Here is a 115,343-nt window from a genome sequence, read left to right as displayed (position 1 = left end):
GCTTTCGTCGGATTTGAACGAGGTGTACACAGTTACCTTGTCGCCGGCTTGGAGCCTCCCGCCCAGAATGCGTTCAGGCGTCAGGAGAAAGGTGACTTCTCCCAAGCCGGCCGGTACGGGAACGGTGCCAGGCGACAGTTCCCTGGGGTCCACAAGCCGCGCCGCCAGAAGTTGTTCCCCAGGCTGCAGGCTGACGGAAGTCACTTTGCCATTTTGGTCAGAGAGATGATCGAGTGCGCCCGCGGGAACGGCCGACTGCGGCATGGCCTCCAGTCTGACTTTGTTGCCAAGGTCTTCGGCCTTCGTTCCGGCGGGGATAGCTTCCTTGACGACTAGCACATTTACGGGTTCGAGTCCTTGCACGGCCCTGTTGTCGGCTCCCTGAACATACACAACTAGTAGTACGGCTCCAGTGATTGCCAACAACAGTGCTGCAATGCCTCCCAGTAGGCGTGATTTCACTTCATTGCTCCTTCACGAATTCATGGTTCATCGATTTAGCGGATATATTTGCCAGCTACTTTGTGAGTTCAACCCCTGTGCCGCCGTAGTTGGGGATCCCGGTGGATAGCGTCATGCCCTCTTCGAGGGAAACAAAGCGGACAAAGTAGCCTTGGAGGCCGCGGCAGTTACCGGTGCAGCTTGGTGCGAGCGGATCGTCTACTCCGCCAGTTCCGCTAAACCTGTAGCCGGTGACCTGGAACGCCCCGAAACCGATCAGGGAGTATTTGGCGTTGCTGCCGTTGCCAGTAGCGGAACTGAAGAGTGGGATCAGGGCTGGCTTATCCATGAGCGTGGAGAGCGCCGCGTCGCAGCCGGTGGCATTCGGGAAATGGTTGCCAGGTTGTCCGTCGACCGTCAATGAGAGGTCGATATTAGTAGTGCATCCGCTATTTGTTGTCAGCCAGCCAAAGCCGCCTGGTTCGTAGCCATTCTGAGCGGCGCATCCTGGATAGGCTGGCGCACCTGTGTCGTAGCGCAGTAGAACATGGGTTGGAATTGGGTCGCCGGTGAACGTTCCCGTCGCGTTTAGTTGGGCGAGTTGGCTGGCTGATAGGTACTTTTCGAAGACGCATTCGCTGACCGTCCAGGGAAGGGTGCTGCCTTTCGACGGAGTTCCCCAGATGGCTTGCGCGGTGGCGTCGATGTTTGTGTTGTCAAATCCCAACACTCGAGCAAAGAAGAGTGAGAATCCGTCAACGGTTGACCCTGCCGGCCGCGCCCGGGCCACAACGCGCACGGTATTGGCGCTAGGGAAAGAGACCGTTGCGCCGCTGGAGCCGTCGTTGGCGTTGTGGTTTGCGAAATACTGACCCGTGGTGTTGGTATCTCCGCAGGCCTGCTTCGCACAATCGCCTGCAATCGCCAAGGCGGCGGAATCAGCGCCAGTCTGCAGCTGGGCCTTTTCGGCGTACATCGAACCAACATCCACTGCCAGGGCGGCAAAGCCCATTAGAGCGACCATGAGGACCGCGACGATAATTGCGGCGGCACCCCGCTCGTGGTTTTCAGGCCGTCCAGCCGGCTTTGACGTACGCCCGCGTCCACCGCTTAGCCACCGCATCTCATCACCCCTACGCCGCTCATTGCCAGCGGAAAGATTCCAGGCTGACCGAAAAAGCTCGTATCCAAAAAGCCGGTAAGTGAATGCAGTGACACCTTCGTGGTCACAGTGACGTTCGTGGCCGGCGTGGCAGCGCAACTGCCCGCGTTATTCGTGACCGTGACAGCCAGCCCGGAAAGGGCGGGCGCAGCTGCAAGAGTTGTGCCGGTAACGTCCAGACTGGTGTCGTGGTAATGAATCGCAGCGTACCTGGCACCTTCGCGGGCTGCTTGGGTCAGTGAGACCTGAACGTTGAGCACCCGACCAAATTCAATGATTCCTATGAGAATTAGCAGTAGCAGCGGGAGAACGATCGCCATCTCAACGGCCACTGCGCCGCGTTCTTTCCGTTTTGACTTCAAGACTGTCTCCCCAAACCGGGTTTTCTCGAATAGTTGTTAGTTATTAACGGACTGGGGCTCTGGCGGACGTCCTGACACCGCCAGAGCCCATGGACCCGATGCCCTAGAGGGCCGTCGAAACGGAAGTGAAGAGGCCAGCAATCTGCGGACCGAGCGCTAGAACAGCGCCCATTACGACGACGGCGATAAAGGCGACCATGATGCCGTATTCGACCATCGTGGCGCCCTTTTCCTCCGAAAACAGCCTGACCTTGGACGTGTGGAATACAGCCTTAAATTTTGCGATGAATGCGTTCACGACTTGCTCCTGAAATTTGAGACCGAAATCGAGATCTACTACCGAACTGTTGTCCAGGCTGCCTGTGACATTCGGAGGCTGCCTGTTACGGAGAAGGGGGCTCAGCTGCGGTGACTCCCCTGTCACCGCAGCCGGGACACCTAGAGGGCGGTCGAAACAGAGGTAAAGAGGGCGGCGATCTTGGGGCCAAGGACGAGGACCGCGGCCATTACAAGGACCGCGATGAATGCGACCATGATGCCGTACTCAACCATAGTGGCGCCTTTTTCTTCGTTCGTGAGACGGTTCTTGATGCCGGCGACGAAGGAGACCATTGAAAGCATGAGAGAAGTCATTGTAATTTCCTTTTCCAGAGTTTTGAATTCGATTTACGAAATCCCAGCACCCCCCTTGTTGCTAAGAGTCCGGAGTTCCGTTGGGACAACATTGGCACGGTGAATAATGGCCGACAATGCGTACCTGTACTCGACTTTTGTGAAGGGATTTTCCGGCGCTACTTAGAGTGCGCAGGGGAGTACTCAAGTTCTGGATGAGCTTGGACGGGTATTACTTGGAAGTTGGCAACTAGGGATACCAAGGAGTGCCTTGTTTACTGCGAGGGCAGTGTTACGGGAGTGACAAGATGACGCAGAAGGCAGCGGCCAGCATGGAGGGTCCGAATGCCACTTCGCTCAGCGTTCCCTTGGTTTTTAGGCGTAGCAGGACCGCAGTGGCCAGGCCGCCGGCCACGAATCCGAAGGCTCCCCCGTAGAACAACTGGCTCCAACCCAAGTAGCCCAAGTACAGGCCGACCGGCGCGGAGAGCTTCACATCGCCCATTCCGAGGCCGTTCGGGGAAATAATCGCCAAAATCAGGTACACAAGGAACAGGACCGCGGCGGAAATGACAGCTCGGAGGAGGTCTGCCCACTCGCCGGTGAGCGCCGCGGACGTTCCGAGAAGCACGGCGCCGACCCCCAGGAGCGGCAGAACAACCCGATTGGGCAGCAATTTTTGTGCAATATCAATTCGGGAAAGCTGCACTGCCAGCACGGCCAGGACAATATAGGCCGGCAATTCCCAGGAAGTGCCGAAACGCAGCGCAAGCAGGGCGGAAAGTGTTCCGGTCAGCAGCGCCGTCGTAATTCTTACCCAGCGTGGCGGGGTTCCCCCGAGGTGCGGAAGGGTGCGAACCATCACGCGTTCGGCGAGGAGTCCGAGTGCCAGGCCAAGCACACCTACCGCGACGACGAACAGCGGCTGGGTGGGTCCGGCAATAGCGAGAAGGGACACGGGCACTCCTGGGACGAGACGGGCGGGCGCGCATCGGGACCCGCGTAGGCTTGCTATCCAGAGCTTATTTTGACCAGGACCCACTGGACCCGCTATTCTTGATAGTCGTTGTGCGTGTCCTTTCTCGATGATGCGTGCCCGCTTGAGAATCCGGTTGCAGGATAGCTACTCGACGGGCATATTCGGGACCTCAGGACCACTGGATCCATAGAGCCCTCACCTCTGTTCCGGTAGCGCATAGATAGTAGGTGCACACCCTTACGTGACACCTAAACAAGAACGCCAGAACAAGAACGAGGCAAACACCGTGCGTACGTACACCCCGAAGCCCGGCGATATCAACCGCCAGTGGCACGTCATTGACGCCACAGACGTTGTCCTTGGTCGTCTCGCGAGCCAGACCGCAATCCTGCTGCGCGGCAAGCACAAGGCCACCTTTGCGTCCCACATGGACATGGGCGACTTCGTCATCATCATCAACGCCGAGAAGGTTGCCCTCACCGGCGCCAAGCTGGAGCAGAAGCGCGCATACCGCCACTCCGGTTACCCGGGCGGCCTGACTTCCGTCACCTATGCGGAGCTGCTGGAATCCAACCCGGTCCGCGCCGTGGAGAAGGCCATCAAGGGCATGCTCCCGAAGAACTCCCTCGCTGCACAGCAGCTGGGCAAGCTGAAGGTTTACCGCGGTGCAGAGCATCCGCACGCCGCCCAGCAGCCCAAGACTTTCGAAATCACCCAGGTCGCCCAGTAGTCCTGGCCACCAAACAACTTATCTATACAAGGAGAATCGTGGCTCAGAACGAAGAGACCACCGAGGCCGTTGTGGCTGAGGAAAACCTGACCAGCTACACCTCGGAGAGCGGTCCTGCAGAAGCAGAAGCGCCCAAGAAGGAACGCCCGGCCCTCACGGTTGCCGGCGCGGCAGTTGGCCGTCGCAAGGAAGCCGTAGCACGCGTTCGCATCGTGCCCGGAACCGGTAAGTGGATCATCAACGGCCGCGAACTGGCCAACTACTTCCCGAACAAGCTGCACCAGCAGGATGTCAACGAGCCCTTCAAGATCCTTGACCTTGATGGCGCTTACGACGTGTTCGCACGCATCCACGGTGGCGGCATTTCCGGCCAGGCCGGCGCCCTGCGCCTCGGCATCGCCCGTTCGCTGAACGAGATCGACACCGAGAACAACCGCGCCACCCTCAAGAAGGCCGGTTACCTGCGCCGTGACGCCCGCGTCATCGAGCGTAAGAAGGCCGGTCTCAAGAAGGCCCGTAAGGCTCAGCAGTACTCCAAGCGCTAAACCCGCTTACACGGAAGCCCGTCCCGCCAGCTGGTGGGGCGGGCTTCCTTTGCGTCCGGCCTCATTTGATGAGCGGAAAGTAGTCTGCCCCGTCAATTTTTTCGGCCGCGAAATTTGCTCGCACCCACTCTACGATTTTGGCGGACTCGCCACGCCCTTCCAATGTCCGCGGAGGCAACCGCTGGATAAGGACGGATCCGACGCGCCCTTGGTCCACCAGATCTTTGAACTGCTCCAGAGTTGGAAAAGGATCTTTACCGTCGAATCCCCCGAGGGGCAGCACAGCCCTTCCGGTCTCCAGTTGGTAGTTGGCTGCGGTCTCCGAGCCAACCACGGCGGACACCCAAGTGGCTGACGCTGGAGTGGCATGAAGCCTCTGTAGCTGTGCGGTTGAGGGAAGCTCGCCGTACATGACGGAAACCAGGTCCGTCAGCACATCGGGCGGGGCGTGCTCACGGTCGTCCGAGCGGAGACCGAGCAGATCGGGGCCGCCGATCACGCCAGCCCCGATGTGAGGACTCAGTACGGTGTTGATCGACCACACGACGGGGCCCAGAATCAAGGCGCCGAGGAGCGCTCCGGTGGTCAGCTGCGCGATCACCTTCCTCGGCGGCCGGACCAGCACGGCACCAATCACAAGTCCCCAGACCACCAGCAGGACGCCCGCGAAGCCGGGAAAATCCTCTGTCGAACGTGCTGCGGATATGTAGGCAAAGAACATGCTCCCCGCCAGGGTGATCCCAGCAAGTATCCGGATACGGCGCCTTCGGAGGCCTTTCAGGAAATGCATAAACGCTACCGCCGCTAGGCAACACAGCGGAGGAACCGCAGTGAGGACGTAATACGGGTGCACTATTCCCGACATGTAGGCGACTACGATAACCGCGCAGCTGAGCCAGACGCAGCAGAATAGCAGGAGGGCACGTGCAGTCTTGTCTCCCTTGCGTCGCCAGAGATACCAGAAACTCACGAATATTCCGGCAATCGCCAGGGGAAGGAACCATCCGAACTGTCCCGAGAAACCAGGCTGCAGGAATCTTTGGAAGCCTACTTCCAGCTTCTCGGTGCTCTTGCCGACCTCGCCGACAATTGCCGAGTTAGCACCCGCCCCAGTGAGGCGGTCCAGTCCGTTGTAACCCAAAGTCAGCTCCGCGACGCTGTTGTCCCTGGAGCCCCCGAGGAAGGGTCGCTTTGAGGGGTCCGTCAGCTGGACAATAAGGAGCCACCAACCGGCCGCCATGACTGCTGCGGTAAGGGCCCCAGCCAGCTGCAGGGATCGCCTGACCATCGAAGTTCGTGCAAACGCTGCGTAGCTCACACCAACTGAAGGCAGAAGCAGCAATATCTGGAGTTGCTTGGTAAGGAACGCTGCGCCCGTCAAAACTCCGGCAAGCAGCAGCCACCGAAGCTGACCGCGATCGATTGACTCCAGGGTGAAGAAAGCAATTCCAACCATCAGAAGCGTCAAGAGCGCGTCAGGGTTGTTGTACCGGAATATGACCGTGGCTACAGGCGTGACCGCGAAGAAGATCCCAGAAAGCAGCCCCGTCGCAGGGCCGAAGTGCTTCTGAACAATGCGGTAGAGAAGATAGACGCTGGCAACCCCCATGAACGCCTGCGGGAGCAACAGGCTCCAGGAATTGAGGCCAAACAGCCGGACGGACAGTGACATTATCCAGATGCTGAGCGGGGGCTTGTCCACGGTTATTGCATTGCCCGGGTCCGAGGATCCGAACAGGAAAGCGGTCCAGTCGAGCGAACCGGACATCGCGGCTGCGGAGTAGAAGGAATTAGCCCAACCGTTGCGATCTAAGCCCCACGTGTAAAGCAGGGTGGTGAGCGCCAGAAGCGAAAGCAGTGCCGGCCGTTCCCATGGAGGGCTTCCCGCTGGCCCCCGCATAAATTTCTTGGTTTGACCCGCCACCCGTTTCCAAGTAGCGGCCGCGCGTTTGGGTGTGTGCTTTATCGGTCGAGCCTCTGTGGCGGTCATAGCGCGGGCTTCGCAGAGGTTCGTGGCGCACTTACGATGGCTCGCTCATTATGGCGCCCTACGCGGAACACCCAAATACGGAGTAGGACAAACCTCATTAGGGTGGCGAGAATGTTGGCCCCGGTGAGGACCATGAGTTCATGGCTCGGAGCGGCGTCCCGATACACGGTATGAAGAACAGCCAGGGACGAGGACGTGATGAACCACGCGAGCGTGAAGACCACAAGCCCTTGAATCTGTTGAGTAAATAGACGCAGGGGACCGGTGATTCCAAACGTGAACCGGCGATTCGCCGCCGTGTTCCCGACTGCGGTCACGAGCAATGCCACGAAGTTTGCCTGTTGGGCCCCGAACGGACCCTGAAGAACAAGATAGAGCAGCGCGAAAGCGATGGTGGACGCAGCTCCGACCAGACCGAATCGAAGGACCTGCCCGAAGAAGCTTGGCCGGCCGGGCGCGACGATGGGCCTGCGGCCCAACTCTGCGTATATCGCCTGCACGGGAATGGTGCCCTTCACCAGCGCACTGCCCACCCGGACAAGGCCCCTTAGGTCGTCAAGCGCTGTCTGCTTAATGTCCACACGACTGTCGGGGTCGTCCACCCAATCCACTGGAATCTCGTGGATCCGAAGCCCGGAGCGCTCTGCGATGATCAGCAGTTCAGTGTCGAAGAACCAGCCGTTGTCCTCTATATGGGGCAGTAGCCTGTGAGCCACCTCGGACCGGATGGCCTTAAAGCCACATTGGGCATCGGAGAAGTTCACCTGCATAGTTCGTCTTAGGAGAAAGTTATAGGACCGCGAAATAAACTCGCGTTTCGGCCCGCGGCTGACCCTCGAACTTTGGCCGAGCCTCGTCCCGATGGAAATGTCCGAATGCCCGGACAAGAGCGGAGCCACAAGCGGCGGCAACGCAGCAAGATCTGTCGACAGATCAACGTCGAGATACGCAAGAACCTTGGCTGAGGATGCGCTCCATGCATCCCTCAGCGCGAAGCCGCGTCCCTTGACCTCAAGCCGGCGATGAACCACATTCGGCAACTGTGCCGCCAAACGGCGGGCAATAGCTGGCGTATTGTCCGTGCTGGCATTGTCCGCGATTGTGATTTGCCACGTCGAAGGCATTTCGTGCATTAAATAATTCGCGAGCTTCGTGATGCTTTTTTCGAGTACCAGTTCTTCGTTAAAGACCGGTACCACGATTTCGAGCGCCAAGCCCCCAGAGCTAGGTGTCATGCCTCGAATAGTAGAGGGGCGATTGAATGGCAGGCGAGGGTTATTGGCAAAGTCGAGTACCGACACGCACTAAACAAGTAATCGTAGGTCGCTTCGCGGCCGATTTCGCGTAGTACCCGACGCCGTCGGTCCACCCGCCAGACCACTGGCGTGGCGGCATCGCCAGACCGGATCCCGGCCCCCGGGACCTCCATCGTCTAAGATTGAGCCGATGTCTAGATTATTTGGAACAGATGGTGTCCGGGGCTTGGCTAACGGCCTGCTCACCGCGGAGCTGGCGATGCAGCTGGCTCAGGCCGCCGCCGTCGTGCTCGGCCACGAACGCAGTACCAACGGAACACGGCCCCGCGCCGTGGTGGCCCGCGACCCGCGCGCCAGCGGTGAGTTCATCTCGGCCGCCGTCTCCGCGGGACTCTCGAGCTCCGGGATCGATGTCTACGACGCCGGCGTATTGCCCACGCCCGCCGCCGCTTACCTTGTGGCCGACCTCAACGCGGATTTCGGCGTAATGATCTCCGCCTCCCACAACCCCGCACCGGACAACGGCATCAAGTTCTTCGCCAAGGGCGGCCAGAAACTGCCCGACGAGGTCGAAGACGCCATTGAGGGACAGCTGGGGCGGGAACCAATTCGCCCCACAGGGCGGGATGTCGGGCGAATCCAGACGTTTGCCGACGCCGAGGACCGCTATATCGTGCACCTGCTCGGCACGCTGCCGCACCGGCTTGATGGCCTGAAAGTGGTCATCGACTGCGCCCACGGCGCCGCCAGCGGCTGCTCGCCGCAGCTCTTCAACGACGCCGGCGCGGACATCGTGGTCATCGGCGCCGAGCCGGACGGACTCAACATCAACGACGGCGTGGGGTCCACCCACCTTGAGTCGCTGAAACAGGCTGTGGTGGAGAACGGCGCCGACCTCGGAATCGCCCACGACGGCGACGCCGACCGCTGCCTGGCGATCGACCACGAAGGAAACGAGGTGGACGGCGACCAGATCATGGCCATCCTGGCCCTGGCGCTGAAGGCGTCCGGAAAACTCAAAGACAACGTCCTGGTGGCCACCGTCATGAGCAACCTCGGGCTGAAAATCGCCCTCCGCGAAGCTGGCATCACCATCCGGGAAACGGCCGTGGGTGACCGCTACGTGCTTGAGGAAATGCGCGACGGCGGCTTCAACCTGGGCGGTGAGCAGTCCGGCCACGTCATCTTCGCCGACCACGCCACCACGGGAGACGGACTCCTCACTGGGCTCCAGCTTGCAGCGCAGGTAGCCATGACCGGGAAGCCGCTGAAAGAGCTGGCAAAGGTGATGACGAAGCTTCCGCAGCTGATGATCAACGTCAAGGACGTGGACAAGTCCCGCGCCGGCACCGACGAGGGCGTCCTGGCCGCAGTTGCCCGCGCCTCCGAGGAACTCGGAGAGACCGGCCGCGTGCTGCTCAGGCCCTCCGGAACCGAGTCCCTGGTCCGCGTGATGGTTGAAGCGGCGGACATGCCCACCGCTGAACGCATCTGCCGTCAGCTCGCCGCCGTGGTGGAAGAGCGCCTCGCTGTGGCGCCGGCTCGCTGAACCGGCTTTCGCAGCGCTGAAGACAAACCAGAAAGTGGTCCACCTCCTGCCGGGGCGGACCACTTTTTCGTTGATGGCCGATGCTTGAATCAGCCCGGCGTTAGGGCCGTGGCGCCCGGAGCGAGTCGCGGATTTCGGTGAGCAGCGCGATGTGGGGATCCTCGGCCGCCTCTTCCTTGACATTGGCATTGATTCCAAGGCGGCGGTTGCGGCGTTCGATCATATGGTTCATGGGCAAAACGATGACGAAGTAAATGGCTGCCGCTATCAGGACGAAGTTCACGATTGCCGTCAGCAGGACACCGAATTTGATGTCGTTTCCGTTGAGGGTGACGACGCCGAAGCTGTCGAAGTTGGGCGATCCCACCAGAGCCGCAATGAACGGCATAAGAACGCTTTGGACCAGGGCCGTGACCACGGCGCTAAAAGCGGTACCGATCACGACGGCGACGGCAAGGTCTACGACGTTGCCCTTCATGATGAAATTCTTGAATCCAGTGAGCATGACACCCACCGTAGGCCCGCACCGTGAACGCGGTGTGACAAGCGGGTAATTTCCAAGGTGTGTCGGGGGTCCCCGCCCTACAGGTACCCTGGCGCAGCTTCCAGGCCGAAATACTGTTCGAGCGTTTCGATGCCGCGCGTGGACATGTCCATGGCTGCCTCCACGCCGACATACCGCAGGTGCCAGGACTCGTAGTAGTACCCGGTGATCTCCTGCTGCATCCAGGGGTAGCGGACCACGAATCCGAAGCGGTGGGCATTGGCCTTGGCCCACACCGCCGCGGGCTGATCGGCAAAGCAGGGCTGGAACGCGCAGGCCCCGCCGCCATCGCCGATGTCGAAGGCCCACCCCGTCTGGTGCTCGGAGAAGCCGGGCCTGGCCGAGGCGGTGTCCGCTTCCGCCTGGCCGCGTGAACTCACGTAGCTGTTGTAGGTGCTCACCTGTGTGTCGTACGAGCGGTACCCGCTGGCGAGGGTCATCACCACCCCGTCACCTGCTGCCGCGGCGAACAGCTGTTCCGCGGCAGCCGCCGTCGTGCTGTTCAGCTGCGCCGCTTCCCCCGAGACGGCCAGCCGGATGTTGGGCTGGACGAGGTCGGCAGGCACGTAGCCGGCGGGGGAGAGCGGCCGCCGTTTGTTGACCACCACCCACGGGCTGGTGGGGTCTGTCAGGGAGAACTGCTTGGGCAACGCGGCGGCGGGCGAGGTGGGGCTGGGGGCCGGTGCCGGCGGGGCCGTCGTGGCAGGCGCGGACGGCGGCACAGCGGACGGCGGCTCCGAAGGAGACAGGGAGCCGGTCCCTGAGGCGGAGGGGGCCGGGCTGGCCGAACCGGTTGGGGCGGACGACGACGACGGCGGCGCCGTGCCGCCGTCGGGCGTGCAGGCCGCCAGGGCGGCCAAGCCCGCGCCGGCTGCCAGCAGCTTACTGACGGCGCGTCTGCCGGGGAGCAAAGCGTCCCCGGCGGCCTTGTTCTGGCACACCCGTGCTAGACCTTCCTCAACAGCATCCGGCGGATCGAGTGATCCGCTTCCTTGGTGAGCACCAGCTGGGCCCGGCCGCGGGTGGGAAGCACGTTTTCCTCAAGGTTGGGCTCGTTGATGCGCTTCCAGATGTCCCTGGCCGTCAGTTCAGCCTCCTCATCGGAGAGCGTGGCGTACCGGTGGAAGTAGGATTCCGGCTGGGCGAAGGCGGTGGTGCGCAGCTTACGGAACCGGTCCACGTACCACTCCTCGATGTAGGAGGTCTTGGCGTCCACATAGATGGAAAAGTCGAAGAAGTCGCTCAGGGCCAGGCCCTGCCTGCCGTCGTGGCGCGGCCGTGCGGGCGCCAGGACGTTGAGGCCTTCAACGATGAGCACGTCGGGCCGGCGGACCACCACTTCCTTGCCCGGCACAATGTCATATGTGACGTGGGAATACCACGGAGCGCGGACTTCCTCGGCCCCGCCCTTGATCTCGCTGACGAAGCGCAGCAGCGCACGGCGGTCGTAGGATTCGGGGAAGCCCTTGCGGTCCAGGAGCTGGCGGCGCTTGAGCTCGGCCAGCGGGTACAGGAACCCGTCCGTGGTGATGAGTTCCACGTTGGGGGTGCCGGGCCAGCGGCGAAGCATTTCGCGCAGCACGCGGGCGATGGTGGACTTGCCCACGGCCACCGAGCCGGCCACACCAATAACAAAGGGTGTGCGCTGGGTTTGTTCCCCCAGGAACGTGGTGGTGGCCGCGTGCAGCTGACCGGCAGCCTCAACGTACAGGTGCAGCAGCCGCGACAGCGGCAGGTAGACCTCGCGGACCTCCTTCATGTCCAGCGGATCACCCAGCCCTCGGAGACGGATCACATCCTCCTCGTTCAGGGGCTGTTCCATCTGGGCTGCGAGCCGGGACCAGGTCTGGCGGTCCAGCTCCACGAACGGGGAGACACCCTCGCCGTTCGCTTCGTTGCGTTGCAAAGTCACGTTAGTGATTCTGCCCTCCGCGACGCTGAGAGCGAAATGGGGGACGCCGGAACCGCGCCGATGCAGGCCGCAACATCCCGCTCACAGCGCGGATCCGACGTCGGGCGCCCGCTCCGCCATATAAGCTTGGCTCTATGTGTGGAATCGTAGGATACGTAGGCCATTCTTCTGGCCGGGTAAATGGTGGACACAACGCGTTGGATGTTGTCCTTGAAGGACTTCGGCGCCTGGAGTACCGCGGATATGATTCTGCGGGCGTGGCGGTGGTTGCGGATGGAGTGATCTCCTCACGCAAGAAGTCCGGGAAGCTGAGCAATCTTCTGACGGAGCTGGAGGAACGGCCGCTCCCGGATTCCGTGACAGGCATTGGCCACACGCGCTGGGCAACCCACGGCGGCCCGACCGACCGTAACGCGCACCCGCACCTCTCAGATGGCGGGAAGCTGGCGCTGATCCACAACGGGATCATTGAAAACTTCGCCGAGCTCAAGCAGGAGCTCGTGGCCAAGGGAACCACGTTCGCGTCCGAGACGGACACCGAGGTGGCCGCGGCCCTGATCGGTGACATCTTCCGTGACGAGCTGAAGGGGGATGCCTCCAACGGCGGCCTGACCAAGGCCATGCAGCTGGCCTGCCAGCGCCTTGAGGGCGCGTTCACCCTGCTTGCGGTGCACGCCGACCAGCCCGACGTGGTGGTGGCCGCCCGCCGTAACTCTCCGCTGGTGGTGGGCCTGGGCGAGGGGGAGAACTTCCTGGGCTCGGATGTCTCCGGGTTCATCGACTACACCCGCCGCGCGGTGGAGCTGGGCCAGGACCAGATCGTCACCATCACCGCGGACTCCGTGGAGATCACGGACTTCTTCGGCGCTCCGGCGCAGGGGAAGGAATACCATGTGGACTGGGACCCGGCCTCCGCGGAGAAGGGCGGCTTCCCGTCCTTCATGGAAAAGGAAATCCACGACCAGCCCGACGCCGTGGCCAACACCCTGCTGGGCCGTTCGGACCTGGACGGGAAGCTCACGCTCGATGAAATGCGCATCGACCCCGAGCACCTGAAGGCCATCGACAAGATCATCGTGCTGGCCTGCGGCACGTCCGCGTACGCCGGCCAGGTGGCCAAGTACGCCATTGAGCACTGGTGCCGGATCCCCACCGAGGTGGAGCTCAGCCACGAGTTCCGTTACCGCGACCCGATCGTGGATGAGAACACCCTGATCGTGTCCATTTCCCAGTCCGGGGAGACCATGGACACCCTGATGGCCCTCCGGTACGCGAAGGAACAGGGCGCCAAGACGCTCTCCATCTGCAACACCAACGGCTCCACGATCCCGCGTGAATCCGACGCCGTGCTGTACACGCACGCCGGTCCGGAGATCGCGGTGGCCTCCACCAAGGCCTTCCTGGCCCAGATCACGGCCGCCTACCTGCTGGGCCTGTACCTGGCCCAGCTGCGCGGGAACAAGTTCCAGGGCGAGATCAAGGACATCCTGGCCGACCTGGGCAAGATCCCGGCGAAGATCCAGCAGATCCTCGACAACGAGGACCAGATCAAGGAGCTCGCCCGCTCCATGGCGAACTCCAAGTCCGTGCTGTTCCTGGGCCGCCACGTCGGCTTCCCGGTGGCCATGGAAGGCGCGCTCAAGCTCAAGGAACTGGCCTACATCCACGCGGAGGGCTTTGCCGCCGGTGAGCTCAAGCACGGCCCCATCGCGCTGATCGAGGAGGGCCAGCCGGTCTTCGTGATCGTTCCGTCCCCGCGGGGAAGGAACTCCCTGCACGCCAAGGTGGTCTCCAACATCCAGGAAGTCCGCGCCCGCGGAGCCAAGACGATCGTCATCGCCGAAGAGGGAGACGAGGCAGTGAAGGCCTACGCCGAGCACGTCTTCTACATTCCGGAGACGCCCACGCTCCTGGCGCCCCTGCTGGCCACCGTGCCGCTGCAGATCTTCGCCGCCGAACTTGCCACGGCCAAGGGTTACGACGTGGACCAGCCACGCAACCTGGCCAAGAGCGTGACCGTAGAATAACCGCATGATTGTTGGCATTGGCGTAGACGTCGTAGACATTGAGCGGTTCGGCCGTCAGCTGGAGCGGACACCGGGCCTTCGGGACCGGCTGTTCGTCCCTGCCGAGCGGGAACTGAACACCCGGTCCCTGGCCGCACGCTTTGCCGCCAAGGAAGCGGTGGCCAAGGTTCTGGGGGCCCCGGCCGGCATGAACTGGCAGGACTGCTGGATCGGACTGGACCAGAACGGACCCACGGTCCAGGTCAAGGACACAGTGTTGGCCGTGGCCGAGGCAAAGGGCGTTAAGCGCTGGCACCTCTCCATCAGCCACGACGGCGGGATTGCAACGGCCACCGTTATCGCCGAGGGCTGAGCGCAGCTCCGTTTGACGGTCCCCGCACCAACCGAGCACCGATTGGACTGAACCATGATCAGCGCCTACACCGGAAGCCAGATACGCCAGGCTGAAAAGCCCTATCTCAGTGCCGGTGCGGGCGCTGTTCTGATGCAGCGGGCCGCCTATGGGCTGGCGAACGCGGTGGTCCGCGAACTGAAAACACGCGGGATCCGCCCCTACGGCGCCAGCGTGGTGGTGCTCGCCGGAAAAGGCAACAACGGCGGAGACGGCTTGTTCGCCGCGGCCATGCTTGCCGGCCGCGGAATGCGCGCGACGGCGGTCCTCACAGCCGGTGAGGGGCACGCCGGCGGCCTTGCGGCACTGGAACGCGCCGGCGGGCGCCTCCACTGTCTCTCGGAGTACAACGTGGCCGAGCTGGCAGCAACAGCCGCGCGCGCCGACGTCGTGATCGATGCGGTCCTGGGAACAGGGGCCCAAGGCGGACTTCGCGGCCCCGCTGCCCAGCTCGTGGAGCGGCTTCAGGGCAATCGGGCTGCGGTTGCCGGATTCGTGGTTGCCTGCGACATCCCCAGTGGCGTGGACGCTGACACCGGCGAGGCCAACGCCCCGGTTCTCACGGCGGCGCTCACCGTCACCTTCGGCGGCGCCAAGGCCGGACTCCTGGCCGATCCCGGAGCCGACCACGCGGGCCGGGTGGTGGTGATTCCCATCGGCATCGAGGACGAACTGCCGGAACCGGCGCTGCGCAGGCTCGAGACGGCCGACCTGGCCCGTCTGCTGCCCCAGCCCGCCCGCCGCTCCCACAAGTATTCCCGCGGAGTGGTGGGGGTAATCGCCGGCTCCCAGGCCTACCCCGGCGCCGCCGTGCTGGCCTGCCGGGGAGCCCTCGCCGCTGGGGCGGGAATGGTGCGCTACCTGGGGCCGCAAGAACCCACGGAGCTGGTCCGCCACGCGTGCCCGGAAGTCGTATGCGGACCCGACAACGTGGCCGACGCCCACGTCCAGGCATGGGTTGTGGGCTCCGGCATTGCCGACGATGCCCACGAACAGCTTCAGCGGGTGCGGGACGCCGTGGACACCGGGCTCGCTGTGGCCGCCGACGCCGGCGCGCTGCCGGCGCTGCCCGAGGCGCTGGCACCGCACGTGGTGCTCACACCCCACTCCGGAGAGCTGGCCCGGCTGATGGAACGCTACGGGGCAGAACTTGGGCGCGCGGGCGTGGATGGTTCAACCCTCGCCGCCGTGCGCGGAGCCGCGGCACGGAGCGGAGCCACCGTGCTCCTCAAGGGCGCCACCACCCTCGTGGCGGCTCCCTCCGGCGCGGTCTTCAGCCAGGCGGAGGCAACCCCCTGGATGGCCACCGCCGGAAGCGGCGACGTGCTCGCCGGCATCCTCGGCTCGCTGCTGGCGCAGCACGGCGACAGCGAGGCCGCTTTTGCCGCCTGCGGCATCGCCGCGGAGCACAGGTGGGCCGCGCTTGGAGCCCTGGCCGCCAGCCTGCACGGCCGCGCGGGTTCGCTCGCATCGGCGGGCGGCCCGGTGACAGCCGGAGCGATCGCCCACAGCGTCCCCGAGGTGATGCGTTCCTTGTAACTAAGCCGCCGGTTGCGCCCACAGCATAAGTACTAAACCTACTTACTAGTAGTCTGTCTAGAGATAATCCGCACGCACGAGGAGAACACATGGAAGTCTGGCCCGGATCGGCATACCCGCTGGGAGCCACTTTTAACGGCACCGGCACGAACTTTGCGCTATTCAGCGAGAAGGCCGACAAGGTGGAACTGTGCCTCTTCGATGATGCCGGAACCGAAACCCGGATCGAACTGCTGGAGGTGGACGGCTACGTGTGGCACTGCTACCTGCCGCACATCCTGCCGGGCCAGCGCTACGGCTACCGTGTCCACGGACCCTACAACCCGGAGGCAGGCGAACGGTTCAACGCGAACAAGCTGCTCCTGGACCCCTACGCGAAGGCAGTCCACGGCCAGATCGACTGGGACCCCGCACTGTTCTCCTACAACATGGGAGACCCGGAGTCGCGGAACGACGCCGACTCAGCTCCGCACATGATGATGGGCGTGGTCATCAACCCGTTCTTCGACTGGGAGGGCGATCATAACCTCCGGATTCCGTACCACAAATCCGTCATCTACGAGGCGCACGTCAAGGGCCTGACCGAACTGCACCCCGAGGTGCCCGAAGACCAGCGCGGCACCTACGCCGGCGTGGCGCATCCCGCCGTGGTCTCCCACCTGCAGAAGCTGGGCGTCACGGCCATCGAGCTGATGCCGGTGCACCAGTTCGTCAATGACGGCATCCTGGAAGACAAGGGCCTGAACAACTACTGGGGCTATAACACCATCGGTTTCTTCGCCCCGCACAACAGCTACAGCTCCACCGGCGACGCCGGCCAGCAGGTCCAGGACTTCAAGGCCATGGTCCGCTCGCTGCACCAGGCCGGCATCGAGGTCATCCTGGACGTGGTGTACAACCACACCGCCGAAGGAAACCACCTCGGCCCCACCCTCTCGTTCAAGGGCATCGACAACGCCGCCTACTACCGGCTGGTTGACGATGACCTCAAGCACTACATGGACTACACGGGCACCGGCAACTCCCTGAACGTCCGCCACCCGCACTCGCTGCAGCTGCTGATGGACTCCCTCCGTTACTGGGTGACCGAGATGCACGTGGACGGCTTCCGGTTCGATCTCGCCTCCACGCTGGCCCGCGAATTCTATGACGTGGACAAACTGTCGACGTTCTTCGAACTCATCCAGCAGGACCCGGTGGTGTCCCAGGTCAAGCTCATCGCCGAGCCGTGGGACGTGGGACCCGGCGGCTACCAGGTGGGCAACTTCCCGCCCCAGTGGACGGAATGGAACGGCAAGTACCGCGACACCGTCCGTGATTTCTGGCGCGGCGAACCGGCAACCCTGGGCGAGTTCGCCTCCAGGATCACCGGCTCGGCCGACCTCTACGAGCACTCCGGCCGCCGGCCCGTGGCGTCCATCAACTTCGTCACCGCCCACGACGGCTTCACCCTGTCCGACCTTGTCTCCTACAACGAGAAGCACAACGAGGCCAACGGCGAAGACAACAACGACGGCGAGTCCCACAACCGCTCCTGGAACTGTGGAGCGGAGGGCCCCACCGAGGACCCGGTCGTCCTCGGACTGCGGGCCCGCCAGCAGCGCAACTTCATCGCCACGCTGCTCCTTTCCCAGGGCGTCCCGATGCTCCTGCACGGGGACGAGATGGGCCGCACCCAGCAGGGCAACAACAACGGCTACTGCCAGGACTCGCCACTGACCTGGGTGAACTGGGATGCCGTTGACCAGCCCCTCGTGGAGTTCACCGCCGCGGTCAACGCGCTGCGGCATAAGCACCCCACTTTCAGGCGCAGCCGCTTCTTCGATGGAAGGCCGGTTCTGCGTGGCGAAGGCGAGCGGCTGCCGGATATCGAATGGCTGGATGTTGACGGCAGCACCATGAAACCGGAGGACTGGGACAGCGGGTTCGGCCGTTCCGTGGGCATGTTCCTCAACGGCGACGGGATCCAGGGCCGCGATGAGCGCGGCCGGCGCATCACCGACGTCAACTTCGTGCTCTACTTCAACGCGCACGACGACGAAGTGAAGTTCACGCTGCCCTCGGACGAGTACGCCCCGGCCTGGGACATCATCATCGACACCGCCGGGCACAACGCCGACACCGAACCGGTGGACGCGGGCGGCATCCTTCCCGTGGACGCCAAGTCCCTCGTGGTGCTCCGTGCCCACAGCGTGCCGGAAGTTGAACCGGACCACTCGGTGGCTGCCTCCCTGGCGGCGCTGTCACAAACCACCACCAGTGAAACCGCCGCCTTGACCAGTCCGATCATCCCGGAACGGGCGCACACCAAGAAGGTCACGTCGAAGGGCAAAACAGCAGAATGAGGACACCCGCCTCCACGTACCGGCTCCAGATCCGCCCAGGGTTTACGCTCCAGGATGCCGCCGACACGGTGGAATACCTGCACAACCTGGGTGTGGACTGGGTCTACCTTTCCCCCATCCTCACTGCCGAGAAGGGCTCGGACCACGGCTACGACGTGACCGACCCTTCCAAGGTGGATCCCGACCGCGGCGGCCCCGAAGGCCTGGCCGCGCTTTCCCGGGCTGCCCGGGATGCGGGGATGGGAGTGCTGGTGGATATCGTGCCGAACCACGTGGGGGTGGCGTCCCCGCACCAGAACCCCTGGTGGTGGTCGCTGCTCAAGGAAGGCCGGCAGTCGCCGTACGCTGAGGCGTTCGACGTCGACTGGGACTTCGCGGGGGGACGCGTCAGGCTCCCCGTTCTGGGCAGCGACGACGACCTGGACAAGCTCGAAGTCCGCGATGGCGAACTGCGGTACTACGACCACCGGTTCCCACTGGCGGAGGGTAGCTACACCGCCGGGGACGATCCGCGCGACGTCCATGCCCGGCAGCACTATGAGCTCATCGGATGGCGCCGTGCGGACTATGACCTCAACTACCGCCGGTTCTTTGCGGTCAACACGCTTGCTGGCATCAAGGTGGAGGTCCCGCGGGTATTCGACGAGGCCCATGCCGAGGTCCTCCGGTGGTTCCGCGAAGGCCTGGCCGACGGACTGCGGATCGACCACCCGGATGGCCTGGCCGATCCCGAAGGTTACCTCCGCCGGCTCCGCGAAGCCACGGGAGGCGCCTACCTGCTGATCGAGAAGATCCTGGAGCCGGGGGAGGAGCTGCCGGCCTCCTTCGAATGCGAGGGAACCACCGGTTACGACGCCCTGGCGGACGTGGACCGGCTCTTTGTTGATGCCGAGGCGCAGAAGGCCCTGGATCAGCTTGACGGCAGGCTGCGCGGTGGGGAGCCAGCCGATTACGAGGACATGATCCGCGGCACCAAGCGCAGGATCACCGACGGGATCCTGCATTCGGAGATGCTCCGGCTGGGCCGGCTGCTGTCGGCCCGGTCGGCGCCGGAACCCGAGGTGGCTGCCGACGCGATCTCCGAGATCATCGCAGCCTTCCCCGTCTACCGCACCTATCTGCCCGAGGGCGCGGACATCCTCCGGGAGGCCTGCGCGCTCGCCATCCGGAGGCGCCCCGACCTCGGCAGCGCCGTGCGGGACCTGGAGCCGTTGCTCCTGGACGCCGGCTCCCCGCTGGCCATCCGCTTCCAGCAGACCTCCGGCATGGTCATGGCCAAGGGCGTGGAGGACACCGCGTTCTTCCGCTACACGCGCCTGGGCACCCTGACCGAGGTGGGGGCGGACCCCACGGAGTTCGCCGTGGACCCCGAGGAATTCCATCGCCGCATGGCGCTGCGCGAATCCCGGCTGCCGCTCTCCATGACCACGCTGAGCACCCACGACACAAAGCGCAGCGAGGACACCAGGGCGCGGATCTCGGCGATATCGGAGTTCACCTCCGAGTGGGAACGTGCACTGGGCCGCTTCCAGGAACTGGCGCCGCTGCCCGACGGCCCGCTGGCCAGCCTGCTGTGGCAGGCCATCGCCGGCGCGTGGCCGGCGGACCGTGACCGCCTGCAGATGTATGCCACCAAGGCCGCGCGGGAGGCCGGGAATTCCACCGACTGGCTGGACCCTAACGCGGCGTTCGAGGAGAAGCTGGCTGCCGCCGTCGACTCCGCCTTTGACAATCCGAAGGTCCGCGCGGAGCTCGACGCGTTCGTGGCGCTCCTTGAACCGTACGGCGCCTCCAACTCGCTCTCGGCAAAACTGGTGCAACTGACCATGCCGGGCATCCCCGATGTGTATCAGGGCAGCGAGTTCTGGGACCGGTCGCTGACGGACCCCGACAACCGCCGCCCGGTGGACTTTGCCGAACGGCGGCGCGCCCTCGCCGCGATCGACGCCGGTGAGCGTCCGGCGTCGGCCGGGGAAGACGCCGCCAAACTCCTGGTGACCTCACGGGCCCTCCGGCTTCGCCGGGACCGGCCCGAGCTGTTTGCCGGCTATGCGCCGGTGGCGGCGACCGGGGCCGCAGGCGGACACCTGGTCGCGTTCAGCCGCGGCAGCGACGCAGGCGCCGGGGGTGCCATCACCCTCGCCACCCGGTTGCCGCGCCGGCTCCAACAGGCCGGGGGATGGCGGGACACCGCCGTTACCCTGCCCGCCACCATGACCGATGAACTCACGGGCACCAGCTTCGGGCCGGGCTCCGTGGATGTGGCCGAAGTCCTCCGGGCCTACCCCGTGGCCCTGCTGGTGCCCGCCAAGTGAATCCGGCGGCCAAACGAACCTGGCCGCCAAACGAATGGAGCAACGCATGACACTGCCTGTAAGCGCCGCTGCGCGCTTTGATGTGTGGGCGCCGGAAGCCGGCTCCATCACGCTGCTCGCTGACGGGACGAAGTTCCCCATGAGCCGTCGGACGGATGGCTGGTGGACGGCCGAGGGCGCCCCCGCCGGGGACGACGTCGATTACGGCTACCTGCTGGGGACGGACACCATCCCGGTGCCTGACCCCCGGTCACGGAGGCAGCCGGACGGCGTCCACGCGTTGTCCCGCACCTTCGACCCCGCAGCCCACCAGTGGCAGGACGGGCAATGGCAGGGCAGGGAGCTGCAGGGGGCGGTCATCTACGAGCTCCACCTGGGCACCTTCACCCCGGAGGGAACACTGGAGGCCGCCGCCCGGAAGCTGGACTACCTGGTGGAGCTCGGCGTCGACTTCGTGGAGCTCCTGCCGGTCAACGGTTTCAACGGCACCCATAACTGGGGTTACGACGGTGTGCTCTGGTACACCGTCCATGAGGGCTATGGCGGCCCAGCCGCCTACCAGCGCTTCGTCGACGCGGCGCACGCCGCCGGCCTGGGCGTCATCCAGGACGTGGTCTACAACCATCTGGGTCCCAGCGGAAATTACCTGCCCAGGTTCGGTCCCTATCTTAAGTCCGGGGAAGGCAACACGTGGGGTGACTCGGTCAACCTGGACGGCCCCGGCTCCGACACCGTGCGTCAGTACATACTCGAGAACGCCGCCATGTGGCTTCGCGACTACCATGTGGACGGCCTGCGCCTCGATGCCGTGCACGCCTTCAAGGACGAGCGGGCCGTTCACCTGCTGGAGGAGTTCGGGGCGCTGGGCGACGCCGTGTCCGCCGAGACAGGGCGTCCGGTATCCATGATCGCCGAGTCGGATCTGAACAACCCGCGCCTGCTCTACCCGCGCGGCGTCAACGGGTATGGCCTCGAAGGGCAGTGGAGCGATGACTTCCACCATGCCGTCCACGTGAATGTCAGCGGCGAGACCGCAGGCTACTACGGCGACTTCGACTCGCTCGGCGCGCTGGCCAAGGTCCTGCGGAACGGCTTCTTCCACGACGGCTCCTACTCCAGCTTCCGCGGGCGCCACCATGGCCGGCCCATCGACTCCGGGCTGGTCCGTCCCGCAGCACTGGTGGTGTGCAGCCAAAACCACGACCAGATCGGCAACCGCGCCACCGGCGACCGGCTCTCCCAGTCCCTGCCGTACGGGCCCTTGGCGCTGGCCGCTGTGATGACGCTGACCTCGCCGTTCACCCCCATGCTTTTTATGGGCGAGGAATACGGCGCTTCCACACCGTGGCAGTTCTTCACCTCCCACCCGGAACCGGAACTCGGCAAGGCCACCGCGGAAGGAAGGATCCGGGAGTTCGAACGCATGGGGTGGGATCCCGCCGTCGTGCCCGATCCCCAGGACCCGGAAACGTTCACCCGGTCCAAGCTGAACTGGTCCGAGGCCGGGGAGGGCGACCACGCCCGTCTCCTGAACCTCTACCGGGCACTGACGGCGCTGCGCCGGGCCACTCCGGAACTGGCCGGGCTGGGCTTCACCGAGACCTCGGTGGCCTTCAGCGAGGACGAGCGCTGGCTGCTGTTTGGCCGCGGACAGGTGCAGGTGGCGTTGAACTTCTCCGCCGACGAACTGCAGCTGCAGGTCCCCGAGGGGACCCTGAAGCTGGCAACGGACGACGCCGTGTGCCTCGACGGCGGCCAGCTCTCGCTGCCCGGGCACTCGGCCGCCGTTTTCGCCGCCAGCGCATGACCACATGATGGATGCCGGCCCCGGGCGGTTCCCGGGGCTGGCAGGATGAAGGGTATGACTTATTCGGCAGCGGAGAACCGCTATGAATCCATGCCCTACCGCCGCGTCGGACGCAGCGGGCTGAAACTTCCCGCCATTTCCCTTGGCCTCTGGCACAACTTCGGCGACGACAAGCGTTTCGACGAACAGCGCGCCATCCTGCGCCGTGCGTTCGACCTCGGCGTCAACCACTTCGACCTGGCCAACAACTACGGCCCCCCGGACGGGTCCGCGGAAACAAACTTCGGCCGACACCTAAAGGACGATTTCAAGCCCTACCGGGACGAGCTGGTTATCTCCACCAAGGCCGGTTACTACATGTGGCCCGGCCCGTTCGGGGAATGGGGCTCCCGCAAGTACCTCCTCTCCAGCCTGGACCAATCCCTAACGCGCATGGGACTGGACTACGTGGACATCTTCTACAGCCACCGGCCGGACCCCGAAACCCCGATGGAAGAGACCATGGGCGCCCTGGATCATGCCGTGCGCTCGGGCAAGGCCCTGTACGCGGGCATCTCCTCCTACACCCCGGAGCAGACCATCGAGGCCGCGCGGATCCTGAAGGAACTGGGCACCCCGCTGCTGATCCACCAGCCCAGCTACTCCATGCTGAACCGCTGGACCGAAAACGGTGCGCCCAACCTGTACGAGGTCCTGGAGCAGGTGGGCGCCGGTTCCATCGCGTTCTCCCCGCTGGCCCAGGGCATGCTCACCTCCCGCTACCTCAAGGGCATCCCCGCGGATTCGCGGGCAGCCAAGGACCGGTTCCTGTCCGAATCGGCCATCACGGAGGAGAAGCTGGACCGGGTGCGCGGGCTGCACGACATCGCGGCGGACCGCGGCCAGTCCCTGGCGCAGATGGCCGTGGCCTGGATCCTCCGCGACCAGCCCAGGGGCACGCCGGTGACCTCCGCGCTGGTGGGCGCCTCCAGCGTCCGCCAGCTAGAGGACACGTTGTCCGCCATTGACAACCTCAAGTTCTCCGCCGAAGAGCTCAGGGCGATCGACGAGTTCGCCGTCGAATCCGATATCAATCTCTGGGCGCAGAAGTAACGTAATACACGCGCCGGGGCCGGCCGGGAACAACCGCGGCCCCGGCGCCGTTAGTTAGAATGCAAGGGCGCCGGATGGCGCCGTGCCCATCAGCCGCCGTCGCGCACCAGAGTGCGGCCGCGCCGGGCACTGAAGTTTGTTCTCAAAGGAGTTCCGTGTCTTCAAATCCGATTCGTGTTGCAATCGTCGGTGTGGGTAACTGCGCCGCTTCGCTGGTCCAAGGCGTCCACTACTACCGGGATGCCGACCCCAAGGCCACGATTCCGGGTCTGATGCACGTGGAGTTCGGCAAGTACCACGTCAACGACGTGGAGTTCGTTGCAGCCTTCGACGTGGACGGCAAGAAGGTCGGCGTTGACCTGGCCGACGCCATTCTGGCCAGCGAAAACAACACCATCAAGATCGCCGACGTCGAGCCCACCGGTGTGACCGTGCAGCGCGGCCACACCCTGGACGGCCTCGGTAAGTACTACCTCGAAACCATCGAGCAGTCCCCGGAGGAGCCGGTCGACGTCGTCCAGGCCCTCAAGGACGCCAAGGTTGACGTGATGGTCTGCTACCTGCCGGTCGGGTCGCAGGAAGCCGCCGAGTTCTACGCCCAGTGCGCCATCGATGCCGGCGTTGCGTTCGTCAACGCCCTGCCGGTCTTCATCGCCGGGACCAAGGCATGGGCCGACAAGTTCACCGCCGCCGGTGTGCCGATCGTGGGCGATGACATCAAGAGCCAGATCGGGGCCACCATCACGCACCGGGTAATGGCCAAGCTCTTCGAGGACCGCGGCGTCACCCTGGACCGCACGTACCAGCTGAACGTCGGCGGCAACATGGACTTCAAGAACATGCTCGAGCGCGACCGCCTCGAGTCAAAGAAGATCTCCAAGACGCAGGCCGTGACCTCCAACGTGGAGGCCGAGCTGGCCGCCCGCGACGTCCACATCGGCCCGTCCGACTACGTCCAGTGGCTGGACGACCGCAAGTGGGCCTTCGTCCGCCTCGAAGGCCGTAACTTCGGCGACGCCCCGGTTTCCCTCGAATACAAGCTCGAGGTCTGGGACTCGCCCAACTCCGCCGGCGTGATCATCGACGCCATCCGCGCCGCCAAGATCGGCCTGGACCGCGGCATCGGCGGCCCGCTGCTCTCCGCGTCGAGCTACTTCATGAAGTCCCCGCCGGAGCAGTTCAACGACGACCTCGCCCGTGACAAGGTGGAGGCCTTCATCCGCGGCGACGTGGAGCGCTAAACCCGCGCCCCGTTCCCGCGCCCTGCCCCTCCCGGTTGCCCTATCACTCCTGGTCCCCAAGACCACGGCTTAGCCGCCCCAAGTGATAGGGCAACCGGCGGTTAATGACCGCGGAGGGCATGCCGGACCCTGCGCACGGCACTGCGGAAATCGTCCGCCAGATCGTCGGCATTGAACTTGAAATACCGCCAGCCCGCGGCGTTGAACGATTCGTCGCGGCGATTGTCGCGGGACTGCTGTTCGCGCGAGAGGTGATGGCCGCCGTCGTACTGGATGGCCACCCGATGTTTGCGGTAGCCGAGGTCCGCAGCGGGTGAATACGGGTCCTCCGGGACAATCCGCAGCTCCGGTTCCGGAAGGCCGGCGGCGGTCAATGCCAGGCGCAGGAACGTCTCGGGGGCGGAGTCGGCGCCGGGCCGGATGAGTTCCGCGGCCTCGCGGGCCTTCACGATTCCCTTGAGCTTGGGGTGGCGCCTCAGCATTTGGTGCAGCTGCGGAAGTGTTGCCCACGGCTCCGTGCGGCCCTCGAGTTCCGGACGGGGCCGTCTGATCACTTGGTCGCCCACGGCCACCAGGTCTTCCAACGGCACGATGCGGGCCAGGTCCAGCCAGGTTCTTGCCGGGGTGGAGATGCGGATGCCCTCCAGCACAGTCACTTCATCCTCAAACGCCAGGACTGTATGCCCCACAACACCCTGGCGCCGAACCGGGGGCAGCGCCTTGGGCTTACTCAAATGCAGCTCCGGACATCCGCGGTACCAGGACGGAAGCCACAGTCCCTGCAGTGTTGCGGCCGTCAAATGCGAGATCCACGCGCCCGGCGTCGCAGCCGAGAGCGCCCGCGCCAGGCCGCGCAGCTCAAATTCCCATCCGGCGGGCAGATACAGGAGCCGCCCCGCCGTGGTGAGGTCGGACGAACGGAGCCGGGCCGCGCTCAGGCTGGCGGCCCGCGCCTCATGGACGGTGAACGGGGCTGCAGACAGATGGGCCGGGAGGGACGAGGGTGCTCGCATGCGCCCCATTGTTGCTTGAATGCCGCGGCGCCGCAGAAGTTATCCACACCCCCTGTTGCGCTATCACTTGTGGTCCCCAACCAGCCGGAATGGCAGCCACAAGTGATAGCGCAACGGGGGAGGGACGGGGACGGGGTGGGTCGGGGGGAAGGCTAGAAGAGGCCGATCGGCTGGCCTGCGTCGTCGACGTCCATGCGCATCGCCGCGGGGACCTTCGGCAGCCCGGGCATGGTCATCACGACGCCCGTCAGCGCCACGATGAAGCCCGCGCCCGTCTTGGGGATGAGGTCGCGCACGTGCACCGTGAAACCCTTCGGGGCGCCGAGCTTGGTGGCGTCGTCGCTGAAGGAGTACTGCGTCTTCGCCATGCAGACCGGCATCCCGGACCACCCGTTCTTCTCAATTTCCGCCAGGCGCTTCAGTGCCGGGACCGAGAAATCGACTCCGTCGGCCCCGTACATCTCCTGCACAATGGTGCGGATCTTCTCCTCCACGGACAGCTCCAGCGGATACAGGTGCCGGAAACGGTGCGGCGTGTCGAGGGCAGCCAGGACCTTCGCCGCGAGCTGGTCGCCACCGTCGCCGCCCCCGCCACGGCCCCACACATCCGCCACGGCGGCCGGCACGCCCCCGGCAGCGCACCAGTCCAGCAGCCAGTCCAGCTCCTCCGCGGTGTCGGTGGCGAATTTGTTGATGGCCACCACGGGGATGATGCCGAACTTCTCCACGTTCCGGATGTGCCGCTGCAGGTTGGCCACGCCGGCAGCCAGGGCCTCGACATTGGGTTCCTTGAGCCGGTCCTTGGCCACCCCGCCATGCATCTTCAGCGCCCTGACGGTTGCCACGAGCACGACGGCGGACGGTGCCACATCCGCCACCCTCGCCTTGATGTCCATGTACTTTTCGGCGCCCAGGTCAGCGCCGAAGCCCGCCTCGGTAACCACGATGTCCGCGAGCCGGCGGGCGGTCTGCGTGGCGATCAGCGAGTTGCAGCCGTGAGCGATGTTGGCGAACGGGCCTCCGTGCACCAGGGCCGGCGTGCCCGCGATCGTCTGCACCAGGTTGGGCTTGATGGCGTCCTTGAGCAGCAAGGTCAGGGCACCCTGGACGCCCAGATCCGCCACTGTCACCGGCTCACGGTTGTAGGTGTAGCCGAAGGTGATGCGCCCCAGCCGGGCCCGCAGGTCCGGGATGTCCGTGGCCAGGCAAAAGACGGCCATGACCTCGGAGGCCACCGTGATATCGAAGCCGTCCTGCCGGGGAACCCCCTGTGCCGGGCCGCCCAGGCCGATCACCACTTCGCGCAGTGCCCGGTCGTTCATGTCCAGCACCCGTTTGAACGTCATCCGGCGCGGATCGATGTTCAGTTCGTTCCCCTGGAAGATATGGTTGTCCACCAGCGCCATCAGGGCATTGTTCGCGGAGGTGATGGCGTGGAAATCGCCGGTGAAGTGGAGGTTGATCTCATCCATGGGCAGCACCTGGGAGAAGCCTCCGCCGGTGGCGCCGCCCTTCATGCCGAGGATGGGGCCAAGGGAGGGCTCCCGCAGCGCGATCATCACCTTGCGTCCGGCGCGGGCCAGCGAATCGGCCAGCCCCACAGTGGTGGTGGATTTGCCCTCTCCGGCCGGGGTGGGCGACATCGCGGACACCAGCACCACTTTGCCTGGCGCCTTGGCCGGAGTCGTGAGCCTGGCGGGATCGATCTTGGCTTTGTAGCGCCCGTAGAACTCCAGCGCCTCGGGGTTGATGCCCGCGGCGGCCGCGACTTCCGCGACCGGCCTCATCACGGCCCGCTGTGCGATCTCCAGGTCACTCAACACGTTGTTCGGGTCAGGCATCTTTGTCCTTCAGTTCGTGGCTTCAGGGGATGCGCCATCCCGCTCCCGGGGAGCCGGGCCGGCGCGGCCCGGCTTACGGCGTGTGGCCCACCGGGATTCTGCGGTTTCCAAGGTACTGGTCGACGGCGGCATGGTAACTTTCCAGCGTAATGGCGGCGGTCCGCTGCCAGCCGAAGCTCTGGGCGTGAAGGGAGGCGGCGCGTCCCATGTCCTGCCGGGTTCCGGGATCGTCATGGAGGGCTTCCAAGGCGTCGGCCCAGTCCGCGGCCTTGTGCCCGTCCACGAGCAGTCCGGTCCTGCCGTGGAAGATGGCCCGCGAGAGCCCGCCCACCCGGGTGGCGACTACCGGCGTCCCGCAGGCCTGGGCTTCCAGCGCCACGAGGCCGAACGATTCGCTATAGGAGGGCATCACGACGACGTCGGCGGACCGGTACCAGCCGGCCAGTTCGGGCGCGTTGACCGGCGGGTGGTGCGTGACGACGTCGTTTATTCCGGCGTTGCCGATCAGGGACTTCAGATCGAAGTCCCTGGCGCCGCTTAGGGCACCGAGGATGGTGATCTGGAGGTCGATGTCCGGGCGGCGGGAACGGAGCAGGGACGCGGCCTCGATCAGGATCTGCGGGCCCTTGAGCCGCTGGATGCGGCCGGCGAACAGGAGATGGAACTTCCCGGGCGGCACGTTGTGTTCCGCACGGGACCGGCTGCGGAAGGCGGGCGTGAACACTGTGAGGTCCACGCCGGGCGGGGCAACGTCGATGTGATCGAAGTCCGCGTTGTAATGCGAGACCAGCTCGGCGGCTTCGGCGCCGGTGTTGGCGATCAGCCGGGCCGCGCCCTCCACGATGCGGTGCTCACCGTCCTCGCGTCGCCGCGGCTCCGGCTGCTCTCCGGAGTTCAGCAGGAGGTTCTTGACCTTGGCCATGGTGTGCATGGTGTGGACCAGCGGAATGTCCCATAATCTGGACAGCTCCAGCCCGGCAACCCCCGATACCCAGTAGTGGGAATGGATGAGGTCGTAGCGGCCGTGCGGCTGCCGTTGGCGGATGCGCTCAATCTCGGCCACCATGCTGTGCAGGAGTTCGGGCAGCTCCTCCTTGGGCAGTTTCCGTGGGGGGCCGGAAATGACGTTGTGGACGCAGACGCCGGGATCGGGATGTTCGACGGCGGGCTGTCCGGACGAGGTGGAGCGCGTGAAGATCTCCACCTCCACCCCCAGTTCGGCCAGGGCCGAGGCCAGTGCCCGGACGTACACGTTCATGCCCCCGGCATCTCCGGAGCCGGGCTGTTCCATGGGCGAGGTATGCAGGGAGAGGAACGCGACTCGGCGGATCAAAGCCACTGGCTCTCCTTACTGGTGACGGAACTGCATTCGATAAAACAGTACTCCGGGCCAGGGCTTTGACGCCGTGCGTGAGGGCGTTGTCCCGCGGCGCCGAGGCGTTCCACCACCCGGCGCCGCGCCACCTTGGGCGTCATGTGGCGTGCGGGAAGCCCTAGCTGCCCAGGAAAGAGTTTTCGCCCCCGGCCCGCCAGAGCTGTCTCAGCCCGGGGAATTGCGCCTCGTAGCCGGCCAGGAGAGCCACTGCCAGTTCCTCCGAATCGACGAGCGGGTGCCTCGCGAACGCCTGCAGCGCGGCGTCGCGCTGCCCGTACGTGGCTGCCCGCACCGTCAGTTGTTCCACTTCCTTGACCCGCTGCATAAGCGCCAGTTGCGCCGCGGCCGGGCGGTCCTGCGGAAGCGGCGCCGCGCCGTCCCGCGTCACCCGGCAGGGGACCTCGACGACGGCGCCGGCGGGAAGTCCCGGAATGGCTGGCACCGCCCGGCCGGCGTCGGGCGTCGCCTGCGACGGAACCGAGTTTGGCGTGTTCAGGATCAGTTCCGTGTCGCCGCGGCCGGACAGCGCCTGCATGACGGCCAGGGCAACGCGCTCGTAGCCGCCCCCCGCGAGACCTTCCTCATTCCGGTGCCCGCCGCCGGTGCGGGCCTCGGCCAGATAGCCTTCCTCCCGGGACAGGCGGGCCGCATCCCAGAGCTCATAGGCCCGCAGGCCGGCGGCGGCGAGCCGGGGGTACAGCTCCGTCTGCTGCTCGTGGATGGACTCGCCGCGGGTCCGGTGCATGGACCGGATGGCGCCGGTGGCCCGCTCTGTTTCGTAGTAGTAATACAAGTATTCGTTCGGCAGGGACCCCAAAGCTGCGAGGAACGGCTGGGGAAAGAGCCGGCCTTCCTCGAACGTGGAGAGCGCGTGAGCGTCAGCCAGAAGGCCGGGCAACAGGTCCCTGCCGCCGGACTCCAAACGATAAAGCCAGCCGAGGTGGTTCAGCCCGTAGTAGCCCACGCCGTCGAGCCGACCACCGGGCAAGGGAGCGCCGGCTGCCCTGGCTGCCCGCGACACCAGGCCGCTTGCCGAGTCGCAGATGCCTATCACTGCTTTACCGAGCACTGGAACGAGGGCCTCGGTGACCATTCCGGCAGGGTTGGTGAAATTGACCAGCCACGCAGCGGGGCAGTGGCGCCTCATCGCATGGGCAAGTTCGAGCATCGCGGGGATGGACCGCAGGGCGTAGGAGATACCGCCCGCCCCGGTGGTCTCCTGGCCCAGCAGGCCGAGGTCCAGGGGCACACGTTCGTCGGCGGTCCGGCCGGCCGTCCCCCCGGGACGGATGGCCGCGAACACCACGTCGACGCCGGCCAACGCGTCAGGCAGCGACGTCGAGGTGCGCACCGGAGGTCCGGGGGTTGTGGCGTCGAGGGCGGCCAGTACTGCTTCGATCGCAGCCAGCCGGCCGGGGTCCACATCGAAGAGCACAAGCTCCCGGACGAGCCCCGCGAACGGGCCCGTGGACAGCGCGCGGTAAACCAGGGGCACCCGGAACCCGCCGCCGCCGGCAATCATGAGGCGCATATCAGGAAGTCTATTCCGCGCCCCTCAAGCGGGACCCTTTGCACGGCTGGTGGGAGGGCGTAGTCTGCCGGACATGGACGCGATACCCGAGCGGCGGTTCGATCCGCTCTCAGCCGTCCGCACCCCCGCGGCCGGCGCCTTGGACCTGCTCCTGACCGGAACGGTGTTCCAGGACATCATCTTCACCGGCCTTCCACACGCGCCCGAGCCGGGCACCGAGATCTGGAGCGAGGGGATGGGCAGCTGCCCTGGCGGTGTGGCGAACCAGGCCATCGCCGCGGCGCGTCTGGGGCTCCGGACAGGGCTCGCGGCAGCCTTCGGGGACGACGGCTACGGGGACTACAACTGGAAGATCCTCGCGGCCCAGGAACACGTGGACCTTTCCCTGTCCCAACGTGTGGCCGGATGGCACTCACCTGTCACCGTGTCCCTTAGCGTCAATCATGACCGGTCCATGGTGACCCACGGGCATCCGGCACCGGTTAGCTCATCGGAGCTGATCGGCCCGCCGCCGCCTGCACTGGCCGCCGTCGCGGATCTCACCGAGGAGCTCGAGCCCTGGGCAGTGGCCGCTCACGGCGCCGGGGTCAAGCTCTTCGGCGACGTCGGGTGGGATGCCAGTGGCAAGTGGTCTCCCGGACGGCTGGAGAACCTGCAGTACTTCCATGCCTTCATGCCCAACCAGCGCGAGGCCATGGCCTTCACCAATAAGGAGACGCCCTGGGCGGCGCTCTATGCGCTCGCGGACAGAGTGCCCGTGGCGGTGGTGACGCTTGGTCCACAAGGCGCCATGGCCGTGGATTCCGAAACGGGGGAAGAGGAATGGGTGCCGTCGCTGCCGGTCACCGCGTTTGACCCCACGGGAGCGGGTGACTGCTTTGGGGCCGCGTTCATCGTGGGCACCCTGGCGAGCTGGCCGCTGGCGGACAGGCTGCGGTTTGCCAATCTGTGCGCCTCGCTGGCCGTCCAGGAAGTGGGAGGGTCCCTGGCCGCTCCGGGCTGGGGCGACATCGCCGACTGGTGGAAGCGCGCCAACGCCCGGCCCGAACGTCAAACCAGCCAGTGGCTGCGCCGGTTCAGCTTCCTGGAGGACATCGTCCGCGATGTTCCCCCGCAGGCGCTGCGCCGGGCAGCGGCCACCATCGCCCACCTGTCCGACGCTTAGCTCCCACGCGGGAACGACGCCGGGGGCCACCCGGGCAAGGCCGGGCTCAGGGCCCGAATTAAGCCACCCGCACGGGCGCCACTAGAATCACTAGAGTGACTTACCCAGCAGCAACAGGTGACTTCCGCCCCCTATCAGATGCAGCGCCGGAATCCGATGCCGCGTCTGGACCCGTGGCCGAACGGTCCGCGGTCATTGATCTGGCGGCAATTCGGCACAACGTGCGCCATCTGGCTGCAGTGGCCTCCCCGGCTCAGGTGATGGCCGTGGTCAAGGCGGACGCCTATGGCCATGGAGCTGTTCCGGTGGCGCGGGCTGCCCTCGAAGCGGGCGCGGGCTGGCTGGGGGTGGCCCATATCTCAGAGGCGCTGGCGTTGCGGGCCGCCGGGATCGAGGCGCCGCTGCTTGCCTGGCTTCACACTCCGGACAGCAACTTTGGCGCGGCCGTTGCCGCCGGAATCGACATCGGATGTTCCGGCTGGGAGCTGGACAGGATCGTCCTGGCTGCCCGGGAGCAGGAGCGCCCTGCGCGCATCCACTTGAAAGTGGACACGGGCCTGGGCCGCAACGGTGCCACCATGGACGCCTGGGACAGCCTGGTGGGGGAGGCCATGGAATACCAGGACGAGGGCCTGCTGCGCGTGGTTGGCATTTTCTCGCACCTGGCGGTGGCCGATGAACCTGACCGCCCCGAGACCGACGAGCAGCTCGCCGTTTTCCGCGAAGCGCTGGCCATCGCCGCAGACGCCGGCGTGGATCCCGAGGTCCGGCACCTCGCCAACACGCCGGCCACCTTGTCCCGCCCGGACACGCACTTCGACCTGGTCCGCGTGGGCCTGGGCATCTACGGCCTCTCGCCGTTTGAGGGTCAGGCGCCGGCCGAACTGGGACTACGTCCGGCCATGACGGTGCGCACGCTGGTGTCCCATTGCAAGGACGTCCCGGCCGGTCAGGGCGTCTCCTACGGGCTCAACTACCGGACAGGCGGCGCCAGCACGCTGGGCCTGATCCCGTTGGGCTATGCGGACGGCGTGCCGCGCGTGGCCACCGGCGGCCCGGTGCGCGTTGACGGCCGTAACTACCCGGTGGTCGGCAGGATCGCCATGGACCAGATGGTGATCGATCTTGGACCCCGCGGGGTGTCCGCCGGTGGGAGGAGCCTGCTGGGAGCTGAAGCGGTGCTCTTCGGCGACGGCTCCGACGGCGGCCCCACGGCGGAGGACTGGGCCCGCGCCGCCGGAACCAACAACTACGAAATCGTGACCCGGATCAGCCCGAGGGTCCCGCGCCGCTACATCCATGAGCAGGCGGCCGCCGCCGAAAGGTCAGAGCCATGAGCTCCCCGCAGTGGGAACTCGCGTTGAAGGTGCAGACGGCAGAGCAGACCCATGCCCTCGGGGCGGCCCTGGGTGCCGGGCTTGAGGCAGGGGACCTGATCATCCTGACGGGTGAGCTGGGCGCCGGCAAGACCACGTTCACCCAGGGACTGGGCGAGGGGCTGGGAGTGCGGGCCGGCATCATTTCGCCCACGTTCGTGCTGGTCCGGATCCATCCCAACCTTCCTGACGGGCCGCGGCCGGGTGGCCCGGACCTGGTGCACGTGGACGCATACCGGTTGGAAACGGCCGCCGAAATCGACGACATCGACCTCGAAAACACCATGGACAGCGCCGTTACGGTGGTGGAGTGGGGCCGGGGGCGGGTGGAGCATCTAAGCGAGAGCTGGCTGGAGGTTGAGTTGCACCGCCCGTTGGGCAGCGCCGCCGGGGACCAGGCAGCCGGCGTCGTGCTGGATTTTGATACGGACGACGACGACGAGCCCCGCACCATTGTGATCCGCGGCTTCGGGTCGCGCTGGGTTCAGCAGCCCGCGCTGCCCGCAGCCGTGAGAGGGAAATCCTGATGCTCATCCTTGCCATTGACACCTCCGCCGTGGCCAGTGCGGCGCTGGTTTCTGACCTGGCGCCGGAGGGTGTGGTGGGCAGCTTTTCCACCGAGGACACCCGCAGCCACGCCGAAGTCCTGGCCCCGGGCATCCGGGACCTGCTCGCCGACGCCGGCGTGGGGGGCACGGACATCGATGCAATCGTGACCGGGGTGGGGCCCGGACCTTTCACCGGCCTGCGCTCGGGAATCGCCACGGCCCGGACCTTGTCCTTCGTCTGGGGAAAGCCCCTGTACGGCATGATGAGCCTGGATGCCATGGCCCTGGAGGTCGCGGAGTCCACGGCGGCCGTTCCGGAATTCATCGTGGCCACCGACGCGCGCCGCAAGGAAGTGTACTGGGCACGGTACGTGCTCAGTGACGGCCAGCTTCCCCACCTCGTCGACGGCCCGCATGTGGGCTTCGCGGCGGACCTCCCGGACCTCCCGGCCTACGGCGCCGGGGCAGGACTCTACGAGGACGTGCTCCGCGCGGATCCGGACTTCAGCGCCGAACAGCCCGACGCCCTCTACCTCGGGCAATTCGCGCTGGCCCGGCTGGCCGCGGGGCAGCAGTTGCTGGACTCCACGCCGTTGTACCTCCGCGAATCCGACGCCCAGGTGCCCGGCCCCCGGAAGCGGGCACTGTGAGCGGCGAGGGCGGTGCTGCCCGGACAGGAGTGAGCCTGCGCAACATGGACACGGCCGATATCCCGGCCGTGCACACGCTGGAACGCCGGCTGTTTCCGGTGGATGCGTGGCCCCGGCAGATGTTCCACGACGAACTTGCCCAGAGCCAGACGCGGCACTACGTGGTGGCCGAGACCGGCGGGAGGATCGTGGGCTATGCCGGGCTGATGTGCATCGAACCCATTGCGGACGTGCAGACCATCGCCGTGGTGCCCGAATTCGAAGGCCAGGGCATAGGCTCCGCGCTGTTGACCGAGCTGATCGCCGAGAGCCGGCGCCGGCATGCCGCGGACGTGCTGCTCGAGGTCAGAGCCGACAACCCCCGGGCGCAACAGCTCTACCGCAGGTTCGGGTTCGAGCAGATCCACGTCCGCCCCCGTTATTACCGCGACGGTGTGGATGCCCTCATCATGCGGCTGCAGCTGCAGGACGACCCCGGGTCTGAGGCCGCGCCGGAGCCTGAATCATCCGTACAAATCCTGTCAACGGAGGCAGACTAACCATGAACCGAACGCAGCCGCTGGTGCTGGGGATTGAGTCGTCCTGTGATGAGACGGGGGTGGGAATTGTCCGCGGAACAGCCCTGCTCACCAACACGGTGTCCTCCTCGATGGAAGAACATGTCCGGTTTGGCGGCGTCATCCCGGAAATCGCCTCCCGGGCGCACCTGGACGCCTTTGTCCCGACCCTTCAGGAGGCCTTGGCCGAGGCAGCGGTGACCCTGGATGACATCGACGCCATCGCCGTCACCTCCGGACCCGGACTGGCCGGCGCCTTGATGGTGGGGGTGTGCGCCGCGAAGGCGCTCGCCGTCGCCACCGGAAAGCCCCTCTACGCCATCAACCATCTCGTGGCCCACGTCGGAGTGGGCTTGCTGGGCGCCGGAGCCGGCGGGGAGGCTCAGCCCGGCGCTGGGGCACTGCCAGAAAACCTCGGCGCCCTGCTGGTGTCCGGCGGCCACACGGAGGTCCTTAGGATCCGGAACATCACGGACGACGTCGAACTGCTCGGCACCACCATCGACGATGCCGCCGGTGAAGCGTACGACAAGACGGCCAGGCTCCTGGGCCTCGGATATCCCGGCGGACCTGCCATCGACAAGCTCGCCCGCACCGGTGACGCCAAGGCCATCAGGTTCCCCCGCGGGCTCACGCAGCCCAAATATATGGGCACAGCGGAGGAACCCGGTCCGCACCGGTACGACTGGTCCTTCAGCGGACTCAAGACCGCCGTCGCCCGCTGCGTGGAACAGTTCGAGGCGCGCGGGGAAACGGTACCGGTGGCCGATATCGCTGCCGCGTTCCAGGAAGCCGTGGTGGACGTCATCACGTCCAAGGCAGTGCTTGCCTGCCGGGAAAAGGGCATCACCAGCCTGTTGCTGGGCGGCGGCGTGGCAGCCAACTCCCGGCTGCGCCAGCTCACCGAACAACGCTGCCGCGCTGCCGGAATCACCCTTCACGTCCCGCCGCTGGACCTGTGCACGGACAACGGCGCCATGGTGGCCGCACTCGGCGCGCAACTGGTAATGGCCGGGATCAGCCCAAGCGGTATCGGCTTCGCCCCCGATTCGTCCATGCCGGTCACCACGGTTTCAGCCTGAACGGCTGCTCCGCCCCGCGGTAATACAGGATCAGGCTTCGGGTCCCTTGCGCATCTGGTTGACCAGGTCCAGGACCACGGCGCGGAGGTCACCGCCGTGCTCGGCCGCCACCCGGCGCTGCCGTTGGTACCCGGCCCCGCGCTGGATGATCTTCTCGACGTCGGCCAGTTCGTCGGTGCAGCCCAGCTTCGCCGCCACCGGCTCAAGCCGTTTCAGCGTTTCGCGGAGGTGATCCGTGACGAGCATTTCGTTCCCCTGAGCATCGAGGATGATGATCGCCTCCAGGCCGTACCGTGCCGCGCGCCACTTGTTCTCCTGCACATGCCACGGCGGCATGGTGGGAATGGTGCCACCGTTCTCCAGCGTGGTGGAAAACTCATCCACCAGGCACTGTGTCAGGGCCGCGATGGCTCCCACTTCCTCCAGGGTGGCGAGGCCGTCGCAGATGCGCATCTCGATGGTGCCCAGGTTCGGTACCGGACGGATGTCCCAGCGGATCTCGGACAGGGTGTCAATCACCCCGGTAGTGAACATGTCCTGGACGTAGGACTCGTATTCCTGCCACGTGGAGAACTGGAAGGGCAGCCCGGCCGTGGGCAGTTGCTGGAACATCAGCGCGCGGTGGGAGGCGTAACCGGTGTCCTCGCCGCCCCAGAACGGGCTGGAAGCGGACAATGCCTGAAAGTGCGGAAAATAATTCACTAAGCCGTCAAGGACCGGCAGCACCTTGTCACGGCTGTCCAGTCCCACGTGGACGTGAACGCCGTAGATGACCATCTGGCGGCCCCACCACTGCGTGCGGTCAATCAGCTTGGCATAACGTGCTTTGTCAGTGACGGGCTGGAGCTGGGGCGGGCTGAAGGGGTGGCTTCCGGCGCAAAAGACCTCGACACCCATAGGATCGGTGACCTCGCGGACCGCCGCGAGTGAACTACTCAGGTCCGCCTTCGCCTCCGCCACGGTGGTGCAGATGCCGGTGACCAGTTCCACTGTGTTCAACAGGAGTTCCTGCTTGATGTGCGGGTGTTCGTCGTCCTCGTTGAGCTCGGGGTGCTTGGCGGCTACCCCGCGGAGGACCTCGTTGGCCACAGACGCCAGCTCTCCGGTCTCGGCGTTGACCAGTGCGAGCTCCCATTCCACACCTAGAGTTGATTGCCTGGATGAAGCGAAATCAATCTTCATGTGGTCCCTTCACTGTTCTGCTGCCCGTTGCCACAGCCGCTTCTGGCAGAACGGCTGGCTGGCAGGGCAACGGTGGTTCAAGTCTAGTGCAGGGGTAGCATCGAGACGGTGGCCAAGTTGCAGCGGACAAGTGACAGTATTCACAAGAAGACTCTCACCGCGGTGGTACTGGCTGCGGTGCTGGGTCTGATCAGCGTTACCTTCGTGTGTGACAGGACCCTGACGACGGCGGGGTCCCCGCCCGACGCGGCACCCCCGAGGGAGGCCGGGCATCTGTCCTCCACCGGTTCCCACGAGCAGGCGGACGCTTCCCAGCCGTTGGGCTGGGGGCCCCAGAAGCAGGACGCCGACGCCGCCATCCGCGCCGTGGCCTCCATGACCCTCGAGCAGAAAGCAGGGCAGGTCCTCCTGCCCTTCTATACCGGCTTGGACGAGAAGTCCCACGCCGCCACGGTGCAGCGCCTTCACCTGGCCGGAAGCATCATCATGGGGGACAACGTGCCGAAGACCGCCGAAGGCCAGGTGGACACCGCCGCCATGGCCGCGGTTGCGGCGCGGCTCAAGGGCTCCACGCAGGCGGACGGACGGACCTGGCCTGGGCTGATCGGCATTGACCAGGAAGGCGGCCTGGTGGCCAGGCTCAGGGCTCCCCTGACAGAGTGGCCCGCGCCCATGAGCTACGGAGCGGCCGGCAATCCGGCCCTGGCTGGCGAAACAGGGAAGGCCCTGGCCTCCGAACTCGGGGGTCTGGGCTTCAATGTGGACTTCGCGCCGGACATGGACGTCACCGCCGGGCCGCAGGACCCCACCATCGGCGCCCGCTCGATGTCCGGCAATCCCGATGCGGCCGCAGGGCTGGGCGTCGCGTTTTCGCAGGGAATGCTCGCTGCAGGCATGCTGCCCACCGTGAAACACTTTCCCGGCCACGGCTCCGTGACAGTTGATTCGCACGAGAACATGCCGGTGCAGAATGCCACCCTGGATCAACTCCGGAACCGCGACTGGAAACCTTTCCAAGCGGCCGTGGGCGCAGGGCTGCCCATGATCATGACCGGCCACATTGCGGTGCCTGCGTTGGAGCCCGGAGTGCCTGCCTCGCTGTCGAAACAAAGCTACGCAGCCCTGCGGGCCATGGGATTCAAAGGCGTGGCAGTGACTGATGCGCTCAACATGGGAGCCATCCAGAAGCAGTTCCCGGGTGAAAGTGCCGCTCCGCTGGCGCTGGGCGCCGGAGCCGATCTCCTGCTTATGCCGGGGGATGTGGCCCAGGCCCACGCCTCGATCATCACTGCCGTCAAAGCCGGCACCGTGCCCGCCGCCCGGCTTGATGAGGCGGCCACAAGGGTGGTCACCATGCTGATCTGGCGCGCCCGGGCCGGGGCCCCGCAGTCAGCGGCGCCGGGAAGCGGATCGGCCCTTTCGCAGCGGACGTCGGCCGCCGCCCTCACCGTCCTCGCCGGGCCGTGCCACGGGCCCATGGTGCCGGGCAGCGTGCGCGTGGCCGGCGGCTCCGAACAGGACCGGGCACGTTTTGCAGCCGCAGCCAAGGCGGTTGGCATCGGCATCGGAGACGGCCCGCTGGTGCGGCTGATCGGCTACCAGGACCCGCCAGCGGCCGCCGACGTCGCCGTGGCACTGGACGCGCCCTGGCCGCTGGCCGACTCCGCCGCTCCGGCCAAGGTGGCGCTCTACGGACGCAGCCAGGAAGCCTTCAACGCGCTGCTGACCGTTTTGGCCGGAAAGCGGACGGCTCCCGGGAAGCTGCCTGCCGCCGTCGGGCATTATGCTCCCGGAGCCGGTTGCGGATGATGCCACGGGCGGGTCCACATGCCGCGGAAAATCTGTCTTAAAGTCAGGTTTGTTCGATGTCGGTCTCAGCCGGAGCGCCGGGCGGGCGTTTAATGGGACTGTGCCTATTCTGAACAAAGACATGACCCTCTGCATCTCGCTCTCGGCCCGGCCGAGTAACAACGGGACCCGCTTCCACAACCACCTCTACGAGCAACTGGGGCTGAACTGGATCTACAAGGCCTTCGCCCCGACGGATTTGGGCCAGGCGATCGCCGGCATGCGCGGCCTGGGGATCAGGGGCTGTGCGGTATCCATGCCGTACAAGGAGGACGTCATTGCCCTCGTCGACGCCATGGACCCCTCGGCGAAGGCCATCGATTCGGTCAACACCATCGTCAACGACGCCGGCCGGCTTACCGCCTACAACACCGATTACACCGCGATCGAGCAGCTACTGCAGCGCAATGCGATCCCCAGCGACTACTCGGTGCTGCTCAAGGGTTCCGGCGGCATGGCGAAGGCGACCGCCGCCGCGCTGCGTGACGCCGGCTTCAGGGATGTGACCGTGATCGCGCGCAACGAGGAGTCCGGCCGGGCGCTCGCCGAGCTGTACGGCTTCAAGTGGCGCGCGGAACGTGAGGACAGCGCCGATCCTGATGCCGGCAAGGCCGACATGCTGATCAACGTCACGCCCGTGGGCATGGCCGGCGGCCCGGATGTGGACTCGTTGTCCTTTCCCCAGGAGTCCATCGAAGCCGCGAAGGTGGTCTTCGACGTCGTCGCGCTGCCGGCGGAGACCCCGCTGATCAAGGCGGCCAGGGCCGCCGGCAAAGCCGTCATCACCGGAGCCGAGGTGGCCACCATCCAGGCGCTGGAGCAGTTCGTCCTGTACACGGGGATCCGGCCCACCGACGAGCAGGTCCGTGCCGCGGAAGAGTTCATGCGCGCCCAATAAAGCCCGGTATTCGGCGAGAGCGCGGTATTCGCGCGGCCCCCGCCATTCCGCGGATCCCCGCTACCCGGCCCAATGGACCGGCTGCACCGGCTAGACCGGCTGTAGCGTCTGGACCGGCTGGACCGAGATGGCCACCCGGTCCTCGCCGATCCTGGTGAGGACCAGGGTGGCAGATTTTTTACTCTTGTTCTTCCCCGATTTCTTTCCTGCCGGCAGAAGCTGCTTGCGAAGCTCTTCCGGGGTCACGGAGGTGCCGCGCTTCTTGATCTCGAGCACGCCGATGCCGTTGTCCTTGACCCAGGCCTTGAGGGCCTTGACGTTGTACGGCATCACTTCCAGGATCCTGTAGGCCCGGGCGAACGGCGTATCCACCAGCTCCGGCGCGCAGATGTAGGCGATGTGTTCGTCCACCAGGTGGCCGCCCAGCTGGAGGGCGACGTCGGCCACCAGCCCGGCGCGGATGACGGCGCCGTCCGGTTCGTATAGGTAACCCTCCACCGGGCCCACGGGGGCCACCGGGCCGGCGTCGAAATCCTCCGCGCTGGTGATCTCCGCCGCCCCCTGGGGACCGAGCAGCAGTGCGGCCCGGCGGACGCCCGGGCGGCGGACGGCATTGAACCAGAGCGCCACCTCAGTGACGTCGCCGCCCACCGATACCCACTGGGCCTCGCAGCCCGCGGGAACCGAGTCGTGCGGCATGCCCGGGCCCATCTTGACCCCCACGGCGCGTCCGGACGCGGCCAGGGACTCAACGAAGGACAGCGGAGGCGAGAACTCCTCCGGGTCCCACAACCGCCGGGTCCCCGAGGTGGAAGTGGTGCGGCGGGCCGGATCCAGCCACACACCCTCCACACCGTCCAGGGGGACGGATGTGGCGTCGGAATGGACAACGCTGGCCTGGGGGAACGGAATGAGGTTCATGGTGGCGCAGGCGGCCGTGGTCTCGTCCATCTCCACCGCCGTCACTTTGAGGTCCATGGAGGCCATGGCCATCGCATCGGCCCCGAGACCGCAGCCAAGATCCGCCACATGGGCGATTCCGGCCGTCACAAACCGCTGGGCGTGCCTTGCAGCCACATTCAGCCTGGTGGCTTGTTCGAGTCCAGCCATGGTGAAGATCATCTGCCGGGCGAACTCACCAAACTTGGCCTCGGCCTTGGTCCGAAGCCTGGACTGGGTGAGGACGGCCGATACGAGTTCGGGGGAGTGGCCGGCTTTGCGCAGCTCGGCGTTAAGCCGGAAGGCCTCATCCTCCCGATAAGGGCCAAGGGAGGCCAGCAGCTCCCAGCCTTCGCTGGTCAGGAGAGGGGCGATCAGTTCCTGCGGTGCGTCAGCCATGACATCAAGCCTAATGGAGGAGCCGCACGGGCCGGGCGCCAGCTAGGGTTGAAGACATGGACGACAGCGCAGGGCCCCAGCCAGCCGGGAATGACCACCACGAGCACAAGGGCCTCGCCCGATATGCCAGGCCCGCACTTATTGCCGGCTGCACCATCGCCGTCGTGTGCGTGGCCCTGCTGGTCATCATCTTCGTCCTGGACTCGTTCAATGCGACCGTATATTCCGTGGGCGGCAAGAGCATCAGCGATGACACCGACGAGGCCCGCCAGATCCGGGACTCCTACGCCGCAGTGCGCACGGGCGGCATTGTGGGCCTCGTCGTTTCCCTCGTGGCGGCTGCAGCCGGGGCAGCGGTGCTTTACCGCAACCGCAACGCCGCCGGCGAGGATGAAACTGACGACGGCGACGACGTCGACTTCGACGACCTGGCCGGCAGTTAGCCCTTCAGGAGGCTGTTCAACTGTTCACCTGGGACGAAATGCTGGCACTCGCCTTGACCGAGTGCTAACTCCAACCTAGAGTCTTCATTAGCACTCTCCCTAGGAGGGTGCTAACACATGAAGAACCACCGCCAGCCTGCAGCCGGCACCGCGACGACGGTCTGCACGTTATGGCTTCACGGTTCTACTGTCCATGAACTTGCTGACGAAAAGGAGAGGTCATTGTCGGTCTCTATTAAGCCTCTTGAGGATCGTATTGTTGTCCGCCCGCTCGAAGCCGAGCAGACCACGGCTTCCGGCCTGGTCATCCCTGACTCCGCCCAGGAGAAGCCCCAGGAAGGCGAAGTTGTTGCAGTAGGCCCCGGCCGCTTTGACGACAACGGCAACCGCGTTCCGATCGATGTTGCCGTTGGCGACGTCGTTATCTACTCCAAGTACGGCGGAACTGAAGTCAAGACCGGCGGCACCGAATACCTCGTGCTGTCCGCCCGCGACGTTCTGGCGATCGTAGTTAAGTAACTCTTGGACCCCGCGCCGTTGATCCGTTCTCGAATGGGTCAGCTGCGCGGGGTTCTGTCTTGAAAGGACAAAACCATGGCAAAGCAGCTTGCGTTTAACGACGCTGCCCGCCGGTCGCTTGAAGCCGGCATCGATAAGCTCGCCAACACTGTCAAGGTGACGCTGGGCCCGCGTGGCCGCAACGTCGTGCTGGACAAGAAGTGGGGCGCTCCCACGATCACCAACGATGGCGTCACCATCGCCCGTGAGATCGAACTGGACGACCCCTACGAGAACCTTGGCGCGCAGCTTGCCAAGGAGGTTGCCACCAAGACCAACGACGTGGCAGGCGACGGCACCACCACCGCCACCGTGCTGGCACAGGCCCTCGTCAAGGAAGGCCTCCGCAACGTTGCGGCAGGCGCCGCTCCGGGCCAGATCAAGCGCGGCATCGAGGTCTCCGTCGAGGCAGTCGCCGCCCGGCTGCTCGAGAACGCCCGTCCGGTCGAGGGCACTCAGGTTGCGAACGTTGCAGCCATCTCCGCCCAGAGCGACGAAATCGGCGAGCTCCTGGCCGAGGCTTTCGGCAAGGTCGGCAAGGATGGTGTGATCACCATCGAGGAGTCCTCCACCACGCAGACCGAACTGGTCCTCACCGAGGGCATGCAGTTCGACAAGGGCTACCTCTCCCCGTACTTCGTCACCGACGCGGAACGCCAGGAAGCAGTCCTGGAGGACGCCCTGATCCTGATCAACCAGGGCAAGATCTCCTCCGTGCAGGAATTCCTGCCGCTGCTGGAGAAGGCGCTGCAGAGCTCCAAGCCGCTGTTCATCATTGCCGAGGACGTTGAGGGCGAGGCCCTGTCCACGCTGATCGTCAACCGCATCCGCGGCACCCTGAACGTGGTTGCCGTCAAGGCTCCGGGCTTCGGCGACCGCCGCAAGGCCATGCTGCAGGACATCGCAACCCTCACGGGCGCACAGGTTGTCTCCCCTGAACTGGGACTCAGCCTGGACACCGTTGGGCTCGAGGTGCTGGGCACGGCGCGCCGCATCACTGTCACCAAGGACCACACCACCATCGTTGACGGTGCCGGTTCGGCCGAGGACGTTGCGGCACGCGTTGCCCAGCTGCGCGCCGAGCTGACCCGTACTGACTCCGACTGGGACAAGGAAAAGCTTCAGGAACGCCTGGCCAAGCTGGCCGGCGGCATCGGCGTGATCAAGGTCGGCGCAGCCACCGAGGTTGAGCTGAAGGAAAAGAAGCACCGCATCGAGGACGCCGTGTCCTCCACCCGCGCTGCCCTCGAAGAAGGCATCGTTGCCGGCGGCGGTTCGGCCCTCATCCACGCCCTCAAGGCGCTGGACGAGGACCCCGCGGTCCAGGCACTTGACGGTGATGCGGCAGCAGCTGTGGGCATCGTGCGCCGTGCACTCGTCCAGCCGCTGCGCTGGATCGCGCAGAACGCTGGATTCGACGGTTACGTGGTTGCCGCCAAGGTCGCCGAGGCTGCGGTGAACCAGGGCTTCAACGCCAAGACCGGCGAGTACGAAGACCTCATCGCTGCCGGTGTCATCGACCCCGTCAAGGTGACGCGCGCTGCCCTTCGCAACGCCGCTTCCATCGCAGCGCTGGTTCTCACCACCGAGACCCTCGTTGTTGAGAAGCCGGCTGACGAGGATGAGCACGCAGGCCACAGGCACTAGCTTGCAGCCAACGCAGTAAAGGCCGGCCCGGCATCAGCTGGGCCGGCTTTTCTGTGCCCTCCTGCAACGGCCAGTGCCGCTCGGAAGCGGCCTAGCTCCACACCCGCGATGCCTGGTGGCGCAACGTGCGTGCCATGCCGTCAGGCAGCCGCCGGGTGATCACGCGATAAAACATCAGCACGGCCACGGCGGATGCCACAATACCGACGAGGTTCAGCAGCAGCTGCATGGCCGAGCCCGCCGCCTTCTGGTATTCGCCCAAGACCAGGGCCACGGCAACGAATCCGGCCGCCGGAACAGTGGTCACGGAAATGAAGACCCCGATCAGGGCGGCCGAGCGGCGGCTGATGACCGACAGCATGCCCGCGGCGCCCGCCAGCACGGCGACGATGAGGGAGTACGGACCGGGATGGTAGATGAACTCCACGGCGGAGCCGTTGTCCAGGGTGTCAGCGGGGAAGAGCCCCAGCGGCACCGACAGCCACGCAGTAAAAGCAGCCAAGAGCATGGCAACAGGAAAGCCGACACCCAGGGCCAACGCGGCGCTGCGGCCCAGCCGCCACTGGCGTCGGGCCAAAGCGACCGCCAGCGCGGCGAGCGGGCCGAACTCCGGGCCCACCGCCATGGCGCCCACGATCGCGATCGTTGAATCGGTAACGATGCCGATGGCCGCCAACTGGGTGGCCAGGACCAGAAAGGCCAGGTAGCTCCAGGTGAGCCGCGAATCCTCCCCGGTCTGCCGGGTCACCTCGTCCCAAACCATGGCATCGGCCCCGTCGCCGGGCGCAGCGGCCTCAGCCCGGTCCGCACGTTGGGAAAGCATCAGCTCCGGCGTTGTAATGGCCACCGAGCCCAGCTCCTCCACCTTCAGGGCATGGAGTTTCTCCAAGAGCTCCTCAACCGACTCCCGGGCGACGTGAGCCCAGACCACATCGCCGGGCGGCAACACGGACGCCCCGCGGTGCACCGCGACTTCCGCCGCGCCGGTTTGGGCCGTACAGCTTTCCACCACCAGGGCGGACAATTCCGCGGGTACACAAATGCGCAACTGAACAATCACGGCGGTTCCTCCTTAGGGTGTTCCAAGCCTAGTTTCCCCCGACCCAATCCAGCACCGGCCGCCGGAGAAGCCTTTGGCTGCCCTCAAGCCGGGATTCTGGAAACTCCCAGCTCCGCCTGCCTTAATGGAAAATGCAGCCATGTGTAGCCACATGGGCAATTGGCTATGAACATTACAGATCAGTAACATGGATGCTTTGGTTATCCGCTTGAGGGGTTTTCTTTGTCGATAGCGAGAGCCTTCGCCTCTCCACGCCGCATAGGCGATGGAATTCCAGCGAACCGGAAATCAAAGTTCCGTCCGGAAATCCAAGGACTGCGCTCACTCGCCGTGCTGATGGTGGTCACCTACCACGTGTGGTTCGGCCGGGTATCCGGCGGCGTCGATGTGTTCCTGCTGATCTCAGCCTTCCTGATGACGCTGCAGTTCGTGGGCCGCTACGATCAGCGCAGCCCAATGGCACTCCTGAAACACTGGCTTCACTTGTATCGGCGGCTCCTGCCTGCCGCTGCCACCGTCATCCTCGCAACGCTGGCTGCCAGCTATGTGGTGCTGCCGCGGACACGATGGCTGGATATCATCAGCCAGAGCTGGGCTTCGCTCTTTTACGCTGAGAACCGGCTGCTCCAATCACAGGCGGTGGACTACTACGCCACTGACCACAGCCTCGCCAGCCCCCTGCAGCACTTTTGGTCCTTGTCCATCCAAGGACAGGTGTTTATTCTTTGGCCGGTGATTTTCGCGGCCAGTGCCTTCGTGGCAAGGAAGTACAGGCTCCGGTACCGGTCCCTTCTGATGTACGTCTTCGGCGCGGTCTTCCTGATCTCCCTCATCTATTCGATCATTTTCACCGCAGCAAGCCAGGCCCAGGCCTACTTCGATACCGGGGCGAGGCTGTGGGAGTTTGCGCTGGGCACACTGGTTGCGCTGTTGTTGCCGGGCTTGCGGATCCCCAAGGCCGGCCGGGTGGTGCTTGGCTGGCTGGGCATAGCCTCCATGCTCAGCTGCGGCATCATCCTGAACGTTGAGACCGCGTTCCCCGGCTTCACGGCGCTGTGGCCCACGCTGGCGGCGGCCTGTGTGATTGCGGCCGGGCAGACGGGCAGCCGCTTCGGAGCGGACCGCATCCTGAGCAGCAAGCCGCTTGTTGGCCTGGGCGACAATTCCTATGCGCTCTACCTTTGGCACTGGCCCGTCCTGGTCCTCTCGCTGGCGTGGACGGGGAAGGAGCACGCAGGACCGCTATCCGGAGCCATCGTCATCGGCGCCTCGCTGGTGCTGGCCTACTTCACCACCAAGTACATTGAGAAACCCTGGCGGCAGTGGAAGTGGCCTGAGGTAAACCGGCGGCGCGCCGCGCTGTCCATCGCCCTGTGCCTGCTCGCGGTGGTGGTACCGCTGGGCGGCATTGAACTGCAGCGGAACCTGGCCACACAGGCCCTGGAAGCCGAGGCGGACAGAAACAACCCGGGAGCCCTGGCCCTGGTGCCCGGCTTTGTGAACCACGCCGATGCCAACGCCGCCATGCTGCCGCCGGCTGAACAGCTGCCCCAGGACTGGGCCGGATTGTCCGGCCCGTGCACCGGAAACCTGGAACCCGAAGAGATGCTTCAACCGGCCTGCAGCGAGGGCGAGGTACCTGCCAATTCGACCAAGACGGTCCTGGTGCTGGGCGATTCCCACGCCCAGCAGTGGCTCGCGGCAATTGGCGAGGTTGCCAAGCAAAAGGGCTGGATGGTCTACGCGATACTCGAAGGCGGCTGCAAAGTCACCCCCGCAGGAGGTGAAGCCACGCCGGACTGCGCCGCCTTCAACGAAGCGGTTCGCAATCACGTTGCGGCGCACCGGCCGGACGCCATTATGATGGTCGGCACCGAGGCCGCCCCCTCTTCGCCCTCTGAGACCCTGACGCCGGGTTTCGAGGATGTGGCCCGGTCCTGGACCGACCAGGGGATCGACGTCGTCGCCATCCGGGACAATCCGCGTTTCACCTTCAATATGGCCGATTGCGTGGTTACCAAGGGCGCGGAGAACCAGGAATGCCGCCCGCCGCAGGCCAGTTCGCTGGCTCCAGAGAGTCCGTTCGCGGCATTGCAGGGGAAAATAAGCCGTTTGTCCTTCGTGGACATGACCGACCTGATCTGTGACGGCACGAGCTGTCCGGGAGTGGTGGGCAATACGTTCGTCTACCTCGACGACAACCACCTCAGCCGGACCTACGTCGCCAGCATGTCTTCAGTCTTCGGCGAGAGGCTGATGACGGCCACCGGCTGGAAGGCTTCATGACCGCAGCGGCACCGCACAAGACACCAAACACAAGCAAAGCAGGCACGCCGGAGGAGTCGGCCGGCACGGGCTACCGCCCTGAGGTCCAGGGACTCCGCGCGCTCGCGGTGCTGATGGTGGTCACCTACCACGTTTGGCTGGGACGGGTGTCCGGGGGAGTGGACATCTTCCTCCTGATATCGGCGTTCCTGCTGACTCTTTCTTTTATGCGGAAGGTGGAAAGCGGCAAACCCCTCCGGCTGATCAGTCACTGGCTCCACCTGTTCAAACGGCTGTTGCCCGCTGCCGTGGTGGTGATCCTCGGCGTGCTCGTGGGCACGTGGGCCATCCTGCCGCAGAGCCGCTGGCCGGACGTGCTCGAGCAGGCCTGGGCCTCTCTGCTCTACCGGCAGAACTGGCTCCTGGCCGACTCCGCCGTGGACTACTACGCCCAGGACCACTCCGGGGCGAGCCCGCTGCAGCACTTCTGGTCGCTCTCCATCCAGGGGCAGGTCTTCATCCTGTGGCCCCTGGTGTTCGCCGGGGCCGCCCTGCTGCGGAAGGCGGTCCGTCGCTGGACGAGCATCAGTTACCGGCAGCTGGCGACCCTGGCCTTCGGTGCGATTTTCGTCGCGTCATTTATCTACTCGGTCGACCGGACGGCCACCAACCAGGCCTACGCGTACTTCGACACCCGGGCCCGCCTGTGGGAGTTCGCCTTGGGTTCCCTTCTGGCCCTCGCCCTGCCCTACCTGAAGCCGGGGAAAATCCTGCGCGTTGTGCTGGGCTGGGCCGGGGTGGCAGCAATGATCTCCTGCGGACTCCTCCTGACCGTGGACCGTTCCTTCCCTGGCTTTGTGGCGTTGTGGCCCACCCTGGCGGCTGCGGCAATCATCGTTGCCGGTCAGAGCGGCAGCAGGTTCGGCGCTGACCGCCTGCTGACCTGGAAGCCGCTCGTTGCGCTCGGGGACAACTCGTACGCCCTCTATTTGTGGCATTGGCCGCTCCTGGTCCTGGCCCTGGCCGGGGCCGGGATCGCGGCTCCCAGCCTCGGCCAGGGCCTTGGGATCGTGGCCATCTCCGTGGTCCTCGCCGTCCTGACCACCCGCTACGTTGAAAAGCCCCTGCGCGAATGGCACTGGCCCCAACGGGGGGTCTGGCGCACCGCCGTCGTGATTGTGGCCTGCGGTGCGGTGCTCGCCGGACCGGTCGCGGTGTGGCAGAGCCAGATCTCCGCAGAGGAAGCCGCCGCTGCGGCGCAGCCCCGGGACCTGACGCCGGGCGCGGCGGCCCTGACGCCGGAGAATGCCGGCAAGCCGACCCCCGATGCGAAGATCATTCCCGCGCCGGCCGCGATGAAAAACGAGTGGGCGGACATCGACGGGCTCTGCACTGAGGGCAACGTGCCGAACGACCCGCTGCTGTCCGGTTGCCTGCAGAACAGCAAGCCGGAGACTGTCACCAAGCGGATCGTGGTGCTGGGTGATTCCCACGCACAGCAGTACATGGCGGCGCTGGGTCCCATCGCCAAGCGACACGGCTGGGAGGTGGTGACCCTGCTTCGGGGCAACTGCCGTTTCGGCGCCGAGACAGCCGAACGCGACGGCGAGTGCAACGCCTTTAACAAGGCCAGCGCCGACTACGTGCTCAGGCATAAGCCCGATGCCGTGTTTACCGTTGCGTCCCTCACGCACAAGGAAGCACCCTTTGAGACCGAGGTGCCCGGCTACCTTGACGGCATCAGGCCGTTCACCGACGCCGGCATGGACGTAGTTGGAATCCGGGACAACCCCCGTTTTGACGTGAACATGCCCGAATGTGTCCAGACGAAGGGCGCCGGCGCTCCCGAGTGCAACCCGCCGTTGAACGAGTCGCTCGCGGAATCGTCCCCGCTGGACCAGTACCGGGGCAAGGTGGCGGGCCTGCACCTCATGGACCTCAGCGACTTCATATGCGCCGGGGGCAGCTGTCCCGCAGTGGTGGGAAATGTCTATGTCTACAAGGACGACAACCACCTCACCAAGACGTACGTGCAGAGCATGATCCCCATGTTCGAAAAACGACTGCTGGCCGCCACTGGGTGGACCTAACGCAACAGCGCCCCGCCGCGTGCCCTTCCTCACATTGCCGCTCCGGAATATGGGGATCGCCGCCGAGGTTCTAGAATTTATCTAACACTTCAGCATCAAACTCTGCACAGGCCAGACCCGTAATTACGGGCTGGTCATCAGTTGCAACCCCTACCCGTGGAACTTGAGAAATTAAGGTAAGAGGCGCACTCATGACCCAGCCCGAGCACAATCCCTTCGGCTTCATCGGCCTGACCTACGACGACGTCCTGCTCCTGCCCGGACACACGAACGTCATCCCCTCCGAGGCCGACACCTCCTCGCGCATTTCCAAGCGCATCACCGTCCAGACCCCCCTGCTCTCCGCGGCGATGGACACCGTGACCGAGTCCCGGATGGCCATCGCGATGGCCCGCCAGGGCGGCCTGGGCGTGGTGCACCGCAACCTGTCCATCCAGGACCAGGCCGACCAGGTGGACCGCGTGAAGCGCAGCGAGTCCGGGATGATCACCAACCCCTTGACCATCGGGCCGGAAGCGACGCTGGCTGAACTGGACGAGATCTGCTCGCATTACCGCGTCTCCGGCCTGCCGGTGGTGGACGAGGGCATGCGGCTGCTGGGCATCGTCACCAACCGCGACACCCGCTTCGTGCCGGAAGCGGATTTCCCGATCCGCCTGGTCAGCGACGTCATGACCAAGATGCCTCTGGTCACCGGCCATGTAGGCATCAGCCGCGAGGAAGCCTCGCACAAGCTCGCCACCAACAAGATCGAAAAGCTTCCGCTGGTTGACGAACAGGGCCGCCTCAAGGGCCTCATCACCACCAAGGACTTCACCAAGGCCGAGCAGTACCCGCTGGCCACCAAGGACGATGAGGGCCGCCTGCGGGTCGGGGCCGCCATCGGATTCTTTGGCGACGGCTGGGAGCGGGCCATGTCCCTCATCGACGCCGGTGTGGACGCACTTTTCGTGGACACGGCCAACGGCCACTCCCAGGGTGTCCTGGACATGATCCGCCGCCTGAAGTCCGACCCCGTGGCCGCCCACGTGGACATCATCGGCGGTCAGGCCGCCACCCGCGAAGGCGCCCAGGCACTGATCGACGCCGGGGCCGACGGCATCAAAGTCGGTGTGGGCCCGGGCTCCATCTGCACCACCCGCGTGGTGGCCGGAGTGGGCGTTCCGCAGATCACCGCCATCTACGAATCCGCCAAGGCCGCCATTCCGGCCGGCGTTCCGCTGATCGCCGACGGCGGGCTGCAGTACTCGGGCGACATCGGCAAGGCCCTGGTCGCCGGTGCGGACACCGTGATGCTTGGATCGCTGCTGGCCGGCTGCGACGAGTCCCCGGGCGACCTGATCTTCGTCAACGGCAAGCAGTTCAAGCTTTACCGCGGCATGGGCTCCCTCGGGGCCATGCAGACCCGCGGCAAGAACACCTCCTACTCCAAGGACCGCTACTTCCAGGCAGACGTCTCCGGCGACGACAAGCTGATCCCGGAAGGCATCGAGGGCCGGGTGGCTTACCGCGGACCGCTGGCCTCGGTGGCCTACCAGCTGGTGGGCGGACTCCGCCAGACGATGTTCTACACCGGAGCCCCGACAGTTGCCGAGCTCAAGGCCCGCGGCAAGTTCGTCCGGATCACGCCGGCCGGCCTCAAGGAATCGCACCCGCACGACATCCAGATGACGGTGGAAGCGCCGAACTACGGTTCGCGCTAAACACTCAGGCATGACGATAGACGGACCATGGGACTCTCCCATGGTCCGTTTGCGTTGGGCGCGGTTTGCGTTCGGACCCGGCCGTCGTCGTTCGTTTCGCAACTAGGCTGGAGCCATGTCCCAACCACGCCACCCCGCCGAACTGAGTCCCAAACGGGAACCCCCGCGGAGGCTTGCCCTGAAGCCCTACGCCCGGGCGGTGGCGCAGGTGCTGCGGGTCAGTTTCCGCGCCTCGCCGGCGGCCGTGGTCATGAAGGTGGTGGGCTCCCTGATCTCGGCACTGCTGCCCCTCGTGACCACGTACTTCGCCGCGCTGACCACCACCGCGCTTGCGGCCGCCTATGCCGGCAACGCGGCCGCCGGCCAACAGGCCATTGTCTACGTGATCATTACCGCCGCGCTGGGGCTCTTTTGGGGATCCTTCAGCAGCGTGGACCGGTATATCCAGCAGCTGATGAGCTTCCGGGTGGGCGCGATCGTGGGCGATCTGATGTATGAGCGGTTCCTTGCACTGGACTTCTGGCGTTATGACGACAAGGAAACGGTTGACCTCTATGACCGTGCCAAGCGCTTCTCCGATTCCTACGCCCGGGTCCTGGACCGCATCGCCGCCATCTTCACCCAGCTGGTGTCCGTCCTTCTGGCTATCGGTGCACTGCTGCTGGTGTCCTGGTGGATTGCGGTGATCGTCCTGGTGGCGATCGTGCCCAGCGTCTACCTGCAGTTCAAACTCTCCCGTGAACAGATCGCGCACTGGAACACCCAGGTCGACTCGCGGCGGCAGCGGCGGATGATCGAAACCAACCTCCTGAGGCCCCAGCACATCGCCGAAATGCGGCTTTACGGAATCGTGGGGTACCTGATGGGCCTGCGCTCCCGGCTGCGGGACGAGGACGAAAAGCGCCGCCTGGACTTCCAGAAGCGCTACATCCCCAAGCAGCTAGCCGCCGACGCCCTGCAGTACGGCGCCGAAGTGGTGTCCCTGATCTGGGTGGTGGGCCAGATCATTTCCCGGGCCCAGCCGGTGGGGCAGTTCCTGTACATCCAGCAGATCGTCAGCCGCGCCCTGTCGACGGCCAACAGCCTCGTCTCCTCCCTCAGCTCCATCGATGAGGATCTGGCGAACCTCAAGGACTACGAGCTCTTCATGGCCCTCCCCGTGCGCTCCGAGCACGCCCCGCCCCTCGCGCGGGCCCCCGAAACCGTGGAACTCCGGGATGTCCGGTTCACGTACACCGGCAGCGAGCTCGAGGTCATCAAGGGGATCTCCCTGACCATCAGGGAGGGCCAGCACATCGCCATCGTGGGGGAGAACGGCGCGGGAAAGTCCACCCTGATCCGCATCCTCGCCGGGCTTTACCGGCCCGATTCGGGGCAGGTACTGCTCGACGGGGTGGACCTCGCCGCCGTCGAGGTGAAGTCCTGGCACCGCCATTTGGCGGTGCTCAGCCAGGAGTTCCTCAAGTACGAGTTCGCCACGGCCGCGGAGAACATCTTCTTCGGCGACGTCGACTCGCCCCGCGACGATGACCGGATCCGCAGGGCCGCCTCCGACGCGGAGGCGCTGGAGTTCATTAACAAACTCCCGAACGGCCTGGACAACCACGTGAGCAACTGGATGGAGGATCCGCGCGGACGCAAGGGGAGCGGCCTCTCCGGCGGCCAATGGCAGCGCCTGGCGATGGCCCGCAACTTCTACCGCGACGCCGCATTCATGGTGATGGACGAGCCCACGTCGGCCATAGACGCCTTGGCTGAACACCGGATCTTCACCCGGCTGTTCGCGGACCGGAGCAGCACCATCATTGCCATCAGCCACAGGCTCGCAACCATCGAAAAAGCCGACGTGGTCTACATGCTGGAGGACGGCCGCATAGTGGAACAGGGTACCCATAAGGAACTGGTGGAGCTCCGCGGCCGCTACTACCGGATGTTCGAATCGCAGCTCAGCGCCGAGGTTTAGCGGCCACGTTTGGCGCCCTCACCGGTGCCCGCCGCTGGACATGTCCTCCGCCCACCCCGGCCACTGGACATCATCCCCATATGCCCACTCCTGGGCGCAAACGTGGGGCATGTCCGAGCGGGACGCGGGGGAGTCGCCAGCCCTACGTGGCGCCGTCAAGTAAAGTGGTCACGTGACTTATGAGATTGAGATTGGCCGTGGCAAGCGTGGGCGTCGTGCCTACTCCCTGGATGACATCGCGATCGTCCCCAACCGTCGTACGCGTGACCCCAAGGACGTCTCGGTCTCGTGGCAGATCGATGCCTACAAGTTCGACATGCCAGTCATCGCCGCACCCATGGACTCCGCCATGTCGCCGGAGACCGCTATCGCACTGGGGCGCCTCGGCGGCCTCGGAGTGCTGGACCTTGAGGGCCTCTGGACCCGCTACGAGGACCCCCAGTCCGTGCTGGACCAGATTGCCGGGTTGGAGGACGAGAGCAACAGCCCTGCCGTCACCCGGCGGATGCAGGAGCTGTACCAGGCTCCCATCCAGCCTGAACTCATCACGTCCCGCCTGGCTGAAATCCGGGCCGCGGGCATCACGGTGGCCGGCTCGCTGACGCCGCAGCGCACGCAGGAGCACTACAAGACCGTCGTCGCTGCGGGCGTCGACATCTTCGTGATCCGCGGAACCACCGTCTCGGCCGAGCACGTCTCCAAGGACCACGAGCCGCTGAACCTCAAGCAGTTCATCTACGAGCTGGACGTTCCCGTGATCGTCGGCGGCGCCGCGGGCTACACCCCGGCCCTGCACCTCATGCGCACCGGCGCGGCCGGTGTGCTGGTCGGCTTCGGCGGCGGCGCAACCACCACCACCCGCCGTGCCCTGGGGATCCACTCGCCCATGGCCTCGGCCATCTCCGACGTCGCGGCCGCCCGCCGCGACTACATGGATGAGTCCGGCGGACGGTATGTTCACGTGATCGCCGACGGCGGTATGGGCTCCTCGGGCGATATCGTCAAGGCAATTGCCATGGGCGCGGACGCCGTGATGCTGGGCAGCGCCCTGGCCCGCGCCGAGGAAGCTCCCGGCAGGGGCTGGCACTGGGGCCAGGAGGCCCACCACCTTGAGCTTCCCCGCGGTGACAGGGTCAACGTGGGAACCGTCGGTCCTTTGGAGGAGGTCCTTTTCGGCCCGGGCCACCACACCAACGGAACGTCAAACCTGATCGGCGCCCTGCGCCGGTCAATGGCCACCACAGGCTATTCGGACCTGAAGGAATTCCAGCGCGTCGACGTCGTTGTGTCCCCTTACGCGGGAAACTAAAAGGCAAAGGCCGGTCCCGGAGGCTTCCGGGACCGGCGCCAAATCGGCCCTGCCCATCGGCATGCCTAACAAGTAGTCTGGTGAACTACGAGGTTTGATGCGGATGGAGGCTTGAAATGACCAGTTCTTCCGATAGTTCGTCTTTTCCCCCAGGTGCCCTGGGCCCTGCCGCGAGGGAAGCGTCGCTGGCGGCGCTCAAGGCCACCATGGAGCCTGGCAAGGAACTCGACATCCTCATCGTCGGCGGCGGAATCGTAGGCACCGGCGCCGCGTTGGACGCCATCACCCGTGGATTGAGCGTGGGCATTGTCGAGGCCAACGACTGGGCCGCGGGTACTTCCTCGCGCTCCTCGAAGCTTATCCACGGCGGCCTTCGTTACCTGGAAATGCTGGATTTCGCGCTGGTCAAGGAAGCCCTCCACGAGAGGGGCCTGCTGCTCTCCGAGATCGCGCCGCACCTCGCCCGGCCCGTGCCCTTCCTCTACCCGCTGACCAAACCCTTCCTTGAGCGGCCCTACGTTGGCGCCGGTATTGCGCTGTACGACATCATGTCGGTTTCCAGCGGGCACCAGCGCGGCGTGCCGTTCCACAAGCACCTCAGCCGGCGGGGGACGCTGCGGGCGGCGCCCAGCCTCAAGGATGACGCGTTCGTCGGGTCCATCCGCTACTACGACGGTCAGGTTGACGACGCCAAGTACGTGGCGAACCTGATCCGCACCGCCGCCTACTATGGCGCCCACGCCGTCAACCAGACGGCTGTTGTTGACTTCCTGCGCGAAGGCGAGCGGGTGGTCGGAGCCAAAGTGGTCAACCGCGAGGACGGTTCGACCTTCAGCATCCGGGCCAAGCAGGTCATCAACGCCACCGGAGTGTGGACAGATGAAACCCAGGCGATGGTCACGGACCGCGGGCAGCTCAAAGTCCGCGCGTCCAAGGGCATCCACCTCGTGGTGCCCCGGGACCGCTTCCAGTCAACGGTCGGTCTGATCCTGCGGACCGAGAAGTCCGTGCTCTTCGTCATCCCCTGGGGGCGGCACTGGATCATCGGCACCACCGACACCGACTGGCACCTGGACAAGGCGCACCCTGCGGCCTCCAGCAAGGACATCGACTACATCCTCGAACACGTCAACAGGGTGCTCAAACGGCCCTTGACAAGGGAAGACGTGGAAGGGGTCTACGCCGGGCTGCGTCCGCTCCTGGCCGGCGAGAGCGACTCGACGGCGAAACTCTCCCGCGAGCACGTGGTGGCCCATCCGGTGCCCGGCCTGGTGGTGGTGGCGGGCGGAAAATGGACCACCTACCGCGTGATGGCCAAGGACGCGGTGGACGAAGCGACCCGCAGCATGGATGAACGGGTTCCGCCGAGCTGCACGGATTCCATCCCGCTTCTGGGTGCCGCCGGCTTCAAGGCGGCCTGGAACCGTCGCAATCGAATGGCCGAGGAGACCGGCGTGCACGTGGCACGTATCGAGCACCTGCTCAACCGCTACGGTTCCATGGTCTCGGAAGTCCTGGCGCTGATTAAGGAAAATCCCGCGCTGGCGGAGCCTCTGCCCGGGGCCGACGATTACCTCCAGGCGGAGGCCGTATACGCCGCCACCCACGAAGGCGCGCGTCATGTGCACGACGTATTGACCCGCAGGACCCGCATTTCCATCGAGTCCTGGGACCGGGGTGTGTCCGCCGTGCCGGTAGTCGCTAAGCTGATGGGAGACATTCTTGGCTGGAGCGATGCGCAGCGCGAAAGCGAAATCGCGCATTACCTTGCCCGGGTTAAGGCCGAACGGCTGAGCCAGGAGCAACCGGACGACGAATCCGCCGATGCCGCACGCCTGGGTGTCGAGGACATAGTCCCCTTGCGCTGACCAGATCGCTTCCCGGCTGCAAGCCTCCACGCCTGACTGAAGGGACACCACTTGGCGGAACCACTGGACCGGTATGATGCCGGTCTCACCACACCGGAAATGGTGATCCTTGAACTGGATGCCAAGGACAAGATGGACGCGGCGGCGCAGCTTGCGGAGCGGCTGTACGCTGCGGGGCGTCTTTCGGACCTTGATGCCTTCCTGGAGCAGGTCAATTCACGTGAGCACCAACTCGCCACGGGCCTGCCCGGGGGCATCGGCCTCCCGCACGCCCGGAGCGAGTTTGTCTCCCGCACGTCCATCGCCGTCGGCGTGACCAAGTACGGCAAGGCCCTCGATTTCGGGGCCGCGGACGGGCCGGCCACTGTGATTCTCCTCATCGCGACGCCGGCAAGCTCCTTCTCCGACCATCTGGAGGTGCTGGCCACGCTGGCCCGGTCGCTGTCCAAGGAGTCCTTCCGCGAGTCGCTTCGCCGGGCCTACGATCCCGAGGTCATTGCCGAACTGATCAACTCCAGCCTGGTGTTTTTCGACCACTGATCCGATCAGCGCGTCCGGGTGCGTTGCCACGGCCCGTTCCCGGCCCGTTTCGTTGTTCTACACAAGGACGAAGTACGGTTAATGTGTGTTGAAAACTGCCCTTAAACCCCGCTGGATTGCTGGCCTGGTATTTGCCATCGTCATTTCCGGGGTGTTTGTGCTGCTCAGCCAGTGGCAGTTCGGCCGGTCAACGCAGCAGGAAGCCCCTGTTTCAACCACCACGGAAGAAATCAGGCCACTCACGTCGGTGCTGCAGCCCGGCGATTTCTTCCGTGGCTCCGCGGCCGATCAGATGGTCACCGCCGTCGGCTCCTACGATCCCGCCAAACAGGTGCTCATCCCGGGAAGGCTCTACGACGGTGCGAAGGGCTACTGGGTGGTGTCCGCCTTCGCCGTCAAGGACGCTCCGGTGCTGAAAGGGGCCGGCGCCTCGCCCCAGACCTGGATTCCGGTGGCCCGGGGCTGGGTGGACGATCCCGCGAATGCCAAGGCTCCGCCGTCGGGCACTATTGAGCTCACCGGCAGGCTCCTGCCGTCCGAGGCGCCGCTCACCAACACGGACCCGGGTCCCGGACGTGCCACGGCGGTATCATCGGCCGAGCTCATTAACATCTGGAATATCAGCAGCTACCCGGGGTTTGTGGCCGCCACGGTTGAAAAAAGCGGGGGAGTGGACGTCAGCGCTGCCGCGGTCGACGGCGCGCTGAAGACTCTCCGCATCGGACCCCAGCCGGTGTCACAACAGGTCAATTGGCTGAACCTCTTCTACGCGGCTGAGTGGATTGTCTTTGCCGGCTTCGCGCTGTTCATCTGGTGGCGGATGGTGAAAGACGATTACCACCGAAGCCTGGAGGAAGAGTTCGACGACGACCACGAATTCGACGGCGAGGACACGGGCGAACCCGGGTCCCGCCCATCAGGCCCCACCACATCCGACCCCGGTCCGTCCGGCCCTGCTGCGGCTGACCCCAATCCGACCCACCCCACTACGTCTGAACAAAAGGTACAACCATGATCGAGCCCAAGCCGGCAATCGAGCCGCAGCCGTCCAACGCCAAAGGTTCTGGTACCGCCAAGAAGCGCCGTTTCGGCGGGACGGAAGCCCAGATCCGCTCCGCACTGAAGTTCTACAAGACCATGGCCTACCTCACCGGCGGCATGCTCCTGCTGCTGTGCCTTGAGTTGATCGTCCGCTACGGCTTTGGGCAGTACCTTCTGGCCGGCGGCACCAACGCCGTTACCGGGCAGCCGTTCGGATTCGGTTTTGCCGACGCCGAGCCACTGGGCGTGCTGGGAGCCGTGAACATTTCCGTTGGCGTGCTGATCGTGCACGGCTGGATGTATGTGGTCTACCTGATCTCCAACTTCCGCCTGTGGTCCCTGATGCGGTGGCCGTTCAGCAAGCTGATCCTGCTGGCACTGGGCGGGGTTGTGCCCTTCCTGTCCTTCATCGTGGAGAAGAAGTTCCACGCAGAGGTGGAAGCTGAACTTGCAGCCAACCCGCAGGCTTCCAAGCGCTATTGAGCCGCCGGCCAGGCCGCCCTTTCCGGGGGCCGTCGGTGTGATTTGCCTAACCTGATGCCCCGATTACGGGCCTTCGGCAGCGTCTGAACGTGCGGGCGGGCAGTGGCCCAAGTAGGCTAGTACGGTGACTACTCCCACTGCATCCCAAACTTCCCAGAAGCCGGTGCTGGTTGTTGACTACGGTGCCCAGTACGCGCAGCTGATTGCCCGCCGCGTCCGGGAAGCGAATGTGTATTCGGAAGTGGTTCCGCATACCTATACCACCGAGCAGCTGCTGGCCAAGAACCCCGCCGCCATCATCCTTTCCGGCGGCCCGTCCAGCGTGTATGCAGACGGCGCCCCGAGCGTGGGCGCGGACCTCTTCGAGGCCGGAATCCCCGTATTCGGCATCTGCTACGGATTCCAGGCCATGGCCAACGCCCTGGGCGGCAAGGTCGATAAGACCGGCCTGCGCGAATACGGCTCCACGGAGACCACTATCCTTGGCGAAGGCCGCTCCGTGCTCGAGGGCATGCCCCAGTACCAGAAGACGTGGATGAGCCACGGCGACTCGGTGCACGAGGCGCCGGAAGGCTTTGACGTGCTCGCAACGACGGCGGGCGCGGAGGTCGCAGCCTTCGCGAACGAGGAGAAATGCCTCTACGGCGTGCAGTGGCATCCCGAGGTCAAGCACTCGGCCTACGGCCAGCAGGTCCTGGAGAACTTCCTGTTCAAGGGCGCCAAACTCGAACCGAACTGGACCACCGGCAACATCCTCGAAGAGCAGGTCGAACGCATCCGCGAGCAGATCGGTGACGCCCGGGTCCTCTGTGGACTCTCCGGCGGTGTCGACTCCGCCGTGGCCGCGGCGCTCGTGCAACGCGCCGTCGGCGACCAGCTGACCTGTGTCTTCGTGGACCATGGCCTGCTGCGCGAGGGCGAGGCCGAGCAGGTTGAACGTGACTTCGTGGCCGCGACCGGCGTCAAGCTCTACGTCGCCAATGAGCAGGAGCGCTTCCAGTCCGCCCTGGCTGGCGTCAGCGATCCCGAGACCAAGCGCAAGATCATCGGCCGCGAATTCATCCGCGCCTTCGAGGAAGCCGAACTGGCCATCATCGCCGAGGCAGCGGCTCATGGTGAGAAGATCAAGTTCCTGGTCCAGGGCACCTTGTACCCCGACGTCGTCGAATCCGGCGGTGGAGAGGGTGCCGCGAATATCAAGAGCCACCACAACGTGGGCGGCCTCCCCGGGGACCTCCAGTTCGAACTCGTGGAACCGCTCCGCGCGCTGTTCAAGGACGAAGTCCGTGCGGTCGGCGCCCAACTGGGGCTGCCGCAGGAAATCGTGGGACGCCAGCCGTTCCCCGGACCGGGACTCGGCATCCGGATCGTCGGCGAAGTCACCAAGGAACGCCTGGACCTGCTGCGCAAGGCGGACGCCATCGCCCGCGCGGAGCTGACCGCGGCCGGCCTGGACAACGAGGTGTGGCAGATGCCCGTGGTGCTGCTGGCGGATGTCCGCAGCGTCGGTGTCCAGGGCGACGGCCGCACCTACGGTCACCCCATTGTGCTCCGCCCGGTCTCTTCCGAGGACGCCATGACGGCGGACTGGTCCCGGCTGCCATATGATTTGCTCGCGCGGATTTCCAACCGGATCACCAACGAGGTGGAAGGCGTCAACCGCGTGGTGCTTGATGTGACCAGCAAGCCGCCGGGAACCATCGAGTGGGAATAGCAGTTTGAGTGGCCGGTCTCCTCGGTGAGACCGGCCACTCTTTTCGTTGTCCACGCCGTTAACCACGCCAAATCCAGCGCAAAATTTGGCCGGACCCAGTGTTGGTCTCTCACTCCCGGCTGATTCCGGCTACGCTCGAAAGTATGCCGGTATGGTCCAAGGCGTCACGTGCGAGCGCAGAAAAGAAGGCAGTAGTGTCAGTTGGTCAAGGCCCCTCGGAGGGCTCCGAGGAGCTCAGGAAATGGCTGTCGGGGCTTAAGCCTGTCACCGGAGCAGACACGATGCTGCGCTTCACCAAGACCCCGGAAGGGTCCATCGACCTCACCCACGCTCATCCGTCCGGCCTGGCGCAGTTGATGGCTGGGCGGCGCACCCGCCTGTCCACGTTGATCCGCGACCACCAGCAGTACGTTGTGGCAGCCCGCGCGTCACGCAACCTGCGGTCCAAGATCTTCGAGCTCGGCAATGACCGCGGCATCGACGCCGGCTACTTTTCGGCGGGGACTGTCAGCTGGACGTCCGCGGTTGGCGGCAAGCCACAGCGTGTCTCGGCTCCGGTCATGCTGACGGCAATGTCCCTCACCGTCAGGCCCGGGGAGGATGACTACGAACTGCAACTGACGGAGCAGGCACGGATCAACCCCGCGCTCATCCGCCACCTGAAGACCATCCACGGCATTGTTTTCGATGTCAATGCAGTGACCAGGATGGCCTATAGCACTGCCCGTTTCGACCCGCAGCCCGTCCTGGAACGGCTCGGCACCCTGATCAAGCCCATCCACGGCGCCGAGGTGGAGCACAACCTGCTCGTCTCCACGTTCGCGGACCTGTCCGGGAACCTCGACGACCCGTGGATCAACCAGAACAACGCCATCGTGGCGGCCCTGGTCAAGGCAGCGGCCGGCGGGACGGTGGCTGTCCCCGCGCTCAATGAACGCCGCTTCCAGGACATCGACCACCGTGACCCTGCCGATGAGCTCCTGCTCCTTGACGCGGACGCCGACCAGCAATACGTGGTGGACGCCGCCCGCGCCGGTGACTCGCTCCTGGTCAGCAGCCCGCCGGGGACGGGGCAGACCCAGACGGCACTTAACACCATCGGCGCGCTGGTGGATGAAGGCAAAACCGTACTTGTGGTGGGTGACCGGCGTGCGAGCCTCAGCGAGGTTTCCGGCCAACTGGAGTCCCTGGGCCTTGAGTCGATCGTCTTTGGCGTGTCCGGCACATCAACGCCGGTCCAGCTTAAGGGCCAGCTGGTCCGCGCCATCATGCGCAACGAGAAGTCCCTGCAGCCCCAACTGGAGAATCTGCACAAGACCCTGATTGAGCACCGGCACGCGCTGATGGACCATGTGGCGTCGCTCCACAACATCCGCCAGCGGTGGGGCTGCTCGCCCTACCAGGCCATGCAGTCACTGGCCGAACTGACATCGATCCAGCCTGCTCCCGCCACCACCGTGCGGCTCAAGCGCAGCGTGCTGGACAACATCCGGGACCGCCAGGAACTCGCCGGGCGCCTCCAGCGGGCGGCTGAACTCGGCAGCTTCAGCCGGGCCTCCACCACCAGTCCATGGCATGGAGCGCGGCTCCTGACCCGGAAGGAAACGGAAGAGGCGCACAACGTTGCCCGGTCGGTTGAAAAGAACCTCCCGGTGCTCCGCGACCGCATGAGCGAGGTGGCCGAGCACGCCCAGATCCGTCTTGGTGCCACGTTCGCGGAGTGGGGCTCGCAGCTCGAACTTCTGATGGCGGTGCGCGAAAGCCTGGACAAATTCACCCCGGACATCTTTGACCGCCCGGTCCACGACCTCATCTCCGCAACAGCCACGTCCCCCTGGCGGCGCGAACGGGGCATTGAGATGCCGTCCATGCAGCGGTCCCGGCTGCGGCGCGTTGCCAAGGAATACGTCCGTCCCGGCGTTCACATAGCCGATCTGCACAGCTCCCTGGTGCTCGTCCAGGAACAGCGGGCCCTCTGGGCGGAGTACGCAACCAGCCAGCGGCACCCTGCGGTACCCTCGGGGCTGGCCGAGATGAACGTGCTGTACCGCGGCCTGGCCGGCGAGCTGGCCCAGCTGGGCGCCGCTGTGAAGCACACCGGGGCCGGCGGCGACCTGCAGCGCACTCCGTACGAGGAACTGATGGAACGCCTGGAACGCCTGGTGGCGGACTCCCAGACGCTCAAGTCCCTCCCGGAGCGGACCCTGTTGATCGAGAACATGCGTGAGCACGGCCTGGGTGAGCTCCTGGCTGACCTGGCGGAGCGCGAGGTTCCCGCCGAGTCGGTAGCAGCCGAACTCGACCTCGCCTGGTGGCAGTCGGCCCTTGAGGCGATGATCAGCGGAGACGACTACCTGGCAATGTCCGACGGCGATGCCCTGCGGCAGCTGGAGGCAGAGTACCGTCTGGCAGACAACGCCCACATCGCCAGCGGCGCAGCCCGCCTGCGGTGGAAGCTTTCCGAACGGTGGCACGCTGGCATCTCGGAACATCCGCGTCAAGCGGATCTGTTGCGGAGCCTGCTCAAGGACGGCCGGGTCAGCCTCGCAGCTCTGACGGCCCAGGCGCCGGCGCTGGTGCCGATGCTGGTGCCGGTGTGGTCCGTCAGCCCTTATCTGATGACCGGCCTGCTGCCGGCCGAGCAACGATTCGACGCTGTCATCATCCTGGATGCCGAGGCGACGTCCCTGCAGGCCGTGCTTCCGGCCATCGCCCGTGCAAAACAGGTCATTGCCTTCGGCGACGACAAGATCGCCAGCCCCCGGAGCTTCACGGTTGGAGTTGAGCGACTGGCGGCCGGCGAGACCGCCCATCTCAACGTCGAAAGTGCCTACTCGGCGTTATCCGCGGTGCTTCCCACGTGGCGGCTGAGGTCGGTGTACCGCGCGGTGGACGAAGACCTGGTGTTGCAGCTGAGCAAGAGCTTTTACGACGGCGCCCTCCGGCGGCTCCCCGAAGGCCAGACGGCCACGGGGCTTGACCGGGCCCTGCATCTGGAATACCTGCCTGACGGGACGGGGCTTCCGAGCGCGGACAAGGAGGGCGTGGAGTCTGTGGTTGCCGAGGTGAACAGGGTTGTGGGGCTCGTGTTCGAGCATGCGCGGCTCCGGCCCCGGACATCCCTTGCCGTGGTGACGGCCAGCCTTCGGCATGCGGCCAGGATCGGCGAGGCCATCCGGTTGCAGCTGCCGAACTATCCGTTGCTGGCAAGCTTCTTCACCGCAGGGCCTGAGTCCTTCCGCGTGGTGGATCTGGAGCGCGCCCAGGGCCTGGTCCGCGACCACGTGATTTTTTCGCCGGGATACGGCAGGACCCCGCACGGCCGCGCCCTGCACAACTTCGGGCCGCTGTCCGCAGAGGGAGGCCGCGCGAAATTCGCCCTGGCCATGTCGCGCGCACGGCGCTCCATGCATGTCCTCAGCTGCTTCAGGCCCGAAGACCTGGATGTCACCAGGCTGAGCCATGGCGCCCTGGACTTCTATGAGTTACTGGACCGCGAGATTGCCGGGAACACTGATCTGGGCACCCCGGCTTCCCGGGCCGCGGCCAGTGAGCAGGCCCTGGGGGCGGATCCCCTTGTAGCCGATCTTGGCGATAGGCTCCGCGCCCGCGGCGCCAGAGTCTGGCACCAATACGACGGTGTACTGGACGTCGCCGCCGCGGCGGACCCGGTGAATTCAATCGGCCACGACGAGGGCGAGTTGCCGCGGCCAGTTGCCATTGAGTCCGACGGCACCGAGCAGTACAGGCGGATGAGTGTCCGTGAGCGCAGCCGGCTTCGTCCGCAACTGCTGGAACGCCTGGGGTGGCGGTACATGCCGCTGTGGACCATTGAGGTGTTCACCGACCCGTCGGCGTGCGCGGACCGGATTGGCGGCTATCTGGGCCTCGAGAAGCCCACAGTGTCCGGACTTGCGCCGAAGTCGGTCGGCTTTTTCGAGGACGACGTGGAAAGCCTCACGCTCAGCCGGGATGAGTCCGGCCAGCATGACGTCTCCAGTGCGGACTCCGGCGGAGATGTTCCCGTGGGCATGGAACCCGCGGGCGCCGACTCGGTACGCTTGACGATGGATGGTGTCCGCAACGCCGGACGCGCCGGCGCGGAACCGAATAACGTGCATAGCGCTTTGGGAGACAGCAAGGAAATGAACGGCAAGGAATCTGGCGGCTCACGCAACGGAACGCCCGGGACTGGTGAAAACGGGACCGGCGAACACGGCACCGGCGAACACGGCACTGGTGAACACGGCCTCGGCGAGCCTGGCGCCGTCGAGTCCCGCCTTAGCCGGCGGGGCGCTTCGGACGAGTTCATGGGGGATGAGAGCCAGGAGAACGGGCGTTCCCGTGCTTCCGCCACGGTGCCCACGGGTGTGTTGCCTAACAAGGCCTCCGAGGACGATCCGAAACGCTGGGGAGACCACGCCTCGGAATACGATCACGACGCATGGCTCCAGGAGCAGAAGCCCCCGCATTGGGGCTAGTCGGCGCGGCCAACAACCAACTCGGCCTGGGAACACCGTATCGCCGCCCCTCTAACCAGGGGCCTGGGCCACAAGCCTAACCGGGGGATGCGACCAGCACGAAGAACAGCTTCCCTTGGGTTGAGGCCCCGGCGAGCCTGCGTGCCTGCTCGGGGTTCGCGGCCACAACCATCAGACCGTCGGTTTCCCCGGTTCCCAGCCATTGGCCGGTTTTACCCCCCTGACCGGATGTCCACAGCACCGGTACGGCGGCAGCCAAGACCTCTGAGGCGCCGGGGCGTTCGTAGTCATTTCCCGTGGTCATCACAACGTTGACCAGCTGCCCGGGCGCCAGCAGCTGGATGGACGAGGGGTCGGCCATTCTCAGCGGCACGGCCGCCGAGCCAGGCACTGTGCCGGTCAGCAGCCCGGGACCAAGCAACTGGGCATCCGAGAGTAACTGCCCTTTCCTCAGGGGTGCTGCCAGCTGCTTCCCTTCAAGAGCGGAGCCGTCGGTGAAGGAACCCTCCGGCAGCATCCCGGGCGGCACCCTGACTGCGGCAAGGTCGGCGGTCCCCAAGGTGCTGCCGGCCGCCAAGTCATGGGCTGAGGCTACAGCCAGCACCATGGAGGCGGGAGCGGGGGTGAGCTGTTGCACAGCCATGCCCGCGGCGGCGCACATCAGGAGTGCGACGGCGAGCCTGCGGTGGCGGTTGATCCAGTTGGCAAACCGACGTCTCCGCGGAAGAGCGCCTCGCGCGGAACGGGTCGACCTCAGGGCCCTGGGACGTCCCAGCGGTCTGGTGGTGCGGCGGTCATCCGGCAGCCGCTTGCGGAGGGTAATGGCCATACCGTCACGCTACGGAGTCAGCCAAGCCGTGGCATGCCCCTAAGCGCGCTATGTGGATAAACGACCCGCATTTACGGGCTCGCGCGACGTGGCGCGGGGGAGGGGCGGATCAGCTTGCTGCGGCGGCTGGGGCGGGAGTCGGAGCGGGCGCGGCCGGGGCCGGCGAGACGCTGCTTCCCTTTGTATCGCGGGAATCGGTGCGGTAAAAGCCCGAACCCTTGAAGACCACCCCAACGCTGTTGAACTTCTTGCGAAGCGTTCCCTCGCACTCGGGGCAGGACGTCAGGCTGCTGTCGGTGAAGGACTGCACAATCTCGAAGGCGTGGCTGCAGTCCTTGCAGGCGTATGCATACGTGGGCACTGAAAATCCTCCTCTGGGACAAACGACCAGGTCCCGTGCTGCCTGGTGCGGAATTCCGTTGCCGGACGTCCCGCCCTTAGCAGTCGCAGGGCCTGAGTGCCAATTCTATCACCCCGGCCGGCCCGTTCTACATCAGCGTGGCGAGGCCTTCGGGAGTGAGGGCCGCCGGAACTCGCTGGTCAAAGGACTCGGCAGGAATCTGTCCCGGGGGGAGGATTTCGCTCTGGTAGACGACGGCGGCAACCGGCAGCCGCAGACCACGGGCCGCCAGGTTCGCGAGGAACTTGTCGTAGTAACCGCCGCCCTGGCCGATCCTGTTTCCCGAGCCATCCAGGGCCGTGGCGGGAATAAAAATTCCGGCCACGTCCCCGAACACCTCCGCGCCGTGCCGGTCCCCCAGGGGTTCCTGGATGGGGGCATAAGCGCTGCGCACGAATTCCGTGGCCGGCGTCCAGTAGACCCAGCTTAATGTGATGGACGGCCCGCAGACAGGCAGGAGGACTTTGTGCCCCGCATTCTCCAGCGCTCTTAGAAGGGGAAGGGTGGGAGGCTCGGCGCCGACTCCCAGGTAGGCGGCGAAAGTCCGGGGCTGTCCTGAGGAGATCCGGCGGGCCCATTCGAGCCCGTTGCGGGCGATGCCGGCGCCCGCTTCTTCGAGCGCGGCAGGCAGGAGCGCCGCCCGGCGGATCCGGTGGCGTGCGCGTATTTCGTCCTTCGATGACAATGCGTAGATCCTTCCGCAACTGGGCTGCCCAAAGGGGTCAGGGGCTCCTTGAGCAATTACCGAATGTTTGGTCCCTCCGTTAGATTAGTCCAGTGACTACCACCAATACTTCCGTCCGCAAGGCTGTCATTCCCGCTGCGGGTCTCGGTACCAGGTTCCTGCCGGCCACCAAGGCCATGCCCAAGGAAATGCTGCCCGTCGTTGACAAGCCCGCGATCCAGTACGTCGTGGAAGAGGCCGTCAACGTGGGCCTGAACGACATCCTGATGATCACCGGCCGGAACAAGCGCGCCCTTGAGGACCATTTCGACCGGGTGCCGTCGCTCGAGGCAGCGCTTGAAGCCAAGGGGGACACGGCCAAGCTCGAGTCCATCCAGGCGGCCAGCAACCTCGGTGACATCCACTACGTGCGCCAGGGCGACCCCATGGGCCTTGGCCATGCGGTGCTGCGTGCCAAGCAGCACGTGGGCTATGAGCCGTTCGCCGTTCTTCTTGGTGACGACCTCATCGATGCCCGGGACGAACTCCTCAGCACCATGATCGCGGTCCAGGCTAAGACTGGCGGGTCGGTGGTGGCCCTCATTGAGGTTGAACCATCGCAGATCAGCTCGTACGGTTGCGCGGACATCGAAGAGACAGACAGCGACGGCTACTACCGGATCAGGAAGCTGGTCGAGAAGCCCGACGTCGACGAGGCTCCTTCCAACCTCGCCGTGATCGGCCGCTACGTGCTCCACCCGGCAGTGTTTGATGTGCTTGAGCGCACCGAACCTGGCCGCGGCGGGGAAATCCAGCTCACGGACGCCCTTCAGGAGCTCGCTGCCGGCACCGGCGAAGGCTACGGCGTTTACGGCGTTGTGTTCCGCGGACGCCGCTATGACACCGGGGACAAGCTCAGCTACCTGAAGGCCTGCGTCCAGTTGGCCTGCGACAGTGACGACCTTGGTCCCGGACTCCGCGAATGGCTGCCGGAGTTCACAGCCAGCCTGTCCAACGTGTCCAAGTAACCCCCAATGAGGGGCGCCATCTGGCCGGTGACGTTGGAGTGCGGAGACATTGTGCTTCGCCCCATCCGGTACCGGGACCGGAAGGAATGGACCGCTGTGCGGTCGCGGAACAGCGAATGGCTCGCCCCTTGGGAAGCCACCAATCCGGCGCCCGGAGGCGCTCTGCCGGACTACCGCCAAATGGTCAGATCCCTCAATGCGCAGGCCGCCCAAGGCACCGCGTTGCCGTTCGTGATCACGGAGTGGACGCCGGGCTTTCGCCAGCCCCTGATCGTGGGCCAGTTGACGGTGTCATCCATTGTCTGGGGGTCGGCAATGATGGCCACGCTTGGCTACTGGGTTGACAAGGCACGCGCTGGGCACGGAATCGCCCCCACAGCGGTCGCCATGGCTACCGACCACTGCTTCCAGGTCCTGGGCCTGCACCGGATGGAAATCAATATCCGGCCTGAGAATGGGCCAAGCCTGCGGGTGGTGGAGAAGCTGGGCTTCCGGGACGAGGGCTACCGGCCCCGGTTTCTGCATATCAATGGCGAATGGGCAGATCACCGCACTTTTGCCTTGACCTCCGAGGAAGTTCCGGAAGGACTTCTCGCCCGCTGGTTGAAAACACGCCCCTCCTGAACACCGCCCCCTGAGCGGCCCCTTTCGTCAGATCTCCACTGATTTTCGAGCCGGGCGGCGACACACCGGAGCGAATGCGAGTGCACTCAGCAAATTGCTCATACGGTTTTGAATGTGGACTTCCCCCTTAGCAGCTCAGTGATCCTTGTTGTCGCTGTTGCGCTGTGGATTGTGTGGGTGGCCCCGTACGTACTCCGGAATCGACGGCTTCAGTTCCAGCCCGCCGTCGAGCTGATGCTAGATGTCACAGACGCCGAACCAGCACAACCGCAAGCCGGGAAAGTCTTACACATGACTCCCCAGCAGGAGAAGCCAATGGAAACCACGAACAGCCCGCGATCAGCACAAGGTCCCTCGACCTCCGAGGCCGAACGGCGTCCGGTTGCGGCGCGTCCCGGCGCCTTCAGGGTCCGTTACGGACGCTGCGCGATCGCGTTTGTGGGATTGATGTGCCTTCTCACCGGGATCGTGGCCGGTGCCCTGCGCGTCTTCGGTGTCGGCTCGTCGTGGGTGCCCGTGGGGGCACTCCTGACAGGTTTTATGGCGGTCTTCCTCCTCCGGCGGCTCGCTGTGCGCGACCGCCGCGCCAAAGTGAACGCCGCCTTTCGGGCAGCCATGGCTGAACCGTCGACTCGGCCCGCAGTTGCTCCTCCGCTTCCCAACCGGGTCCCCGCCCACGACACTCCGAAAGTTCCGGACAGGCCTTTGTTCGACGCCGAAGCCGATCGGCCCAGGATCAAGCCGCTAACCGCGCTGGAACTGCGCCAGGCAGCATTGGCGGAGGCCGCGGCGTCCGGGGATAACAGTGTCCGCGCGCCCGAAACCTGGGGCGGCGCCGCCGACGGGGACGCCAGCTGGGAGCCGGTGGAGGTACCGAAACCGACCTACGTCGAGGCCGCCAAGGCCGAGCGCGCCGCGCCCGAGCCACTCGCCCTGCCCGAGGCGCCCAAGGCTGTGGGCAAGCCGTCGCTCAAGCAGGGCACTGCTGCTGCTCCGCCCGCTGCTCCGCCACTGGCCAAGCCGCTGACCAAGGCACAGAGCGCCCTGAGCAATTTGGACGACGTCCTGCAGCGCCGCCGCGCCTGACTGGACCCCAACGCTCCGGACCGCCCCCAGATGGCTGTCCGGGGCTTTGCTGTTTGTCCTCGGGGCCGTCCTTCGGCTGGCAGTCCGCCCGAGGGGGTGCCGGTCCACGCCAGGTCCCTGTAGCCTCGGACCATGACTCGCATCTGCGTAGCCGGAGGCACCGGCCAGGTGGGCCGGGAAGTGGTGCTTCAGGCCTTGGCCCGCGGCCACGAGACCGCCGCCTTCAGCCGCCACCCGCCGTCGGCCGGGGAGGCCGCCCATCACGACGGCGCGGCCTACTACCGTGCCGACGTCACCACAGGCGCGGGGCTGGGGCAGGCGCTGGCCGGATCCGACGTCGTGGTTGACTGCCTGGAGGCGCGGGGTGGTAAGGCGCTGAGGGCCTTCGCTTCAAGTGGCGTCCGCCTCCTGAAGGCCGCGGAGGAGGCTGGGATTCCCAAGGCGGTGCTTCTGTCCATCATTGGCTGTGACCAGGTGGCGCTCCGCTTCTACTCGTCCAAGGCAGAAAAGGAAATCGTGTATGCGGAGTCCGGCCTTGAGACAGTGACTGTGCGGTCCACCCAGTTTCACAGCCTGCTGGCCCAGCTGTTCGCGGCCGGCTCCAGGATCGGCCTCATTCCAGTGGTGCGGGGCGCGAAGTTTCAGACCATCGCTCCGGCGGAGGTGGCTGCTGCGCTCCTGGAGGCGGCGCTGGAGCCGCCCTCCGGGGAACGGCACAGGCTCCGGACCATCGGGGGGCCCGAGGTCAACGACATGGGGGAGCTTGCCGAAACCTGGAAGCAACTCACCGGCTCGCGGGCCAGGCTGGTCAGGCTGCCGCTTCCCGGCTCAATGGGGGAGTATGTGCGCGACGGCAGGAATCTGATCCCCGAACAACGCTACGGAAGTGAGACATTCGGAGCCTGGTTGGCCAAGCGCGCGGATTATTTGTAGCCTAGGGACACCGGTATGCGCGTTCATCGATCAGGGACGCCTTACCCGGGGGCTATAGCTCAGTTGGTAGAGCGCTTCGTTCGCATCGAAGAGGTCAGGGGTTCGAATCCCCTTAGCTCCACAGTTTGAAGGACCCGCCATCTCTGTTCGGTTTCTCCTTGGACAGGTCGATGATCCATTCGGGGGTTTCGTCCCCGCTGAGCTTGTCCAGTGTGGATCGTGCCCTCGCGGCCGCAATCTGGACCTTGCGATCCCTGGGGCTGACTGACGCGGGGCGCTGTGACGGTGCGATTGCATCCGTCCTGGGTTGAGGGGGCCGTCGCGCCCTGTCGGCCGCTTCCAGCGGAGCCTCTGTGCCAATCGTGAGCAGGACGGCATCTTCGGGCGTGGCCAGCTTGCTCTTGCCCAGGACGTTGATGGCCTGCTGGCCGAGCTGTGCCCGGATGGCCTCATCGGACATCGAAGCGTCCAACGCCCACTCGGCCCGCCGCCACCACTCGGCACGGTTGTCAGCACGGCGCCTCTGCGACAGGGTGGCGGCCGCGATGGCAGCTGCTATGAGTGCGGCAATCAAAGGGGCGAACGCCGCCCACACCTGCCAGTTGGCGGATGGGGCAGTATGAACGAACACATCGACCGGGTTCGGAGAAGGCGTCGGCGGCATGCGAAAAGCCTAGGCCTTAGTGCCGACGGATTGTGCACCCCGGCGATCTCCACGGCGTGAAAGCGGATCAGGCACGGTTCCCTTCCGTGAAGTAATTGTGCACGTCATGGAAGGTGATTTTTGGGGGTCCGGGAAAGCCGACTTCCATGCTGAGCGGCCCGAGCGTGTCCCGCGCGAACGCGTCGAACTGCTCGCGGCTTTCCCAGACGTCGGTGACCTGAAGCTTTCCGTCCATCATCGCGGCCCAATGGGAGATGGAACCTGCCGGACCCGGGCCCCCGGGTGTGAGACCCATCTTCCGATTGATTTCGTTGTACTGCTCAAGAGTTGCGCCATTGAACTCCATGATGATTGCCACCGCCATGGCCTGCTCCTATGAACGTGCAGGCCGGCTGCTGGCCTGCGGATGGATGGGTAGAGCCCGGTTTACGCCTTGCGAGGCGGATCGTCAACGGGTGTCGGCGTGTGTCGCCTCTTGTGCCGGTCCGGGATTGCCCCAGGCCGTGAACGAGCGGGAACCGGCGGTATACTGTTGTGCCGTCCGCCGAGAGCGGTAACTGATAGAACTGCAGAACCCCCGGGGGCGTCCCCGCGTCCACACGATTGACCTCGAAGAAAGCGGGACACACAATGTCCACCTTGAAGGAACGCCTGCATGCCGACGTCGTCGGCTACATGAAGGCCGGCAACAAACGAGCGCTCACCACGGTGCGCAATGTCCTGGGGGAGATCGAGACACGCGAAAAGTCCGGCAAATCCCCGGTCGTGCTGGACGACGTTCAGGTGACCGCCCTTTTGCAGAAGGAAGCCGCCAAGCGGCGCGACACCGCAGGCATCTACACCGAAGCGGGCGAGGCCGAGCGTGCCGCCGCTGAGCTTGCTGAAGCAGAGATCATCGAGGCGTACCTGCCGAAGGCACTTACCTCCGCCGAGGTCGAGGCCATCGTCGACGAGGCCATTGCCTCGCTGAAAGCCGACGGCGTGGAGCTGTCGGTTCGCCAGATGGGCGCCGTGATGAAGCCGGTCACGGCGAAAGTGGCTGGACGCTTCGACGGAAAGGCCGTCAGCGAGATCGTCCGCAGCCGGCTCGGCTAGCCGGCCTGGGACTTCGTCGCCGTCGGGTCCAGGTCGGTGAGGCCGAGCGCATGCGCCGGGGACTCCGGGAAGGGGAAACTGAGGGTAACCACGAGGTCCGCGCCGACGTGCACCAGCTCACCCGGTTCCAGGGGACGCCACCCTGGATTCTGATCCATCGGCTCAGTGGCGATCAGGACATGCGGGGACCGGGCAAGATCCTGGCTGCGGGCGTTGATGCGGGCGCTCCGGGCTTCCAAGGGACCGGCCGCGGCAGTGTCCGTGGACAATCGTTCCAGGATGTGAAGTTCGTGGGTAGCCGGGTACCTGACCGCCCACAGATCCGTCGCGGTGGTCACGATGAGGTTGAGGCAATAGACGGGCAACTCCTTCGCGATCCATGTGACGGCGCGGGTGATCCCTTCGCCCACATCGCCGCCAGCACGGCGGCTCTCCGCGGTAATGAGCGCAAAGAGCCGCTCGCTGTCCGTCTCACCCAACACCAGGTCCGCGACGCCCAGCTCGGTCAGACGGCGGTCCAGGCGGCTGAGGCCGCCAAAGGCGCCATTGTGGGCGAAGAGCCGCCCGTCCTGCTTGAACGGGTGCGTATTGACCATGGTGTGTGCCCCGGTGCTGGCGTACCGCACGTGGGCCAAAAACGTGGTGCTTATCAGATCGCGGGCCTCGCGCGCGAAGGCGTGGTCCTCCCACGCCGCAAGTGGCTGCTTGGCCACGTGAGCGGTGCCGTCCGCATCGAAGGTGCCTATCCCGGCGCCGTCGGGCTCCCGCCGGCTCTGGTCCGCGAGGCTGTCCGGGGCGTCCAGGAGCCAGAACGTTGCCCGGACCGGCTCCGGACCGGCGTGCAGCCCGAATAGTCGACACATGGGCGCCTCCTTGCTTGGTTCTGCCCGCTAGTGGTGGAAGGCCGGGGTCTGCCCCTCGGAGGGCATCGGTCCCGTGAGCCCGTCCAGATAGGCAACTTCCTTCTTGAGATCGTCAAGGAAGCTTGAAGCGAGGTCGCGCGTGAAGCCGTTGCGGACTACGATCCTTTGCACCGTGACCTGGCTCAGGCCGTCAGGCATAGGGTAGGCCGGGACCAGCCAGCCGTTCATCCGCAGCCGCTCAGACAGGTGGTGAAGGTTCCAATTGCTGGTGTGGCCCTCCGTGAGCTGCCACGCGAAGACGGGGATGTCCGATCCGTCGCTCCACAGGGTGAAGGCCTCCATTGCTCCGATTTCACCGGAGAGATAGAGCGCCACGTCACGGGACGTGGCCTGTACCGCCTTGTAGCCGGAGAATCCCAGGCGGAGGAAAAGGTAGTACTGCAGCAGGACTTGGGCCCCCGGGCGGGAGAAGTTCAGCGCGAAGCTCGGCATGTCCCCTCCGAGATAGCTGACATGGAAGATCAGGTCCTCGGGGAGTGCCTGTTCGTCCCGCCAGATGATCCACCCGAGGCCCGGGTATACGAGGCCGTACTTATGACCTGAGGTGTTGATCGAGGCGACGCGGGGGAGCCGGAAGTCCCAGACAGTCTCCGGCTGCAGGAACGGGGCAACCATTGCCCCGGACGCGCCGTCCACGTGGATCGGGATGTCCAGCCCGCGCCGTGACTGTATCTCGTCCAGCGCCGCCGAGATCTTGTCCACGGGTTCATACGCGCCCGTGTAGGTGACACCCATGATGGCGACCACACCGATGGTGTTCTCGTCCACATACCGGTCCAGATCATGGCCATCAAGCATCTGATGTTCCATCGACACCGGAACGTAACGGGCTTCAACGTCCCAGTAATTGCAGAATTTCTCCCAACACACCTGCACGGCCGAGCTGAGGACCAGATTCGGTTTCTCCGACGATTGACCCGCCTCCCGGCGCCGGTGCTGCCAGCGGCGCTTCAGGGCCAGGCCACCCAGCATGCAGGCCTCCGAGGAACCGATGGTGGACGTGCCGATTGCATTGGCCGGCTCGGGGGCGTTCCACAAATCGGCCAGCATGCGCCAGCAACGGGTCTCGATCAATGCCGTCTGCGGGTATTCGTCCTTGTCGATCATGTTCTTATCGAACGTCTCGGCGTAAAGTTTCGAGGCTTCGGGCTCCATCCACGTTCCCACGAACGTGGCCAGGTTCAGCCGGGCGTTCCCGTCCAGCATCGCCTCGTCGTGCACGATTTGAAAGGCAGTCGAGGGAAGGGACTCCCCATTTGGAATGGTAAAGCGGGGGAAGGTGCTCGCTTCGCCCGGGCGGCTGAACAGCGGGCTAAGCTCAACTGCGGTGTCCCGTTCGTTCTTCGATGTCCGGTGTGACCTGTTGATGGTTCGCTCCCTTGAATCGCTGGCGCCGTCGTGTGGGGACGGCCTGCCGTGGCCCACGCTATCGCGGGTTCTCTGTAGACCCAAGCCCCGGGCTGGGTTCATTCGGCACACCCCTCGTGCGGCCCGGCCGCGAGCTGGCATGATCGGTACATGAGCAGAACTGACAAGGCGGGACGCCCGGAGTTGGACTTCGATAGGCCGGTCCACCGTTCGCGGCTGCGTGTCCTGGTGATGGTTGTTCTTGGAGTGGGCACCGCCCTTGCCGTCGGCTTCCTGAAATCATGGGCCTACGCGCCTGCCACCGGCTGGGCGGCAGCATCCTTGACCTACCTCATCTGGGTGTGGGCCGTCGTCGGACGCATGAACGCGGAAACCACCGCCGCCCACGCTCTTCGCGAAGATCCCGGCCGGGGTGCCTCGGACGCACTGGTTCTGACCGCCACCGTTGCCAGCTTCGCGGGCGTGGCGCTGATCCTGCTCGACGCCTCAGACGCCCAGGGCGGCGCGAAGGCGGCCATCGTCGCGATGGCCCTGGGGAGCGTGGCATTGTCGTGGTTCCTTGTGCACACGCTCTTCACGCTGCGCTACGCCTCCATCTACTATCGGGACAGGACCGGGGTCGACTTCAACGAGGACAAGCTTCCGCGTTACATGGATTTTGCGTATCTGTCCTTCACAGTGGGCATGACCTTCCAGGTGTCCGATACGGACCTGAAGACCGACGCCATCCGCACCACCGTGCTGCGCCAGGCCCTGCTGTCCTACCTGCTTGGCGCCATCGTTCTGGCCACCACTATCAATCTCGTCGCGGGCCTCATCCACTAACGGCGCCCGGCCGCGCCCGGCCGCGCCCGGCCGCGCCCGACTCAGAGCGCGGACTGGACCTTGGCGAGCAGCGTTGCGCCGTCGGGGGAACCCAGTCCGGTGCAGGGGTCCCAGCCGGGTCCCGCGTGGTAGGTGCCGTTGGAGCCTGTGGTCACGTCGCGGAAGCCGGTACCCGATGCCGTGTGGCCGTAGAGAAGGGGCTGGAGGAGTCCGAACCGGCGGTTTGTGGCCTGAGCCAGGCGTGCGATCAGGGCGGCCCACAACGGTGCGACAGCGCTGGTGCCGCCTATCACCATGTCTTTGCCGTCGACCCGGACCTTGTATCCAGTCTGGGGATCGGCGACGCCGCTGACGTCGGGAACGCCTCGCCCACGGGCTCCACCGGGCGACGGCTTGCGGTGCCGGGCGTGGCTGATGAGGCCGTTTTGCCAGGGCGGGACGGCGAAGGCGTCACTGTACCCGCCGCCAGTCGCCGAGTTGGGACCGTCATTCCAGACGGTCTCGGCCCTCACCGCCCCGGTGGCAGGGTCAGCCTCAAGCCGGGTCCCTCCGCATGCCAGCGCATGTGGACTGGAGGCAGGAAAGTCCGCATGGTCACGGCCGTCGGTTGCGCCGTCCGCGCTTCCGTTGTCCCCGGCTGCCGCGGTAACGGTGACGCCCATGGCGGCGGCGTCGGCGAGTGCCTGGTCGAACGCCGTGCGCGCCTGAGCGGTCCAGTCGTCCTCGCTTTGGCCCCAGCTGATGCTGATGGCTGCCGGGGCAGGGGTTGCATGGGAGGCGGCGGCGAGGGCGTCCAGGAACCCCGCGTCGGTGTTTGGCGCGAAGTAGACGAAAATGCCGGCTTTGGGAGCCAATGCGCCCACTACTTCCACGTCAAGCAACACTTCCCCGTCGGCGCCTTTGGGATCTTCGCCGGGCTTATTCGCCCCGCCGTCCACTCCAACGGCCGTGATCCGGGGCATGGTGATGCCCAGGCCCCGGAAATAGGCGTCGAGATCCTGCGGGTCGTATCCGCCGCCGAGTTCGATGATGGCCACGTTCTGACCGTCGCCGTCGGTGCCGGCGGGGAAGTTGTAGATCCTGCCCAGTTCCGGCGGGGTGTAGCTGACCGCTGCGGAGGCCAGCGGGATGGCGCGGAACTGTGCGCGGGCCTGGGGGCGGTCATCGAGGCCGAGGACGGCGGTGACGACGCCATCGAGGGCGGCAGGGATCTGCAGGCCACCCGTACGGTGACGGTGCGTGACGGCCTTGCCGTTGGCACCGGCGCTGGTGACTTCCTCCAGGGAGGTACCAAAGATCCGGCTCAGCAGGGCCACCGTCCCGGACAGCCGCACACGGCGCGATGCGGCGTCAGCTTCAATGACCTGCGCCCCGAGCCGGGTAAAGGATTCCATGACGAGGTTCAGCTCGGCTTCGGACGCGCCATGGCTGGCGGCGAGGTCCTCGCGGGAAATGGGGACGGTGAGCGCCTGTTCGGGAAGGGGAGCCCGGCGCCGCAGGACCACCGTCACCTCAATCCGGCGGGAGGGATCAACGGGACCGGCCGTGGCCTGGAGTTCCCGCGCCGCTCCCCGCTCAGATCCCGGCAGCGGGAGGGAGGGTTCCGGCGCAGCGTTGCCTGTATTGTCCTGATCTTTCAAGGGATCTCCATTTCTGGTCGTGCCCTTACGGCGTGCCGCCGCTGATTGGCGGCCAGACGCCGAAAGAGGTATGAAACGCGGTTCCGAGGGACACATCTCCGATTATGCCCAAGCCCTACGACACGACGGGGAAGGTGGGCCCAAAAGTTATGTTGAGTCTGTCCCGTGTCCGGCGGCGCCCGTCCAATTTGAGACAATGAAGTGCGCGGCGCCAGCCGCACCCACATCGTCAGCCAGTTCCCAGAGCCTTCGGGCGGTCCTTGGATCAAGGGCGTCTCCGCCATAGGGCGGAGCCAGCCAGGAAATGCGGTCGACGCCGGACGGTTCTTCCGGGATCCACGGAACCACCCCTTGAGAGGACACCGCCAATGAGTCTCATTCGGCTGCACGACGTCAGCGTTCGTTACGACAACAGACAAATCCTGCGCGAGGCGTTCTTCCGCCTGGAACCCGGCGACCGGGCCGGGCTGATCGGCAAGAACGGGTCCGGGAAGACGACGCTGCTCAAGCTGGTCCTGGACCAGGTGTCACCGGACACCGGAACGGTCACCCTGGAGCTGGGGACGCGGGTGGGCTACTTCTCCCAGTTCTCCGAGCTCGACGGCGAAGCCACCATCACTGAAGTCCTCGAGGATCTCTTCCACGACATCAAGGCCATCGAAACCGAGCTCGCGGCGATTGACGCTGCGATCGCCCTGGATTCCTCCGACGGCGACGCCCTTGACCGGCTGATCCGGCGCCAGGCCGAGCTGTTCGAGGACATGGACCGTCTGGACGGCTGGGACTATCAGCGGCGCATTGATACAGCACTGACCACGCTGGGCTTCAGCGGGGCCCATCGCGCTTGCCCCATCGATGACTTGTCCGGCGGCTGGCGTAACCGCGCTGCCTTGGCCAAGATCCTGCTCGAACGGCCGGACGTGTTACTGCTTGACGAGCCCACCAACTTCCTGGACGTGGCCGGCGTTGAGTGGCTGGAGGCATGGTTCCGCGACTTCCGGGGGGCCGCCATCATCGTCTCGCACGACCGGAAGTTCCTCGACACCGTGGTCACCCGGATCATCGAGGTGGAGAACTTCCATTTGCACGAGTATCCGGGTAATTTCGCCGAGTACGTGGTGCAGAAACAGTTCCGCCTCAAGACACTCGAGGCCCAGTTCGTGCATGAGTCCGAGCTGCTGGCCTTCGAAGCGGAGGGCATCTCCGATCGACGGGAAGCCGCCAAGGCTGCCAGCCGGGGCCTGGGCAACAACCTGGCCAAGATCAAGAAGTCCCGCGTGCCCAGGCCGGTGGACCAGATCGTGACGGAAATCTACAGCGGCCTTCATGTGAAGGATGTGCTCTGCCGGGTGGAGGGGCTGGGCAAGTCCTACGGCGGCCACACGCTCTTTGAGGAACTGAGCTTCGAAATCAGGCGGGGCAACCGCATGGTGGTCCTGGGCGCCAACGGAAGCGGGAAATCCACGCTCCTGAAGGTGCTGACCGGGGAGGAACAGCCGGATGCCGGAGTGGTGACTTGGGCCAAGGGCCCGGGATTCGTCTCTTACAACCGGATGCTTGAGGAGCTCGACGACGCCGACACCGTTTCCCATGCCGTCAACGCGCTCCCGGACAGCCTCGCGTTCAGCGCCACGAAGAAATCCGTCAACAGGTTCCTCGCGATGTTCCAGTTCTCCGAGGCTGACCTCAAGCAGAAAATCGGAAATCTTTCCGGTGGCCAGCGGGCCCGCGTGGCCATGGCGCAATGCCTTCTTTCGGGGGCGTCGGTGCTGCTGCTGGATGAGCCAACCAACCACTTGGACCTGTCCAGCACCCAGGTGATGGAGCGGGCACTCCTCCATTTTCCTGGAGCAGTGGTGGTGGTCAGCCACGACCGTTTCTTCACCGAGAAAATCGCCACCCGGCATTTGGTTTTCGGAAGCGAGGCAGCGAACCCGGGCGAAGTGCAGGTCCGCGCAGCCTAGCTGTATTGTCCACGGACGTTAGGGACGCCCGGCGTGGATAGGTGACAAAAAGAAGACCTCCGAGTGGAGTGGGGCTTGTCTAGAGTCCGATCCACAAGGAGGTCTTCAATGTCCCATGCTAACGCGCTCCTGACGCCGAAGGGCAGGCTCCGGCTGGCTAGGTGCGTTGTCGAGGACGGGTGGTCCCTGCGCCGTGCTGCTGAGCGGTTCCAGGTGTCGGTGGCAACCGCGGCGAGGTGGGCGGCCCGTTACCGGGAGCACGGTGAGCGCGGGATGGGTGATCGTTCCAGCCGGCCCGTCAGCTCCCCGCAGCGGACGTCCGTGCGGCGGGAGCGGCGGATCATCGCGCTTAGGGTCAACCGCCGGTGGGGTCCGGCACGGATCGGCTTTCTGCTGGGGATCCATCCGTCCACAGTGCACCGGGTTCTGTCGAGGTTCGGGTTGGCGAGGCTGTCGTGGATGGACCGGGCCACAGGCCGGGTGATCCGCCGGTACGAGCACCACAGCCCCGGGGAGCTGGTCCACGTGGACATCAAGAAGCTCGGACGGATCCCGGACGGCGGCGGCCACCGCGTCACCGGCCGGGCCGCGGGTAATAAAAACAAGACCGGCACGACGGCGAACCGGCGACCGGGCTACGCCTTCTTGCACAATGCCGTTGATGACCACTCTCGGCTTGCCTATACCGAGATCCTGGCCGATGAGAAGAAGGACACCGCAGCGGGGTTCTGGGAACGCGCCAACGCCTATTTCGAATCGTGCGGAATCGTAGTCAAAAGGGTGTTGACGGACAACGGCTCCTGCTACCGCGCCCACGCCTTCAAGGACGCGCTGGGCCCGGACATCAGCCACAAACGCACCCGCCCCTACAGGCCCCAAACCAATGGCAAAGTCGAACGCTACAACCGCACCATGCTCGACGAATGGGCCTACGCCAAACCCTATGGATCAGAAACCGAGCGTGCTGCCGCTTTCGCTGACTGGCTCCATCATTACAATCATCACCGAGGCCACACTTCACTCAAAGGTCAGCCACCGGCCAGCCGTGTTACCAACCTCTCAGGTCAATACACCTAGCGGGCGCCATGGCTTGACGATATGCGCGGTGAGGAGCACAGTTGAGCTCTGCGACTGGGGGCAGATGTGTGCATCCCCGGGAACCAACGGTCAGCCCCGATGACGGGCTGCGGTGGCTCCCACACCACATCCGCGAATATCCAGGCTCTAATGAGGAGTCACCTCATGCGCATCAGAAAACTCACCCGCATCACCCACGGCGCCGACACCGGAACCACGGCCGGGCACAGCCCGGGGCGGCGCATTGCCGCCCGGCTGTCGTCCGCCGTCGTCGGCGTCGTGTCACTGTTGATGGCGACCACCGCCGTGCCTTCGCAGGCGGTGTTCAACGGTTCCCCATCCGTGCCCCAGGACTATGGCTGGGTGGTGAAAGTGGACATGGCCTACACACAGGGTTTCGCATCCTGCACCGGATCCCTGATTAGGCCGGACACTGTGGTCACCGCGGCGCACTGCATCCGCTACGGCGGGCAGGCGCCGCTCGCAACATCCGTGACCTTCCACTCGGGGCAAAACCCGGGTCAGTATTCCGTGGCGGTCACTCAGGCCGTACCGATGCCGGATTATGACTCGGCACTGATCAAAGACGACATAGCCATGCTCACGCTGCAGACGAGCGTGACGGAGGCTCCCATCGAACTGGCCTCCACGGAGCCCCCGGTGGGGGCCAGCGTGGTGGTCGCCGGGTATGGCTGCACAGCGGACCCCTTCAAGTCGCAGGATCCTTGCGCGGCTCCCAGCCAGCTCCGGGAAATCAGCGTGGCCACTGTGGCCGCCGAAACCTGTCCGGACATTGCCGGGGCCTGGCAGTTCTGCACCTACTCGAAAGAGCGATCAGTCAATTCAGGTGACAGCGGCGGCCCTGTGGTCTGGGTGGAGGACGGCGTGCGGAAACTCGCGGGTGTAACCAACGCCATCGAACTGCCACCAGCGGCAAGTTACCTGAACATGTCCGCGTCGGTCGCCTACGAGCTGGACTGGCTCAATTCGGCAGCGGGAACGTCGGCGCCGGGAACGCCCTGATCCAACGGGCGCCCCATGGCTCGGACGGGCGGGTTGGAGCCTACTTCCGGGCCGCCCGCAGGACGCCGCGAAGCGACATTCCCACCGCACAGGCCAAGGGCACAAGGGTGGCCAGGACGGCGACGGCGTTGGGTTTGAAGACCACCCGCCCGCTCCCGTTACGGCTGTACACCCCGAGAGGGAGGATAAAGCCGCCACCGCCACCGCCAGCGGCGGCGCCCTTGTCTTTAGCGCCGTCAGCAGTGCCGACAGATTCGCTGCCGGCATCGCTGCCGCCGCCGAAGCCAAAGGACACCAGCGCCACGGGGATGAGCTCTTCTCCTCCGACCGTAACCGGCGGCCCGTACGCCCGAGCCACGCCCACATTCTTGAATGTCTCCGCGAGGGATGTGAAAGTGTCAGCCATACCAACAGCCTAGGCGTGTCTTCGAGGGGCGCGCCAGACCACCCCGCCCCGGGCCGGAAGCGCCGCGCACCGTCATCCATCGGAAATATCCTGCCGGTCCGGCGATTGGCCGCGCCCCCTCATCCTCGGAAGCTAGCTTTCGGCATCATATTGCCGAAATGCTGTTTTCCATGAAAGATAAAGGGAGGAAGCATTCGATCCGGCAGAATATTGCCGAACGTGGGGGCGCAATGGACGACGTCGAGGGAATCGCGGCTGGTATCCGCAGGGCCCGGAAGGACGCCGGGATTACGCAGGCGGACCTGGCGCACCTGGCCGGAACCTCTGAACGAACCATCCGGGCCATCGAAACCGGAACCGGGAACCCGTCACTGGCCGCTCTCGTGGCGGTGGCCAATGTCCTGGGCCTGCATCTGACGGTGCGCTGATGGTTGCGGACCTGCAGGACCTCAAGTTCGTCCGGAGCGCGGACGTGTACAAGAACGGCGCGCTCGCCGGGCACCTCAGCCGCACGGGCCGGGGCAGCGTCCGTTTCGAGTACACGGGGGATTATCTGGCTGCCGGTTCTCCCGCTGTGGCTGTGACCCTGCCGCTGACGGATGGGGCGGTGGAAACGCCGGCGGGATCGCTGCCCCCGTTCTTTGCCGGGCTGCTGCCGGAGGGCCACCGCCTCACGGTCCTGAGGAATGCCATCAAGACCAGTTTCGATGACGAGTTGACCCTGTTGCTGGCTGTTGGGGCGGATGTTCCTGGAGACGTTCAGGTGGTGCCCGCCGGCGAAGCCCCGGTGGAACCGCCGAGCCTGGCCGACACCTCCGCGCCCGGGGACCTGGATTTCTCCGCCCTTGCCAATGCGGTGGATCTGCACGGACTGCCCGGGGTCCAGCGGAAGACCAGCGCCTCCATGCTGACCACGCCACTGGCCCTGCGCGGGCGGCGGTACCTGCTGAAGCTGAACCCGCCCGAACATCCCCATCTGGTCGAAAACGAGGCCCTTCACCTGGCCGGGGCCAAAGGATTGAAGATTCCGGTGGCCAGGAGCTCGGTCATCACCGACAGGAACGGACTGCCTGGCCTGCTCGTGGAGCGTTTCGACCGGGTCAAAGCCGCGGACGGAACGTGGCGGCGCCTGCCCTTGGAAGACGGAACCCAAGTCCTGGGACTGCCCCCTGCTTCCAAGTACTCTGTCGACTCGGAGCGGGTGGCCGCGGCTCTGGCCGGATTATGCAAAGCCCCCCTCATCGCCGGGCGCAATCTCTATCTGCAGTTTCTCTTCGCGTGGCTGACAGGAAACGGCGACCTCCACGCGAAGAACCTCGCCGTCCTCGGTGCACCCGGAGGATTCGTGATGGCCCCCGTCTACGACGTCCCGTGCACGCTGCTTTATGGCGACGAAACCATGGCCCTCCCGGTGGCAGGAAGGACAAGGAACCTCAGGGCCAGCCATTGGGCGGAATTCGCCGAAACGCTGAGGCTGCCCCAGCGAGCCGCCGCGGCCGCCAACGCCACGGCGCTCGCGGCCGCCACTGCTGTCCAATTGGGCTCGCTGCCTTTCACCGGTTCTCCGCTGCGGGGAGCGGAGCGGGAGTTGCGTTTCCGCCGCGGAGAACTCCAAGCCTGAGCCGTCAGCGTCCAGAACAGGCACTGCAGGCTGTGCAAAGCTTGTGCGCATGGGAAAAATGGTAACGATTGCCAACGAGACAAGTTCCGTCGACGCATATTTGAGCGAACCCGCAGGCACGCCCAAGGGCGGCCTGATCGTGATCCACGAAGTCTGGGGACTCGTGGAACACACCAAGGACGTGGCGGACCGCTTCGCGGCGGCGGGTTACGTGGTGCTGGCTCCCAGCCTGCTCGCGGACACGGGCATGACGCCCGAACTGGCCGCAGAACTGCAGGTGACCCTTTTCGACCCCGAGCAACGAAGCATTGCCCAGCCCAAGCTCCGCGAAATCATGGCACCGCTCCATGCCCCGGCATTTGCGGCGCGCACAACGGCGTCGCTTCAGGCCTGCTTCGAGTACCTCTACGGGCTGCCCGGAGTGGATGGGAAAGTGGCAGTCACAGGCTTTTGTCTCGGCGGCACCTACAGCTTCTCCCTTGCAACCCAGGAGCCGAGACTGCGGGCTGCCGTTCCGTTCTACGGCCATGCGGACTTGTCCGTGGAACAGTTGCGGAAGATCGCCTGCCCCGTCCTTGCTTTCTATGGCGAGCAGGACGCGGCCCTCGTGGACAAGTTGCCCGAACAGCAAAAGCAGATGGCCGAAGCCGGCGTGGAATTCACCCCGGTGGTGTATCCCGCAACGGGACATGCGTTCTTCAACGACACCAACAGGTGGACCTTTAATTCTGAAGCCGCCGACGACTCCTGGCGCCGCACCCTCGGCTTCCTCGACGAGGCGATGACCGCCGAAGGTTAGCCTGGAGCCCGGCCACCGCTGGCACCAGCTTGGCCCGGCGCCCCGGCTCAGCAGTGCTGGGTAGCCATGGCCCCTGGCCCGCGGACGTGCCACTATGTTGAGAACCGGGAGCGAAGCAGGCCCCCGGAGCGGGCAGAAAGGGCGCGCGGTCATGACCTACATCAACCAGTTTGACGAGGTTGGAAGCGGCGACGTGGCGGTGGTTGGCGGCAAGGGTGCCGGCATGGGCGAGTTGTTCCGTGCCGGCCTTCCCGTCCCGCCGGGATTCGTGCTGAACACTGCGGCCTATGAGGCCTTTGTGGAGGCCAACCACCTGTCCGCCGCCATCCAGGAGCTCGCCACGCTGGCGCCCATGGCGCCCACCCGGAATTATGAGAACGCGTCCGAGCGCATTCAGGCACTGTTTGCCGGCGGCGTGATGCCTGAGCCCATCGCCGCGGAGCTCAGGGCCGCTTACCGCCGGATGGGCAACAACGACGGCGATGCCGCCGTTGGGGTCAGATCCTCGGCCACCGCGGAGGACCTCGCCTCTGCCAGCTTCGCGGGGCAGCAGGAAACCTACCTGAATGTCAGCGGCGTCCGGGCGCTGATGGAGGCGGTCACCAATTGCTGGGCCTCCCTGTGGACCGCCCGCGCAATGGCCTACCGGGCCCGCGAGGGAATCGGACCAGAGGCGGTGCGCCTGGCCGTTATTGTCCAGCAGATGATCGACGCCGATGCCGCCGGCGTAATGTTTACCGCCAATCCCGTGAACGGTCGCCGCGACCAGATCGTGATCGGTGCCGCGTGGGGGCTGGGCGAGTCCGTGGTCGGCGGTTCGGTCAGCACCGATGACGTCGTCGTCGACGCCGGGACCGGCAGGGTCCTCTCGCGCCGGACCGCCGACAAGGAGGTTATGACTGTCTATGCCGGGCGCGGTACGGAGGAAGTATCCGTGCCGGCGGACCGCCGTCGTGAACCGGTGCTGGACGATGCCGCAGCGGCCGCCCTGGCAGGTCTGGGAACGCGGATAGCGGACCATTTCGGTTCCCCGCAGGACATCGAATGGGTTCGCTCCGGCGGGGCATTCTTCATTGTGCAATCGCGGCCGGTCACCGCGCTCCCCGAGGCCGTGGCGGACACACCCACCGAATGGCCCATGCCATATCCGAAGGGCCTCTATTTTCGCGCCAGCATCGTGGAACAGCTTCCGGACCCGCTGTCGCCGCTTTTCGCTGACCTCATCGATGGGTCTGTGACCCGGTCACTGACCGCCCTTCTGACGCGTGCCGTCGGCAGGAATATCATCCGCGAGAACGATATCGGCCTGCCGGCCGTGAACGGTTATGCGTACTACTACTACCGCACCTCAGCCATGCTGCGCATGACGGCAAAGTCACTGAGCGCGGTCCGGGCGATGATCCGCGGTGATGCGCACATGGGGATCGCAGGGTGGCGGGAATTCTCGCACCCCCTGTATGTCAAAGCGCTTGAGGAGTGGCAGGCAAAACCCGTCAAGGACCTCACTGGGACGGAGCTGCTGGAAGGGGTCTCGGCGCTGCTTGATGCCGGCACGGTCTACTACACGGCCGTGCAGTCGATCATTCCCGTCGCCACCACAAGTGAGATGTCCTTCCAGGCGTTTTACAACAAGCTGGCGCGCCGCGCAGGAGACCCCCCGGCGCAGACCTTCCTCCTGGGGTATGACAGCGAGCCCATCCGTGCGGAGAAATCCCTGTTCGACCTCGCAGCCTGGGTCAGGGAACTGCCTGGCCTGGCGGCGTTGCTCCTGGCAGCGCCCACGTCCGCGCTGGCCGACTCCCAGCGCAGTGGCTCACCGCTCGCCGGGCTTGACCCGTCCCTGGGGGCCCAGTGGCGCGCCCGTTTCCAGGACCACCTCGACCGCTTTGGCCACACGGTCTACAACCTGGACTTCCTCAACCCGGTGCCCGCGGACGACCCCTCCCCGCTGCTTGAGACGTTGAAGTTCTACCTTCGCGGCCAGGGTAACGACCCGCACCAGCGCCAGCAGCTCCTGGCGGACCGGCGGGAGGACGAAACCAGGAAGGTAATCGGCCGCCTCCACGGGCTCCGGAAGGCCGCGTTCGTCCGTCTGCTTCGATGGGCCCAGTCGGCCGCCCCGATCCGCGAGGACGCGTTGGCCGACGTCGGCCTGGCATGGCCCCTGATCAGGCGCATGCTGCATGAGCTCGGAGAGCGACTCGTCGCTGCGGGCCTCATCGCGGAGGCCGGCGATGTGTTCTGGCTGCGGCTCCAGGAGGTCCGCAGCGCCCTCGAGTTCGGATTCGTGGCCACGAGTTCCCCGGAGGTGGTGATCAAGGGAGCCGGACATCCCGTCCTCGCTTCCGCGGTGGAGGAGCGCAAGATGGTGTGGCGTGGCCAGCGCAGGGCCACCCCGCCGCAGATGCTTCCTGAAAGCCGCTGGATGGAGCGCTCGCTGGGTGGCATGATGCCGGCGCGTTCCCAGGAACAGCCCGGCGAGACCATCAAGGGAGCGGGTGCCAGCCCGGGCCGGGTGAGCGCGGCCGCGTGCGTGCTGACCGGACAGCAGGACTTTGACAGGATGCAGCCCGGGGCGGTCCTGGTGGCACGTATCACCACGCCCGCGTGGACCCCGCTCTTTGCCATGGCCTCCGCGGTGGTCACCGATGTCGGCGGCCCCCTCAGCCACGGCTCCATCGTGGCGCGGGAGTATGGCATCCCAGCCGTGCTCGGCACCGGTGTGGCGACTCAGCGGATCAGGAGCGGCCAGGACATCACGGTCGACGGCGATGCGGGCACCGTGACCCTGGGGGCGCTATCGCCGGACGCACCTGGTGACGCTTCCTGGCCGCCGGAGCAATAGTCGGAGGTCATGGTTCGCCCCGCTACAGCCAGCCTTTTCGTTTGAAGATGGCATACATCAGCGTCGCGGTTCCGGCCATCAGCCCGATTGCCAAGGGGTAACCCAGAGCCCAGTGCAGCTCCGGCATGTGGTCGAAGTTCATGCCGTACACGCCCGCCACAAAGGAAGGGGCGAAGAAGATGGCGGCCCAGGAAGAGATCTTCTTGACCTGCTCGTTCTGCTCCGCACTTGCCTCGTTCTGCCGGTTGGCGGTCAGGGTCCCGTCCAGCGTGAGGGCGTTCTGTAACAGATCCCGGAAGGAGTCGGCGCGTGAGATCAGCCGCTCCACGTGGTCCTCGACGTCGCGAAGGCTGTGCCGGAGTTCGGTGTCCACGCCGTATTTCTCAAAGCCTTGCTTGAGAAGCCGCATCATGTCCGGGAGGGGATGGATGGCGCGTTGGAACTGAATGACTTCACGCGCCAGCTCATAGATGCGCCTCGACACTGTGGCGTCGCCGCTGAAGAGCTGGTCCTCGATTTCGTCGATGTCGTTTTCCAGCCCTGCCACCACCGGGCCGTAGTCATCCACCACCTGGTCCAGGAGGGCATAGAGCACCGCCTCAGGGCCGTGGCCCAGCAGGTCCGGACGGCTCTCCAGTCGGCGCCGGACGCGGGCCACCCCGCCCGTTTCGGCGTGGCGGACCGTCACCACGAAGTTCCTTCCCGTGAAGACGTGAAGCTCGCCGAACTCAACGGACTCGGTGTCATCCAGATACCGGGCGGGCCGCAGCACCGTAAAGAGGTTGTCGTCATAGCGTTCGAGTTTGGGTCGCTGATGCGCCGAGATGGCATCCTCGACCGCGAGTTCGTGCAGCCCGAATTCGGCGGCGACCGCGGCCATTTCCGCCTGCGTGGGACGGTACAAGCCTATCCACGCCATCCCGCCGTTTTGGGAGAGTGTTTCGAAGGTCTGCTCGAGGTCCTGCAGTTCCGCGCTTCGGTGTCCATTCACGTAGACGGCGTTGTCAATGATGGTCATAGCGCCGGCTGCCGCCCGTAGTTGATCTTCAGTAGGGGTTTGTTCATGGATTGAATCCTATGCGCGGGGCGGGCGGTTCGAGGGGACGTTGCCGCCAGGCCGGACGGCATCGACCCCGCTGTTGGGCATGGCAGCTGCTTGGGCCGCACCCTGGACCAGGCGGCTGATCAGGGGTTCGGTGCGGTAGGGGATGTGCGTGTGCAGGGCCAGTACCGTTTCGGTGCGGATGACGCCCTTGATCCGCAGGATCGACCGCAGCGCCGCCTGGAGGTTATGCGTGTCCGTGGCCACAACCCGGCACCAGACATCGCCACGGCCGGAGATCTCATGGACTTCCAGCACCTGCGGGATCAGCCGGAGGGCGCCCACCACTCCGTCCAGTTCCCGGTGGCTCACCTCGATCGTGACAAAGGCGACGACGTCGTACCCCACCGCCTCAAGATCGATCTCCCGGCCGCCGTGGTGCAGCAGGCCCGAACGGAGCATTCGCCGGATCCGCGACTGGGCGGTGTTCCGGGCTATGCCCAGGGAATCGCTCAACTCCCCGATCTGGACGCGCGGGTCACGGATCAGTTCGAGCAGGATTTTCAGGTCCGTGGGGTCCAAACTGTTCAAACAGTCACTCCGGTTCATAAGTTCCAGCCATGATTGACTGTTTTGCTCAATTCTGGCATGGATCTTGCCCTCTGGGGTCATTGATGCCGCATTCTGGAGATACCAATTTCTTCACGGATCCTGCCCCTCCCACAAGGAGTCGCCTGGTCCGGCACGGCATGCAAAGGCAACCACATGACTGTCTTCAGCGAACTCCGCATGCGTCCGGCTATCGCCGGGCGCTGGGGATGGGACGCGTCCGTCACCGCACGGCTGGTCATGGCCGGCGTCGTGATCTTCACTCTGCTCGTGGGCGCGAACCTCGCCACCCCGCTCTATCCGCTGCTCCAGGCGAAACTGGGCATTTCTTCGCTGGGGGTCACGGTGGCGTTTGCCGCGTACGTGCTCGCGCTGATTGCCACGCTCATGCTCGCCGGTCACTGGTCGGACCACATCGGCCGGCGTGCGGCGCTTCTACTGGCCGTCCTAGTGAGCCTGGCGGGAGGCGTAATGTTCGCCAACGCTGGCGGACTGCTGATGCTGTGCGCCGGGAGGGCCCTGCAGGGGGTTGCCGTGGCGCTGGCAACCGGGGCGAGTTCGGCGGCCCTGCGCGAACTGCTGCCGTCCCGGCCCGAATGGGCATCGCGTTTCACCCTGCTCGCTTCCGCCGGGGGAGTTGCCGCCGGGCCGGTCATCGGAGGAGTCCTGTCGCTCCTGCCCGGGCCCACGTCCACGCCGTACTTCATCCACTCGCTCGTGCTTATCCTGCTGCTCGTGCCGCTCTACCTTCTGAAGGCGCGCCCGGCCATCGCCGCCGTTGCCGGGCGGCAGCCCATCAGGGTGCTGGCACCGCGCCGGCCGTCCGTCTCCCGGGAGGCGCGGGGCTCCTTTTGGCTGGCCGCCGCCGTCGGATTCCTGAGCTTTACGGTATTCGGCTTCTGCCTCTCCCTGGCACCGGGCTATTTTGCCCACATCGTGCACGCCGATTCCCGCCCGCTCATCGGCCTGCTTGCCGGGCTGACGCTGGGTGCTTCCGCACTCAGCCAACTTCTGGCCATCCGCGGGCGGTACGTGGTTCCCGTGGGGCTCTCCGTCCTCGCGGCATCGGTGCTGCTGATTGCTGCCGCTGCGGCCTGGAGCAGCCCGTGGCTGCTCATCCTCGCCAGCCTGGCCGCCGGGGTCGGCCAGGGCGTGTCCTTCCGGACCGTGTTCAACGATGTGGCCGGAAAAGTCGAGGCCGCCCGGCATGCCCAGATCATCAGTACCGTGTACGTGATCACCTACCTCGGCAGCGCGCTTCCGGTTGTGGGTCTTGGATTCGCGACGGCGGCGTATGGACTTGAGGCAGCCGTGAACGGATTTGTGGTGCTTTGCTCGCTCGCCGCGTTTGCCCTGGCTGCTCTGACCTTCCGATCGGCACGCCGCCAGCAGGCCTGACCGACTGAGGCCCGGCGGCACGCCACCTGGCAGTCACCGGAGCTTGGTCACAGGGGGAGTCAGTCCGGCAGCGGCCCGTGGTTCCCCTGGATCTGGTCAAAGACCAGGGTGGTCTCCGTGTGCCCCACCACGGGGTCGGTTGCCAGGTTGTCCAGCACCCAGTCGCGCAGGTCCTCGGTGGTGGCCACGGCGATGTGCAGCAGGTAGTCCACGGAGCCCGAGGTATGGAACGTCGAGAGCACGGCCGGCAGCTTCGGAACCCTGGCAGTGAAGCGGTCGATCTGTTCGCGGTCGTGGGCGCGGAGCCGGACGGCGATCAGGGCCTGGACGGAGCGGCCGATGGCGGACAGGTTCAGCTTCGCTTCGAAGCCCTCGATGATCCCGCGTTCGGAGAGTGCCCGGGTGCGCATCAGGGCCGTGGACGGTGCAATCCCCACCAGTTCGGCGAGCTGCTTGTTGGAAATCCTGGCGTCGTCCACCAATGCGGCGAGGAGCCGCTCGTCAATGGCGTCCAGCGGCTCCGGCGCCGCTCCTGGCCGAATATTCTTCGCACTGTTGCTCACAGGGCCTCCTCAAAGTGTTATGAGTTCATCATAAACTTCATTTTTCGGCAGTTCCATTCACCGCCCCTGTGAAACTCCGAATTATTGCCAGAGACTAGCGGCATTCAATGGCGAATAATTCATAAGGAGCATTGTGCTTTCACTCGACTCACTTGCCGTTCACGCCGGCCGGGACGGCCTCACCGGGCAGGGCGTGCACGCCCTGCCTATTGACTTGTCCACCACCGCGCCGCTGCCGTCTGTGCATGACGGCGGACAGGCCTATGAACAAATGGCCACCGGCGGCCGACACCTGGACGGTCAGAGCACCGTCTATCAGAGGCTGTGGAACCCCACCGTGGCCCGCTTCGAAGAAGGAGTGGCGGCCTTGGAAGGTGCGCCGGAGGCTGTGGCGTTCGCCACGGGAATGGCCGCCTTGAGCGCCGCCCTCCTGGCCACAGTGGCCACCGGCAAGAACCACATTGTGGCCGTTCGTCCGCTATATGGCGGCAGCGACCACTTGCTGGCCTCAGGGGTCCTGGGCACCGAGGTGACGTTTTCGACTCCGGAAGACGTCCACGCAGCACTGCGCCCGGACACCGGCCTGGTAATTGTGGAGACCCCGGCCAATCCGAGCCTGGAGCTGGTGGACCTGGCCCGGCTGGCTGCGGACGCCGACGGGGTGCCGCTGCTCGTGGACAACACTTTTGCCAGCCCGGTGCTCCAACAGCCGCTGGCACACGGCGCCGCGCTGGTCCTGCATAGTGCCACGAAGTTCCTTGGCGGTCACGGCGATGCGATGGGCGGCGTCATCGCGACGTCCCCGGAGTGGGCTGCTCGGCTCCGCCGGGTCCGGGCCATCACCGGCGGCATCCTCACTCCGTGGCCGGCGTACCTGCTGCACCGCGGCCTGGCCACCCTTCCGGTGCGGGTGCGGGCGCAGCAGGCAACGGCCCACAAGGTGGCCACAGCCCTGTCGGGGCACGGTCTGGTCAGGGTGGTCCGCTATCCCGGACTGCCTGAATGTGATCCCCTCGGGCTGGTGGGCACCCAGATGTCGGGTCCGGGATCGCTGATGGCGTTCGAGGTGGACAGCGCCGAGCACGCCGAACGCATTCCGGGCGCGGTGCGGATGATCACGCATGCGGTGTCGCTGGGCGGAGTGGATACGCTCATCCAGCACCCCGCGGGCCTGACCCACCGGCCGGTCGCCGCGGACGCCAAACCGCACGCCAGGCTGCTGCGGCTGTCAGTGGGGCTTGAGGACGCGGTGGATATTGTGGCCGACATTGTGCAGGCCATTGAGGTCACGCGCTAGCCGGCCGGGATCCCGGGGGATGCACGACGGCGGTGATCACCGCCGTCGTGCATCCCAGCCCCATCACGGTCAGGGCAAGCGCCGTCCATCCGAAGGACTGGAACACCAGACCGCCGGCCCAGCCGATGACGCTTGAGCCAAGATAGTAGGCGAGGTTGTAGAGCGAGGCCGCCTGCGCGCGGCCGGACGTGGCAATTACACCGGTCCAGCCCGCTCCGATGCTGTGCGCTGCGAAAAATCCTCCCGTGAACACCAGCAGTCCCGCGAGGATGAGTGCCAGGAGCTGCGTGAGGGTCAGGGCCAGGCCCAGGACCATCAGGATGATGCCGGCCACCAGCACATTCCGGCGTCCAAACCTCAGTGTCAGCCCGGCGGCCAGGCGGGAGGTGACCGTGCCGGACAAGTAGGCCACGAAGATCAGGCTGATGAGGGTGGCCGGGAGGCCGAACGGTGCCCCGGACAACCGGAAACCCAAATAGTTGTAGACCGCCACGAAGCCGCCCATGAGCAGGAAGGCCTGGACGTAGAGGGCCAGCAGCCGGGGATTGCGGCCGTGGCCGGCCAAGGTGCGTACCGCTCCGCTGAATCCGCTGGCCCGGGCTGCGGTAAACCCGCGCGCTTTGGGAACCAGCAAGAGGAACAGGACGGCGGCGATGGTGGCCAGGACGGAGACCGCCAACGCAGCCGCGCGCCAGCCCCAGAGCTCGCCGATGGGACCGGCTACGAGCCTGCCGGCCAGTCCGCCGAGCGTGGTGCCCGCAACATAACTTCCGGCGGCGAGGGCAGCGTGCGCCTTGTGCACTTCCTCGTTCAAGTAGGCGATGGCAATGGCCGGGATCCCCCCGAGCGCCATGCCCTCGAGCATCCGGAGCCCCAGAAGCATGGGGAACGTTGAAGCCAGCGGCACCAGCAGGCCCAGCAGGGTGGCGGCGATGATGCCGAGGGTCATGGCCCTGACACGGCCAATCCTGTCCGCGAGGAAGGACCAGGGAATCACGGTGACGGCCAGCCCCACGGTGGCCAGTGAGATGGTGAGCGCGGCTTCCGCCGCCGAGATCCGCAGGTCCGTTGCCATGATGGGGAGTACCGCCTGCGTTGAATACAGCTGCGCGAACGTTGCCACGCCGGCGAAGGCCAGCCCCGCAAGGATCTTCGCGTAGGCCCGCGAACCTTTGAGGTGGCCATCCCAGCCATGTGTTTCGCCGGGAGGGTGCGGCTGCAGCGTGCGCATTTTCCCATCGTACGTCGCGGGCTAGAGATGCTTCCAATGCATGATTGACATAGAATAGATGCCAATTACGGATGGATAAGTCCGGCCCGGAAAGGCGGCGCCAGCCGGGGCGCGGCCTCAGCCGGAACGCATTGGAGGGCCCGAATGGACATTGAGCACAAACAGCTGGTGCAGTTGCTGCCGCTGTTGCCGGTGCTGGCCGAGCTTGGGCGGACCGGGCACGTCACGGAAACGGCCGAAGTTCTTGGGATCCCGCAGTCCACGGTCAGCCGTGCACTGGCCCGCGCCGGCGCCTTGGTGGGGACCAGGCTGCTGATCCGCGACGGCCGCGGGGTACGGCTCACCCCGGCGGCCAAAGCGCTGCTGCCCTACATCGACGCCGCCTTGAAGGAGTTCCAGGCCGGACTGGATCTGGTCCGGCACGAATCCGAGGTGGTGCGGGGCCGGATCGCCGTCTCGTTTCAGCACACCTTCGGCGAGGCCACGCTGCCGCTCCTGATCAGCGCCTTCCGGAGCCGGCACCCGCATACCTCCTTCGAGCTCAGCCAGGGGGCGCGCGACGGCTGCCTCGCCCGGCTTGCTGCCGGGGACGCGGACCTTGCCCTGACCGCGCCCGTGGCTCCGCCCGGGCGGAGCATCGGATCCGCCTCCCTCTACCGTGAGCCCTTGCGGCTGGTGGTGCACCACAAGCACCCCCTTGCCGGCCGGCCCGTGGCGCGGATAGCGGACATCCGGCAGGACCCCTTCGTGGCGATGGGGGCCGGATATGGCATGCGTTCCCTCACCGATGCCTTGTTCCGCGAGGCCGGGTTTCGGCCGCGGATCGCGTTCGAAAGCCAGGACTCGCACACCGTTCGGGGCCTCGTTTCCGCAGGACTTGGCGTGAGCATCCTTCCGCCCGGCGGCATGGCGGCGGGCGGGAACGTCACGCCGGACACCGGAGACCTCGGCTGGGTGGAAGTTCCCCTGGAATCCAGCCTCGCCTTCCGCGAAATCGGTCTCGCATGGCGCGAACGCCGGGGCGCCGCGGACAATGAACCCGATCAGGTGCGGCTGTTCCGTGAGCTCGTGCTGAGCGAAGGGCCGGAGCTGCTGGCCGGCCTTGTCCGTGCCCGCTCCGCTTCCTGACCGAGGCTCAGGAAGCGGACGAGTCCGCAAGCAGTCTTGCGATGATTCCGGACACCGGTCCGGCCGAGGCCTGCCGCCATCCTGTGCCTGCCCAAAGATTGAGCCGCTCCGGGTCCCCGGCCGCAACCGCCGCAGCCCGCAAGGGCGCCGTCAGGTGATGAATCGCAGGGTAGCCCTCCGGCGCGTCCTGATGATCCCTGACAAAGGAGTTCACCAGTGCCCGCGCCTCCCGCCCGGTGAAGGCCCGGGTCAGGCGGGTTTCGGTGTACGTCGGGCTGGCCAGTGCATCCTTGTGCAGGGGACGGGCGCCGCTTTCGTCGCTCCGAAGAAAAGCCGTTCCCAGCTGGGCAGCTTCCGCACCTGCAGCCAGCACGGCGTCCAGCCCCGCAGCGTCCATGATGCCGCCGGCGGCAACGAGGGGAAGCCCGACGGCGGAGCGGACCTCCGCCAGCAGTTCCGCCGTCGTGCGGTGACGCCGGGCGACTGATGGCCCCGTCCCGGCAAGGAATGACGCGCTGTGGCCGCCTGCACTCACGTGCTGAACCGCCATGAGGTCCACCCCGCGATCAACGGCCAGGCGCGCCTCATCCGCGCTCGCGACTGTTCCAATAACGGTGGAACCGGACTTCTTCAGCCTGGTCACGGTGTGTTGTTCGGGCAGACCGAAGGTGAAGCTGACGAATTCCACCGGGTCCTCGAACAGCGAATCGAGCTTGTCCCGCCAGGCGTCGTCGTCATCGAAGCGCAGCTGCGGGAGCTCAATGCCATAGCGCCGCGCGTCCGGCCAAAGACTCTCGCGGTAGGCCTCCAACCGCCGCACGGCAGAGGCCGAAGGGCTGAGCTGGGCCGGGTCGGGAACGAACACGTTCATGCCGAACCGCGTGCCGGACGATCGGAGCTCCCGGATTTCGGCCCGCATTGCTTCCACGGTCTTGTAGCCTGCGGCCAGGAATCCGAGGCCGCCGGCGTTGTGCACGGCCCGGACAAAAGAGGGGGTAGAGGTGCCGCCCGCCATGGGGGCTGCGATGATTCGGGTACCCAAGATGGCATTCGTCATTCCGTGCTCCTTAGTCCTTGCCGATAATCATGGCCGAATAATCCCCGCCGATGACCGTTCGCGGCCAGCCCACTCAGTAGTCTGGTCACGTGACTAATTCTGACAACAATCTGCCGCCAGCGGCTCCTGCCTCTTCCACCGGTTCCGCGCAGGGAGCCGAATCCGGCGCGGTGATCGGCCTGGATATCGGCGGCACCAAGACCCGCGGGGTCCGCTTTGAGAATGGCCATGCCGTGATGGACGAAAGCGTGGGAAGCGCGAATGTTCAGAACGTCACCCGCGAACAAGCCGCCATGCACCTGGCCGAACTCTTCGCGAAGATCGGCGGAGGAGCGATCTCCCAGGTCTATGCCGGCGCAGGCGGGATCGATACCGACGAGGATGCCGAGGCGCTCGCCGGGCTGATCGCGCCGCACGTGCCCGGTGCCAGGATCACGGTGGTTCACGACTCCCGGCTCCTCCTGGCTGCCGGTCGCGCCAGCAGCGGCGTGGCTGTGATTGCAGGCACCGGCTCCGCGGCGTGGGGGAAGAACGAGAATGGCGAGGAGGCGCGGGCCGGCGGCTGGGGATATCTGCTCGGCGATGAAGGAAGCGGCTACTGGCTGGGACGCGAGGCGGTCCGCCACAGCCTGCGCCGGATGAACCTGGGGCTGGAGCCCGATGAGCTCACCACTGCGCTGCTTCGCTCCTGCGGGACCGATGATCCCAACAAGCTGATCGCCATGTTCCACTCTGCCGGGACCGGCCGCCGCTTCTGGGCCCAACAGGCCCGGCTCGTGGTGGAGGCCGCCGATGCCGGACATCCAGCCAGCCAGGCGCTGGTGGAGCAGGCAGGCCGCGACCTGGCCGACCTGGCTGCACAGGTGCTCCGGAAGCTTGGAATTCAAGGTCCCGTAATTCTGGGCAGCGGATTGGGGATGAACGTTGCGCGGCTCCAGGACTCCTTCCGGAAACACCTGGCCGAACAAGGCATCACCGACGTCCGCGTGCTTGACCAGGACCCGGTTTTCGGGGTGCTGCAGCTGGTGGCCGAGCAGGAACGATCCAGCGGGGCTGCATAGACGGCAGCCCTGGCGGCACTGATCGAGGCCGGCTCCGCGAGGGCCGGTGGCCGCGTCCCGCTTAAGAGCGGGTGCGTGGTCTTAACTGCACGCCGGGCAGGGGCGGGGCCGGGATGCGGCCGGCCTCAGGGCCGGCATCCGGGCCGTGTCCGCGGACCAGGCCGAAGCGTCTGGCCGCCGCTTCGGTATGGGGAAGATCCGCCTGCGCCTCCCAGTCCAGGCGCGCCTGCTCCACCTCGGCGTGCGTGCGGCCTACGAAGTTCCACCACATCAGCAGTTCTTCCTCGAAAGGTTCGCCGCCGAGGAGGATGAAGCGGGTCTCCGGCCAGGCCTCGAGATCCAGGGCCGAGCGGCCGGAGCCGAGGTAGCCCAGCGGCCCGGGTGCGACCTCCTGGCCATCAAGGGTCAGACCGCCGTCGAGCACCAGAACGGCATGCTCGAAGTCAGGATTCAACGGCAGGCTCAGCACACCGCTGCAGGTTACGTCGGCGCCTACGATGGGGGAGTACATGGTCGCGGGCGAGGTGACCCCGGCGAGGCTGCCCACCATCACGGTGGCGGTGAACCCGTGACCGCTGGCCTTCGGCAGATCCACGTGCTGCTCGAAAGCGGGAGCCCGGTGGCGCTCGGTGTCAGGGAGGGCCACCCACAACTGGAGGCCGCGTTGCACCGGAAGCTCCGGAGTCACCTCGGCCGGGCCGCCGTCTACGCCCCCCGGGAGCACCGCGAATTCGGAGTGCGAGACACCCCTGCCGGCGGTCATGATGTTCAGCTCGCCTGGCCGGACGATCACATCGCTGCCCACACTGTCCCGGTGCCTGATCCTGCCCAGCAGCGGCCAAGTCACCGTCTGCAGGCCGGTGTGCGGATGCGGCAGCACCGACATGGCCACGCGGTCAGGACCGAAGCTGTCAAGGAAGCACCAGGCCCCCACCGTGGGCAGGCCCCGCTGCGGCAGCGTGCGCGAAACATTCATGGCCCGCACACCGCCAAGCGGAACTTCGCGGGCCGGCCACAGCTGCAGGCACGGTCCGGAGCCTTCGGCCGGGGACGGAGGGCAGACTTCTTCCAGCGGACGCGCTTCAAGGTTGGTCACAGACAAACTCTAAGACGGAACGCCACAGTTCGGCAGGTGCCTGCCTGCGGATACCCCGCCGGAGCGCCGTTACGCTGGAAGGATGAGTTTGCACTTCGACACCCGTCCCGCCGCCTACGCCGTCATCATCCAGGAGGACCGGATCCTGCTGGCGTACTGGAAGCAGGGCGGCCGTGAAGGCTGGACCCTGCCCGGCGGCGGTCTTGACCTCGCCGAGCACCCGGTGGACGGCTGCCGCCGCGAAATTTATGAAGAGACCGGCTACGACGCCGAGATCGGCGCCATGCTGGGGATCGACGTCGGACACTGGCCGGCTGAAATCCGGATCGACGGCGGGGAGCGGGACTTCCAATCCCTGCGCCTTGTTTATGAGGCCAGGGTCACCAGCGGTGAGTTGCGCCACGAGGTCAACGGGAGCACCACCCACGCGGCCTGGATCCCGCTCGCCGACGTCGCGGAGCTCAACCGCGTCTCCCTGGTGGACGCCGCCCTGCGCCTCTACTGGGAGCGGCCCACGGACGGAAAACTTTCCTGACGTTCCCCTGGCCATCCGGTCGAGGCTCCACCCATCCCCGCCACCCATCCAACCGGGCAAGGTCACCGAATGCTTACGGTAGCCGCGGTTCCGCTGACATTGCGGTGGCCTCTGGTTACGCTGTGTAGTACCGCTTTATCCAGCCAATAGTCAGCGACCTTATGATCATTTGGCTTGACCGTCCGATGTTGCCGCCCAACAGTTAGGTATGCCCGGAAATGGCCGAAGCCATGATCGAGTTCCACAGCGTGACCAAGCGATACCAAGGCGGGCAGCCGGCCGTTGACAACCTGACCATGTCCATCGACAAAGGCTCCATCACGGTGTTCGTGGGGCCGTCCGGTTGCGGAAAGACCACCTCGCTGCGCATGATCAACCGGATGGTTGAGCCGACGTCGGGCACCATCACCGTGGGGGGAAGGGATGTCACTTCCGTGCCGGCCGCGGAACTGCGCCGCTCCATGGGATACGTGATGCAGTCTTCCGGGCTGATGCCCCACCGTTCCGTTCTGGACAACATCGCCACGGTGCCCCGGCTTAATGGCGTGTCCAAGGCGGAGGCGCGCAGGCGTGCGCAGGAGCTGCTCGACGTCGTCGGGCTGGCGCAGGTGCTGGGAAAGCGGTACCCCTCGCAGCTCTCCGGCGGCCAGCAACAACGCGTGGGGGTGGCGCGGGCGCTGGCGGCCGACCCGCCGGTGCTGCTCATGGACGAACCGTTCAGCGCGGTCGACCCCGTGGTGCGCGACGAGCTGCAGCAGGAGCTTCTCCGTCTGCAACGCGACTTGGCGAAGACCATAGTGTTCGTCACCCATGACATCGATGAAGCGACTGTCCTGGGGGACAAAGTGGCGGTGTTCTCGGTTGGTGGCAAACTCGCCCAGTACGCAACGCCGGAGGAAATCCTCCGGGCCCCGGCCAGCGATTTCGTGGCCTCGTTCGTAGGACGGGACAGGGGATTCCGCCACCTGGCGTTCAGCCCGTCCGACGGCGTGTCCCTCCATGCGGTTCCCACCATCAGCCGGGCGGAGCTGGATGCCGGCGCAGCCGCGTCCGCTGACGCCGACTGGCTGCTGGTAGTGGACGCGGACTCGCGTCCGCTGGGGTGGGCCAGCGCGGGGGGTGGGTCCGGGCTGATCCCGGGCGGATCCCTCTTCAGGAAGGGCGATACCCTCCGCCGTGCCCTGGACGCGGCCCTGTCCTCGCCGTCCGGACTCGGCGTGGCCGTCGACGGCCACGGCAAGGTGGTGGGCGTCCTCAAAGCCGACGAGGTCCTGTCGGTTATTGAGGCAGCACGGCTCACCCGGCAGGGTGCCCACTAATGGAATGGTTCCTGGCGAACAGCGGTCGCGTTTTCGAACTCGCGGGCCAGCATCTGGTCCTGGCCGTGCTGCCCATGATCCTCGGGCTGCTGATCGCCATTCCGCTGGCCCAGCTGGCCCGCCGGAACAAGGGTTTGAAATCCGTGGTGGTGACGGCCACGTCGCTTCTCTACACCATCCCTTCCCTGGCACTGTTTATCATTCTGCCCTCTATCCTGGGCACCCGGATCCTGGATCCCCTCAACGTGGTGGTGGCACTTACCCTTTACGCCGTGGCGCTGCTGGTGCGGGCCGCGCTTGACGCCTTTGACTCGGTGGATGAGGATCTCCGCCAGGCCGCCGTCGCCATGGGATTCAAGCCCACTGCACGTTTCCTGCAAATCGACCTGCCGCTTTCGCTGCCCGTGCTCTTCGCCGGCCTTCGCGTAGTCTCGGTCAGCAATATCTCCCTCGTCAGCGTTGCGGCCCTGTTGGGCATCGGCAATCTCGGCATGCTCTTCACATCCGGGCTTCAGCGCGACTTCGTCACGGAGGTGGTGGTGGGCATCGTCGCCATCCTCGTCCTGGCCCTGCTAATGGACGCAGTCCTGGTGCTCCTCGAACGGATGTTGACGCCCTGGACCCGGGCATCAGCCAAACCGGCCAAAGCTGAGCTCGCAACAACTGCCGAACTCCTCTCCGACGTCCGGGCGGGAGGAACCTCAGCATGAGCAATGTCTTCACGGACACATTTGCGTGGCTGGCTGACCCGGCGAACTGGTCCGGCAGCGAGGGCATTCCCACCCGGCTGGCCGAACACCTGCAGTACACCGGTTTGGTCATGCTGATCGCCACAGCCATAGCCGTTCCCATCGGGCTCTACGTGGGCCATACCGGGCGCGGCCGGGTGGCCGTGGTGGCCCTCGCCGGCGCGCTCCGCGCCCTGCCCACCCTTGGCCTGCTGACCCTTTTCGTGCTGCTGGCAGGCATCGGGCTGATGCCGCCGGTGTGGGCCCTGGTGATCCTGACGGTCCCACCCTTGCTAGCCGGCACGTATGCGGGGATAGCCAGTGTGGACCCGAACGTGGTGGACGCGGCCCGGGCCATGGGCATGACCGAATACCAGATCCTGTTCCGGGCCGAGGTTCCCAACGCCCTTCCCGTGATGTTCGGCGGTTTCCGGACCGGTGTGCTGCAGGTCATCGCCACCGTGTCGGTGGTGGCCTACATCAACCTGGGCGGCCTGGGACGGTACCTGTTCGACGGCCTGGTGCTCTCAGACTTCCCGCAGATGCTGGGTGGCTCGCTCCTGATCGCCGGGCTGGCGATCGCCGTGGACCTGATCCTTGCTGTTTTCCAGAGGCTGTTCCTCTCACGGGGAGCCTCTGCCGCGCCAAACCGGGGCCACCAGGCCCCGGTTGATCTCACAGACTCCGTGACCGCGGAGCCTGTTGTTCGAGGAGGTATGTCATGAAGGAAACCCAACACAGAGTCCTGGGCCGCCGTGCGTTCGGCGGCCTTGCGGCCGGCGTCGGCCTGGCTATGGCTCTGACCGCCTGCGGGGGTTCATCGAATCCGCTCAGCAGCGCGCCCGCATCCGGCGGATCGGCCTCAGGGTCAGCCCTGGTGGTGGGCTCGGCTGATTTCCCTGAAAGCCAGATCATCGCCGAGATCTACGCCGGAGCCTTGAACGCGGCCGGCGTAACCGCCAGCACCAAGCCCAACATCGGCTCCCGGGAGGTCTACTTCAAGGCAGTGCAGGACGGCTCAGTTGACATCGTTCCGGACTACAGCGGCAACCTCCTGCTGCACGTGAACAAGGATGCCACCGAGGTTTCGGCGGGCGACATCGTCAAGGCCCTGCCGGGCAAGTTGCCGGACGGGCTGGCTGTGCTGGACGCATCCAAGGCAGAGGACAAGGACGCCATGGTTGTCACCAAGGCCACTGCCGAGAAGTACCAGCTGAAGTCCATCGAGGACATGGCAAAGGTCTGTGGAGACCTGGTGGTGGGCGCCCCGGCAACATTTGCGGAACGCGCCTACGGCCTGCCCGGACTCAAGAAGAACTACAACTGCGTGCCCAAGAAGCTTGAACCGTTCAGTGACGGCGGCGGCCCCATCACCGTTAAGGCGCTGCTGTCCGACCAGGTCCAGGTAGCGGACATCTACACCACCACCCCGGCGATTGCGGACAACGACCTTGTGGTCCTTGATGACCCCAAGAACAATTTCATCGCCCAACAGGTGCTGCCGCTTTACAACAAGGCAAAGATGTCAGACAAGGCCAAGGAAGCGCTCAACTCCGTCTCTAAGACCCTCACCACTGAAGATCTGATCAACCTCAACCGTGCGGTCAGCGGCAACCAGAAGCAGAACCCCAAGGATGCCGCTGCTGCCTGGCTGAAGGACAAGGGCCTGGTCAAGTAAAGCCAGTCAAGTAAAGCCAGCCAAGCAAAGCCAGCCAACTAAAGCCAGTAATGCAAAGCTGAGAACGTGCGACGGCGGCGCCCGGCTCCACAGGAGTCCGGCTGCCGCCGTCGTGGTTTCCGCTTCGGTCATACATGCGATGGGCTGCACCCGTGTGAGACAAGTCTCAGCGGAAGTACATCCGCCTTATGGCATATTTGATGAATGGCAGAATTCAAGCAGTCCACCAAGCTTCATAATGTCCTCTACGACATCCGTGGACCGATCCTCCAGGCCGCCCAGCAGATGGAGGCCGAGGGACACCGCATCCTCAAACTGAACATCGGCAATCCCGCTCCGTTTGGTTTCGAGGCTCCGGACGCCATCCTGGTGGACATGATCCGCCACTTGCCCCATGCCCAGGGCTACAGCGACTCCCGCGGCATATTTTCCGCACGCACCGCCGTCTCGCAGTACTACCAGACCCGCGGCATCCAGAACATCCATGTGGACGACATCTATCTCGGCAACGGTGTCAGCGAACTCATCACCATGTCCTTGATGGCCCTGCTGGATGACGGCGACGAGGTGCTCATCCCCACCCCGGACTACCCTCTGTGGACCGCCTCCGTGGCGCTGGCCGGGGGTCGCCCCGTGCATTACCTGTGCGACGAGGAATCCGGCTGGCAGCCCGATCTGGAGGACCTGGAAGCCAAGATCACCCCCCGGACCAAGGGCATCGTGGTGATCAACCCGAACAACCCCACCGGCGCTGTTTACCCGGAGGCCACGCTCAAGAAGATCGTTGCCTTGGCCGAAAAGCACGGCCTGGTGCTGTTTGCGGACGAGATTTACGAGAAGATCCTTTACGAGGACGCCGTCCACGTAAACCTGGCAGGGCTCACAGGCGACGACGTCCTGTGCCTGACCTTCAGCGGGCTGTCCAAGGCGTACCGGGTGTGTGGGTACCGCGCTGGCTGGATGGCCATCTCGGGCCCCAAGAAGGACGCCGCTGATTACCTCGAGGGCATCAACCTCCTGGCCAACATGAGGCTGTGCGCCAACGTGCCCGCCCAGCACGCCATTCAGACGGCCCTCGGCGGCTACCAAAGCATCAACGATCTAATCCTTCCGGGCGGCCGCCTACTAGAGCAGCGAAACAAAGCCTATGACCTGCTCAACGCCATTCCGGGCGTGAGCACGCAGCAGGCCAGGGGGGCCTTGTACCTCTTCCCGAAACTGGACCCCGAGGTCTACCACATCCGGGACGACGAGAAGTTTGTCCTGGACCTGCTGCGCGAACAAAAGATCCTGGTCTCACACGGGCGTGCCTTCAACTGGGTCCGGCCGGATCACTTCCGCATGGTGACACTGCCGAACGTCAAAGACATCTCCGAGGCAATCGGACGCATGGCGGACTTCCTGACGCGGTATCAGGGGAACTAGCCTGTAGTCAGCGGCGGGGCACGGGCCAAGGATCCGGGCAGGGCTGCGCTAACGGGAATGAGGCTTTCCATGCCAGACGCTGTGACCTTCGACCAGCACCCTTCCGAAACACTGCTGGTCGGAAAGGGGTTCAAACTTAAGGACTGCGACCCCGACTCGACCCCTGGCTACAGTGGGGACAAGGTCGACGGTGAGATGCTCCTGGAGGAGCTGGACAGCCGGCTTGCCGAGCTGCAGGAGCAATTATTCGCCGAGTCCCGGTTCGGCGGCACCAAACGCATCCTGCTGGTCCTGCAGGCCATGGACACGGCCGGCAAGGGCGGAATCGTCACCCACGTGATGGGCGCAATGAACCCGCACGGAGTGCAGATGAAGTCTTTCAAGGCGCCCACTCCGGAGGAGAAGTCCTACGACTTTCTGTGGCGGATTGAGAAGGAAGTCCCTGCCTCCGGGATGGTGGGCGTTTTTGACCGGTCCCACTATGAGGACGTCCTGATCCACCGGGTGCACCGCTGGGCCAATCCCGAAGAGCTGGAACGCCGGTATAAGGCCATCAACGAGTTCGAGGTCCGGCAGAACGGCGCCGGCACCAAGATCATCAAGGTGATGCTGCACATCAGCAAGGACGAGCAGAAGCAACGGCTCCTGGCCCGCCTGAATGAGCCCAACAAGCTGTGGAAGTACAGCACCGGGGACCTCAAGGAGCGCGCGTTCTGGACTGACTACATGGACGCCTACCAGAAGGCCTTCGAGAAGACGAGCACCGAGATCGCCCCGTGGTACGTCGTGCCGGCCAACAAGAAGTGGTACGCCCGGATCGCCGTGCAGCAGCTGCTGCTCGAGACGCTCGAAGGGCTCAAGCTTCAGTGGCCCGTGCCGGACCTCGATGTCGACATGGAACGCGACCTGGTCGAACGCTCCTGAGCCGGCGAGTGTCAGGCGTCCTGGGAGGCCTGGCCCCTGGCTGCCGCCAGCCGCCTGCGCGCACCCTCGAGCCACTGCTCGCACCGCGCTGCCAGGGCTTCGCCACGCTCCCACAGGGCGAGGGAGTCCTCGAGGCTGGCGCCGCCGGCCTCCAGCTTCGCCACGATGCCGACCAGCTGCTCCCGGGCTTCCTCATAGCTCAGCGCGTCGATGTCGGCGTTCGGATTCGGTTCTGCTGCCATGGTGCTGCTCCCTGCTCGTGTCACGTGAATGTGCCTGCCCACCGAAGCTTCCCGGTGGCCTTGCTGTCTTTATAGAAACTGTCTCAGCTCTTCTGGGCGCCGGTGGACCGGGCGGAGAACTTCCCGCCGGCGACGCGGACGGCCAGGTCCGTTCCCGCGGGGGCCTGTGAAGGGTGACGGACCACGGCCCTGGCCTGGCCGCCCACGGGGTGGTCGCCGGCCAGTTGAACCACCGCATAGCCGCGGTCCAGGGTTTTTTGCGGCGACAATGCCCGCACCTGCGCCTGAAGATGCACCAGCTGGTCCGCCGCCCGGACCACCGCCGAAGCGATGGCAGCCCGGGAACGGCTGCTGAGCCTTTCAACGTCCTCCAACCTGTTGGTCACCATGCCCTCCGGGGCGGACAAAACCGGCCGCGAACGCAGGGAGGCAAGCCGGTCCGTTTCCTGTTCCACGAGCCTTGACACGCCCCGGCGGAGCTGGTCGCGGGCCTGCCGCACCCGGGCAAGTTCCTCCACCACGTCAGGGACAATGCGCTTCGCGGCGTCAGTGGGGGTGGATGCGCGCAGATCGGCCACGTCATCGAGGATGGGACGGTCGGCCTCGTGGCCGATCGCGCTGACCACCGGGGTGGACGCGTCCGAGACGGCCCTGATGAGTTCCTCGCTGCTGAAGGGCAGAAGATCTTCGAGCGCCCCGCCGCCGCGCGCTATGACGATGACATCCACGCGCGGATCGGCGTCAAGTTCCCGCAGCGCCGCCACCACCTGTGTCACGGCGGCGTTCCCCTGAACCGCCACTTCGCGGATTTCGAATTCGACGGCGGGCCAGCGGAGGGCCGCGTTGCGCAGGACGTCTTTCTTGGCATCGGAATCACGGCCGGTGATCAGCCCGATGCGGTGGGGGAGGATGGGCAGACGCTTCTTCCGGGAGTCGGCGAACAGCCCCTCCAAGGCAAGGGCCTGCCGGAGCCGCTCTATCCTTGCCAGCAGGTCACCCAGGCCGACGGGCCGGATGTCCTTGACCGACATGCTCAGCCTGCCGGTTTTCAGCCAGAACTCCGGCTTAAGCAGCGCCACCACCCGTGATCCGCGTTCCAGCGGGATGTCCTGCCGGTCCAGCACGGTGGTCCAGACGGAGGCAGGCAGTGAGATTTCGGCGTCGATGTCCCGCAACGTCATGTAGGCGTTGCTGCCGCGGCGGTTCAGTTCAATGACCTGGCCCTCCACCCAGGCGGACGGGGTCCGGTCGATATGGGCTTTGAGCTTGTGCGAGAGGAGCTGAAGCGGCCACGGGTTCTCCGGACTGGTCTCGGCCGCAGTGGCGGGCAGCGTGGTTCCCGTAGGCAGATCCTCAGACATGGCTGGGCAGCACCTGTCGGCTGGGCCGGGACGGTGTCCCGGCCGGTGTCGGTGTCCTGGGCGGTGGCGCGGGAGTGGCCCGGTGCATAGGAATTCCTCAGTAAGTGGCAGTGCGGTCAAAGCGGGCGGTCAAAGCTGGCGGTCAAACCCAAACCAACTCTATCCATAGCTCTATCACCGTCCGGCGACATTTTTGGTTCCCGGATGGCCCCTCTAGGATGGCAGTACCCAACCACAACCTAGGAATCCCTTGCGCACTTTTGTCTCAGCCGTGGCTGTCATCGTTGGACTTCTGCTGGCCGCCGTCGCCATACCTGCCATGTGGGTGGACCGGAACATTGTGCAGGAGGATGGGTTCGTTTCGCTTGCCGCGCCGTTGGGGAAGGACACCGTTTTCCAGGAACGGCTCGCCTCAGCGGCGGTGGCCACCCTGGACGCCGGGGGCCAGGTCCCTGAACCCGTCAAATCACTGGTACAGCCCATCCTGGACAAAGCTGCCAAATCCCTGACATCGCTCCCCGGCTACCCTGCCGCGTGGGAGGAAACCCTGCGAAAGAGCCACCGGCTGAATTTCGCGGATTCAGGATCCGGTGGGCAAACGGGGGAGCGGCCGACTGCCCTGACCCTCGACGTTGCGCCCTTAGTCGGCCTGCTCGCCAAACAGATTTCGGATGCGACGCAGGTTCCGCTCCAAGCCCCCGGCCAGGCATTGATTACCATCGGCCAGCCGAGCCAACGTGACGTGATCGAAAGGGTTTCCCTGTATGCGCCCACGGGTTATGCCTTGGCTGCGGGCGCCGCGGTCGCCTTCGGAATCGGGTTCATTACTGCTCGACGGCGGTGGGCAGTGCTCGTGGGAACCGGAATCGGAGCATTGATCCTGTCGGCTGTTTGGAAGCTGTGCGCTGATGCGGCTGCCGGCCTGGCCACGGGACTCGCCAGCGGCAACCAGGTGGCTGACCTCTTCAAGAACGAGTTCATAGCGGCATCATCCGAACGCTTCGGGCAGTGGATCCTCGTCGCGGTTATCACCGGGGTGCTCCTCCTGGTGGCGGGTGTCCTGACGAGGGTCCTCACGGGCCGCCGCCCTGCCTAGCCTCGGAACCCTGCCCGTGGCGGCCAAGCCGGTAGCATTGAACAATGACCACCTCAGCTGTTTCCATCCCCATGCCAACCGTGCCGCGCAGGCGGCGCACGCCCGAGGACGTGATGGCTGCGGCGCCGGTCACCGGCCCCAAGAAGGTCCTGCTGGCAGCCCCCCGCGGCTACTGCGCGGGCGTGGACCGGGCGGTCATCGCGGTGGAGAAGGCCTTGGAACACTACGGGCCGCCCGTTTACGTGCGCAAGCAGATTGTCCACAATGTCCACGTGGTCAGCTCGCTTGAGGAAAAAGGGGCCATCTTCGTCGATGAAACCGACGAGGTTCCGGAGGGCGCGCTGGTGATTTTCTCCGCCCACGGTGTCTCACCCGCCGTCGTGCAGTCTGCCGAGGACCGGGGGCTGCGGACCATCGACGCCACCTGTCCCCTCGTGACCAAGGTGCACAAGGAAGCGGTGCGCTTCGCCAAGGACGACTTCGACATCCTGCTCATCGGCCATGACGGCCACGAGGAAGTCGAGGGAACCGCCGGCGAAGCCCCCGAACACATCCAGATCATCAACGGCCCGCACGAGGTGGGCAACGTCACTGTGCGGGATCCGGATAAGGTCATCTGGCTGTCCCAGACCACGCTCAGCGTGGACGAAACCATGGAAACCGTCAGGCTCCTGAAGGAACGTTTCCCCACCTTGCAGGATCCGCCCAGCGATGACATCTGCTACGCAACCACGAACCGTCAGGTGGCAATAAAGAAGATCTCCCCGCAGGCCGATCTGGTGATCGTGGTGGGCTCCGCAAACTCCTCGAACTCGGTGCGGCTGGTGGAAGTTGCACTGGAATACGGCGCCAAGGCCTCCTACCGCGTCGATTTCGCGAACGAAGTGGACGAAGCCTGGTTCGAAGGCGTTGCTACCGTCGGCGTCACCTCCGGCGCCTCCGTCCCGGAGGTCCTGGTCAAGGACGTCCTGCGTCTGCTGGCCGACTATGGCTACGGCTCCGTGGAGGAAGTGGTCACGGCCGAGGAAGACCTGCTCTTCTCCCTGCCCAAGGAGCTGCGCGCCACCTTGAAGCAGGCCGGGGATGTGAGCCGCGCGCTCGGCGGCCGCGGCGCACGCCCCTGACCTCACGGGCCTACGCGGCTGACTCCTCCGACTGCAGCTCCGGGGCAGCCACGGAACGTGTGGTGACATCGATGGCGGCCGGTGTGACGAGCCCGGCTGAATCAAGGGTATTGAGTTTGCGCGCTGTCGGGAGGACCCTGGCCTCCAGGGTCCCGATCATCGAATTGTAACGGTCCACTGAGCTCTTCAGCGAGGACCCCAACTTGGTGACATTCTCGCCGAGCGTGCCCATGCGCTCGTAGAGTTGACGGGCCAACTCGAACAGTTCCCGGGCGCTGTCCGTTAGTACGTCCTGCCGCCAGGTAAAGGCGACGGACTTCAGTACAGCGAGCAGAGTGCCGGGAGAGGCAAGGACCACGTTTTTGCTCAGGGCGTAGTCCAGCAGGGCAGGGTCCGCGGCAAGGGCCGCGGCGAGTATGGATTCGGCTGGCAGGAAGCAGATCACCAGTTCCGGCGAGTTCCCGGGCAGATCCCAGTACTTCTTGCTGCTCAGCGAATCGACGTGGGATTTGAGGGCCTTGGCGTGGGCCGCGAGATGCGCCTGCTGCCCGTTGGCGGCGTGGCCGAGCTGCAGGCTGCCTGAAGTTGCCCCGAGTTCCTGGGCCGCGAGATAAGAGGACAGCGGAACCTTGGCATCAACGACGAGCTGCTTGTCGCCCGGCAACTGCACCACCAGGTCCGGCCGGAGGCTGTTCTCGGCGCTGGTGCCGTGCTGCTGCTCGTGGAAGTCGACGTGCCGGATCATCCCGGCCGCTTCCACCACCCGCCGCAGCTGCACCTCGCCCCACTGACCACGCGCGCTGTTCGAGCGCAGTGCTGACTCCAGCGCATGCGTTGAACGCAGCAGCTGTTCGTCAGACACACGGGCTTCCTGCAACTGCTGGGCCAGCTGTCCGTACTGCTCCAGCCTGTCCCGCTCCAGCAGTGACACTTGCTGCTGGACTGCCGTGAGCTTTTCGGCCACCGGAGCGAGGGCCCGCAGCACGCTGCCGTCCTGGTTCCGTGCTTCACCCAGCTCGCGGTTCTGCGCCGACAGGAGCCGCCGTTCGGCGTCGGCTGCCGCGAACTGGGCGCTGACCTCGGAAAGGCGGGCGGAGACGCCGTCGAAATCCTGTTCCAGGGCCACGCTGCGGCGCCGGAAGAGAACGTACGTGAAGGCGGCGCCGGCAACGCCACCCACTATCAACATGAGGAGGGCAAGAATTAGTGCGAAAGCGTCCATGCATTCACTCTGGCACGCACCCCTGACTTTTAAACGGAAGCCCGCGGCGAACGCCACAGGGCGGCCGCATGGCCGGCGGACCTTTGCGGGTAGAATAGATGATCGTGGCTCTTACTATCGGCATCGTCGGACTGCCCAACGTCGGCAAATCAACTCTTTTCAACGCACTGACCCGCAACCAGGTGCTTGCAGCGAACTACCCGTTCGCCACCATCGAACCGAACGTCGGCGTCGTTAGCCTCCCGGACTCCCGCCTGGAGAAGCTCGCAGCTGTTTTCGGCTCCCAGCGGCTGCTGCCTGCGGCGGTATCGTTCGTCGATATTGCCGGCATTGTCAAGGGCGCCTCGGAAGGCGAAGGCCTGGGGAACCAGTTCCTCGCCAACATCCGCGAGGCCGAGGCCATCGCGCAGGTTGTGCGCGTGTTCGATGATCCGGACGTCATCCACGTCGACGGCAAGGTCGATCCCCGCTCCGACATGGAGACCATTAACACCGAGCTGATCCTGGCCGACCTCCAGACCATCGAAAAGGCAATCCCCCGGATCGAAAAAGAAGTCAAGATCAAGAAGCGGGAAGCCGCTGAGCTGGCAGCCATCAAAGCTGCCCAGGCAGTCCTTGAACGCGGCGACACAATCTTCTCCTCCGTCAAGAGTGACAAGCTTGAGATGGAGCACCTGAAGGAACTCAGCCTCCTGACCGCCAAACCCTTCATCTACGTCTTCAACTCCGACGAAGGCATCCTGGGCAGTTCGGAAAAACAGGCCGAACTGCGGGCCCTCGTGGCCCCTGCGGACGCCATCTTCCTCGATGCGAAGCTCGAATCGGACCTCGTTGAGCTGGACGAGGAGGAAGCCCGCGAAATGCTGGAGATGAACGGCCAGGACGAATCGGGCCTGGATCAGCTGGCCCGGGTAGGTTTCCACACCCTCGGCCTCCAGACCTACCTCACGGCAGGTCCCAAGGAAACCCGTGCCTGGACCATCCACCAGGGCGACACCGCCCCGCAGGCCGCGGGCGTGATCCACTCGGATTTCCAGCGTGGCTTCATCAAAGCCGAAGTGGTCTCCTTCGAGGACCTCATGGAAGCCGGTTCCATGGCAGAGGCGAAGGCCCGCGGCAAGGTCCGCATTGAAGGCAAGGAATACGTGATGGCCGACGGCGACGTGGTGGAGTTCCGCTTCAATGTGTAGTTGAGTTCCGGCTCAACGTCTCGTGTTGAGCCTAAATGGGGTTTTCTGCCTGAATTCATCGAGTTCGCTCGTTGGTTGGATCCGCTCTGATCTGTATCCCGGACATCACAGCTGATATGTAGGCGTTCCTTGTCAGGGGGCAAGGGTGAGCCGTCCAGTACTGGTTTGTCTCGGACCGCTCTTGTGCGGCCGTTCACGAGTGCGGTCGTGTTTGGCTGGCGCGCCGTGGGGAGCCTGTCGGCCCGCTGCCTCCACGCCCATCATGGCTTTTGCCCGTGCAGACAGCGGCATGGTGTCGGTGGGGCTGAAGGCCATGGAATTGGAGAGCGAGAAGTATGCGTAATCGATGAACGATGCGACCCACCCGGTCCGCTCGGAGGACCTCGAAGCGACCTCCTCAACGGCGTCGCGGTCCTCGTCTTGGGGGAAGCGGAAGTCTGCTGGCGGCATGTCCTCGCGTTCGGCGTGGCGGCGCGTAACAGGGCCACCTCGGTCCATCTCCCAGAAAGCCCGGGCGAACGCAATGATGTTGGTGACCCAGATCTGCAAAGCAGCCAGCAGGATTACCGGGCCATCGTTGTTGCCCGAAGTGGTGAGCCGGATGACCACCTGTACTAGGGCCACCTCGTTTGCGGCGACCAGAAGCAGCGCCTGCCCGGTGGCGACGTTTTTTGACCACCGCGTTTCCCTGTGGAACCGGTGCGGATTCAGGCGCACGAGCGGGATCAGCATCGTCAGACCAACGCCGACCACCGTATACCTGAGCCACGGAAGGAAGGAACTGGGCAGCGCGGCGTACAGGCCCAGCGCGACGAGCAGTCCAATCACCGCTGGCCACCGGTGCTCGGCGCGGGCGTCAGGGGTATCGGTATCAGCCATGGCTCAGTCTGTTTCCTGCTTCGGCCGCACCCCGGGCACCTGTGACTCGGTTCTGTGTTCTGAGGCTGACTACCCCGTTGCGGTCACTGCGCCCGGCGCGTAGAGCCGGACATGAGTGGCGTCGGGAATGGCCGGTTGATGCTTCGGCCCTCGTTCGTGCCGACATCAGCGCTATCCTCCTTGCCGACCGTCTGGGTATTGGTGCGCCTAGCCCACCCGGTACTTCTCGATGTCGGACGTGCGAATGGTGAGTCCGTTGCCGGGGGAGTGCTTGTCGGGGATGATTGCGCCGCCCGCAGGGTCCAAGGTCCCGTCGAAGAACGTCTGTTCGATCCGGACGTGGTCGTGGAACCACTCCAGATGCCGGAAGTTCTCCGTCGCGGCGGCTGCGTGCGCGCTCAGGTGCGGTGCGCAGTGCCCGGACACCTGAAGCCCGTGCGCTGCAACCACGGCTGCGATGCGCAGCCATTGGGTGATACCGCCGCAGCGCGAAACATCCAGCTGGACGCAGTCGACGGCTTCGGCCCGGCACAGGCGCTCGAAGTAGAACAGATCTGTACCGTATTCACCCGCGGCGACGTCGGCAGCTATCGCCTCCCTGACGGTCCGCAGGCCGGCCAGGTGGTCGGAGGAGACAGGCTCTTCAAACCACGCCAGCCTGGAGTCGCCGGCCGCTTGATAAACCCTCACCGCTTGTTTTGCCGTATAGGCACCATTGGCGTCTACGAACAGCTCAGCGTCGTCTCCTATGACGGTTCTGGCCTGACGAATGCGCTCCAAATCCCGGGGAATGGCGTTCCCCCGGTCCTGTCCGATCTTTATTTTGACCCGTGGGATGTGCTGGCCGTGCACCCAGCCCCCCAGCTGGTCCTGCAGTTGCTGGCGGGAGTAGGTGGTGAACCCGCCGCTGCCGTAAATGTCGACCTCGTCGCGCACCGCTCCGAGGAGGCGGTACAGGGGAAGGTGAAGCAGGCGTGCTTTCAAGTCCCACAGGGCACAGTCCACCGCGGAGATCGCGTAGCCGGCGAGCCCGCTGCGGCCGGAATTGCGCACGGCCTGCAGCATCGACAGCGCGGCTCCTCCGGTGTCCCACGCAGATCGTCCGGAGACGGCTGGCGCCAGCAATCCCGTGATCAGCTGGGCGCAAGAGGGTGGAGCGTAGGTCCAGCCAAGCCCTTCGCAGCCGCCGGCGCTGGTCCGGACCACCACCATCGTGGTGGCGTCCCAGGCGAAGGTGCCGTCTGCCTCGGAGTTATCGGTGGGAATCGTGTAGGTGCTGACGTCCAGGCCGGTGAGGGCCGGATCGGTGGTTCCCGTGGGGCGCATGGCTCAGCCTTTCCTGTGCGGAAGGAATACCTGCAGTTTGGTTCTGGCTTCACGAGATCGGTTCAGCAGGTAATCTTCGAACTGTTGTTTTGGCATGGTCCGTTCCTTGGGTGGCGGCGGCCCGGATACGCGGCCGGTGGTTCGCTCAGGCCGCATTGTTGGCCCCGCCCGCGATCAGCCGTTCAGCGGTGCGCGCTGCGACCGCCATGATGGTCAATGCCGGGTTGGCGCTTCCTTGGGTGGGCATTACGCTACCGTCGGTGATGTAGAGGTTGGGTACGGCGAAGCTGCGGCAATCGGCGTCGACGACGCCGTGGCGCTCGTCCGCCGCCATCCGGGCCCCGCCCACCAAGTGCGCGTAGCGCTTGATGGTGATGACCTCGTCGGCCCCTGCGGCTTTCAGGACCTTTTCCATGGCTTCCTGGGCGGCGCCCATGAGTTGGCGGTCGTTGTCGCACTGGGAGTAGTGGAAGTGCGCGACCGGCATCGCGTTCCGATCCTTTTCCTGCGCCAGGGTGACGCGGTTGTCCGCCTGCGGCAGGAATTCACACAGTGCCCCCAGGCAGGCCCAGTGCACGTAGTCGCTCATGTATTCGCGCAACTTTGCTCCCCAATGACCCTGGGCGGCGACGTGTTCGGCCCAGGTGATGGGCAGCGGCGATACCGTCTGTATCGAGAACCCGCGCTTGTAGGGCTTGGACGGGTTTGTCTCATAGAAGTCTTCGGAGCTGACTTCCGGCGGGGGCGCCTTCCACATCCGCACTTCGGAGTCGAACCTGCCGGCCGTTTGAGGCGCCCCCTGGACCATCAGGTACCTCCCCACCTGGTCGAAGTCATTGCACAGCCCGTCCGGGAAACGCTTGGAAGTGGAGTTGAGCAGCAGGCGGGGAGTCTCGATGGAATAGCCGGCGACGGCGACCACGCGGGCACGCTGGAAGCGCGTGCGGCCGTGGCGGACATAGTGCACGCCGGTGGCTTTGCCTGTGGTGTCGTCTACTTCAATCCTGGTCACCATCGAGTCAGCCCGTACTTCAGCGCCGTGGTGCAGGGCATCCGGGATATGGGTGATCAGGGGTGAGGCTTTTGCGTTAACCTTGCAGCCCTGCAAGCAGAAGCCGCGGTAGATGCAGTGCGGCCGGTTGCCGAAGCGGCCGTTGGAAATCGCGACCGGGCCCACCTTGGCCGTGACGCCGCACGCCAGTGCACCGCGCAGGAAGAGTTCACCGTTCCCGGAGACGGGATGCGGGCTGTGCGGATAGGAATGTGGATCGCCCCACGGCCAGTGTTCCCCGGCCACCGGAAGTTCGCCTTCGATGTCCTCGTAGTACGACTTAAGATCCTCGTACTCGAGGGGCCAGTCCGCGCCCACCCCGTCGGCACTGTAGGTATGGAAGTCGCTGGGGTGGAACCGGGGCGTGTAGCCTGCGTAGTGCACCATGGAGCCGCCCACGCCACGGCCCGAGTTGTTTGAGCCGAGGGGTACCGGATCGTCTCCGGAGATCACCCGCGGTTCGGTCCAGTACAGGTGGTGCGAGGCCGCCTCGTCGCTGACCCAGTCGCGCTCCGGGTCCCAGAAGGGGCCCGCATCCAGGGCGACGGCGTTCCAGCCGGCCCGGGCCAAGCGCTGCAGGAGGGTAGAGCCGCCCGCGCCGCACCCGACGATAACTATGTCGACCTCATCTTCGTCCCGGAACCGGGCCATGTCGGTACGCATGGCATGATTTGTTCCTGGCACGGGGGGCAGAAGCCATGCCGAGGCATTCCGATCTTTTACCGAGGCCATCAGTGCTGCCGCCGTTTCCCGGATTTTGTATTGGGACGGGCCGGGTCCTGTTCGGGGCGGGTGTCGGCTACCTCAAAAGGCTCACGGGCGTCCAGCCCAAGGTTCTTGTATCCGCGGGGATAGGCAGGCCCGGCAAATCCAATCTCATTCCAGCTCATTGGGTGGGAGTAGAAGGCAGTACACGCATACCGGGTCCAGAGGCTCCATACCTGCGATGACTGCCGCCCCCGCCACTGTTCGGCGTCGTGAATGTCCGTCAGGAGGGCTTCCTGATCATCCCAGGACAGCTCGCAAAACGCTTTCCCGCTCCGTGCCCGGGCCTCGGCGTCCAGCGCCGCGAGGGTGCTGCGCCAGGCCGCCGGGTCCGGTTCCATGCTCTCGTAGTGCCAGCCGTCGGTCTGGTCCTCGGCCAAACGTGAGTCGACCATATTGGCCACCGGGACCCGGGGCTCCTGGCGCTGGTCCAGCAGTTGATCAAACAACGCCCTCGCTGCGGCCTCCTCCGCAGGGTTGAAAAACCGCAGATCTGCCGGCCGGCCGAGGCGTGTCAGTACGACACCTTGCGTCACCTGGTCCCAGTGCCCGGACTGCCCCTGGGCATCGAAGCCGGGGAAGCGGCCGCCTCCGTCCTTCGGGTCCAGCGGCAGGGCCGTCACTTTTCCCTCCTCAGCACCGCGGCGAGCAGGCCCATGCCGCCCACGAGGGTCACCAAAAGCGGTGCCAGCAGCGGCGGCCCCATTTCCATGTTGTACTTCAGGTTGGAAAATCCGCCGGGCTTCTGCGCAATGCCCCTGGCGTGCAGATACGTTCCCTGCAGACCGTTTGCGACAATCGCGGCGGAGGCCAGAGGCAGTGCGGTTTTGGCCATCCGCCTACTGAACACTCCGGCGATGCCGGCGGCTGCGCCGACCGGGCCTAGGGCAACAGGGATCCACATTAGTTTGTTGCCGAAGCTTGCCTTGTCATGCTCAAAGTAGATTTCTGCGGCGGTCACGAGGGCGCCGGCCGCAGTCAGACCGGAAAGGGACCGCTCGAAGCGGCCGGTTTCCACGTTGCGGATCATCCGGTCTATCCCGTGAACGGTTTCCGCGGGTGTAACTGGTGTCTTCATGGCGTTCCTTTGTCGTCAAGCTGGTTCTGCCACGGCGCAAATATTTCACTTGCGCAACAGATGGTTGGATACTCGTGGTGTGGCACATTCAGAAAATGCAGAACATTCCGCCGCTCCGCGGACGGTGTCCTTGGGTGGCAGCGAGGTGGATTCGGTGGTCCGGGCAGCCAACGTCCTCCTCCGGGTCGCCGCACAGTCAGTGGCAGAGGTAGAAGACGTAGTGACGACGCCGCAACTGCGGGTGCTGGTGCTCATCGCGAACCGCGGCCCGCAAAACCCTGGCGCTGTGGCCGTCGAACTGGGCGTCCATCCATCCAACGCCACACGTACGTGCGACAGGCTCGTCCAGGCCGGGCTGATTGAACGCGGAGAGGATCCGCAGGACCGCCGACTGTCCAAGCTGGTCCTCACCGCCAAAGGCACGAAACTGGTGGAGCAGGTCATGTCACACCGCCGTGAAGCGATAGCAGCGGTCTTGGAACACCTGCCCGAACAGGCCCGGAAATCCCTGGCCGAGGCCATGAACGCGTTCGTGAATGCCTCCGGGGAAACTGAAACCGAAGACGGGCGCTTCGCCCTGGCCCTCCACCGCTGAATCAGGCATAGTTTCACCTCCCCTGGCTGCGGCCCGTGGGCGGGAGCGCTGCGGGCCGGCGCGGCCTGATCCGGTTGCCAAAGGCAAATTCCGTACCCGCG

General features: G+C 65.4%; 103 protein-coding genes and 1 tRNA gene (2 of these 104 running past the window's edge). 62 read left to right on the top strand and 42 right to left on the bottom strand.

Going from position 1 to position 115,343, the window contains the following annotated elements; genetic code table 11:
• The 6 genes from cpaB (ACP4XC_RS17910) to ACP4XC_RS17885 form a co-directional block, all read right to left on the bottom strand.
• A protein-coding gene (gene cpaB, locus ACP4XC_RS17910) for a Flp pilus assembly protein CpaB (RefSeq protein WP_427172021.1) crosses the window boundary here: on the bottom strand, positions 1-462 show its 5' portion. It extends 294 nt beyond the left edge of the window; only the first 462 of its 756 coding nucleotides appear in the window; its start codon is at positions 460-462; its stop codon lies off the left edge, out of view.
• A gap of 55 nt (positions 463-517) precedes the next feature.
• Positions 518-1,564 carry a pilus assembly protein TadG-related protein gene (locus ACP4XC_RS17905; RefSeq protein ID WP_427172019.1) on the bottom strand — a complete coding sequence of 349 codons (1,047 nt, stop codon included), beginning with the start codon at positions 1,562-1,564 and terminating at the stop codon, positions 518-520.
• Positions 1,552-1,965 carry a TadE/TadG family type IV pilus assembly protein gene (locus ACP4XC_RS17900; protein WP_427172017.1) on the bottom strand — a complete coding sequence of 138 codons (414 nt, stop codon included), beginning with the start codon at positions 1,963-1,965 and terminating at the stop codon, positions 1,552-1,554. Before ACP4XC_RS17900 ends, ACP4XC_RS17905 begins: the two co-directional genes overlap by 13 nt.
• 103 nt (positions 1,966-2,068) lie before the next feature.
• On the bottom strand, positions 2,069-2,263 hold the full coding sequence (locus ACP4XC_RS17895; protein WP_427172015.1) for a Flp family type IVb pilin: 195 nt from the start codon (positions 2,261-2,263) through the stop codon (positions 2,069-2,071).
• 140 nt (positions 2,264-2,403) lie between these two features.
• A complete protein-coding gene (locus tag ACP4XC_RS17890) occupies positions 2,404-2,586 on the bottom strand; it encodes a Flp family type IVb pilin (RefSeq protein ID WP_427175155.1) in 183 nt (60 codons plus the stop codon).
• A 283-nt stretch (positions 2,587-2,869) separates the two neighbouring features.
• Positions 2,870-3,535, bottom strand: coding sequence for a prepilin peptidase (locus tag ACP4XC_RS17885; RefSeq protein ID WP_427172013.1), 666 nt, complete (start codon positions 3,533-3,535; stop codon positions 2,870-2,872).
• A gap of 307 nt (positions 3,536-3,842) precedes the next feature.
• On the opposite strand from ACP4XC_RS17885, the gene rplM reads away from it, so the two are divergent.
• Both rplM and rpsI read left to right on the top strand, forming a co-directional pair.
• Complete coding sequence (gene rplM / locus ACP4XC_RS17880; protein WP_307080040.1) at positions 3,843-4,286, top strand: 50S ribosomal protein L13; 444 nt, start codon at positions 3,843-3,845, stop codon at positions 4,284-4,286.
• Between the two features lie 38 nt (positions 4,287-4,324).
• Positions 4,325-4,831: a 30S ribosomal protein S9 gene (gene rpsI / locus ACP4XC_RS17875; RefSeq protein WP_427172011.1), complete on the top strand. Its 507-nt coding sequence runs from the start codon at positions 4,325-4,327 to the stop codon at positions 4,829-4,831.
• 61 nt (positions 4,832-4,892) lie between these two features.
• Here rpsI and ACP4XC_RS17870 read toward each other — a convergent pair whose 3' ends face one another.
• Both ACP4XC_RS17870 and ACP4XC_RS17865 read right to left on the bottom strand, forming a co-directional pair.
• Positions 4,893-6,599 (bottom strand): ArnT family glycosyltransferase, encoded by a 1,707-nt coding sequence (locus ACP4XC_RS17870; protein ID WP_427172009.1) that lies wholly within the window; start codon positions 6,597-6,599, stop codon positions 4,893-4,895.
• A gap of 218 nt (positions 6,600-6,817) precedes the next feature.
• Positions 6,818-8,056, bottom strand: coding sequence for a glycosyltransferase (locus ACP4XC_RS17865; RefSeq protein ID WP_427172007.1), 1,239 nt, complete (start codon positions 8,054-8,056; stop codon positions 6,818-6,820).
• A gap of 211 nt (positions 8,057-8,267) precedes the next feature.
• Between ACP4XC_RS17865 and glmM the strand changes: the two genes are divergently transcribed.
• Positions 8,268-9,626, top strand: coding sequence for a phosphoglucosamine mutase (gene glmM / locus ACP4XC_RS17860; RefSeq protein ID WP_427172005.1), 1,359 nt, complete (start codon positions 8,268-8,270; stop codon positions 9,624-9,626).
• A gap of 100 nt (positions 9,627-9,726) precedes the next feature.
• On the opposite strand, the gene mscL is transcribed toward glmM, so the two are convergent.
• From mscL to coaA, 3 genes are all read right to left on the bottom strand, one after another.
• Positions 9,727-10,131 carry a large conductance mechanosensitive channel protein MscL gene (mscL, locus tag ACP4XC_RS17855; protein ID WP_427172003.1) on the bottom strand — a complete coding sequence of 135 codons (405 nt, stop codon included), beginning with the start codon at positions 10,129-10,131 and terminating at the stop codon, positions 9,727-9,729.
• A 77-nt stretch (positions 10,132-10,208) separates the two neighbouring features.
• The gene (locus tag ACP4XC_RS17850) at positions 10,209-11,111 is read right to left on the bottom strand and encodes a M15 family metallopeptidase (RefSeq protein ID WP_427172001.1); all 903 of its coding nucleotides are present in this window, start codon (positions 11,109-11,111) and stop codon (positions 10,209-10,211) included.
• A 5-nt stretch (positions 11,112-11,116) separates the two neighbouring features.
• Positions 11,117-12,091, bottom strand: a complete 975-nt coding sequence (coaA, locus tag ACP4XC_RS17845; RefSeq protein ID WP_427175154.1) for a type I pantothenate kinase — start codon at positions 12,089-12,091, stop codon at positions 11,117-11,119.
• A gap of 125 nt (positions 12,092-12,216) precedes the next feature.
• On the opposite strand from coaA, the gene glmS reads away from it, so the two are divergent.
• From glmS to ACP4XC_RS17805, 8 genes are all read left to right on the top strand, one after another.
• Entirely contained in the window at positions 12,217-14,109 is a 1,893-nt protein-coding gene (glmS, locus tag ACP4XC_RS17840; RefSeq protein ID WP_427171999.1) for a glutamine--fructose-6-phosphate transaminase (isomerizing), read from the top strand.
• Between the two features lie 4 nt (positions 14,110-14,113).
• Positions 14,114-14,461, top strand: a complete 348-nt coding sequence (locus ACP4XC_RS17835; RefSeq protein WP_427171997.1) for a holo-ACP synthase — start codon at positions 14,114-14,116, stop codon at positions 14,459-14,461.
• A gap of 54 nt (positions 14,462-14,515) precedes the next feature.
• Positions 14,516-16,039 (top strand): NAD(P)H-hydrate epimerase, encoded by a 1,524-nt coding sequence (locus ACP4XC_RS17830; RefSeq protein WP_427171995.1) that lies wholly within the window; start codon positions 14,516-14,518, stop codon positions 16,037-16,039.
• Positions 16,040-16,128: 89 nt separating this feature from the next.
• Positions 16,129-18,384 carry a glycogen debranching protein GlgX gene (gene glgX / locus ACP4XC_RS17825; RefSeq protein WP_427171993.1) on the top strand — a complete coding sequence of 752 codons (2,256 nt, stop codon included), beginning with the start codon at positions 16,129-16,131 and terminating at the stop codon, positions 18,382-18,384.
• Complete coding sequence (gene treY, locus ACP4XC_RS17820) at positions 18,381-20,699, top strand: malto-oligosyltrehalose synthase (RefSeq protein WP_427171991.1); 2,319 nt, start codon at positions 18,381-18,383, stop codon at positions 20,697-20,699. The genes glgX and treY overlap by 4 nt, the downstream gene beginning before the upstream one ends.
• A gap of 46 nt (positions 20,700-20,745) precedes the next feature.
• A complete protein-coding gene (gene treZ, locus ACP4XC_RS17815) occupies positions 20,746-22,506 on the top strand; it encodes a malto-oligosyltrehalose trehalohydrolase (protein WP_427171989.1) in 1,761 nt (586 codons plus the stop codon).
• 54 nt (positions 22,507-22,560) lie between these two features.
• Positions 22,561-23,598 carry an L-glyceraldehyde 3-phosphate reductase gene (gene mgrA, locus ACP4XC_RS17810; RefSeq protein ID WP_427171987.1) on the top strand — a complete coding sequence of 346 codons (1,038 nt, stop codon included), beginning with the start codon at positions 22,561-22,563 and terminating at the stop codon, positions 23,596-23,598.
• A 155-nt stretch (positions 23,599-23,753) separates the two neighbouring features.
• A complete protein-coding gene (locus tag ACP4XC_RS17805) occupies positions 23,754-24,839 on the top strand; it encodes an inositol-3-phosphate synthase (RefSeq protein WP_427171985.1) in 1,086 nt (361 codons plus the stop codon).
• Positions 24,840-24,940: 101 nt separating this feature from the next.
• Here the strand turns inward: ACP4XC_RS17805 and ACP4XC_RS17800 are convergent, their stop codons facing one another.
• The 4 genes from ACP4XC_RS17800 to ACP4XC_RS17785 form a co-directional block, all read right to left on the bottom strand.
• Complete coding sequence (locus ACP4XC_RS17800; protein ID WP_427171983.1) at positions 24,941-25,852, bottom strand: DUF559 domain-containing protein; 912 nt, start codon at positions 25,850-25,852, stop codon at positions 24,941-24,943.
• A 152-nt stretch (positions 25,853-26,004) separates the two neighbouring features.
• Entirely contained in the window at positions 26,005-27,693 is a 1,689-nt protein-coding gene (locus tag ACP4XC_RS17795) for a formate--tetrahydrofolate ligase (protein ID WP_427171981.1), read from the bottom strand.
• 73 nt (positions 27,694-27,766) lie between these two features.
• The gene (gene mshA / locus ACP4XC_RS17790) at positions 27,767-29,032 is read right to left on the bottom strand and encodes a D-inositol-3-phosphate glycosyltransferase (RefSeq protein WP_427171979.1); all 1,266 of its coding nucleotides are present in this window, start codon (positions 29,030-29,032) and stop codon (positions 27,767-27,769) included.
• A 154-nt stretch (positions 29,033-29,186) separates the two neighbouring features.
• Positions 29,187-30,599, bottom strand: coding sequence for a 6-phospho-beta-glucosidase (locus ACP4XC_RS17785; RefSeq protein ID WP_427171977.1), 1,413 nt, complete (start codon positions 30,597-30,599; stop codon positions 29,187-29,189).
• Positions 30,600-30,672: 73 nt separating this feature from the next.
• On the opposite strand from ACP4XC_RS17785, the gene ACP4XC_RS17780 reads away from it, so the two are divergent.
• The 6 genes from ACP4XC_RS17780 (at position 30,673) to tsaD (ending at position 35,977) form a co-directional block, all read left to right on the top strand.
• Positions 30,673-31,764, top strand: coding sequence for a PfkB family carbohydrate kinase (locus ACP4XC_RS17780; protein WP_427171975.1), 1,092 nt, complete (start codon positions 30,673-30,675; stop codon positions 31,762-31,764).
• A 95-nt stretch (positions 31,765-31,859) separates the two neighbouring features.
• A complete protein-coding gene (gene alr / locus ACP4XC_RS17775; RefSeq protein WP_427171973.1) occupies positions 31,860-33,101 on the top strand; it encodes an alanine racemase in 1,242 nt (413 codons plus the stop codon).
• A complete protein-coding gene (gene tsaE / locus ACP4XC_RS17770) occupies positions 33,098-33,667 on the top strand; it encodes a tRNA (adenosine(37)-N6)-threonylcarbamoyltransferase complex ATPase subunit type 1 TsaE (RefSeq protein ID WP_427171971.1) in 570 nt (189 codons plus the stop codon). Before alr ends, tsaE begins: the two co-directional genes overlap by 4 nt.
• Complete coding sequence (gene tsaB, locus ACP4XC_RS17765; protein ID WP_427171969.1) at positions 33,667-34,338, top strand: tRNA (adenosine(37)-N6)-threonylcarbamoyltransferase complex dimerization subunit type 1 TsaB; 672 nt, start codon at positions 33,667-33,669, stop codon at positions 34,336-34,338. Before tsaE ends, tsaB begins: the two co-directional genes overlap by 1 nt.
• Before the next feature lie 44 nt (positions 34,339-34,382).
• Complete coding sequence (gene rimI, locus ACP4XC_RS17760; protein ID WP_427171967.1) at positions 34,383-34,877, top strand: ribosomal protein S18-alanine N-acetyltransferase; 495 nt, start codon at positions 34,383-34,385, stop codon at positions 34,875-34,877.
• A 2-nt stretch (positions 34,878-34,879) separates the two neighbouring features.
• Positions 34,880-35,977, top strand: coding sequence for a tRNA (adenosine(37)-N6)-threonylcarbamoyltransferase complex transferase subunit TsaD (gene tsaD / locus ACP4XC_RS17755; protein WP_427171965.1), 1,098 nt, complete (start codon positions 34,880-34,882; stop codon positions 35,975-35,977).
• Between the two features lie 30 nt (positions 35,978-36,007).
• On the opposite strand, the gene ACP4XC_RS17750 is transcribed toward tsaD, so the two are convergent.
• Positions 36,008-37,159, bottom strand: a complete 1,152-nt coding sequence (locus tag ACP4XC_RS17750; protein WP_427171963.1) for a glutamate--cysteine ligase — start codon at positions 37,157-37,159, stop codon at positions 36,008-36,010.
• Between the two features lie 375 nt (positions 37,160-37,534).
• Between ACP4XC_RS17750 and ACP4XC_RS17745 the strand changes: the two genes are divergently transcribed.
• Together ACP4XC_RS17745 and ACP4XC_RS17740 are read left to right on the top strand one after the other, a co-directional pair.
• Entirely contained in the window at positions 37,535-38,968 is a 1,434-nt protein-coding gene (locus ACP4XC_RS17745) for a glycoside hydrolase family 3 protein (RefSeq protein ID WP_427175153.1), read from the top strand.
• A gap of 100 nt (positions 38,969-39,068) precedes the next feature.
• Positions 39,069-39,905, top strand: a complete 837-nt coding sequence (locus tag ACP4XC_RS17740; RefSeq protein WP_427171961.1) for a shikimate 5-dehydrogenase — start codon at positions 39,069-39,071, stop codon at positions 39,903-39,905.
• 90 nt (positions 39,906-39,995) lie between these two features.
• On the opposite strand, the gene ACP4XC_RS17735 is transcribed toward ACP4XC_RS17740, so the two are convergent.
• A complete protein-coding gene (locus tag ACP4XC_RS17735) occupies positions 39,996-41,243 on the bottom strand; it encodes a THUMP-like domain-containing protein (RefSeq protein ID WP_427171959.1) in 1,248 nt (415 codons plus the stop codon).
• Between the two features lie 56 nt (positions 41,244-41,299).
• On the opposite strand from ACP4XC_RS17735, the gene ACP4XC_RS17730 reads away from it, so the two are divergent.
• From ACP4XC_RS17730 to groL, 3 genes are all read left to right on the top strand, one after another.
• Positions 41,300-41,686: a hypothetical protein gene (locus ACP4XC_RS17730; protein WP_427171957.1), complete on the top strand. Its 387-nt coding sequence runs from the start codon at positions 41,300-41,302 to the stop codon at positions 41,684-41,686.
• A gap of 222 nt (positions 41,687-41,908) precedes the next feature.
• Positions 41,909-42,205: a co-chaperone GroES gene (gene groES / locus ACP4XC_RS17725; protein WP_018773735.1), complete on the top strand. Its 297-nt coding sequence runs from the start codon at positions 41,909-41,911 to the stop codon at positions 42,203-42,205.
• A 75-nt stretch (positions 42,206-42,280) separates the two neighbouring features.
• Positions 42,281-43,891, top strand: coding sequence for a chaperonin GroEL (groL, locus tag ACP4XC_RS17720; protein ID WP_427171955.1), 1,611 nt, complete (start codon positions 42,281-42,283; stop codon positions 43,889-43,891).
• Between the two features lie 91 nt (positions 43,892-43,982).
• On the opposite strand, the gene ACP4XC_RS17715 is transcribed toward groL, so the two are convergent.
• Positions 43,983-44,951 (bottom strand): DUF389 domain-containing protein, encoded by a 969-nt coding sequence (locus tag ACP4XC_RS17715; RefSeq protein WP_427171953.1) that lies wholly within the window; start codon positions 44,949-44,951, stop codon positions 43,983-43,985.
• Between the two features lie 222 nt (positions 44,952-45,173).
• Between ACP4XC_RS17715 and ACP4XC_RS17710 the strand changes: the two genes are divergently transcribed.
• The 11 genes from ACP4XC_RS17710 (at position 45,174) to ACP4XC_RS17660 (ending at position 64,408) form a co-directional block, all read left to right on the top strand.
• Positions 45,174-47,237 (top strand): acyltransferase family protein, encoded by a 2,064-nt coding sequence (locus ACP4XC_RS17710; protein WP_427171951.1) that lies wholly within the window; start codon positions 45,174-45,176, stop codon positions 47,235-47,237.
• Complete coding sequence (locus ACP4XC_RS17705; RefSeq protein ID WP_427171949.1) at positions 47,234-49,306, top strand: acyltransferase family protein; 2,073 nt, start codon at positions 47,234-47,236, stop codon at positions 49,304-49,306. The genes ACP4XC_RS17710 and ACP4XC_RS17705 overlap by 4 nt, the downstream gene beginning before the upstream one ends.
• A gap of 191 nt (positions 49,307-49,497) precedes the next feature.
• The gene (gene guaB, locus ACP4XC_RS17700) at positions 49,498-51,009 is read left to right on the top strand and encodes an IMP dehydrogenase (protein WP_427171947.1); all 1,512 of its coding nucleotides are present in this window, start codon (positions 49,498-49,500) and stop codon (positions 51,007-51,009) included.
• Between the two features lie 115 nt (positions 51,010-51,124).
• Positions 51,125-52,972 carry an ABC transporter ATP-binding protein gene (locus tag ACP4XC_RS17695; RefSeq protein WP_427171945.1) on the top strand — a complete coding sequence of 616 codons (1,848 nt, stop codon included), beginning with the start codon at positions 51,125-51,127 and terminating at the stop codon, positions 52,970-52,972.
• 172 nt (positions 52,973-53,144) lie between these two features.
• Positions 53,145-54,281: a GuaB3 family IMP dehydrogenase-related protein gene (locus tag ACP4XC_RS17690; RefSeq protein WP_427171943.1), complete on the top strand. Its 1,137-nt coding sequence runs from the start codon at positions 53,145-53,147 to the stop codon at positions 54,279-54,281.
• 116 nt (positions 54,282-54,397) lie between these two features.
• A complete protein-coding gene (locus ACP4XC_RS17685) occupies positions 54,398-56,149 on the top strand; it encodes a glycerol-3-phosphate dehydrogenase/oxidase (RefSeq protein ID WP_427171941.1) in 1,752 nt (583 codons plus the stop codon).
• Positions 56,150-56,200: 51 nt separating this feature from the next.
• Entirely contained in the window at positions 56,201-56,689 is a 489-nt protein-coding gene (locus ACP4XC_RS17680) for a PTS sugar transporter subunit IIA (protein WP_427171939.1), read from the top strand.
• A gap of 85 nt (positions 56,690-56,774) precedes the next feature.
• Positions 56,775-57,704, top strand: a complete 930-nt coding sequence (locus ACP4XC_RS17675; protein WP_427171937.1) for an SURF1 family protein — start codon at positions 56,775-56,777, stop codon at positions 57,702-57,704.
• On the top strand, positions 57,701-58,213 hold the full coding sequence (locus ACP4XC_RS17670; protein ID WP_427171936.1) for a DUF3817 domain-containing protein: 513 nt from the start codon (positions 57,701-57,703) through the stop codon (positions 58,211-58,213). The genes ACP4XC_RS17675 and ACP4XC_RS17670 overlap by 4 nt, the downstream gene beginning before the upstream one ends.
• A 124-nt stretch (positions 58,214-58,337) precedes the next feature.
• The gene (guaA, locus tag ACP4XC_RS17665; RefSeq protein WP_427171934.1) at positions 58,338-59,927 is read left to right on the top strand and encodes a glutamine-hydrolyzing GMP synthase; all 1,590 of its coding nucleotides are present in this window, start codon (positions 58,338-58,340) and stop codon (positions 59,925-59,927) included.
• A 143-nt stretch (positions 59,928-60,070) separates the two neighbouring features.
• Positions 60,071-64,408, top strand: coding sequence for an AAA family ATPase (locus ACP4XC_RS17660; protein WP_427171932.1), 4,338 nt, complete (start codon positions 60,071-60,073; stop codon positions 64,406-64,408).
• Positions 64,409-64,484: 76 nt separating this feature from the next.
• Here ACP4XC_RS17660 and cpaB (ACP4XC_RS17655) read toward each other — a convergent pair whose 3' ends face one another.
• From cpaB (ACP4XC_RS17655) to ACP4XC_RS17645, 3 genes are all read right to left on the bottom strand, one after another.
• On the bottom strand, positions 64,485-65,237 hold the full coding sequence (cpaB, locus tag ACP4XC_RS17655; protein ID WP_427171930.1) for a Flp pilus assembly protein CpaB: 753 nt from the start codon (positions 65,235-65,237) through the stop codon (positions 64,485-64,487).
• A gap of 109 nt (positions 65,238-65,346) precedes the next feature.
• Positions 65,347-65,598 carry an FmdB family zinc ribbon protein gene (locus tag ACP4XC_RS17650; RefSeq protein WP_427171928.1) on the bottom strand — a complete coding sequence of 84 codons (252 nt, stop codon included), beginning with the start codon at positions 65,596-65,598 and terminating at the stop codon, positions 65,347-65,349.
• A gap of 127 nt (positions 65,599-65,725) precedes the next feature.
• Entirely contained in the window at positions 65,726-66,322 is a 597-nt protein-coding gene (locus ACP4XC_RS17645) for a 5-formyltetrahydrofolate cyclo-ligase (protein ID WP_427171926.1), read from the bottom strand.
• Positions 66,323-66,414: 92 nt separating this feature from the next.
• On the opposite strand from ACP4XC_RS17645, the gene galU reads away from it, so the two are divergent.
• The 5 genes from galU (at position 66,415) to ACP4XC_RS17620 (ending at position 70,093) form a co-directional block, all read left to right on the top strand.
• Entirely contained in the window at positions 66,415-67,329 is a 915-nt protein-coding gene (gene galU, locus ACP4XC_RS17640) for a UTP--glucose-1-phosphate uridylyltransferase GalU (protein WP_427171924.1), read from the top strand.
• A 6-nt stretch (positions 67,330-67,335) separates the two neighbouring features.
• Positions 67,336-67,953 (top strand): GNAT family N-acetyltransferase, encoded by a 618-nt coding sequence (locus ACP4XC_RS17635; RefSeq protein ID WP_427171922.1) that lies wholly within the window; start codon positions 67,336-67,338, stop codon positions 67,951-67,953.
• A gap of 138 nt (positions 67,954-68,091) precedes the next feature.
• Positions 68,092-69,039: a hypothetical protein gene (locus ACP4XC_RS17630; RefSeq protein WP_427175152.1), complete on the top strand. Its 948-nt coding sequence runs from the start codon at positions 68,092-68,094 to the stop codon at positions 69,037-69,039.
• Positions 69,040-69,171: 132 nt separating this feature from the next.
• Positions 69,172-69,972 carry an SDR family oxidoreductase gene (locus tag ACP4XC_RS17625; RefSeq protein WP_427171920.1) on the top strand — a complete coding sequence of 267 codons (801 nt, stop codon included), beginning with the start codon at positions 69,172-69,174 and terminating at the stop codon, positions 69,970-69,972.
• 48 nt (positions 69,973-70,020) lie between these two features.
• A tRNA-Ala gene (locus ACP4XC_RS17620) sits at positions 70,021-70,093 on the top strand.
• Here ACP4XC_RS17620 and ACP4XC_RS17615 read toward each other — a convergent pair.
• A complete protein-coding gene (locus ACP4XC_RS17615; RefSeq protein ID WP_427171918.1) occupies positions 70,085-70,636 on the bottom strand; it encodes a hypothetical protein in 552 nt (183 codons plus the stop codon). The genes ACP4XC_RS17620 and ACP4XC_RS17615 overlap by 9 nt on opposite strands.
• A 67-nt stretch (positions 70,637-70,703) precedes the next feature.
• Positions 70,704-71,000, bottom strand: a complete 297-nt coding sequence (locus tag ACP4XC_RS17610) for a hypothetical protein (RefSeq protein ID WP_427171916.1) — start codon at positions 70,998-71,000, stop codon at positions 70,704-70,706.
• 266 nt (positions 71,001-71,266) lie between these two features.
• Here ACP4XC_RS17610 and ACP4XC_RS17605 point away from each other — a divergent pair, with 266 nt between their 5' ends.
• The gene (locus ACP4XC_RS17605; protein WP_427171914.1) at positions 71,267-71,731 is read left to right on the top strand and encodes a GatB/YqeY domain-containing protein; all 465 of its coding nucleotides are present in this window, start codon (positions 71,267-71,269) and stop codon (positions 71,729-71,731) included.
• Here the strand turns inward: ACP4XC_RS17605 and ACP4XC_RS17600 are convergent.
• Both ACP4XC_RS17600 and ACP4XC_RS17595 read right to left on the bottom strand, forming a co-directional pair.
• On the bottom strand, positions 71,728-72,594 hold the full coding sequence (locus ACP4XC_RS17600; protein ID WP_427171912.1) for a class II glutamine amidotransferase: 867 nt from the start codon (positions 72,592-72,594) through the stop codon (positions 71,728-71,730). The genes ACP4XC_RS17605 and ACP4XC_RS17600 overlap by 4 nt on opposite strands.
• A 27-nt stretch (positions 72,595-72,621) precedes the next feature.
• Positions 72,622-74,022: a glutamate decarboxylase gene (locus ACP4XC_RS17595; RefSeq protein ID WP_427175151.1), complete on the bottom strand. Its 1,401-nt coding sequence runs from the start codon at positions 74,020-74,022 to the stop codon at positions 72,622-72,624.
• 150 nt (positions 74,023-74,172) lie between these two features.
• On the opposite strand from ACP4XC_RS17595, the gene ACP4XC_RS17590 reads away from it, so the two are divergent.
• Positions 74,173-74,847 carry a DUF1345 domain-containing protein gene (locus tag ACP4XC_RS17590; protein ID WP_427171910.1) on the top strand — a complete coding sequence of 225 codons (675 nt, stop codon included), beginning with the start codon at positions 74,173-74,175 and terminating at the stop codon, positions 74,845-74,847.
• A gap of 41 nt (positions 74,848-74,888) precedes the next feature.
• Here ACP4XC_RS17590 and ACP4XC_RS17585 read toward each other — a convergent pair whose 3' ends face one another.
• The gene (locus tag ACP4XC_RS17585; protein ID WP_427171908.1) at positions 74,889-76,487 is read right to left on the bottom strand and encodes a S53 family peptidase; all 1,599 of its coding nucleotides are present in this window, start codon (positions 76,485-76,487) and stop codon (positions 74,889-74,891) included.
• Between the two features lie 368 nt (positions 76,488-76,855).
• On the opposite strand from ACP4XC_RS17585, the gene ACP4XC_RS17580 reads away from it, so the two are divergent.
• The 3 genes from ACP4XC_RS17580 (at position 76,856) to ACP4XC_RS17570 (ending at position 80,551) form a co-directional block, all read left to right on the top strand.
• Positions 76,856-78,451: an ABC-F family ATP-binding cassette domain-containing protein gene (locus ACP4XC_RS17580; protein ID WP_427171906.1), complete on the top strand. Its 1,596-nt coding sequence runs from the start codon at positions 76,856-76,858 to the stop codon at positions 78,449-78,451.
• 108 nt (positions 78,452-78,559) lie between these two features.
• Positions 78,560-79,528, top strand: a complete 969-nt coding sequence (locus tag ACP4XC_RS17575; RefSeq protein ID WP_427171285.1) for an IS481 family transposase — start codon at positions 78,560-78,562, stop codon at positions 79,526-79,528.
• A gap of 165 nt (positions 79,529-79,693) precedes the next feature.
• Positions 79,694-80,551, top strand: a complete 858-nt coding sequence (locus ACP4XC_RS17570) for a S1 family peptidase (protein ID WP_427171904.1) — start codon at positions 79,694-79,696, stop codon at positions 80,549-80,551.
• A 40-nt stretch (positions 80,552-80,591) separates the two neighbouring features.
• Here ACP4XC_RS17570 and ACP4XC_RS17565 read toward each other — a convergent pair whose 3' ends face one another.
• A complete protein-coding gene (locus tag ACP4XC_RS17565; RefSeq protein WP_427171902.1) occupies positions 80,592-80,957 on the bottom strand; it encodes a hypothetical protein in 366 nt (121 codons plus the stop codon).
• A gap of 170 nt (positions 80,958-81,127) precedes the next feature.
• Here ACP4XC_RS17565 and ACP4XC_RS17560 point away from each other — a divergent pair, with 170 nt between their 5' ends.
• From ACP4XC_RS17560 to ACP4XC_RS17545, 4 genes are all read left to right on the top strand, one after another.
• Entirely contained in the window at positions 81,128-81,385 is a 258-nt protein-coding gene (locus ACP4XC_RS17560) for a helix-turn-helix transcriptional regulator (protein WP_427171900.1), read from the top strand.
• A complete protein-coding gene (locus ACP4XC_RS17555) occupies positions 81,385-82,578 on the top strand; it encodes a type II toxin-antitoxin system HipA family toxin (RefSeq protein ID WP_427171898.1) in 1,194 nt (397 codons plus the stop codon). Before ACP4XC_RS17560 ends, ACP4XC_RS17555 begins: the two co-directional genes overlap by 1 nt.
• Positions 82,579-82,627: 49 nt before the next feature.
• Complete coding sequence (locus ACP4XC_RS17550) at positions 82,628-83,377, top strand: dienelactone hydrolase family protein (protein ID WP_427171896.1); 750 nt, start codon at positions 82,628-82,630, stop codon at positions 83,375-83,377.
• Positions 83,378-83,528: 151 nt separating this feature from the next.
• Positions 83,529-86,222 carry a PEP/pyruvate-binding domain-containing protein gene (locus ACP4XC_RS17545; protein WP_427171894.1) on the top strand — a complete coding sequence of 898 codons (2,694 nt, stop codon included), beginning with the start codon at positions 83,529-83,531 and terminating at the stop codon, positions 86,220-86,222.
• Positions 86,223-86,244: 22 nt separating this feature from the next.
• Here ACP4XC_RS17545 and corA read toward each other — a convergent pair whose 3' ends face one another.
• Positions 86,245-87,240: a magnesium/cobalt transporter CorA gene (gene corA, locus ACP4XC_RS17540; RefSeq protein WP_427171892.1), complete on the bottom strand. Its 996-nt coding sequence runs from the start codon at positions 87,238-87,240 to the stop codon at positions 86,245-86,247.
• Between the two features lie 57 nt (positions 87,241-87,297).
• Entirely contained in the window at positions 87,298-87,873 is a 576-nt protein-coding gene (locus tag ACP4XC_RS17535; RefSeq protein WP_427171890.1) for an Lrp/AsnC family transcriptional regulator, read from the bottom strand.
• Positions 87,874-88,029: 156 nt separating this feature from the next.
• On the opposite strand from ACP4XC_RS17535, the gene ACP4XC_RS17530 reads away from it, so the two are divergent.
• Positions 88,030-89,271 carry an MFS transporter gene (locus ACP4XC_RS17530; protein WP_427171888.1) on the top strand — a complete coding sequence of 414 codons (1,242 nt, stop codon included), beginning with the start codon at positions 88,030-88,032 and terminating at the stop codon, positions 89,269-89,271.
• Between the two features lie 59 nt (positions 89,272-89,330).
• On the opposite strand, the gene ACP4XC_RS17525 is transcribed toward ACP4XC_RS17530, so the two are convergent.
• Positions 89,331-89,834: an Lrp/AsnC family transcriptional regulator gene (locus tag ACP4XC_RS17525; RefSeq protein ID WP_427171886.1), complete on the bottom strand. Its 504-nt coding sequence runs from the start codon at positions 89,832-89,834 to the stop codon at positions 89,331-89,333.
• Between the two features lie 133 nt (positions 89,835-89,967).
• Here ACP4XC_RS17525 and ACP4XC_RS17520 point away from each other — a divergent pair, with 133 nt between their 5' ends.
• Complete coding sequence (locus ACP4XC_RS17520; protein WP_427171884.1) at positions 89,968-91,131, top strand: trans-sulfuration enzyme family protein; 1,164 nt, start codon at positions 89,968-89,970, stop codon at positions 91,129-91,131.
• Here ACP4XC_RS17520 and ACP4XC_RS17515 read toward each other — a convergent pair.
• Positions 91,121-92,362: an MFS transporter gene (locus ACP4XC_RS17515; RefSeq protein ID WP_427171882.1), complete on the bottom strand. Its 1,242-nt coding sequence runs from the start codon at positions 92,360-92,362 to the stop codon at positions 91,121-91,123. The genes ACP4XC_RS17520 and ACP4XC_RS17515 overlap by 11 nt on opposite strands.
• A gap of 144 nt (positions 92,363-92,506) precedes the next feature.
• Between ACP4XC_RS17515 and ACP4XC_RS17510 the strand changes: the two genes are divergently transcribed.
• The gene (locus tag ACP4XC_RS17510; protein ID WP_427171880.1) at positions 92,507-93,490 is read left to right on the top strand and encodes a LysR family transcriptional regulator; all 984 of its coding nucleotides are present in this window, start codon (positions 92,507-92,509) and stop codon (positions 93,488-93,490) included.
• 7 nt (positions 93,491-93,497) lie between these two features.
• Here ACP4XC_RS17510 and ACP4XC_RS17505 read toward each other — a convergent pair whose 3' ends face one another.
• The gene (locus tag ACP4XC_RS17505; protein WP_427171878.1) at positions 93,498-94,547 is read right to left on the bottom strand and encodes a nitronate monooxygenase; all 1,050 of its coding nucleotides are present in this window, start codon (positions 94,545-94,547) and stop codon (positions 93,498-93,500) included.
• 89 nt (positions 94,548-94,636) lie between these two features.
• On the opposite strand from ACP4XC_RS17505, the gene ACP4XC_RS17500 reads away from it, so the two are divergent.
• On the top strand, positions 94,637-95,608 hold the full coding sequence (locus ACP4XC_RS17500; RefSeq protein ID WP_427171876.1) for an N-acetylglucosamine kinase: 972 nt from the start codon (positions 94,637-94,639) through the stop codon (positions 95,606-95,608).
• A 61-nt stretch (positions 95,609-95,669) separates the two neighbouring features.
• Here the strand turns inward: ACP4XC_RS17500 and ACP4XC_RS17495 are convergent, their stop codons facing one another.
• Complete coding sequence (locus tag ACP4XC_RS17495; protein ID WP_427171874.1) at positions 95,670-96,704, bottom strand: pirin family protein; 1,035 nt, start codon at positions 96,702-96,704, stop codon at positions 95,670-95,672.
• An 82-nt stretch (positions 96,705-96,786) separates the two neighbouring features.
• Between ACP4XC_RS17495 and ACP4XC_RS17490 the strand changes: the two genes are divergently transcribed.
• From ACP4XC_RS17490 to ACP4XC_RS17460, 7 genes are all read left to right on the top strand, one after another.
• On the top strand, positions 96,787-97,239 hold the full coding sequence (locus tag ACP4XC_RS17490) for an NUDIX hydrolase (protein WP_427171872.1): 453 nt from the start codon (positions 96,787-96,789) through the stop codon (positions 97,237-97,239).
• 218 nt (positions 97,240-97,457) lie between these two features.
• Complete coding sequence (locus ACP4XC_RS17485; protein ID WP_427171870.1) at positions 97,458-98,558, top strand: ABC transporter ATP-binding protein; 1,101 nt, start codon at positions 97,458-97,460, stop codon at positions 98,556-98,558.
• A complete protein-coding gene (locus tag ACP4XC_RS17480) occupies positions 98,558-99,268 on the top strand; it encodes an ABC transporter permease (RefSeq protein WP_427171868.1) in 711 nt (236 codons plus the stop codon). Before ACP4XC_RS17485 ends, ACP4XC_RS17480 begins: the two co-directional genes overlap by 1 nt.
• Positions 99,265-100,011: an ABC transporter permease gene (locus tag ACP4XC_RS17475; protein ID WP_427171866.1), complete on the top strand. Its 747-nt coding sequence runs from the start codon at positions 99,265-99,267 to the stop codon at positions 100,009-100,011. The genes ACP4XC_RS17480 and ACP4XC_RS17475 overlap by 4 nt, the downstream gene beginning before the upstream one ends.
• Positions 100,008-100,964: an ABC transporter substrate-binding protein gene (locus ACP4XC_RS17470; RefSeq protein ID WP_427171864.1), complete on the top strand. Its 957-nt coding sequence runs from the start codon at positions 100,008-100,010 to the stop codon at positions 100,962-100,964. The genes ACP4XC_RS17475 and ACP4XC_RS17470 overlap by 4 nt, the downstream gene beginning before the upstream one ends.
• Positions 100,965-101,168: 204 nt before the next feature.
• Positions 101,169-102,389, top strand: coding sequence for a pyridoxal phosphate-dependent aminotransferase (locus tag ACP4XC_RS17465; RefSeq protein ID WP_427171862.1), 1,221 nt, complete (start codon positions 101,169-101,171; stop codon positions 102,387-102,389).
• 69 nt (positions 102,390-102,458) lie between these two features.
• On the top strand, positions 102,459-103,313 hold the full coding sequence (locus tag ACP4XC_RS17460) for a polyphosphate kinase 2 family protein (RefSeq protein ID WP_427171860.1): 855 nt from the start codon (positions 102,459-102,461) through the stop codon (positions 103,311-103,313).
• An 11-nt stretch (positions 103,314-103,324) separates the two neighbouring features.
• Here ACP4XC_RS17460 and ACP4XC_RS17455 read toward each other — a convergent pair whose 3' ends face one another.
• On the bottom strand, positions 103,325-103,555 hold the full coding sequence (locus tag ACP4XC_RS17455; RefSeq protein ID WP_427171858.1) for an exodeoxyribonuclease VII small subunit: 231 nt from the start codon (positions 103,553-103,555) through the stop codon (positions 103,325-103,327).
• Positions 103,556-103,638: 83 nt separating this feature from the next.
• Positions 103,639-104,916: an exodeoxyribonuclease VII large subunit gene (gene xseA / locus ACP4XC_RS17450; RefSeq protein ID WP_427171856.1), complete on the bottom strand. Its 1,278-nt coding sequence runs from the start codon at positions 104,914-104,916 to the stop codon at positions 103,639-103,641.
• Positions 104,917-105,166: 250 nt separating this feature from the next.
• Here xseA and ACP4XC_RS17445 point away from each other — a divergent pair, with 250 nt between their 5' ends.
• Together ACP4XC_RS17445 and ACP4XC_RS17440 are read left to right on the top strand one after the other, a co-directional pair.
• On the top strand, positions 105,167-106,012 hold the full coding sequence (locus ACP4XC_RS17445; protein ID WP_427171854.1) for a hypothetical protein: 846 nt from the start codon (positions 105,167-105,169) through the stop codon (positions 106,010-106,012).
• Between the two features lie 44 nt (positions 106,013-106,056).
• A complete protein-coding gene (locus ACP4XC_RS17440; RefSeq protein WP_427171852.1) occupies positions 106,057-107,136 on the top strand; it encodes a 4-hydroxy-3-methylbut-2-enyl diphosphate reductase in 1,080 nt (359 codons plus the stop codon).
• Positions 107,137-107,146: 10 nt separating this feature from the next.
• On the opposite strand, the gene ACP4XC_RS17435 is transcribed toward ACP4XC_RS17440, so the two are convergent.
• The gene (locus ACP4XC_RS17435; protein WP_427171850.1) at positions 107,147-108,358 is read right to left on the bottom strand and encodes a DNA recombination protein RmuC; all 1,212 of its coding nucleotides are present in this window, start codon (positions 108,356-108,358) and stop codon (positions 107,147-107,149) included.
• A 104-nt stretch (positions 108,359-108,462) separates the two neighbouring features.
• On the opposite strand from ACP4XC_RS17435, the gene ychF reads away from it, so the two are divergent.
• Entirely contained in the window at positions 108,463-109,548 is a 1,086-nt protein-coding gene (gene ychF, locus ACP4XC_RS17430; protein ID WP_427171848.1) for a redox-regulated ATPase YchF, read from the top strand.
• A gap of 132 nt (positions 109,549-109,680) precedes the next feature.
• Here the strand turns inward: ychF and ACP4XC_RS17425 are convergent, their stop codons facing one another.
• From ACP4XC_RS17425 to ACP4XC_RS17405, 5 genes are all read right to left on the bottom strand, one after another.
• Complete coding sequence (locus ACP4XC_RS17425; protein ID WP_427171846.1) at positions 109,681-110,427, bottom strand: hypothetical protein; 747 nt, start codon at positions 110,425-110,427, stop codon at positions 109,681-109,683.
• 207 nt (positions 110,428-110,634) lie between these two features.
• Positions 110,635-111,753 (bottom strand): enolase C-terminal domain-like protein, encoded by a 1,119-nt coding sequence (locus ACP4XC_RS17420; protein WP_427171844.1) that lies wholly within the window; start codon positions 111,751-111,753, stop codon positions 110,635-110,637.
• Positions 111,754-111,898: 145 nt separating this feature from the next.
• A complete protein-coding gene (locus ACP4XC_RS17415; protein WP_427171842.1) occupies positions 111,899-113,467 on the bottom strand; it encodes a GMC family oxidoreductase in 1,569 nt (522 codons plus the stop codon).
• A gap of 68 nt (positions 113,468-113,535) precedes the next feature.
• Positions 113,536-114,192: a gluconate 2-dehydrogenase subunit 3 family protein gene (locus tag ACP4XC_RS17410; RefSeq protein WP_427171840.1), complete on the bottom strand. Its 657-nt coding sequence runs from the start codon at positions 114,190-114,192 to the stop codon at positions 113,536-113,538.
• Positions 114,189-114,647, bottom strand: a complete 459-nt coding sequence (locus tag ACP4XC_RS17405; protein WP_427171838.1) for a hypothetical protein — start codon at positions 114,645-114,647, stop codon at positions 114,189-114,191. Before ACP4XC_RS17405 ends, ACP4XC_RS17410 begins: the two co-directional genes overlap by 4 nt.
• 79 nt (positions 114,648-114,726) lie before the next feature.
• On the opposite strand from ACP4XC_RS17405, the gene ACP4XC_RS17400 reads away from it, so the two are divergent.
• Positions 114,727-115,242: a MarR family winged helix-turn-helix transcriptional regulator gene (locus ACP4XC_RS17400; protein ID WP_427171836.1), complete on the top strand. Its 516-nt coding sequence runs from the start codon at positions 114,727-114,729 to the stop codon at positions 115,240-115,242.
• A gap of 13 nt (positions 115,243-115,255) precedes the next feature.
• Here ACP4XC_RS17400 and ACP4XC_RS17395 read toward each other — a convergent pair whose 3' ends face one another.
• A protein-coding gene (locus ACP4XC_RS17395; RefSeq protein WP_427171834.1) for a hypothetical protein crosses the window boundary here: on the bottom strand, positions 115,256-115,343 show its 3' portion. Its footprint extends 302 nt past the window's final position; only the last 88 of its 390 coding nucleotides appear in the window; its start codon lies off the right edge, out of view; the stop codon is at positions 115,256-115,258.

It is taken from the genome of Arthrobacter sp. 92, from assembly GCF_050260325.1.
Classification (GTDB): domain Bacteria; phylum Actinomycetota; class Actinomycetes; order Actinomycetales; family Micrococcaceae; genus Arthrobacter.
Note: the sequence above shows the minus strand (reverse complement) of the source record. Positions and strands in the feature narration are given on the sequence as shown.

Coding starts and splice junctions, on each gene's coding strand:
- ACP4XC_RS17905 (WP_427172019.1), bottom strand. CDS start 1,564: ATGCGGTGGCTAAGCGGTGGACGCGGGCGTACGTCAAAGCCGGCTGGA.
- ACP4XC_RS17890 (WP_427175155.1), bottom strand. CDS start 2,586: ATGCTTTCAATGGTCTCCTTCGTCGCCGGCATCAAGAACCGTCTCACG.
- ACP4XC_RS17870 (WP_427172009.1), bottom strand. CDS start 6,599: ATGTCCGGTTCGCTCGACTGGACCGCTTTCCTGTTCGGATCCTCGGAC.
- ACP4XC_RS17865 (WP_427172007.1), bottom strand. CDS start 8,056: ATGACACCTAGCTCTGGGGGCTTGGCGCTCGAAATCGTGGTACCGGTC.
- glmM (WP_427172005.1), top strand. CDS start 8,268: ATGTCTAGATTATTTGGAACAGATGGTGTCCGGGGCTTGGCTAACGGC.
- mscL (WP_427172003.1), bottom strand. CDS start 10,131: ATGCTCACTGGATTCAAGAATTTCATCATGAAGGGCAACGTCGTAGAC.
- glmS (WP_427171999.1), top strand. CDS start 12,217: ATGTGTGGAATCGTAGGATACGTAGGCCATTCTTCTGGCCGGGTAAAT.
- ACP4XC_RS17835 (WP_427171997.1), top strand. CDS start 14,114: ATGATTGTTGGCATTGGCGTAGACGTCGTAGACATTGAGCGGTTCGGC.
- ACP4XC_RS17830 (WP_427171995.1), top strand. CDS start 14,516: ATGATCAGCGCCTACACCGGAAGCCAGATACGCCAGGCTGAAAAGCCC.
- glgX (WP_427171993.1), top strand. CDS start 16,129: ATGGAAGTCTGGCCCGGATCGGCATACCCGCTGGGAGCCACTTTTAAC.
- treY (WP_427171991.1), top strand. CDS start 18,381: ATGAGGACACCCGCCTCCACGTACCGGCTCCAGATCCGCCCAGGGTTT.
- treZ (WP_427171989.1), top strand. CDS start 20,746: ATGACACTGCCTGTAAGCGCCGCTGCGCGCTTTGATGTGTGGGCGCCG.
- mgrA (WP_427171987.1), top strand. CDS start 22,561: ATGACTTATTCGGCAGCGGAGAACCGCTATGAATCCATGCCCTACCGC.
- ACP4XC_RS17800 (WP_427171983.1), bottom strand. CDS start 25,852: ATGCGAGCACCCTCGTCCCTCCCGGCCCATCTGTCTGCAGCCCCGTTC.
- ACP4XC_RS17795 (WP_427171981.1), bottom strand. CDS start 27,693: ATGCCTGACCCGAACAACGTGTTGAGTGACCTGGAGATCGCACAGCGG.
- ACP4XC_RS17785 (WP_427171977.1), bottom strand. CDS start 30,599: ATGCGCCTCATGATTGCCGGCGGCGGCGGGTTCCGGGTGCCCCTGGTT.
- ACP4XC_RS17780 (WP_427171975.1), top strand. CDS start 30,673: ATGGACGCGATACCCGAGCGGCGGTTCGATCCGCTCTCAGCCGTCCGC.
- tsaE (WP_427171971.1), top strand. CDS start 33,098: ATGAGCTCCCCGCAGTGGGAACTCGCGTTGAAGGTGCAGACGGCAGAG.
- tsaB (WP_427171969.1), top strand. CDS start 33,667: ATGCTCATCCTTGCCATTGACACCTCCGCCGTGGCCAGTGCGGCGCTG.
- rimI (WP_427171967.1), top strand. CDS start 34,383: ATGGACACGGCCGATATCCCGGCCGTGCACACGCTGGAACGCCGGCTG.
- tsaD (WP_427171965.1), top strand. CDS start 34,880: ATGAACCGAACGCAGCCGCTGGTGCTGGGGATTGAGTCGTCCTGTGAT.
- ACP4XC_RS17750 (WP_427171963.1), bottom strand. CDS start 37,159: ATGAAGATTGATTTCGCTTCATCCAGGCAATCAACTCTAGGTGTGGAA.
- ACP4XC_RS17745 (WP_427175153.1), top strand. CDS start 37,535: ATGACCCTCGAGCAGAAAGCAGGGCAGGTCCTCCTGCCCTTCTATACC.
- ACP4XC_RS17735 (WP_427171959.1), bottom strand. CDS start 41,243: ATGGCTGACGCACCGCAGGAACTGATCGCCCCTCTCCTGACCAGCGAA.
- ACP4XC_RS17730 (WP_427171957.1), top strand. CDS start 41,300: ATGGACGACAGCGCAGGGCCCCAGCCAGCCGGGAATGACCACCACGAG.
- groL (WP_427171955.1), top strand. CDS start 42,281: ATGGCAAAGCAGCTTGCGTTTAACGACGCTGCCCGCCGGTCGCTTGAA.
- ACP4XC_RS17705 (WP_427171949.1), top strand. CDS start 47,234: ATGACCGCAGCGGCACCGCACAAGACACCAAACACAAGCAAAGCAGGC.
- guaB (WP_427171947.1), top strand. CDS start 49,498: ATGACCCAGCCCGAGCACAATCCCTTCGGCTTCATCGGCCTGACCTAC.
- ACP4XC_RS17695 (WP_427171945.1), top strand. CDS start 51,125: ATGTCCCAACCACGCCACCCCGCCGAACTGAGTCCCAAACGGGAACCC.
- ACP4XC_RS17685 (WP_427171941.1), top strand. CDS start 54,398: ATGACCAGTTCTTCCGATAGTTCGTCTTTTCCCCCAGGTGCCCTGGGC.
- ACP4XC_RS17670 (WP_427171936.1), top strand. CDS start 57,701: ATGATCGAGCCCAAGCCGGCAATCGAGCCGCAGCCGTCCAACGCCAAA.
- ACP4XC_RS17660 (WP_427171932.1), top strand. CDS start 60,071: ATGCCGGTATGGTCCAAGGCGTCACGTGCGAGCGCAGAAAAGAAGGCA.
- cpaB (WP_427171930.1), bottom strand. CDS start 65,237: ATGGCCATTACCCTCCGCAAGCGGCTGCCGGATGACCGCCGCACCACC.
- ACP4XC_RS17635 (WP_427171922.1), top strand. CDS start 67,336: ATGAGGGGCGCCATCTGGCCGGTGACGTTGGAGTGCGGAGACATTGTG.
- ACP4XC_RS17625 (WP_427171920.1), top strand. CDS start 69,172: ATGACTCGCATCTGCGTAGCCGGAGGCACCGGCCAGGTGGGCCGGGAA.
- ACP4XC_RS17615 (WP_427171918.1), bottom strand. CDS start 70,636: ATGCCGCCGACGCCTTCTCCGAACCCGGTCGATGTGTTCGTTCATACT.
- ACP4XC_RS17610 (WP_427171916.1), bottom strand. CDS start 71,000: ATGGCGGTGGCAATCATCATGGAGTTCAATGGCGCAACTCTTGAGCAG.
- ACP4XC_RS17605 (WP_427171914.1), top strand. CDS start 71,267: ATGTCCACCTTGAAGGAACGCCTGCATGCCGACGTCGTCGGCTACATG.
- ACP4XC_RS17600 (WP_427171912.1), bottom strand. CDS start 72,594: ATGTGTCGACTATTCGGGCTGCACGCCGGTCCGGAGCCGGTCCGGGCA.
- ACP4XC_RS17590 (WP_427171910.1), top strand. CDS start 74,173: ATGAGCAGAACTGACAAGGCGGGACGCCCGGAGTTGGACTTCGATAGG.
- ACP4XC_RS17580 (WP_427171906.1), top strand. CDS start 76,856: ATGAGTCTCATTCGGCTGCACGACGTCAGCGTTCGTTACGACAACAGA.
- ACP4XC_RS17575 (WP_427171285.1), top strand. CDS start 78,560: ATGTCCCATGCTAACGCGCTCCTGACGCCGAAGGGCAGGCTCCGGCTG.
- ACP4XC_RS17570 (WP_427171904.1), top strand. CDS start 79,694: ATGCGCATCAGAAAACTCACCCGCATCACCCACGGCGCCGACACCGGA.
- ACP4XC_RS17565 (WP_427171902.1), bottom strand. CDS start 80,957: ATGGCTGACACTTTCACATCCCTCGCGGAGACATTCAAGAATGTGGGC.
- ACP4XC_RS17560 (WP_427171900.1), top strand. CDS start 81,128: ATGAAAGATAAAGGGAGGAAGCATTCGATCCGGCAGAATATTGCCGAA.
- ACP4XC_RS17555 (WP_427171898.1), top strand. CDS start 81,385: ATGGTTGCGGACCTGCAGGACCTCAAGTTCGTCCGGAGCGCGGACGTG.
- ACP4XC_RS17550 (WP_427171896.1), top strand. CDS start 82,628: ATGGGAAAAATGGTAACGATTGCCAACGAGACAAGTTCCGTCGACGCA.
- ACP4XC_RS17545 (WP_427171894.1), top strand. CDS start 83,529: ATGACCTACATCAACCAGTTTGACGAGGTTGGAAGCGGCGACGTGGCG.
- corA (WP_427171892.1), bottom strand. CDS start 87,240: ATGACCATCATTGACAACGCCGTCTACGTGAATGGACACCGAAGCGCG.
- ACP4XC_RS17535 (WP_427171890.1), bottom strand. CDS start 87,873: ATGAACCGGAGTGACTGTTTGAACAGTTTGGACCCCACGGACCTGAAA.
- ACP4XC_RS17530 (WP_427171888.1), top strand. CDS start 88,030: ATGACTGTCTTCAGCGAACTCCGCATGCGTCCGGCTATCGCCGGGCGC.
- ACP4XC_RS17515 (WP_427171882.1), bottom strand. CDS start 92,362: ATGCGCACGCTGCAGCCGCACCCTCCCGGCGAAACACATGGCTGGGAT.
- ACP4XC_RS17510 (WP_427171880.1), top strand. CDS start 92,507: ATGGACATTGAGCACAAACAGCTGGTGCAGTTGCTGCCGCTGTTGCCG.
- ACP4XC_RS17505 (WP_427171878.1), bottom strand. CDS start 94,547: ATGACGAATGCCATCTTGGGTACCCGAATCATCGCAGCCCCCATGGCG.
- ACP4XC_RS17490 (WP_427171872.1), top strand. CDS start 96,787: ATGAGTTTGCACTTCGACACCCGTCCCGCCGCCTACGCCGTCATCATC.
- ACP4XC_RS17485 (WP_427171870.1), top strand. CDS start 97,458: ATGGCCGAAGCCATGATCGAGTTCCACAGCGTGACCAAGCGATACCAA.
- ACP4XC_RS17480 (WP_427171868.1), top strand. CDS start 98,558: ATGGAATGGTTCCTGGCGAACAGCGGTCGCGTTTTCGAACTCGCGGGC.
- ACP4XC_RS17475 (WP_427171866.1), top strand. CDS start 99,265: ATGAGCAATGTCTTCACGGACACATTTGCGTGGCTGGCTGACCCGGCG.
- ACP4XC_RS17470 (WP_427171864.1), top strand. CDS start 100,008: ATGAAGGAAACCCAACACAGAGTCCTGGGCCGCCGTGCGTTCGGCGGC.
- ACP4XC_RS17465 (WP_427171862.1), top strand. CDS start 101,169: ATGGCAGAATTCAAGCAGTCCACCAAGCTTCATAATGTCCTCTACGAC.
- ACP4XC_RS17460 (WP_427171860.1), top strand. CDS start 102,459: ATGCCAGACGCTGTGACCTTCGACCAGCACCCTTCCGAAACACTGCTG.
- ACP4XC_RS17455 (WP_427171858.1), bottom strand. CDS start 103,555: ATGGCAGCAGAACCGAATCCGAACGCCGACATCGACGCGCTGAGCTAT.
- xseA (WP_427171856.1), bottom strand. CDS start 104,916: ATGTCTGAGGATCTGCCTACGGGAACCACGCTGCCCGCCACTGCGGCC.
- ACP4XC_RS17440 (WP_427171852.1), top strand. CDS start 106,057: ATGACCACCTCAGCTGTTTCCATCCCCATGCCAACCGTGCCGCGCAGG.
- ACP4XC_RS17435 (WP_427171850.1), bottom strand. CDS start 108,358: ATGGACGCTTTCGCACTAATTCTTGCCCTCCTCATGTTGATAGTGGGT.
- ACP4XC_RS17425 (WP_427171846.1), bottom strand. CDS start 110,427: ATGGCTGATACCGATACCCCTGACGCCCGCGCCGAGCACCGGTGGCCA.
- ACP4XC_RS17420 (WP_427171844.1), bottom strand. CDS start 111,753: ATGCGCCCCACGGGAACCACCGATCCGGCCCTCACCGGCCTGGACGTC.
- ACP4XC_RS17415 (WP_427171842.1), bottom strand. CDS start 113,467: ATGCGTACCGACATGGCCCGGTTCCGGGACGAAGATGAGGTCGACATA.
- ACP4XC_RS17405 (WP_427171838.1), bottom strand. CDS start 114,647: ATGAAGACACCAGTTACACCCGCGGAAACCGTTCACGGGATAGACCGG.